Annotated in this window: 105 protein-coding genes, 1 tRNA gene, 1 rRNA gene and 1 pseudogene (1 of these 108 cut by a window edge); 54 read left to right on the forward strand and 54 right to left on the reverse strand. The window is 54.2% G+C overall.

Features of this window, described 5'->3' with window-relative positions:
• The first annotated feature begins 65 nt into the window (after positions 1-65).
• The 10 genes from SH678x_RS14920 (at position 66) to SH678x_RS14965 (ending at position 9628) form a co-directional block, all read left to right on the forward strand.
• Positions 66-821, forward strand: a complete 756-nt coding sequence (locus SH678x_RS14920) for a ComF family protein (protein WP_496919252.1) — start codon at positions 66-68, stop codon at positions 819-821.
• An 85-nt stretch (positions 822-906) separates the two neighbouring features.
• Positions 907-1803 (forward strand): DUF502 domain-containing protein, encoded by an 897-nt coding sequence (locus SH678x_RS14925; protein WP_496919253.1) that lies wholly within the window; start codon positions 907-909, stop codon positions 1801-1803.
• Positions 1800-2723, forward strand: a complete 924-nt coding sequence (hemC, locus tag SH678x_RS14930) for a hydroxymethylbilane synthase (RefSeq protein ID WP_496919254.1) — start codon at positions 1800-1802, stop codon at positions 2721-2723. The genes SH678x_RS14925 and hemC overlap by 4 nt, the downstream gene beginning before the upstream one ends.
• A 677-nt stretch (positions 2724-3400) precedes the next feature.
• A complete protein-coding gene (locus tag SH678x_RS14935; RefSeq protein ID WP_496919255.1) occupies positions 3401-3535 on the forward strand; it encodes an MFS transporter in 135 nt (44 codons plus the stop codon).
• Positions 3536-3552: 17 nt separating this feature from the next.
• Positions 3553-3735, forward strand: a complete 183-nt coding sequence (locus tag SH678x_RS14940) for a hypothetical protein (RefSeq protein WP_496919256.1) — start codon at positions 3553-3555, stop codon at positions 3733-3735.
• Positions 3736-3738: 3 nt separating this feature from the next.
• The gene (locus SH678x_RS14945) at positions 3739-4044 is read left to right on the forward strand and encodes a hypothetical protein (protein WP_496919257.1); all 306 of its coding nucleotides are present in this window, start codon (positions 3739-3741) and stop codon (positions 4042-4044) included.
• Positions 4045-4063: 19 nt separating this feature from the next.
• The gene (locus SH678x_RS14950; protein WP_496919258.1) at positions 4064-4294 is read left to right on the forward strand and encodes a hypothetical protein; all 231 of its coding nucleotides are present in this window, start codon (positions 4064-4066) and stop codon (positions 4292-4294) included.
• A 592-nt stretch (positions 4295-4886) separates the two neighbouring features.
• Positions 4887-6353 carry a glycoside hydrolase family 32 protein gene (locus tag SH678x_RS14955; protein ID WP_496919259.1) on the forward strand — a complete coding sequence of 489 codons (1467 nt, stop codon included), beginning with the start codon at positions 4887-4889 and terminating at the stop codon, positions 6351-6353.
• A 53-nt stretch (positions 6354-6406) separates the two neighbouring features.
• Entirely contained in the window at positions 6407-8011 is a 1605-nt protein-coding gene (locus tag SH678x_RS14960; RefSeq protein WP_496919260.1) for a sugar porter family MFS transporter, read from the forward strand.
• A gap of 759 nt (positions 8012-8770) precedes the next feature.
• Complete coding sequence (locus SH678x_RS14965) at positions 8771-9628, forward strand: hypothetical protein (protein ID WP_496919261.1); 858 nt, start codon at positions 8771-8773, stop codon at positions 9626-9628.
• Between the two features lie 127 nt (positions 9629-9755).
• Here the strand turns inward: SH678x_RS14965 and SH678x_RS14970 are convergent, their stop codons facing one another.
• The 3 genes from SH678x_RS14970 to SH678x_RS14980 are packed head-to-tail and all read right to left on the reverse strand — an operon-like array spanning position 9756 to position 12855.
• Positions 9756-10703 carry a PLP-dependent cysteine synthase family protein gene (locus tag SH678x_RS14970; RefSeq protein ID WP_496919262.1) on the reverse strand — a complete coding sequence of 316 codons (948 nt, stop codon included), beginning with the start codon at positions 10701-10703 and terminating at the stop codon, positions 9756-9758.
• A 60-nt stretch (positions 10704-10763) separates the two neighbouring features.
• Positions 10764-11582, reverse strand: coding sequence for a LytR/AlgR family response regulator transcription factor (locus SH678x_RS14975; RefSeq protein ID WP_496919263.1), 819 nt, complete (start codon positions 11580-11582; stop codon positions 10764-10766).
• Positions 11572-12855 carry a sensor histidine kinase gene (locus SH678x_RS14980; RefSeq protein ID WP_496919264.1) on the reverse strand — a complete coding sequence of 428 codons (1284 nt, stop codon included), beginning with the start codon at positions 12853-12855 and terminating at the stop codon, positions 11572-11574. The genes SH678x_RS14975 and SH678x_RS14980 overlap by 11 nt, the downstream gene beginning before the upstream one ends.
• A 603-nt stretch (positions 12856-13458) precedes the next feature.
• Here SH678x_RS14980 and SH678x_RS14985 point away from each other — a divergent pair.
• The 4 genes from SH678x_RS14985 to SH678x_RS15000 all read left to right on the forward strand — a co-directional run bounded on the left by SH678x_RS14985 (position 13459) and on the right by SH678x_RS15000 (position 18450).
• Entirely contained in the window at positions 13459-14343 is an 885-nt protein-coding gene (locus tag SH678x_RS14985) for a DUF1559 family PulG-like putative transporter (protein ID WP_496919265.1), read from the forward strand.
• A gap of 184 nt (positions 14344-14527) precedes the next feature.
• A complete protein-coding gene (locus SH678x_RS14990; RefSeq protein WP_496919266.1) occupies positions 14528-15793 on the forward strand; it encodes a TlpA family protein disulfide reductase in 1266 nt (421 codons plus the stop codon).
• A gap of 380 nt (positions 15794-16173) precedes the next feature.
• A complete protein-coding gene (locus SH678x_RS14995; RefSeq protein WP_496919267.1) occupies positions 16174-17061 on the forward strand; it encodes a PEP-CTERM sorting domain-containing protein in 888 nt (295 codons plus the stop codon).
• Between the two features lie 96 nt (positions 17062-17157).
• Positions 17158-18450 (forward strand): SUMF1/EgtB/PvdO family nonheme iron enzyme, encoded by a 1293-nt coding sequence (locus SH678x_RS15000; protein ID WP_496919268.1) that lies wholly within the window; start codon positions 17158-17160, stop codon positions 18448-18450.
• Here the strand turns inward: SH678x_RS15000 and SH678x_RS15005 are convergent.
• On the reverse strand, positions 18401-19009 hold the full coding sequence (locus SH678x_RS15005) for a BON domain-containing protein (protein WP_496919269.1): 609 nt from the start codon (positions 19007-19009) through the stop codon (positions 18401-18403). The two genes, SH678x_RS15000 and SH678x_RS15005, sit on opposite strands and share 50 nt — an antisense overlap.
• Before the next feature lie 774 nt (positions 19010-19783).
• Here SH678x_RS15005 and SH678x_RS15010 point away from each other — a divergent pair.
• Together SH678x_RS15010 and SH678x_RS15015 are read left to right on the forward strand one after the other, a co-directional pair.
• On the forward strand, positions 19784-20569 hold the full coding sequence (locus SH678x_RS15010) for an adenylate kinase family protein (RefSeq protein ID WP_496919270.1): 786 nt from the start codon (positions 19784-19786) through the stop codon (positions 20567-20569).
• A gap of 233 nt (positions 20570-20802) precedes the next feature.
• Positions 20803-21057 (forward strand): DUF6489 family protein, encoded by a 255-nt coding sequence (locus SH678x_RS15015; protein ID WP_496919271.1) that lies wholly within the window; start codon positions 20803-20805, stop codon positions 21055-21057.
• A gap of 608 nt (positions 21058-21665) precedes the next feature.
• On the opposite strand, the gene SH678x_RS15020 is transcribed toward SH678x_RS15015, so the two are convergent.
• Positions 21666-22151: a cupin domain-containing protein gene (locus SH678x_RS15020; RefSeq protein WP_496919272.1), complete on the reverse strand. Its 486-nt coding sequence runs from the start codon at positions 22149-22151 to the stop codon at positions 21666-21668.
• Between the two features lie 457 nt (positions 22152-22608).
• On the opposite strand from SH678x_RS15020, the gene SH678x_RS15025 reads away from it, so the two are divergent.
• Positions 22609-23868 carry an extracellular solute-binding protein gene (locus tag SH678x_RS15025; RefSeq protein WP_496919273.1) on the forward strand — a complete coding sequence of 420 codons (1260 nt, stop codon included), beginning with the start codon at positions 22609-22611 and terminating at the stop codon, positions 23866-23868.
• A 147-nt stretch (positions 23869-24015) separates the two neighbouring features.
• Here the strand turns inward: SH678x_RS15025 and SH678x_RS15030 are convergent, their stop codons facing one another.
• The gene (locus SH678x_RS15030; RefSeq protein ID WP_496919274.1) at positions 24016-25434 is read right to left on the reverse strand and encodes an IS4 family transposase; all 1419 of its coding nucleotides are present in this window, start codon (positions 25432-25434) and stop codon (positions 24016-24018) included.
• 596 nt (positions 25435-26030) lie between these two features.
• Between SH678x_RS15030 and SH678x_RS15035 the strand changes: the two genes are divergently transcribed.
• Positions 26031-28166 carry an FG-GAP-like repeat-containing protein gene (locus SH678x_RS15035; RefSeq protein WP_496919275.1) on the forward strand — a complete coding sequence of 712 codons (2136 nt, stop codon included), beginning with the start codon at positions 26031-26033 and terminating at the stop codon, positions 28164-28166.
• A 90-nt stretch (positions 28167-28256) separates the two neighbouring features.
• On the opposite strand, the gene SH678x_RS15040 is transcribed toward SH678x_RS15035, so the two are convergent.
• Positions 28257-28661 (reverse strand): hypothetical protein, encoded by a 405-nt coding sequence (locus tag SH678x_RS15040; RefSeq protein WP_496919276.1) that lies wholly within the window; start codon positions 28659-28661, stop codon positions 28257-28259.
• 1727 nt (positions 28662-30388) lie between these two features.
• The gene (locus SH678x_RS15045; protein ID WP_496919277.1) at positions 30389-30769 is read right to left on the reverse strand and encodes a hypothetical protein; all 381 of its coding nucleotides are present in this window, start codon (positions 30767-30769) and stop codon (positions 30389-30391) included.
• Positions 30770-30935: 166 nt separating this feature from the next.
• On the opposite strand from SH678x_RS15045, the pseudogene SH678x_RS15050 reads away from it, so the two are divergent.
• Together SH678x_RS15050 and SH678x_RS15055 are read left to right on the forward strand one after the other, a co-directional pair.
• A pseudogene (locus tag SH678x_RS15050) lies at positions 30936-31076 on the forward strand (IS1380 family transposase); the annotation flags it as partial.
• Between the two features lie 338 nt (positions 31077-31414).
• Entirely contained in the window at positions 31415-31609 is a 195-nt protein-coding gene (locus SH678x_RS15055; RefSeq protein ID WP_496923074.1) for a helix-turn-helix transcriptional regulator, read from the forward strand.
• Positions 31610-32292: 683 nt separating this feature from the next.
• Here the strand turns inward: SH678x_RS15055 and SH678x_RS15060 are convergent.
• The 3 genes from SH678x_RS15060 to SH678x_RS15070 all read right to left on the reverse strand — a co-directional run bounded on the left by SH678x_RS15060 (position 32293) and on the right by SH678x_RS15070 (position 37289).
• Positions 32293-33738: a leucine-rich repeat domain-containing protein gene (locus SH678x_RS15060; protein WP_496919278.1), complete on the reverse strand. Its 1446-nt coding sequence runs from the start codon at positions 33736-33738 to the stop codon at positions 32293-32295.
• 607 nt (positions 33739-34345) lie between these two features.
• Positions 34346-34648 (reverse strand): hypothetical protein, encoded by a 303-nt coding sequence (locus SH678x_RS15065; RefSeq protein ID WP_496919279.1) that lies wholly within the window; start codon positions 34646-34648, stop codon positions 34346-34348.
• Between the two features lie 664 nt (positions 34649-35312).
• The gene (locus SH678x_RS15070; protein WP_496919280.1) at positions 35313-37289 is read right to left on the reverse strand and encodes a carbohydrate-binding module family 20 domain-containing protein; all 1977 of its coding nucleotides are present in this window, start codon (positions 37287-37289) and stop codon (positions 35313-35315) included.
• 652 nt (positions 37290-37941) lie between these two features.
• On the opposite strand from SH678x_RS15070, the gene SH678x_RS15075 reads away from it, so the two are divergent.
• Entirely contained in the window at positions 37942-38451 is a 510-nt protein-coding gene (locus tag SH678x_RS15075) for a hypothetical protein (RefSeq protein WP_496919281.1), read from the forward strand.
• 1065 nt (positions 38452-39516) lie between these two features.
• On the opposite strand, the gene SH678x_RS15080 is transcribed toward SH678x_RS15075, so the two are convergent.
• Positions 39517-40773 (reverse strand): tyrosine-type recombinase/integrase, encoded by a 1257-nt coding sequence (locus SH678x_RS15080; protein WP_496919282.1) that lies wholly within the window; start codon positions 40771-40773, stop codon positions 39517-39519.
• A 206-nt stretch (positions 40774-40979) separates the two neighbouring features.
• Positions 40980-41064 (reverse strand) — tRNA-Leu (locus SH678x_RS15085).
• A 144-nt stretch (positions 41065-41208) separates the two neighbouring features.
• Here SH678x_RS15085 and SH678x_RS15090 point away from each other — a divergent pair.
• Positions 41209-41715: a DUF420 domain-containing protein gene (locus SH678x_RS15090; RefSeq protein WP_496919283.1), complete on the forward strand. Its 507-nt coding sequence runs from the start codon at positions 41209-41211 to the stop codon at positions 41713-41715.
• Between the two features lie 64 nt (positions 41716-41779).
• On the opposite strand, the gene SH678x_RS15095 is transcribed toward SH678x_RS15090, so the two are convergent.
• The gene (locus tag SH678x_RS15095; RefSeq protein ID WP_496919284.1) at positions 41780-43333 is read right to left on the reverse strand and encodes a 2-isopropylmalate synthase; all 1554 of its coding nucleotides are present in this window, start codon (positions 43331-43333) and stop codon (positions 41780-41782) included.
• A 341-nt stretch (positions 43334-43674) separates the two neighbouring features.
• Between SH678x_RS15095 and SH678x_RS15100 the strand changes: the two genes are divergently transcribed.
• The 3 genes from SH678x_RS15100 to SH678x_RS15110 all read left to right on the forward strand — a co-directional run bounded on the left by SH678x_RS15100 (position 43675) and on the right by SH678x_RS15110 (position 45684).
• Positions 43675-43911: a hypothetical protein gene (locus tag SH678x_RS15100; protein ID WP_496919285.1), complete on the forward strand. Its 237-nt coding sequence runs from the start codon at positions 43675-43677 to the stop codon at positions 43909-43911.
• Between the two features lie 91 nt (positions 43912-44002).
• Positions 44003-44536: a hypothetical protein gene (locus SH678x_RS15105; RefSeq protein ID WP_496919286.1), complete on the forward strand. Its 534-nt coding sequence runs from the start codon at positions 44003-44005 to the stop codon at positions 44534-44536.
• The gene (locus SH678x_RS15110) at positions 44533-45684 is read left to right on the forward strand and encodes a hypothetical protein (RefSeq protein WP_496919287.1); all 1152 of its coding nucleotides are present in this window, start codon (positions 44533-44535) and stop codon (positions 45682-45684) included. The genes SH678x_RS15105 and SH678x_RS15110 overlap by 4 nt, the downstream gene beginning before the upstream one ends.
• Positions 45685-45711: 27 nt before the next feature.
• Here the strand turns inward: SH678x_RS15110 and SH678x_RS15115 are convergent, their stop codons facing one another.
• Positions 45712-46251 (reverse strand): thermonuclease family protein, encoded by a 540-nt coding sequence (locus SH678x_RS15115; RefSeq protein WP_496919288.1) that lies wholly within the window; start codon positions 46249-46251, stop codon positions 45712-45714.
• A 46-nt stretch (positions 46252-46297) separates the two neighbouring features.
• Positions 46298-46603 carry a hypothetical protein gene (locus SH678x_RS15120; RefSeq protein WP_496919289.1) on the reverse strand — a complete coding sequence of 102 codons (306 nt, stop codon included), beginning with the start codon at positions 46601-46603 and terminating at the stop codon, positions 46298-46300.
• A gap of 638 nt (positions 46604-47241) precedes the next feature.
• Between SH678x_RS15120 and SH678x_RS15125 the strand changes: the two genes are divergently transcribed.
• Entirely contained in the window at positions 47242-47874 is a 633-nt protein-coding gene (locus SH678x_RS15125; RefSeq protein WP_496919290.1) for an HNH endonuclease, read from the forward strand.
• 49 nt (positions 47875-47923) lie between these two features.
• Here SH678x_RS15125 and SH678x_RS15130 read toward each other — a convergent pair whose 3' ends face one another.
• From SH678x_RS15130 to SH678x_RS15140, 3 genes are all read right to left on the reverse strand, one after another.
• A complete protein-coding gene (locus SH678x_RS15130; protein WP_496919291.1) occupies positions 47924-48229 on the reverse strand; it encodes a MafI family immunity protein in 306 nt (101 codons plus the stop codon).
• A gap of 36 nt (positions 48230-48265) precedes the next feature.
• Complete coding sequence (locus SH678x_RS15135) at positions 48266-48508, reverse strand: GlsB/YeaQ/YmgE family stress response membrane protein (protein ID WP_496919292.1); 243 nt, start codon at positions 48506-48508, stop codon at positions 48266-48268.
• A 186-nt stretch (positions 48509-48694) separates the two neighbouring features.
• Positions 48695-48973 (reverse strand): ferredoxin family protein, encoded by a 279-nt coding sequence (locus SH678x_RS15140; RefSeq protein ID WP_496919293.1) that lies wholly within the window; start codon positions 48971-48973, stop codon positions 48695-48697.
• Positions 48974-49462: 489 nt separating this feature from the next.
• Between SH678x_RS15140 and SH678x_RS15145 the strand changes: the two genes are divergently transcribed.
• Positions 49463-50023 (forward strand): RNA polymerase sigma factor, encoded by a 561-nt coding sequence (locus SH678x_RS15145; RefSeq protein ID WP_496919294.1) that lies wholly within the window; start codon positions 49463-49465, stop codon positions 50021-50023.
• Between the two features lie 12 nt (positions 50024-50035).
• Here the strand turns inward: SH678x_RS15145 and SH678x_RS15150 are convergent, their stop codons facing one another.
• Entirely contained in the window at positions 50036-50602 is a 567-nt protein-coding gene (locus tag SH678x_RS15150) for a GNAT family N-acetyltransferase (RefSeq protein WP_496919295.1), read from the reverse strand.
• Between the two features lie 145 nt (positions 50603-50747).
• Between SH678x_RS15150 and SH678x_RS15155 the strand changes: the two genes are divergently transcribed.
• Positions 50748-51530 (forward strand): SGNH/GDSL hydrolase family protein, encoded by a 783-nt coding sequence (locus SH678x_RS15155; protein WP_496919296.1) that lies wholly within the window; start codon positions 50748-50750, stop codon positions 51528-51530.
• A gap of 1 nt (position 51531) precedes the next feature.
• Here SH678x_RS15155 and SH678x_RS15160 read toward each other — a convergent pair whose 3' ends face one another.
• From SH678x_RS15160 to SH678x_RS15175, 4 genes are all read right to left on the reverse strand, one after another.
• A complete protein-coding gene (locus tag SH678x_RS15160; RefSeq protein ID WP_496919297.1) occupies positions 51532-51906 on the reverse strand; it encodes a hypothetical protein in 375 nt (124 codons plus the stop codon).
• A 166-nt stretch (positions 51907-52072) separates the two neighbouring features.
• Entirely contained in the window at positions 52073-53140 is a 1068-nt protein-coding gene (locus tag SH678x_RS15165; RefSeq protein ID WP_496919298.1) for a 3-isopropylmalate dehydrogenase, read from the reverse strand.
• A gap of 96 nt (positions 53141-53236) precedes the next feature.
• Positions 53237-53812: a MiaE family protein gene (locus SH678x_RS15170; RefSeq protein WP_496919299.1), complete on the reverse strand. Its 576-nt coding sequence runs from the start codon at positions 53810-53812 to the stop codon at positions 53237-53239.
• Between the two features lie 59 nt (positions 53813-53871).
• A complete protein-coding gene (locus SH678x_RS15175) occupies positions 53872-54735 on the reverse strand; it encodes an SDR family NAD(P)-dependent oxidoreductase (RefSeq protein ID WP_496919300.1) in 864 nt (287 codons plus the stop codon).
• 204 nt (positions 54736-54939) lie between these two features.
• Here SH678x_RS15175 and SH678x_RS15180 point away from each other — a divergent pair, with 204 nt between their 5' ends.
• Positions 54940-56289 carry a hypothetical protein gene (locus SH678x_RS15180; RefSeq protein WP_496919301.1) on the forward strand — a complete coding sequence of 450 codons (1350 nt, stop codon included), beginning with the start codon at positions 54940-54942 and terminating at the stop codon, positions 56287-56289.
• A gap of 3 nt (positions 56290-56292) precedes the next feature.
• Here SH678x_RS15180 and SH678x_RS15185 read toward each other — a convergent pair whose 3' ends face one another.
• The 12 genes from SH678x_RS15185 to SH678x_RS15240 all read right to left on the reverse strand — a co-directional run bounded on the left by SH678x_RS15185 (position 56293) and on the right by SH678x_RS15240 (position 69243).
• Entirely contained in the window at positions 56293-57621 is a 1329-nt protein-coding gene (locus tag SH678x_RS15185) for a dihydroorotase (RefSeq protein ID WP_496919302.1), read from the reverse strand.
• Between the two features lie 76 nt (positions 57622-57697).
• Positions 57698-58858, reverse strand: coding sequence for a magnesium/cobalt transporter CorA (gene corA / locus SH678x_RS15190; RefSeq protein ID WP_496919303.1), 1161 nt, complete (start codon positions 58856-58858; stop codon positions 57698-57700).
• Positions 58859-58984: 126 nt separating this feature from the next.
• Positions 58985-60778 (reverse strand): carbohydrate kinase family protein, encoded by a 1794-nt coding sequence (locus SH678x_RS15195; RefSeq protein WP_496919304.1) that lies wholly within the window; start codon positions 60776-60778, stop codon positions 58985-58987.
• The gene (locus SH678x_RS15200; protein WP_496919305.1) at positions 60775-61335 is read right to left on the reverse strand and encodes a nucleotidyltransferase family protein; all 561 of its coding nucleotides are present in this window, start codon (positions 61333-61335) and stop codon (positions 60775-60777) included. The genes SH678x_RS15195 and SH678x_RS15200 overlap by 4 nt, the downstream gene beginning before the upstream one ends.
• Positions 61322-61537: a hypothetical protein gene (locus SH678x_RS15205; protein ID WP_496919306.1), complete on the reverse strand. Its 216-nt coding sequence runs from the start codon at positions 61535-61537 to the stop codon at positions 61322-61324. Before SH678x_RS15205 ends, SH678x_RS15200 begins: the two co-directional genes overlap by 14 nt.
• A 75-nt stretch (positions 61538-61612) precedes the next feature.
• Positions 61613-62815: a DNA polymerase Y family protein gene (locus SH678x_RS15210; protein WP_496919307.1), complete on the reverse strand. Its 1203-nt coding sequence runs from the start codon at positions 62813-62815 to the stop codon at positions 61613-61615.
• Between the two features lie 186 nt (positions 62816-63001).
• Complete coding sequence (locus SH678x_RS15215; RefSeq protein WP_496919308.1) at positions 63002-63448, reverse strand: GNAT family N-acetyltransferase; 447 nt, start codon at positions 63446-63448, stop codon at positions 63002-63004.
• A 42-nt stretch (positions 63449-63490) separates the two neighbouring features.
• A complete protein-coding gene (locus SH678x_RS15220) occupies positions 63491-63937 on the reverse strand; it encodes an SRPBCC family protein (RefSeq protein WP_496919309.1) in 447 nt (148 codons plus the stop codon).
• Positions 63938-64009: 72 nt separating this feature from the next.
• Complete coding sequence (locus tag SH678x_RS15225; protein WP_496919310.1) at positions 64010-64402, reverse strand: hypothetical protein; 393 nt, start codon at positions 64400-64402, stop codon at positions 64010-64012.
• 43 nt (positions 64403-64445) lie between these two features.
• The gene (locus SH678x_RS15230; RefSeq protein WP_496919311.1) at positions 64446-64961 is read right to left on the reverse strand and encodes a hypothetical protein; all 516 of its coding nucleotides are present in this window, start codon (positions 64959-64961) and stop codon (positions 64446-64448) included.
• 218 nt (positions 64962-65179) lie between these two features.
• Positions 65180-66736, reverse strand: a complete 1557-nt coding sequence (locus tag SH678x_RS15235) for a serine hydrolase (protein WP_496919312.1) — start codon at positions 66734-66736, stop codon at positions 65180-65182.
• A 973-nt stretch (positions 66737-67709) separates the two neighbouring features.
• A 16S ribosomal RNA gene (locus SH678x_RS15240) occupies positions 67710-69243 on the reverse strand.
• A 549-nt stretch (positions 69244-69792) separates the two neighbouring features.
• Between SH678x_RS15240 and aroH the strand changes: the two genes are divergently transcribed.
• Positions 69793-70215, forward strand: coding sequence for a chorismate mutase (gene aroH, locus SH678x_RS15245; RefSeq protein WP_496919313.1), 423 nt, complete (start codon positions 69793-69795; stop codon positions 70213-70215).
• Here aroH and SH678x_RS15250 read toward each other — a convergent pair.
• From SH678x_RS15250 to SH678x_RS15265, 4 genes are all read right to left on the reverse strand, one after another.
• Entirely contained in the window at positions 70190-72157 is a 1968-nt protein-coding gene (locus SH678x_RS15250) for a hypothetical protein (protein ID WP_496919314.1), read from the reverse strand. The genes aroH and SH678x_RS15250 overlap by 26 nt on opposite strands.
• Before the next feature lie 174 nt (positions 72158-72331).
• Positions 72332-73048 (reverse strand): hypothetical protein, encoded by a 717-nt coding sequence (locus SH678x_RS15255; protein WP_496919315.1) that lies wholly within the window; start codon positions 73046-73048, stop codon positions 72332-72334.
• 93 nt (positions 73049-73141) lie between these two features.
• Complete coding sequence (locus tag SH678x_RS15260) at positions 73142-73762, reverse strand: hypothetical protein (RefSeq protein ID WP_496919316.1); 621 nt, start codon at positions 73760-73762, stop codon at positions 73142-73144.
• A gap of 322 nt (positions 73763-74084) precedes the next feature.
• Positions 74085-75203 (reverse strand): formylglycine-generating enzyme family protein, encoded by a 1119-nt coding sequence (locus tag SH678x_RS15265; RefSeq protein WP_496919317.1) that lies wholly within the window; start codon positions 75201-75203, stop codon positions 74085-74087.
• A gap of 62 nt (positions 75204-75265) precedes the next feature.
• Between SH678x_RS15265 and SH678x_RS15270 the strand changes: the two genes are divergently transcribed.
• Both SH678x_RS15270 and SH678x_RS15275 read left to right on the forward strand, forming a co-directional pair.
• Positions 75266-76402: an acyclic terpene utilization AtuA family protein gene (locus tag SH678x_RS15270; RefSeq protein ID WP_496919318.1), complete on the forward strand. Its 1137-nt coding sequence runs from the start codon at positions 75266-75268 to the stop codon at positions 76400-76402.
• Positions 76403-76415: 13 nt separating this feature from the next.
• Positions 76416-77213 (forward strand): enoyl-CoA hydratase/isomerase family protein, encoded by a 798-nt coding sequence (locus SH678x_RS15275; RefSeq protein ID WP_496919319.1) that lies wholly within the window; start codon positions 76416-76418, stop codon positions 77211-77213.
• A 2-nt stretch (positions 77214-77215) separates the two neighbouring features.
• Here SH678x_RS15275 and SH678x_RS15280 read toward each other — a convergent pair whose 3' ends face one another.
• The 5 genes from SH678x_RS15280 to SH678x_RS15300 are packed head-to-tail and all read right to left on the reverse strand — an operon-like array spanning position 77216 to position 82403.
• Positions 77216-78508, reverse strand: coding sequence for a hypothetical protein (locus tag SH678x_RS15280; RefSeq protein ID WP_496919320.1), 1293 nt, complete (start codon positions 78506-78508; stop codon positions 77216-77218).
• A 2-nt stretch (positions 78509-78510) separates the two neighbouring features.
• Positions 78511-79155, reverse strand: coding sequence for a type IV pilus modification PilV family protein (locus SH678x_RS15285; protein ID WP_496919321.1), 645 nt, complete (start codon positions 79153-79155; stop codon positions 78511-78513).
• Between the two features lie 2 nt (positions 79156-79157).
• Complete coding sequence (locus SH678x_RS15290; RefSeq protein ID WP_496919322.1) at positions 79158-80213, reverse strand: hypothetical protein; 1056 nt, start codon at positions 80211-80213, stop codon at positions 79158-79160.
• Positions 80214-80264: 51 nt separating this feature from the next.
• Entirely contained in the window at positions 80265-80762 is a 498-nt protein-coding gene (locus tag SH678x_RS15295; RefSeq protein WP_496919323.1) for a pilus assembly FimT family protein, read from the reverse strand.
• 21 nt (positions 80763-80783) lie between these two features.
• A complete protein-coding gene (locus SH678x_RS15300) occupies positions 80784-82403 on the reverse strand; it encodes an HD-GYP domain-containing protein (RefSeq protein WP_496919324.1) in 1620 nt (539 codons plus the stop codon).
• A 357-nt stretch (positions 82404-82760) separates the two neighbouring features.
• Here SH678x_RS15300 and SH678x_RS15305 point away from each other — a divergent pair, with 357 nt between their 5' ends.
• From SH678x_RS15305 to SH678x_RS15380, 16 genes are all read left to right on the forward strand, one after another.
• On the forward strand, positions 82761-83198 hold the full coding sequence (locus SH678x_RS15305) for a type II secretion system protein (protein WP_496919325.1): 438 nt from the start codon (positions 82761-82763) through the stop codon (positions 83196-83198).
• 53 nt (positions 83199-83251) lie between these two features.
• Positions 83252-83629 (forward strand): response regulator, encoded by a 378-nt coding sequence (locus tag SH678x_RS15310; RefSeq protein ID WP_496919326.1) that lies wholly within the window; start codon positions 83252-83254, stop codon positions 83627-83629.
• Positions 83630-83671: 42 nt separating this feature from the next.
• A complete protein-coding gene (locus SH678x_RS15315; RefSeq protein WP_496919327.1) occupies positions 83672-85486 on the forward strand; it encodes a PAS domain-containing sensor histidine kinase in 1815 nt (604 codons plus the stop codon).
• Positions 85487-85494: 8 nt separating this feature from the next.
• Positions 85495-85830: an STAS domain-containing protein gene (locus tag SH678x_RS15320; protein ID WP_496919328.1), complete on the forward strand. Its 336-nt coding sequence runs from the start codon at positions 85495-85497 to the stop codon at positions 85828-85830.
• Positions 85827-87614, forward strand: coding sequence for a GspE/PulE family protein (locus tag SH678x_RS15325; RefSeq protein ID WP_496919329.1), 1788 nt, complete (start codon positions 85827-85829; stop codon positions 87612-87614). Before SH678x_RS15320 ends, SH678x_RS15325 begins: the two co-directional genes overlap by 4 nt.
• 54 nt (positions 87615-87668) lie before the next feature.
• Positions 87669-88829 carry a type II secretion system F family protein gene (locus SH678x_RS15330; RefSeq protein WP_496919330.1) on the forward strand — a complete coding sequence of 387 codons (1161 nt, stop codon included), beginning with the start codon at positions 87669-87671 and terminating at the stop codon, positions 88827-88829.
• A gap of 4 nt (positions 88830-88833) precedes the next feature.
• Positions 88834-89883, forward strand: coding sequence for a pilus assembly protein PilM (pilM, locus tag SH678x_RS15335; RefSeq protein WP_496919331.1), 1050 nt, complete (start codon positions 88834-88836; stop codon positions 89881-89883).
• On the forward strand, positions 89880-90452 hold the full coding sequence (locus tag SH678x_RS15340) for a PilN domain-containing protein (protein ID WP_496919332.1): 573 nt from the start codon (positions 89880-89882) through the stop codon (positions 90450-90452). Before pilM ends, SH678x_RS15340 begins: the two co-directional genes overlap by 4 nt.
• Before the next feature lie 15 nt (positions 90453-90467).
• Positions 90468-91058 carry a type IV pilus inner membrane component PilO gene (locus SH678x_RS15345; protein ID WP_496919333.1) on the forward strand — a complete coding sequence of 197 codons (591 nt, stop codon included), beginning with the start codon at positions 90468-90470 and terminating at the stop codon, positions 91056-91058.
• The gene (locus tag SH678x_RS15350; protein WP_496919334.1) at positions 91055-91585 is read left to right on the forward strand and encodes a hypothetical protein; all 531 of its coding nucleotides are present in this window, start codon (positions 91055-91057) and stop codon (positions 91583-91585) included. Before SH678x_RS15345 ends, SH678x_RS15350 begins: the two co-directional genes overlap by 4 nt.
• A gap of 98 nt (positions 91586-91683) precedes the next feature.
• Positions 91684-93606 (forward strand): secretin GspD/PilQ domain-containing protein, encoded by a 1923-nt coding sequence (locus SH678x_RS15355; protein ID WP_496919335.1) that lies wholly within the window; start codon positions 91684-91686, stop codon positions 93604-93606.
• 28 nt (positions 93607-93634) lie between these two features.
• Entirely contained in the window at positions 93635-93814 is a 180-nt protein-coding gene (locus tag SH678x_RS15360) for a hypothetical protein (protein ID WP_496919336.1), read from the forward strand.
• A 360-nt stretch (positions 93815-94174) separates the two neighbouring features.
• Positions 94175-97330, forward strand: coding sequence for a DUF1553 domain-containing protein (locus SH678x_RS15365; protein ID WP_496919337.1), 3156 nt, complete (start codon positions 94175-94177; stop codon positions 97328-97330).
• 11 nt (positions 97331-97341) lie between these two features.
• Complete coding sequence (locus tag SH678x_RS15370; protein ID WP_496919338.1) at positions 97342-98778, forward strand: DUF1501 domain-containing protein; 1437 nt, start codon at positions 97342-97344, stop codon at positions 98776-98778.
• A gap of 135 nt (positions 98779-98913) precedes the next feature.
• Entirely contained in the window at positions 98914-99672 is a 759-nt protein-coding gene (locus tag SH678x_RS15375; protein ID WP_496919339.1) for a rhomboid family intramembrane serine protease, read from the forward strand.
• A 225-nt stretch (positions 99673-99897) separates the two neighbouring features.
• The gene (locus SH678x_RS15380) at positions 99898-100635 is read left to right on the forward strand and encodes an N-acetylmuramoyl-L-alanine amidase (protein ID WP_496919340.1); all 738 of its coding nucleotides are present in this window, start codon (positions 99898-99900) and stop codon (positions 100633-100635) included.
• 7 nt (positions 100636-100642) lie between these two features.
• Here SH678x_RS15380 and SH678x_RS15385 read toward each other — a convergent pair whose 3' ends face one another.
• Positions 100643-102556: an acyl-CoA dehydrogenase family protein gene (locus SH678x_RS15385; RefSeq protein WP_496919341.1), complete on the reverse strand. Its 1914-nt coding sequence runs from the start codon at positions 102554-102556 to the stop codon at positions 100643-100645.
• A gap of 179 nt (positions 102557-102735) precedes the next feature.
• Between SH678x_RS15385 and SH678x_RS15390 the strand changes: the two genes are divergently transcribed.
• Together SH678x_RS15390 and SH678x_RS15395 are read left to right on the forward strand one after the other, a co-directional pair.
• Complete coding sequence (locus SH678x_RS15390) at positions 102736-103848, forward strand: aminopeptidase (RefSeq protein ID WP_496919342.1); 1113 nt, start codon at positions 102736-102738, stop codon at positions 103846-103848.
• Between the two features lie 116 nt (positions 103849-103964).
• Positions 103965-104174, forward strand: coding sequence for a DUF2934 domain-containing protein (locus SH678x_RS15395; RefSeq protein ID WP_496919343.1), 210 nt, complete (start codon positions 103965-103967; stop codon positions 104172-104174).
• Between the two features lie 4 nt (positions 104175-104178).
• Here the strand turns inward: SH678x_RS15395 and SH678x_RS15400 are convergent, their stop codons facing one another.
• From SH678x_RS15400 to pheA, 8 genes are all read right to left on the reverse strand, one after another.
• Positions 104179-104805 (reverse strand): phosphopantothenoylcysteine decarboxylase domain-containing protein, encoded by a 627-nt coding sequence (locus SH678x_RS15400; RefSeq protein ID WP_496919344.1) that lies wholly within the window; start codon positions 104803-104805, stop codon positions 104179-104181.
• Between the two features lie 54 nt (positions 104806-104859).
• Positions 104860-105402: a flavoprotein gene (locus SH678x_RS15405; protein ID WP_496919345.1), complete on the reverse strand. Its 543-nt coding sequence runs from the start codon at positions 105400-105402 to the stop codon at positions 104860-104862.
• Between the two features lie 24 nt (positions 105403-105426).
• Positions 105427-105690, reverse strand: coding sequence for a DNA-directed RNA polymerase subunit omega (locus SH678x_RS15410; RefSeq protein ID WP_496919346.1), 264 nt, complete (start codon positions 105688-105690; stop codon positions 105427-105429).
• Positions 105683-106270, reverse strand: coding sequence for a guanylate kinase (gmk, locus tag SH678x_RS15415; RefSeq protein ID WP_496919347.1), 588 nt, complete (start codon positions 106268-106270; stop codon positions 105683-105685). The genes SH678x_RS15410 and gmk overlap by 8 nt, the downstream gene beginning before the upstream one ends.
• Positions 106267-107154 carry a YicC/YloC family endoribonuclease gene (locus SH678x_RS15420; protein ID WP_496919348.1) on the reverse strand — a complete coding sequence of 296 codons (888 nt, stop codon included), beginning with the start codon at positions 107152-107154 and terminating at the stop codon, positions 106267-106269. Before SH678x_RS15420 ends, gmk begins: the two co-directional genes overlap by 4 nt.
• 29 nt (positions 107155-107183) lie before the next feature.
• A complete protein-coding gene (secG, locus tag SH678x_RS15425; protein WP_496919349.1) occupies positions 107184-107711 on the reverse strand; it encodes a preprotein translocase subunit SecG in 528 nt (175 codons plus the stop codon).
• 27 nt (positions 107712-107738) lie between these two features.
• Positions 107739-108509 carry a triose-phosphate isomerase gene (gene tpiA / locus SH678x_RS15430; RefSeq protein ID WP_496919350.1) on the reverse strand — a complete coding sequence of 257 codons (771 nt, stop codon included), beginning with the start codon at positions 108507-108509 and terminating at the stop codon, positions 107739-107741.
• 72 nt (positions 108510-108581) lie between these two features.
• Entirely contained in the window at positions 108582-109694 is a 1113-nt protein-coding gene (gene pheA, locus SH678x_RS15435; RefSeq protein WP_496919351.1) for a prephenate dehydratase, read from the reverse strand.
• 353 nt (positions 109695-110047) lie between these two features.
• On the opposite strand from pheA, the gene dnaK reads away from it, so the two are divergent.
• The 4 genes from dnaK to clpB form a co-directional block, all read left to right on the forward strand.
• Positions 110048-111955, forward strand: coding sequence for a molecular chaperone DnaK (gene dnaK / locus SH678x_RS15440; RefSeq protein ID WP_496919352.1), 1908 nt, complete (start codon positions 110048-110050; stop codon positions 111953-111955).
• 128 nt (positions 111956-112083) lie between these two features.
• Positions 112084-112428, forward strand: coding sequence for a DUF433 domain-containing protein (locus SH678x_RS15445; RefSeq protein WP_496919353.1), 345 nt, complete (start codon positions 112084-112086; stop codon positions 112426-112428).
• Positions 112406-112735, forward strand: a complete 330-nt coding sequence (locus SH678x_RS15450) for a DUF5615 family PIN-like protein (RefSeq protein WP_496919354.1) — start codon at positions 112406-112408, stop codon at positions 112733-112735. Before SH678x_RS15445 ends, SH678x_RS15450 begins: the two co-directional genes overlap by 23 nt.
• 37 nt (positions 112736-112772) lie before the next feature.
• Positions 112773-115343 carry the 5' portion of an ATP-dependent chaperone ClpB gene (gene clpB, locus SH678x_RS15455; protein ID WP_496919355.1) on the forward strand. The gene runs 105 nt beyond the window's last position, so 2571 of the gene's 2676 nt are visible here — the first part of the coding sequence; the start codon lies at positions 112773-112775; its stop codon lies off the right edge, out of view.

The raw sequence follows: 115343 nt of genomic DNA on the forward strand, positions 1-115343 counted from the left end.
CTAGCGTCAAGAGAATCCGGTAGGCATAATTGGTGGCACTGCTATCGCCAACTTTGCGAGGAGCTATGCGAACTTGGGCCGCACAAATTTGGAAGACCGCGCGCAGCCATGCGCTCGATCTCTTGTTTACAGGAGAATGCTTCGCGTGTCGCGCCACGCTTCTTGACGACCACGAAGGGCAACCCCTGTGCGACGATTGCTTGGCTGAGATTCCGCCGGTGGATTGGCCCGTCTGCCGGCGCTGTGCTGCCGAAGTGCCACCGTATCCTGGGGATGTTCCCAGTTGTTTCCGTTGTGAATCTCACAAATTACGGTTCGATGCCACATATAGTTTGGGGCACTACGAAGGTTTGCTCCGCGAATTGATCCTACGGATGAAAACCGACCGTCACGAGCAACTCGCCCAGATTTTCACGAATCTCATCTGTGAAAGATACGGCGATGAACTCCGGAGTCTATATTTCGACGCGGTTGTGCCTGTTCCGATGACCCTCGTGAATCGCTTGAAACAGAAGACCAACCCCCAGGGAGCGCTTGCCGCTGGCATCAGCCGCGAACTCGGCATTCCTCTGTTCCGCCGGTTGCTGCAACGGAGTATGAGTCTCTCACCGCAACGCGGCCTCTCGGCGGCCGGGCGATTCCGCAATGTTCATGGCGGCTACCGGCTTCGCAAGGGATACAAAATCGACTCTCCGCATGTGTTGCTTGTAGACGATGTCATGACCACGGGAGCCACTTGCAGCGAGATTGCCCGCATTCTCAAACGCAACGGCGTGGCACGGGTGACGGTGCTGGTTGTCGCGCGGACACCTAACAATTGACACAGGTGGACGCCGGACAATTCACGCATTCCGCAAAGTTTAGCGTGGCTTGTCAGTTGGCTAGGGATATCGACAATGGAGGTTCATGGAAGCCAACCCCAACTTGCCCGAAAAAAAACGTAGCGCGCTCGATCCCTTTCGACGCGCCGTGATGAGTGGTTTGGGTGTGTTGCTTCCTCCGCTGCTCACGATCGTGATCATTCTGTGGGTTGCCAACACGGTGAACGTCTACCTGTTGGAGCCGATGGTCTCTACCACCCGGCAGGTCCTCGTGCGGCACTTTCGTGGTGACATTCGCCCCGAGAATGCCGTTTCTCCAGAACTGATACGTGACGGCACCGATTCCACGGCGCTGCGTCCTTATCAACGAATGGCCGATGATCAGGTCGTCCCCGCGGAGTTTTACGACTATTTGGAAGAGAATCAGGTTCAACCGATGCCCCAACGGGCGGATGAACTGATTCGCACCTATGTGGAATTCCGCTTCCTCTCGCCGCACGTCGTGGTCCCCACGTTTTTATGCGTCTTCATTCTCGTTCTGTATTTGCTCGGAAAGTTTTTGGCGGCGGGAATTGGCCGATTTTTCTGGTTGCAGATCGAGAAGGTCATCGACCGCCTGCCACTTGTGCGGAACGTTTATTCGTCGGTGAAGCAAGTCACTGATTTCATGTTTAGTGATCAGAATCTTGAATACACCCGTGTCGTTGCAGTTGAGTATCCCCGCCAGGGAATTTGGGCACTCGCCTTCGTGACGGGCGAAAGCTTGGAAGATATTCGCACGGCCGCGGGTGAGCCGGTGGTGTCGCTATTGATTCCTACTTCACCCATGCCGTTTACCGGTTTTACGGTGACGATGAAGAAAAGCGAAGTGCTCGATCTCAACATCACGCTCGATCAGGCGTTTCAATTCCTGGTGAGTTGCGGCGTGGTCGCGCCGCGTCAACTTGTGCTGGAAGCTCAGGCCAAAAAAGAACTCCCGTGACCGCTCCTCATCTACGTATCGCCACTCGCGGGAGTCAGCTGGCCCTTTGGCAAGCCAATTGGGTCGCCGACCGTTTGCGTGAATTGGGTGCGACTGTTGAACTGGTCGAAGTAGTGACCACAGGCGACCGCGATCAACGCGATCCCGTGCTGGAAATGAACCAGCAAGGTGTCTTCACCAAGGAAATTCAAGCTGCGGTTCTCAACGGCGATGCAGATCTGGCGGTCCACAGCCTGAAGGATTTGCCCACGGCGACCGCCGAAGGGTTGTTGCTCGCCGCTGTCCCCGCGCGGGAAGTATGTTTCGACGTGCTGATTACTCGCCAAGCATCTTCGCTGGCCGAACTTCCCAGCGGTGCGAAAGTTGGCACCGGTAGCTTACGCCGGCAGGCCCAGTTGCAGGCTTTGCGCGATGATCTGCAAATCGTCAGCATCCGCGGCAATGTCGATACCCGTCTGCGAAAGCTGGCCAACGGCGATTACGATGCGATCATCCTAGCAGCCGCCGGATTGAAGCGGCTCGAACTCGCAGCCAACATTGTCGAAGAACTCTCGCCGCCGCAAATGCTTCCTGCACCGGGGCAGGGTGCGCTTGGGATCGAATGCCATCGCGATACCCAGGAGGTACTCAAGCTCGTCAGTCAACTCGAACATCCCCCGACTCGTGCCGCGGTCGATGCCGAGCGGTCGATGTTGGCGCTGCTGCATGCTGGCTGCTCCGCCCCCGTGGGAGCGTGGGGCCGAACAGAACAAGGCGAGCTGAAACTCGACGGCCTGGTCGCGAGCCTCGACGGCAAGCAAGTCTTGCGTGCCTCCGCCAGCGGATCACCCTCAACAGCCATGCAAATTGCCCGTCAGGTTGCCGAAGCTTTGTTGGCTCAGGGTGCTCAGGCGATCATCGACCAAGCCCGGAGCGTCTGACTTAAGCGCGTGGGCATGCCCCCTCAGTTTTGCCAGGTTTGCGAGCTTTGCTTGGTTTGCAACGCCTGAGCGCGGCCAAGCTGAATTTTCGCTACGAGTCTTCGAGTATGCGCTGGGGTCTCAACTTTCGCGCCGAAAGTCTTGGGTTTTGTCACTTGGCCATTTCGCAAGTCTTGTTCGTTCAGGCCCTTGCGACGTTCACGCGTGACAAAACGAGTCGACTTTTGGTCGAAACGCACGAATAGCGCGTTACAAAAGTCCCCTCAGCGGTTTCAATTTTCAAAGAGCTCGGGCCTTAGCAGCGAACGTATATTTTAACCAATTGCGGTGGCCAAATCTTGCGACTTTTTGACCGCGCGGAAGTTAATATTTGAACCACATATGTCACAGAGAGCACGGGGAAACGCAACCGCCAAGTAAACTACTGACAAGGATTGAAAGAGGGTTGAGGGGCCACAGTTCGGAAAATTCGACCGTCGGGAAGCAACGACACTTTTTCCACAAATCGTTATCCAGGCGTGTCGGTTATGCCGGATCCGCCGCGGCGAATCGGTGTGCAGAGCACAAGAAGTTTTCAAGGTCATCACCTCTTGTCGGAAGCGACACTGACACGTGTCATAAGATGTCTTCTCGAACTCAGAACGCTCGCAGGAGAAAGTGTCAGTGCTACCCGGCTCGTGTTCCCTCTGTTAGTCACGCAGTTTTCGGCCGGCCAGGTGTTCGAGTTCACCTGCTTTATGATGGTCCTGCATCTGATTTGGGTCGCAACGATGGTTCCTGAAACCAAGGGTGTGCCGCTCGAAGAGTTGTAAAAGCAGCTGGAGATCAAGTGAAGACCACGCAGACGCAAAACCCGCTGCTGGCAAGAGAATCCACAGCAGCTGGAGCATTGGAATGGTGGTCTGTGAACGGCCTTGTTGCCATTTCCCTTGTCGAGTATTTCAGTGAGCAGGCCAGCGGTACGCCGAAGAATTGGCAAATGGCCTGGGTGACACAAAAGGTTGGGAGTTGAAGAATGCGGCGAATCTATGGTTTCGTGGGTGTCTTCGCGCTGGGGGCAGTGTCGTGCTTCGGGGCGATGAACTATCACATCGTCCGTGCTCAGGACGGCTTTCATCTTGTTCAGAAGAATCACGCTCGGCTAGGCGGTGCCTACGTCGACACGCGCAGCTTCGACATTGCCGAATGGGGCGCACACCCGGATCTCGTGCTCGCACTTCGCGCCGACAACGAACAAATGTTGGTCAACGAAGCAGCGCCAGGAGTCCTCCAAGGCGGCATCGCAAGGTTCACAGGATCGCAGGGCCAGACGACGCGCTAGCAAACGCAAGATTTCTAAATTGCAGCACAACTTCGGCACATGCGGTTTAGCAATCGCTGCAGAATCCGGTGCAGTTGCTCTCGAATCGTGGCCTTGGGATGATAAGTCGGCAAGCCTGATCAAACGCTGGCAAGGTCTCACCGAGGGAGTCCGCAACGCGATCCTTGCACTCGTCAATAATACGCGGATCGCAACAGCAGCGGCCATTGCCCGTGGGATCGACAAAGAATCGGGCGAAAATTGCGATTGAACTGCAAGGGTTCTACAGCTCGATTCTGTGAGCAGAAGTGCTGCGCGCTTGACAGCAAAGCGATGGCAATTCCTGCCAGGCGCATTTTCCAACTGCAATGCCTATCGCATTTGCGCCACCGGCCAAAGAAAAGGATGATCCGCCCCAACCTGCGCCTGAGGGTAGGGATGAAAAATCACTGAGATGACACTGCTCGCATCGCTGAAAAGTGCATCCTTCGAATTCCCTTTGATCACCACAGCGGTCAAGCATTGGAGGCCCATCATAGAAGCTAGATTTCTCGTCACATCATCAGATGATCAAATGTGAAAAATTCACGGATTCTGACGCAGAATCTCAGTGAGATTTCAATTGGTTGTATCAAGTCTCGTCAAGCCAATGCGGGTACTGCAAATCAACCTGTCTATTCAATAAGATAGCAGAATCGAAAAATATGCAGGCTGGCGGTTTCAAGTGGACTATGTGCGTGATGTTAAATAATTTCAATCAATATTTGTTCCAACCTCGTACCTACATCCTTCTTCTTTGGGCAATATTTCTAGGCACCATCGCGGCGTCTGCCGAGACGCCAGTATCCAGCGCCGGTCTTGCAGTGCAGCCGCAAACTATCAGTGAGTTTGCCTATGCCGAAGAGATACCGACCTCGTCGTGTGCCGATCCCAAGTATGACGAGCCATTGCGACCCCAATTCCACTTCACGGCTTGCAAGAATTGGCTCAACGATCCCAACGGCATGGTTTTCGACGGGGAGAAGTACCACCTATTTTTCCAACACAATCCGCTGGCCCCCGTCTGGGGAAACATGACCTGGGGCCACGCCACCAGCCCCGACATGATTCATTGGACGCAACACGATCATGCGCTGCGTCCCTACCGGGTCAATGATCGCAGCGGCACGATTTATTCGGGAACGGTTGTCGTCGACCACAATAACAGCCTTGGAGTTCAGCAAGACGATCAAAAAACACTCTGTGCGTTTTTCACGTTTGCGAGTCCGCCCAAGTTTTATCAGGCGCTGGCCTACAGCACAGATGGCGCTGAGACATGGGAATATTGGAACGAGGGTCGCCCCGTCGTCGAGAACCAAGCCTTCCATTTGGAAGAACGCGATCCCAAAGTCTTTTGGCATGAACCATCGCAACAATGGGTCATGGTGTTATGGGTGCAGGAGAAGCCGGGCCGGGTTCGTTTTTTCACGTCAAAGAATCTGACAGATTGGGAATTCGCCTCCGACTTGCTGCGCGACTGGGCCTTTGAGTGTATGGACTTGGTTTTCCTGCCTGTCGATGGCAACAAATCCGACATGAAGGCCGTGATTTACGATGCGAGCTTTGACTACGAAATCGGCACCTTCGACGGCAAAGAATTTCATACCGAAGCCGGACCCTATCGAACGGGAACCGGTGACTTTTACGCCGCCCAAACCTTTAACAATGGTCCGGATGGTCGCGTCGTGCAAATCGGTTGGATGCGCGGTGGTCCCAATTCGGCTGAGGCGTATGGCCTTCCGTTCAACCAACAGATGTCGTTTCCTTGTGAGTTGACTCTCAAAACAACCGATGAAGGAATTCGCCTGTTTGCGCTTCCCATCAAGGAGATCGACTCGCTCGTGAAAGAATCGTTTGTTCGCCATCAAGTCGACCTCGCTGAAGGGGACGACCTGTTACAAGGCATCGAACCGTTCGATCTCGTGGACTTTGAGTGTGAGTTCGAGCCTGGCGATGCTGAGCAAGTGATCTTTGATTTTCCCAACGTCACGTTGACTTATGACGTTGCCGCCAAAACACTTACGCAGACAGGCATCAACGATCGGGGCGAACTTGTGAATGTCGTCGTTTTCGACAATCTTTCGCCTCGCGACGGCGTCATTAAACTTCGTTTCCTAATTGATCGCTTATCGGTGGAATCCTATGCCTTCGATGGCGAACGTTTCGCGGCTCACTACTACGGCCCTCAATTTGGCGACGGCAAACAATCGATCCATGCCAGCGGCGGTTCGGCACACATCAAGCTAGCCAATTTCCGCACCCTCGATTCCAGTTGGAAATCCAAGCAATAATAGTTCGGTCTGGCCAACTGACCACATTCCTCATCTGATCGGTCTTGTCACGAATGAATGCGTCAAAAACATTGCTCGCCAGCGTGGCCATCGCCGCGATGGGTGGTTTTCTCTTCGGCTTTGATACCGTCGTGATTTCCGGCGCCGAACAAAAAATCCAGTCCCTATGGCAATTGAGCGACACCATGCATGGCCTCGCCATGAGTGCCGCGCTGTGGGGAACTGTGCTCGGTTCATTGTTCGGTGGCTGGCCGACGGATCGTTACGGCCGCAAGCCGACGCTACTCGTGATCGGCCTGCTGTACTTGGTCTCAGCCGTGTGGTCAGGGTTGGCAACTGACTTTTATTCGTTCTTCCTCGCCAGATTTCTGGGGGGATTGGGTGTAGGCATGTCGACCGTCGCCGCACCGATGTATATCACGGAAATCGCCCCCGCAGAATTGCGCGGCCGCTTAACCGGCATGTTTCAATTCAACATCGTGTTTGGCATTGTCGTCGCGTTTCTGTCGAATTGGCTGCTACGCGGCACGAGCGACGTCGACTGGCGGTGGATGCTGGGAGTCGAAGCATTCCCCGCAATATTCTACACATTGCTCTGTTTTATTATCCCTGAAAGTCCACGGTGGCTGATCAATGTCCGTGGTGACCGCGATTCCGGTCTTCAGGTTCTTCAAAAGCTCAACCCCACCGTCGACACGCCTCGCCTAGAGGCACTTGCTGATTCTATCGCTCATCGAATGGAAAAAGGCACCGACCGCAAGCAAACGTCGTTTTGGTCAGCTCGTTTACGCAAGCCGATTCTCCTGGCCTTTCTGGTCGCGATGTTCAACCAGCTTTCCGGCATCAATGCGATACTCTACTTTGCCCCGCGAATTTTGGGCATGACGGGTCTGCAGGCGGATGCCGCGTTCATTCAATCGATTGGCATTGGTTTGATTAATTTGGTGTTCACGATGATGGGGCTTTGGCTCATCGATCGACTCGGGCGCCGGACTTTGCTTTATATTGGATCGGTCGGGTACATCGTGTCGCTTGGAACAATCGCGTTTCTGTTTATTCAGAACGACGCAGCCTTTCGTGTTTCCGCCACCACAATCGCGGTTCGCGAAGCGTTCGATCAATTATCCGCGGCCACGGCGAGCAGCGTACCGGATGAGAAAAGACAATCGCTTCAACAGAAAGCCACTGGTGCACTCGAAGCGTTGAACGCTACTCTCACACAAGCCGAGTTCCCAGGAGATAAAACGGCGATTCCCACCGACAGCACTAGCGAACAAGTTCAAACGCGGACGGAGGAATTGATGGCCCAAGCCGCCGATCAAGCGGGTTCAAGTGGTCGGCTCGTCCTGTTCGGGATTTTTCTCTTCATCGCGGCTCATGCCGTGGGGCAGGGGACCGTCATTTGGGTGCTGATTTCCGAAGTCTTCCCCAACGAATTCCGCGCCGCGGGCCAAACCCTCGGCAGCGCCACGCACTGGATCTTCGCCGCCGCGTTAACGCTCGTTTTTCCCCTGTTGGTGAACCAGTTTTCCCCCGGCTACGTGTTCGGGTTCTTCTGCTTCATGATGGTGTTGCAACTCATTTGGGTCGCAACGATGGTCCCCGAGACCAAGGGCGTGCCTCTCGAAGAGCTGCAAAAGCAGTTGGGAACCGAGTGAACACCACGCGAAAAATCAGTAGCCGAGGCGGGGGTCGAACCCGCACGGGAGTTACCTCCCACTGGATTTTAAGTCTGAATTTTTCGCGTTGGGGATGTGTTGGAATGCATTGTAGAAACGCTGAAGTTGTTTCTCTTGCTCGAGTTGGAACAAAAACTCATTGCGATTAGATTGTAGAACCATTGCCTTACTATTGGCAATACTGCCCCCTGATTGCCCCCAACACCCTTGCGTGTCAACCACGATTTGGACTGTCAGAGTCGACGGCATCTTTGCCCGACGATCAAAACTTAGATAGCTCAGGACACGCCCTCATTTGTCACTTAGACTCGTCAAAAAGTTGCTTATTCATTCGTAGAGATTCTGACGTCCATTTGATAGCGCTTCTGCTTAGGTCTACTTGCAAACCTTTCTGTGCCACCGTCTAAATCGCTAGTGCTTATCAAATCGACTGCTCTAAGTCAGAGGTTAAATGAGTTTCAGGGAAGTCAACCTTAGCGGGCCAAAGAAATGCGGAAGAGTCTACCGCGTTTCACCGACCTGAAATAGCTTGAGACCGATTCTTCAGATTAACGTGTTACTTCGAGGGTAATGGCGAGGTTTTGATTCTAGACGATTCCGCAGAGAGAATATTAGAATTGGCCACACTCCAATTCAGGATAAGTTACGTTTTTATCCACATGCGGTATTTGCGCCCAAGGAATTTATATGAATAGTTGCAGGCAAGTTAACTATCTTCAATCGTTGATGATGGGGGCTATGATTCTGTTAGTTGAATCCACTAGCCTTGCCGTTAACCAGGAAAAATCAGATGATCCGCCCAAGCCTATTACAGTGCCGCTGACACTCTCTCCTATGATCCTGGACATGGAACACTTGAAGGCGAGTCGGATGGGGTTCTTGCCTACAACATTCGCGCTGGTTGACCACACTCCGGCGGGCATAGTTAAAGAACCTGACTATGTTGGAAAAGCGAAGTATGGTGCGTTCCGAATAGGTAATGGCCCGCGAAATATTACGTATTTTGCCATAGATGAAGCGCCAGGTAGCGACGGAAAGCTCTACGTCGATAAGAATCAGAACGGTGACCTCACTGACGATGGTCCAGGTGATTGGGATACAGTAAGGATCATTGGTGGGAACAACAATTATATTACCGAGGTTCAAGTACGTGCCTCTTGGGGAACACCTACACACGAAACCGATAGCGGCGTCTACGGGCTATATGTGTACAAGAACCATGGAGTCAATGGCGGAGGCTATGCGAAGATGGGTGGGCGGGAAGGAAATATCAGGGTCGGCGACAAATCGTATTTTGTGGTGCTTGCAGAGAACACGAACGATGGCATTTTTACTGTTCCCGCGAAGGGTGATCTCACCCGTCGGCATGTAGAAATCTACATCGATCTGGATGGAGACGGCACCTTTCAGGACGTGACCACAACGATTAATGATAAGAAAGTGACAACAAGTGAGCGGTTCAATGTCGTCGAACCCTTCCAAATTGACGGTCAGTGGTACCTTGCGCGACCCACAATTAGTGGTGACAAGTTGACCCTAACACCCACAGACTCGCCAAAAAAAGACGACAACGTGGCGAAAGTACTGCCCGAATAAAATCAGTCTAGGTAAGAAGGCCTTAGAAAAAGGATGAGCGTTAATTACGGGAGCAAATTCGAATGTAACGTTGCCTTCGACACGGCAGACATAAACTTTAGAAGACTATTTTAAGCACATTAAGTCATTAACTGCCATGTTCCCACTCGGTGAAAAGCGGTGTAGAAAAGTATCGCTCCATGCGATCGGGAAAAACGGTAACTACTGATGCACGCCGACCCATTTTACGGGCCACTTGCAGCGCTGCCGCAAGGTTTAGCCCTGAGCTAGGGCCCACAGGAAAACCGCGACGTATCAATTCTCGTGTGGTCTCAATTGCACAGTTTTCATCGATGCTTAATTCCTGGAGACCCGGCATTTGCGATTCACGATAAATGGTCGATAGGCAGTCCAATACGCCGGGTATTTTGGAGCTGAAACTTGAGCATTCGACTTCGTAAGATTCACTGTTGCATATCGGGATCGCTGCGATGGGACTAACATCACATCCAGAGTCTCGGAAACCCTCATAGAGTCCAACTAAGGTCCCGCCCGTTCCCACGCCACTCACGACCGCATCAATCCGACGCGAAGGGATCTGTGAGAGTATTTCAGGCGCGGTTTGGTGACGATGAGCAGTTGGGTTGTCAGGGTTTTGAAACTGCCTTGTTGCGAATGCGCCTCGTTCTTCCGCAAGTTTTTCAGCAGCCTGAATGGAGCCTGCCACACCTAGCTCTGCTGGAGTAAGAACGACATCGGCGCCGAATGCTTTGATAATCGAGATCCTTTCTTGGCTTACTCCTGTGGGCATCACGGCTACGAAGCGTAGTCTAAATTGAGCAGACATTAGCGCCAGAGATATACTGGTGGAGCCACTTGAGGCCTCAACTACTTCATCTCCGGGGCAAAGTATTCCGGCTCTTACCGCCTTACCGAGGATAAATCGCGCGATTCGATCTTTTGTTGAACCACTGGGATTGTGGTATTCGAGTTTGCACCAGACTAGAGGACCGTTGTCATGAAGACGGATGGGCACTAACGGAATGTTGATTTGTTCCGTCGCATAATAATAGGACAGTGTGTCATTTCCAAACATTCTTAGGTCGCGCATAAAATATCAACTGGCAATAAAAATATAGTCGGCTGTATATACCTATTAAATCAAGTAGTCCTCTCCGTGGATTTCGGGATTATTTCCAACCCGTCGAAGGATATCAGCTACTTCTTTTCGACGGCCACGACTAACAGGCACGACGTGTCCGTTGGTGAGGAAGAGGTCGGCCGCCCCCGATTTGCCATACTCCATTCGTCGCACAGCCAAAATGTTTACTACAAAGGATCGATGCACACGAATAAACAGGTTGGGGTCTAGGTCACGACAAAAGTTTTCAAGAGAAGTCCTTACCAGATACATTTCTCCATTGACGCGTACATTGACGTAGTTGCCTGAACTTTCAACGAAGTCCAACTCATGATCTGAATAAATGACATCCTGACGCACAGCGTTTAATATTTTTTTAGATTCCTTCTCCGATTTATTACTTGCTTTGAACCCAATCAGCTCTCCAACAGGTGGCGACGAGGTCGCAAGTGGTTCTTCGCTAAGCCTTCGATGTAGACGATCCAAGACGCTCGCAAAACGAGTCGGATTAATCGGTTTTTTGATGTAGTCGAAAGCCTCATACTCAAAAGCACGAACTGCAAACTCTCCGTGAGCCGTAACAAAGACGATTAGCGGCCTTCTGCCTTGAACAGTATCAACCACCTCGAAGCCGTCCATGCCCGGCATCTGGATATCAAGGAACATGACATCAATAAGATTCAGACGGGCTTTGAGACTTGCGGCAGTTCCACTGTCACATACTTCAATCACTTTAAAGCGAGTGTCTCGCTCCAAAAGCACGCAAACAAATTTTCGACTGTGCGGCTCGTCATCAGCAACCAGCACCTTGTGTTCATGTCCATCAGTTCTCATCTACTGTGCCCATTTCAAAACGAAGTGGTACTTCAGCGATCACCGTTAATCCACGAGGCTGATTTGCTACATATCGCAACTCAGCCTGTGAACCGTATTGTAGCTCGAGCCGTTGCCGTGTTAGACCCAAGCCATATTTCTCGTTGATTGACTGAGAGGGATCACTGACTATGCCATTGTCAGAAACTTCAATCCGGCATGTTCCATTTTCTCGCCTGATGGAAACATTCACGATTGCAGCCTCTAGTCGCTCTTTGAATCCATGCTTGAAACAATTCTCAACAAGGGGCTGCAAGAGAAATGCCGGCACAAGTGCTGATTTCAAACCCTGCTCTACTTCGAGGGAATAATTAAGAGCGGATCCAAATCTGGTTTGTTGGATCGATAAGTATGCTTGCAGGATTTCCAACTCCCTTTCTACTGTGATTTCCCCTTCCGGAAGCGCCTCAATTGATGCTCGAAGCAGTTCTCCAAGTTGACTGATGCAAGTTCTTGCTGCATCCCCGTCTGTCAGAGTAAGTGAACTTATGGTGTTGAGCGTGTTAAAGAGAAAGTGTGGAGTCAGGCGATTGCAAAGAGAGTCATACTGCAATTGCAGCATCGATGTTCGAAAACGCTGTGCCTGCAGTGTACGATATTGGGTCAGCCGAAAATAAAGAACGGAGTAACCGACGGCGATTAACATGAAATAGGCAGCGACAATTGACGAAGTTTCGCCAAACCAATACTGAAAGCCATAAGAGTTATGAAAGTGGACTCCCTTATAGCTCTTGTTTCTGTAGTCTGCTGTTGCCGAGAGAAGATCGAACTGCAGCTTATCTTGCTGAGCATTTAATCCGACTTTCGCCACTTTGCTATCAAATGCCAGTTTAGTTTCCACCAAGTTTTTTAGCTGGTCTGACTGGATGTGGGCGAAATGATGGAGAAAAATGCCAGACATCAAAACCGCTACGAGCACCACTCCCAAATGCAAGACGGCCAGCATCCGAAGTGACGATCTTGAATCAACGATAATGGCAGCAATAAGAGGAACTAGCAGCAGCCAACTACTCGTCTGCAAAGGAACCGCGGCCCACCAATAGATGGTTGGGAGCGGAGTCTCTAACCGATCGCCGCTGTACACTAAAGTGCGAAGAAAGCCACCTACTGCAAGAAAACCCTGAAATAGAAGAATTGCTGATAATACCCATAAATAGATGTTAGCAGGTCGCTCTTGTGAGCGACTTTGCAGCACTTCTCTTCCCTGCCCCTTCAATTGTCTCATGGCAATCATAGGCGATTCATTTTTATAAAAGAGAGAAAGAACTTGCCAAGTGCATGCCGTCGGTCCGGCTAACGGTTATATCCGATTCCGCATTTGTATCAGGAAGTCAGATCGGAGAACAATCGAGGCGAAGTTTGCCATACACGTCGTTCTCCATATTCGCTTAATAAGAAACTCAACACGCTAAATTGCAAAAGATTCGGGTCTGCATCTTAACTATACACTCCCGGCAATGCCGTTGCTCCCAAGGAGGTGCGTTTGGTCCCCGGAGCCGAGATATAACTTCCTTAATAGAAGATTGCCATGTTATGCTGAGTCACTCTCTCGCTAGGGCATCGGAATGGAATAACCCCCCCAAAAAGCCAATCGCGGGAGTATCTCACTTCGCAAATTGTTCCAGCGAGCCCATAGCTGCGACGGGATGTGACGCTTCGTTAGAATTTAAATTGGTTAGGCGCAAAAGTTTCATTTGCGAAGTTAAGTCTGGTCTTTCTTGTTGTAATAGAACTTGTGAAGCAACTATAAGCCTCCAGAGATTATTGAATGCTAACGAACGAATTGCTTAAGGCATCCCGGCGAGCAAATAGACTCAGGAACTCGGGATTTACACTGGTGGAATTGTTGGTCGTTATTGCCATCATCGGGATTCTAGTTGCCTTGCTCTTGCCAGCGATTCAATCTGCGCGAGAGGCGGCTAGGCGAACTGATTGCATCAATAGAATGCGTCAATTTGATCTCGCAGTCATGAATTTTGCTACTGCCCATGGCGATACATTGCCCGACGCTCTCAACAACTACCCGCCCGCTTCTGGTAGTACTACGCCTGTTGGATGGCCGCTGCATATCGCGATCATGGCCTATACTGAAAATGAAACGATGCGAACTCTCTACAAGGGAAGCAGTGCTCCACTTAGCAACTTTCAGTTTGAGCTGTTCAATTGTCCAAGCGATCAGTCACTAGAGCTCGTCGTGTCAAACCCCTTAGGGTTTACTTCGGGCACTACGTCATATCTGTCAAACGGCGTTCTCTTTTACGATAACCCCAAGCTATCCAAGGTGACGGACGGAACCTCGAACACGGTCGCATTTGTAGAAAGTTATACGCGCACATTACTCCTTGGTTCGAAAGCCAGTGTCTCATTATATCCTAGCAAAGGAGCCTCTGCTGCCACGTTTGCGCATCCGGACAATACTCCGGACTTCCTAACGCTGATTGGACGCTATAATCGCCCAGCCGTTTCCTCTGCTGGGGTTTGGCAGCCCAGCTATAATTCCGAAGCAAAGAATGCCCTGGATGACGCGACTGACCCACCTATTCAAGCGAATCCAATTCCGGAAAAGGCCGACGGAGCACTCCTGCAGAGCATTCATCCTGGTGTAATGAATAGTGTGATGCTTGACGGCGGAGTTCGATCGCTCTCGGATTCCGTCGATCCAGTCGTCTTCTGGTCTTCGGTAACACCGGCTGGCGGAGAAACGGTAGACGTGTCTCCTTAATTGAATACCTAGCATACGTTAAAAGAATAGCTCCTACTGATCACGTTTTTCACTCACGAGAGGATTTCCGATGCGTTCTGTTTCCTTCCTCTGCACTGCGATATGCTTGTGCAATTTGGTGCTTTGCTCAGGTTGCAGTGCTGAAGTTCCGAGTTCCACTCTGGAGCCGACTCCCGACACAGCGGTGACTGACGATAGTTCTACTAAAGGCTCTAGTGGGGAGCTGTCGCCTGCGCCGAAGAAAAGATTTGCTCCTCTGGGTAGTTCTAAGAAGGCTGCTTTTGCGCCTCTAGGAAGCCCCAAGACAGCGAATTCCGACGGCACGGGCTCTCCAAGCAAGCCTAAGTTTGCGCTGAAGAACCAAGTGCCTATGGCCTCGACTGCTGGAGGTAATGCTGAAGACCGCGCAGCTGAAGTTAAAAGGTTGATCGACGCTTACGAAGCGATTGCTATACGCAACTACGATTCTTATGTACTGGCTAAAACTGAAGAGGAAAAAGAACAGCTGGCCCAGGAGGCGCCTTCTGCACGAGCTTTAAGACCAATCGCCAGACTCCTGGCACATATCGTCGCTGTTGATCCCAAAGATGAGCCCGCGCTCGACTCACTTGTATTCCTTGGCAAGTATCTTGGCGTTCCAGAGATCGACGCAGTTCTAGCGAAGGATTCGGAGGACGACTCATCATACCAAATTGACGTATTTGCTCTTCTCTTGAAACACCATGCCAATAATCCCAAGATGATCGAAGTTCTGAGGAGGTTGCCATACGGCGAGAAGACAGATGCTTTCCTTCAATCACTTTTCGACAAAACCTGCAATCCTCAAGTTCGCTGGGTTGCGGGTGCTCAACTGATTGCCAGCATTAAGCGTAATGGCGGACTTGACGATGACCTGGAACCGATCGTTATCGCCATGGCAGAAGACCGATACTTGGAAGGCGTAGTGGTAGGTACCACAAATGCACGACAGTGGGCTGAAAACAAACTGATAGAAATTCGCACACTGGGTATCGGCCAAGTATTACCAGAGGTTTATGGCGAAAAGCTCGATGGGGGTATTGGTCATATCTCCGATTATCGAGGAAAAGTGGTGGTGCTCGACGTATGGACAACTTGGTGTGGCCCGTGTTTTGCGATGATACCTCACGAAGTCGAGATGGTAGAACGTTTAAAGGAAAAGCCGTTTGCTCTCCTTAGTGTGAGTTGCGATCAAGAGAAGGAAACGCTCGAAACTTATCTGGAAGGAATCTCCATGCCCTGGGATCACTGGTGGGTCGCGCCAGACAGTGATTTTAAGAAGACACTCAATATTGCATCTTTTCCCACGATCTATGTCCTGGACGCAAAAGGCGTGATACGGCACAAAAACATCAAGGACGAAGAACTAGAGAGCGCCGTTAATAACTTACTCAAAGAGATTGCGGACACTTCAACGGACACCGGAGGATGAATATTCAAGGAGTCCACTCTGTTGCTGAGTGAGTAGCTGATTTTTGCGTAAAAAAAGTTCAGTCACCTATCGTCGTCCAAGGCTGCAGGTCGTTTGCAAACATAGATTCGATTTTGATATTTCATACGACCTTCACATCATCTCAAGCTACCTAAATCATTTCGTCATAAACTAACTTGGGACCAAATACACAATACGGGGTTCAATGGCGTCTAAGTGTGGTCGTATCGTTTATTTGCAGGCAATTCGTTTACATTTTTGTTGAAGATGACTAAGCGGCTGGCTAGTATTTAGTTCTAGTGATTTGGCAATGTGCCCTATCAGTTTCTCATGACTAATTTTTGACCATTGATAAATCAATTGATTAGGGAGGAGTTCTAGTGAAAGGGACAAATACTCAAGTGAAGTTCTTCGCTGCCTTCGCAATGACCATGTTATTAGGTTTGAACGCGTCGGCGGTAACTATCACTCAATGGAGTTTCAACCAAGATGGTGCGAGCCCTAAATCTCCCACAACTGGAACGGGGTCTGTGGCCGTTCAGGGTGGGATGACTTTCTTGACATCATTAAATACGGATAACTCTGGCTCACCGGGCGACACAACGCCACCAAATGGATTAGGCTTCAACCATTCTCAAGGTATGAACGGCACTGCCACGCCTGGCAGCCTGAGTGCTGGCCCTGCCGCAAGTGGAAGCGTTGGTTTGAAAGCATTTGCTAGTACGGTCGGCTTCAGCGACATTAAGGTTTCCTGGCATCAGGCCCAAGGTTTTCGAGGCAGTCGCTATTACCAGATTTTCGCAACCAGTGACGGTACGAATTTTCTACCGGTGTCTGGGGGTACTGGTAGCGCAGCGGCCAACCTTGGAGGTACTCTCGGCAACAATTGGTATTCCTCGCTAACCGTTGGCAATAATGGTCTTGTCGATATTCGTGTCAATGACGGCAAGATACTCAATGCTACGGGCGACAGCATGGGTTATGAATTGTCCTATACGTTCCCATCTGGTTCCATATATGAAAACAACCCCAACTTCGGTGTATTGCTTGCCTCGGTTTGGGATCCTAATGGAAGTGATTACGTCTCTTCATTTGCTGGCACGACCAACTTGGGGGATGCGACAAAAGGTTACGTCCGTAATGGTACTGCCGTTGGTGGCGGACTGCGGTACGATTTGATTACGATATCGAGTGTGCCCGAACCTACGAGTATTTTGTTGACAGCTATCGGCTTGGCACTCGCCGGACTAAAACGCCGTGCTTGTTAGCCACTGAGATTACTTAACGACCCCACGCTGCCTAGTTGCGGTTGCGTGGGGTCGATCTCGTAATGGAGTGTGGAGTTCATGATGACAAGGAAACTCATGCGTATGCGATTTATTCAGAGCATAGGGTTACTGATCCTGTCGGTAACTATCTCTCTTTTAGGAAGTAATCGTGCGTTGGCCGTTGTGACCTTCGATTGGGTTACCGTAGGTAACCCGGGTAACCCGGCAGATACCCTCGCCATGAACAAAGGACCTGGCGCTGACTTTACTTCAGGTTACGGGGCAGTTGGGTATTCATTCCGGATATCGAAAACGCATGTAACAAATAGTCAGTATGTCGAGTTTCTGAATGCAGCGGACCCCGACGGAATGGAAGGACATCCAATCCTGGGAAACAACAACGGCATTTACAACCGCAACATGACAGCAAGCACAATTGGGGGAACAGGCACAGCCTATACCGGGGGCGTCGATTACAATCTGAGTGCCTCGTCTGGTAATCATTACAGCGCAAAAATCGGCCAGGAAAACTATCCCGCAACGTGGATCAATTGGGATAGCTCCGCACGCTTTGTGAACTGGCTGCACAACGGTCAAGGTTCCGGCGATACTGAAAATGGCGTATACGACATGTCAATTACTAGGTCCACAATCGGTGGACCACTTCCACGTCAGTCGGGGGCAAGTTATTTCATTCCGAGCGAAGATGAATTTTATAAAGCCGCCTACTACGACCCCACCAAAGGAGGTGCGGGTGGCTACTGGCAGTACGGCGTTCAAAGCGATTCTCCGCCTATTGGTGAAGCACCTCCTGGTGGGACCACTAGCGCTAATAATGCCATTGCTGCCGGGCCCTCGGGTACAAGTGGTGACATCTATTGGCAAACAGGTTCTACATTTGATAGCAGTGTGAACTATCTCAGAGAAGTTGGCTCGTATGCTTCGGCTACAAGTTATTACGGCTTACAAGATGTCGATGGCCAGGTATTCCAATGGACGGAAGGTGTAAAGCAAAGCACTCTCGGAGCCAACTTTCCGGTCTATCGCGGAGGGGCTTGGTATTACTCTTACGAGTTTGGAGGAGCGGCAATGCGAGCCCTCTACTCTTTTCGTGACGTGGCGTCCTATGCTTGGTTTGGCCTTCGTATCGCACAACCCATCACCTCAGTCGAGGGAGACTTCGATCTCGATGGGGATGTCGATGGCCGTGATTTTCTTGTTTGGCAACGCAACACGAGCGTAGGCGATCTCGCCGATTGGCAGAACAACTACGGCACGGGTTCGTTGGTGGCCGCGAGTGTCAGTGTGCCGGAGCCTTCAAGCTGGGTACTGCTATCGCTCACTGCAGTGGCAGTGAAGCTCGCGAGGCGGCGGCGAATAATTCTCTGAGGCTCAATATAATTGCCTGGTGATAGAGGCTAACAACGGACCATTGTTTAGACCATCGGCGGGCCTTCGCAGTGCGAGATTTGTAAATGTGGCCATGCGTTGAGTGCATATGTCGAACCGTCATTTCGCACTTGGCTAATGACCAATGACGCGCCCTCCTTGGCGTTCTGGGTCGGGACACCTGGGAGCAATTGTCGACCACGGACACATCATTTTGACAGCGTGCTTCGACCTCGGAAGCTGCTCTTGGCAACTCGGTGATCACCCGCGTGACCGTCACCTCATCAATGATTCTGATCACGCCGGCTACCCGTCGACAGCACTCGATGCACAACCACTTGGCGTAGCAAGTCGGAAGTACTCCACTCACGACAACCACGCCGCCCTGGGCGTCCAGCCGTACACAGTTTCCATCCGGCACCTCTCGCTGAAATAAGAAGTTAGCAAGCCGATGCTCCAAATCACTATCCGTGCTTGCCGAGCAGAGCGTCGAGACCGGGGTGCGCGGGGTTATAGCGATCATGGCAACCTCCTTCCTGGAGTTGCGGCCAAGGCCCATCTCGCGCCCAAAGCCGCAGATCGTCCTTGATCTTGATAGGGTCCACCGTGGTCAGAGGCAAGGCGACCACGGCCCGAGTACTCAGCCAAGAGAAGTCGCGAACCGGCTCTCTGGGCCGAGCGCTCTACCGTACTGGCGGTGACCCGCCTGGGCCAACTCTAGAATTAGCCGTCGGCGTGTGACCGGCTCTATCCTCCTTTATCGTCTTCCCACCAGGTCCCCGACCAATGATATTCGCGAATACCGAAACCAACTAGTGACGGCATGTCGCCAGCACTGCGACTGCATCGACGATCGCCGCCGTCAGCCAACTCTGATGGCGAATGCCTTAGCGCACTTTTTGGGCTGGGATGCCGGGCGCGCGGCGCTGACGTGGGATTATTGGCCGGCGCCGCTTGGCATCGGCGAGGCGGCCGCTGGACTTGGCTCAGCGTCGTCGAACTCCTCCCTGAGGTTCGAGGGGCACACTTCCTGCCGGTCGCATTGGTGGCAGACGACGCGGTTGAGGTCTGATCCGCCAAGCTTGAGAGCGTGTTCGCGGCAGAGTTCGAAGAGGTGTTGCAGGTGAATGCAGGTCATGGCCAATCTCCTTTGTTTCTCGCGGCTAGCGAATTCGCGCAGGGCCAACGCGTTTTTTGTGTCCTTGAAGTGTGGCGTGAGAAATGCTCGTCGACTATAAAGACAAAGATAGTCATTGTGACGCCGCGGTTGGGCGCGGCGGCATGGGCGGCGAGCCGCCAGCTTAGCATTCTTGCGTTTTGGAGGGGGGGCACAATGAACCATCACCATTTGCGGACGGCCTGGCTGAGTGGAACGGACGTGACGTGCGAGCCGGAAGGAGGCCCCCGGGATTACGCATATCGATTGGTACTACTGGGGCCGCCCGGTGTGGGCAAGGGGACGCAGGCGAAGTTGTTGAGCGACAGGCTGCGGACGTGCCATCTTTCGACGGGCGACGTGTTTCGAGCGGCCAATTGCGACGGGAATTCGAGTTCAGCCGTGTTGGTGGCGCTGGCAGCGATGAGCCGGGGCGAGTTGGTTTCGGACGAGCTAGTGATCGAAACGCTGCGCGAACGGAGCGGCTGCTTACGCTGCGAAGGGGGGTTTTTGCTTGATGGTTTCCCGCGAACGCTGCTGCAGGCGCAGTGGCTGCAGCTGCAGCTAGAGAAGCTGGGGGTGGCGCTCGACGGAGTGGTGTCGTACGAGCTGGCGCTGGAGGAGATTGTGGAGCGGATTGGCGGGCGGCGGACATGTACGGACTGCAAGGCCGTGTATCACGTGACAGCTCGGCCACCCGCCCAAGTGGGGATTTGTAATCGGTGCGGCGGGGCTCTGCGGCAGCGTGAGGACGACCGACCGGAGGTGGTGCGGATTCGCATGGACGCTTATCGCAAGGCGACGGCGCCGTTGGGCGAGTTCTACGCGCAGCGTCAGGAGTTGATTTCGATTCCTGCCGGCGGCGAGCCCGGGGAAATCTTGGAGCAGACGCTTGCGGCCCTGCACGCGCGTTTGGACCAACGCGAGCGAGTCGCCAAGAACTGTCTTTCTGGAAAAGCGTGATATCTCAAGGCGGCGCTTAACGGCTCGACACACAACGATTGAGCGATGTCTCAAGGGGCGGTTTGCTCGGAACGCAGAAAAGAAACTTTAGCCGAACCTGTCCAAGTTATCGAAATCTCCTCACCTAACGGCCACTGCTCCGTGGCGAATGAGAGTGTGCCTTGTTCTACCATCGGCGGACTGGTTACACTCATCTCATTCAAACGGCGACGCGTCTCGCGAGGAGAAATCAAATGAAGATCACGATCAACATCGATTGTACGCCCGCTGAAGCCCGACAGTACATGGGTCTGCCGGACGTGGCGCCGATGCAGGAGGCCATGCTCAAGGAGTTGCAGGAACGGACGATGGCCAATGTCGGCTCACTACAACCCGTCGAGATGATCAAAGCGTGGCTCCCCATGGGAATGGAAAGTTGGCTGGAAATGCAAAAGGCGATGTGGGCACAGATGACGTCTATTGGCGCACACACCGACGGCAAGTCTTAGAAACTCACCTAACGCAATTCGGCAGGAAGCCAAGCCGTTGAAGTTGCATCGCCCCCCAGTCGGTAGGAGTTGTGCTTTGCCGCAGCGGTGGAATCTACCGACCGCAGTTGGCGGCAGCGAAAAGCGTCATCATGCTGAGGACACCTAGCGGCCTACCCAAGGCTGAACTTCTGACCCATGTCGAACCGACATTTCGCTCGGCCAGTCAAGCGTAATGACACGCCCTCATGACGCACATCGGGACCGGCAGATCGGGGCTTCGATGACCAGGGATTGGCGTCGTCAAAGTGATTCTCGAACTGCAGAGGTCTCCGCCACCGACAGCGGGAAGGCCAGGTCTCTTCGAGCGGGCGGCTGGTCCATCTTCCGCGTGGAAGCATATGGGCAAAGTCAATTCGGTGTGCTCACCGAAGTTAGTTGAGAATAGACAGATGTCTACTTTGGGCCGCGTAACACCTACCGCTGGTAAGGTGACGGCAGTAGCCCAAGGTGGGTCACTCATGGATTAGATAACGTCAAGCTTCAGCGGTCAGCGGGAGAAGACGTGATTTCAAAACAACTCGACCACCGCCGCTCCGTTGCAACCGATGGTTATCCATCGTTTTTCTTCAGTGAGGAGCAGGGAATATTTCGATACCGAATAAAGGAGCGGTCTCGACAATCCGTTTCTTCTCGTCGTCGTCCAATGGCGGTATTGGAGCGTGCAAATCAGTAGCAGTGCGACCAGTCGTTTTGAAAAGTCGTTCCATACCACCGGGAGCAACAAGCACTAGCATCTTGGTAACGGTTTCAGAGTTGTTTCGGAACCAGTGCTTCGAGTGTTTTGGCATGTGGACATAAGACCCTGGTGTCGCATTGATTTCCGAACCATCCGCGTAAACGGTAAGTTGCCCCGAAACGACGTAGAATCCTTCCTCCTCGTCACGATGAAGGTGCGGCGGCGGTCCACCACCGGGAGGAACGATCGCCTCCCATATAGCGTAGGTGCCATCTGTCTCATCTGTGGTCGCAAAGAACCGGTATAGATCACCACCAGCGTAGATGCATTCGCCGTCGTCTGGGCCTCGGACAACCACAGATCGTTCTTTGTTCATAACGTTCACCAGTCTGGCAAAAGGGATTTAAATCAGATAACAAGATTTGGGTTGGTTTTAACTTCGAATAACGCAATAGTACTTTTTTCTTTTAGCTGCAAAGCTATGCTGCGATTTAGCCGAAGACGCGAGGGGGCTGAGCAACTAGGAACGAATATTGCACATTCTAATCTCGTGAACTTAAAGAGGCCGAAAACCCGGAGCCGGGTGGCTTGCGGCCGCGAAAAGTGTGAAGGATCGCACGCAAAGGAGACAGAAAGACATAAAAGACACAGCGGAGCCAATTCAGAAATCGCCGCCAAAATTTCGCAGAATAGATTTCGGGCAACGCGGTCTTTTCGGCAGTTACCCTATGAAGGCAGAAAACTTATTCTGGGGGAGGTGAACCATGCGATGGCTAACTTTAGATTCGGATGGATCGTCGCCTTCGATAATTCTGAAAAGCAAGAGGAACACATTGAATCGACTGATCACCCTCATTGTTTTGGCGTGCCTAAGCTTCCTGTTCATCATCGCGGCATGCGCAGCCCAGCAATCCGATCGACTGATAATCACGATGTGGCAGCACCACATGGTCTCAGGCGAACGAGAAGCAATCGACGCCGAAATTGGACGATTCCGCCAACTGCACCCAGAAATCGACGTGCGAGCGCTTTCGAAAAGTGGCTATGAGTCAGCAGCCCTGGATGGCATAGGTCCCGATCTTGTTTACGGCCCCTCCGATGCGGTGGAGCTTTTTCAAAGCAAGCGGATCATCCAGGACATGACACCATGGATCAGCAAAACACAACAGCAACAATTTGGCGAGGGCTCCTTGATCAAATTGCCAGGCCTAGATGACTCTTCCAAAGAGGAACTGCTTCTGGTGGGTGGTCGCGTCGGCAACCACCTTGCCCTTGTCTTTAACCAGAATTATGTCTCCGAGCCTCCCCAAACGACTGAGGACCTGATCCAGATCGCCAAGCAGCAGACGATTGATGAGGATCAGGACGGGCGTCCAGAACGCTATGGCCTAGTGTGGAACTGCTCGGAGCCGTTCTTCGCGGTCCCTTTCCTAACAGGTTGCGGCGCCTGGGTATTTGACGAAAACTCGCCCGGCGTTCCTAATTTGGATACTCCCGAAGCCATCGCAGCTTACGCGCTGATTCATCGTATCGTAAATAAAGAACTGGTGACACCGCCAAATTGCGATTACGCGATTGCCGACGCTCTGTTCAAAGATGGCAAAGCCGCCATGATCATCAACGGCGATTGGAGCTGGAGTGACTATCTGGGCAATCCCAAGCTAAACGCAGCCGTCGCCGTGTTGCCAGCGGTCAGTGGTACCGGCATACCAATGCGACCGATGGTGGCGCCCATTGGTTACTCGCTGAATGCCAATGCCAAGGGTGAGCGCGCAGATGCTGCGATGTTGTTTGTCCAGTACATGACTTCAGAGGAAGTGCAACGCCGTTTAGTAAAGCGATTGCGGATCGTCTCTTCGCTTCATGTACTGTACGAAGAAGCACTCTCCAGCAGCGACAAGATATTTACCGTCTCAGTCAAGCAAGTTGAGCGGGGTCGACCGATGCCGGTCGAATACGAACTGAGAGCAATCTTCGACTCCATGCGTCCCGCTCTTCGAGCGCTGCTTCAGGGAGAGCTCACCCCCGAAGAAGCTGGAAAGAGGATGCAAATCATGGCCGAGCGGAGAATTTCTGAGATGAAACTGCAATAACGTAACAGAGACTCGCTGAAACCTGACGCGCGGGCATTCGGCGGTGTTAGGGGACACGGCGAACTGACTGAGGTGTCTTGGCTGTGGGTAGAACTCCGCAGATAGCCACGAACCCCTCCTGTGGGTGGTTGGTCCATCGAATGGCACTTACTTCTTCCTAAGTTGTTTCAGTACATCGCGTTTGGCCTCCTTGCGTGGCTTCATCATGAAGTCGTACTTTTTGAAACGACGTTTCCGCAGCCGAGGTTCGATGCGTCCCGGACGATTGCCAACCTGGTGAACCGCAATGGCATCCATGATTTGTTCATACAGCATCAGCCGATCGGCACGACTGCGACAGCTCGGTGCAGCGAGGATCGGGTGAAAGGCTTCCAGGATTTGTACCGTTGCTTTAAAGCTGACCTCCCTGGGCAGCATGCCTGCGCGGCAACAAGACTGTGCCATGATCGTACGGATCAGGTTGTAGGCAAGCACGTGCGTCCAGATCTCTTTGCGAACAAGCTCCGGAGTTTTGCAGCGCAAGACGTCCATTTGCAGGGTGACTTTCAATGATGAGAAATCGGTTTCGTTGTTCCACCGCATTCCATAGAGCTCGGCCAACTCGGCAACCGATGCATCACGTGGGTCCAAGATGGTCGTGACGAGGATCACCTCATGGGAGCGAAAGCCGGGTTGGTTCACCCAGAATCGGCACTGACGGATGGTGAGGAAGTCGGGAATCACTCGCCGCTGTTCCCGGTCCAGGTCTCGAATCCACGACTTTTTCCAACGGACCAAGCGATCATTCTTTCCTAAGGGTGTACCACTTCGAAAGTTTGCCTTTCTGGTAGACTTGTTGAGTCGTGTGACCATATCCACACCACGCTGCTGTAAGCAGCACAGATTCTGGTAATTGCACATCAGCGCATCGGTGAGGACGATATCTCCAGGACGAAAGAGATCCCAAAGCTGGCGGAAGAGAGTAGTCTCACCTTGGCCTTTTCCCGAGTACCCTGCGACTGCCAAATCAAGGATCGCTCCGCACGAAAGTGAGAAGATCCCTGCCACGCGGGCCAACGGAAAGCCAACGCCTGGAGTTTGTTTACTCGACTGCGGGTAAGCTCCCTGGTTGCTCGGCGTGTCCGGCATGGAGATGGTGGTGCCGTCAAACATGTAGACGTTGCGGTTCTTCCAAAGCCATTCCGACTGAGATGCTTGATGAAGTGCTTGACCAACACCACGAGCGATGTGTGCAAAGAACTGTTCCGGCAGACGTTTTCTCGCCTGGCAGTAGGCCCCCGTGTGGGAAGAACAGGCTCGCTGGCCTCGTGAGACTCGATGAGCGACGAACCGGGCAACAGCGGCTCGACAGGAATGATCCGCGCTCAGGACTTGTCCGAGGAAGATCCAAAGAGTTACCAACGGCGTGTAGATGCGTTCGTTCCAAGCCACACCTGCAGCCGTCAGTGCTTGCGAGATCCCATCGGCTGGCAACACCTCAGTAAATGGAAAGTCCCCCTCTTGAAGAAACTGTCGCTGCAAAAAACGAACTTGCTGGCGAAACCGCGCTCGGTTAGAACAACGCATCGTAAGGCCTCCTTGCAGAAGATGGGTTTGTGAATAAAACCATCCAAGCAAGCGAGGCCTTTTTCGGCGACATCACTTTGGGAAACGAAACGTGTTGCGATGCTGTGATAGCGTTGCTTAATCTATGGCAGATAACAGCTTACATACTTCTATGTGCCATTCGTTGGTCCATCCGCTGCAGATTGGACTTGTCTCTAATTGAAGGCGGTTGAGCACACCGCTGCAGCTTAGCCACCCAACGATTGTGGCGTCGGTGAGGACAACGTTGCAAGCCTCCGCAAGCAAACGGTCCTACTGTAGCCGCTTCTGGAACATCATTTGCGGATTCCCCAACCGTGAATCAGAGATTGCCGAATCTCCGAAGTTGAGACCTTCGAGGCGGCGGCTAGGCGTGCGGAAACGCACGTGAGGAGGCAACCAACGCTTGGCGAAACTAGTAGGTCAGCCCCTGGAAGACGACCCGAGGGTATTGCTCGGAGATATACGAGGGGCTTGATTGCGCGACCGACGGAAGACCATGGACAAATACTTGTGCTTCGCGTCTACGTTGTCCGCCCATTCCGTCCTACTGCCCTCGGACTAAGGGAAGACACCAAATGCTTGCCACCGCGCTGTCCGTTATCGCGCTCCTTGGAGCGACGACCTTTGTGTACCGAACCGTCCGCAGCGTGCGAGGTGCACCACAACACCTGCGATCGATGGCCCTAGGCTTTCTATCGATATCGCTCGCCTTGTTCGCGCTCGGCTGCAGCACGTTGATGTTTGTTTCGCCGAGGACGTGTGGGTCGTTGATGCTGCTTACAAGCATCACCGGGGTATGGCTCGCCGCGATGGGCTTTCGCCAGTGTGGGCAGTTACAGATGACTTGGCCAAGTGTTGTTGGCCTCCTAGCCAACACGTGTACTCTAATATTCGGTTTGACGCTCCTTCCAGTTGGTGTGCGACATCCGATCGATCGTTGGGAACACACATCGAGAACGCTGCTTGAGACGGTCAATTGCTCCGCATTCGTTGCAATTCTCCTCGTCTTAGCCGTTCGCGCAGGGCTGTGGTTCTACGATCGAGAACGCCGGAAACACGGCGTTCAATACAGCCTCGCCGCTCTCCTGCTGACCCTGGTCGTCGCGACGGTATGGTTGTGGCTAAGCCTATCCCTGGCGGTTCCCACTTTAATCCGGGAGGGGCGCATAATCCGCCCCGATACTGTTCGGCTCAGAGAAATCATCTTCTTTGGCGCCTTTGGCGCTGCCTACTTCTGGACTACGCCTCTGGTGCTGTACGGGTTGGCCAACGGCCTGCATCTGATAGTCAGCACGCGGCGATATTCCTGGCCGCTATCGGCCGCCCTGGCGGGAGTGCTCTTGAGCATTGCTCCCCTATTCGTCGCCTGGCAACGGCGACCGCCAACCGACGCGAACCTCTTTGTAAAGCGATCTGAGAAGATCGCCGATCGCGCCATCACTGGCCTGACGCTGTCCGATGGCGATTGGTTTGGCAGTTCCGTTGCGTTGCTCGGAGATTTGGACGCCGACGGTATCAAAGACTTGGCTGTGGGGGCTCCTGGGACTGACGCGACCCACCTCCAGTATAACGTCGGAGCCGTACACATAATGCATATGAACGCAGATGGCTCAGCGAGGACGACACGGAAGATAACCAGTGGCATGAACGGCGGACCTAAGCTGGAGAAGGCCAGTTCGTTCGGGGGTGCCCTCGCGCCGGTGGGGGACTTGAATGGGGACGGTATCGCGGACCTCGCAGTCGGCGCCAGCGGCGACAACACTGGCGGTTTTCAACGCGGGGCGGTGTACGTCTTGTTCATGAGCGCGGACGGAACGGCGAAGCGATGCAAGAAGATTGCTAGCTCCCTTGGGGGAGGCCCCGCTCTTGCAAATTACGACGGCTTTGGTCGCGAGATCGCGTCGCTTGGAGATTTAGATGGCGATGGAGTCACCGACCTGGTGGTCAGCGCCGGAGACCGCGACGGTGGCCCCCATAAGCAAGCCGTTTATGTCTTATTGATGAACGCGGATGGAACGGCGGCACAATGCCAGAAGCTGGCAAGCGGTGTTGGCGGCGTACCCGAATTACCTCTTGCCGATTACTTTGGCGATGCTCTTGCTCCGATGGGCGACCTTGACGGAGATGGTCTGACGGACTTGGCGATCAGTGCCGCCGATCAAGACTCAGGTGCATGGAATCGAGCGATCTACCTGCTATTCATGAACGCCGACGGAACAGTGAAGCGACACCGCAAGATTATCGACGGAGCCACTGGCGGGCCCGATGTGGGGGCGCGCGATTGGTACGGCGATTCGCTTGCCTTGGTTGGTGACCTCGATAACAACGGCATATCGGATCTAGCCGTCGGCGCCCCAGGCGCAAATGCGGGAGGCTACCAACGCGGAACGGTGCACCTGCTGCTGTTGAACGCGGACGCGACGACTAAACGGACCGAGGTGATCTTCGGAGGCGCCGGCGGCCCAGAGCTCTCAGACGAGGACGCATTTGGTCGTTCGATGGCGTCGCTGGGAGATTTCGATGGCGACGGAGTTATGGATTTGTTGGTCGGCGCCCCGCGAGACAGCACCGAGGGAAAAAACCGTGGGGCGATCCATCTGGTGCTCTTACAGTGTCAAGACGGCGCCAAGGTGTCGGGTTTCGTGGAAGATTGGCGGTCACGCGGGCGGCACCAGCGCGTTGATTCTGTGGCACTGCGGACTTCTGAGTAGTGCCTTGAAAGGATCACTTCGTACCTCGGAAATCCCATGGCGATCGCCATCCGTCTTAAGGGGTTAGCATGTAGTGAAGTTCAGCCAGCATCAGCAACAGGCAAATACCGCCAGGGCAGGAGTGTACTTTCCCCATGCCGAACAATCCCCCCAAAAGTAACGCCAGATGGATACAGCAATCGATATCGGAACTAGCGAACATGCCACGAACAAAGGAATCTCACAGAAAACTCCACCAAGAAACTGGACCCATTCACCCGCATCGACAAAGTCGAGCGTCAACCCAAAGCGCCATAGCACGAGATTGCCGAGACTAATCCAGAACAAGGTTCGTGAACCACCAAATCGAAAGCGTGATTCTGGAATCGCTCGACGCTGACTGGATCCTGGTAGCACCCGGAGCCAATCGAGCGATCCGAATCGGCTCAGCAGCACCAACAACAGCGCAAGAAGCAGAGCTAGCAGGACGTCAGCCACACCAAACGACAACGTCATGATAAACCTCTCTGATTCGGACGGCGCGGTGCCCATAACAACGAGGCATCACGCAGCCCACGCGCCTTGACGACTGGGCTATTCCCTATGTAGGTGTTAGAACGAATTAACAGTCTTTCCTTGAGCCCTCCGCTGACCGACACCGAACACCAGACCGTGGTTCTGGTAGCTTGGGTGTCAGGCATGCTGTGAGCCATTAATCGGAAGTCTCGTGACTATACGGCGGTGGCCCTCAAGATCAAGCACCGTAAACGATCTGAAGAGGTCGACAGTTGCTAGATTCAGCCAGAGCCAACTACTATTGATCGTTGCGCCGCTACTGTTGTTGATTTGGGAGGTCAGTTTCACGAATGGCATCTACGAGGAGGTCATTTGTATAATTCGCTGCTAGACGAAAAGGACGTTCGCTAAGTTCCAAGTCGCACGCCGCGCTATCTCTTTTTCCTGTGGAGGAACCGCCGGAAGGCTGCTATTGCCATCATCATCAGCAGCAGGAACACACCCAGACCGCACAACACCAGAGCCGGTGCGAAATCCGCCCAACTTCAGCCTATCAGGTGAGGCACTCCGATAGAGAGGACAGCTGCTGATGCCGGTAGCCCAAGGACGATAAGCTCTACACAAACCAATTTCGAAACACGAATCTCCAAGATTGCCATAGTCAACCTCCTAGCACACGTTTGTGCTGTTTCGCCCTTCCACACAGGTCGCAAATGCCCTGGATGCTCTTGGGCACACTCCTGGATTCAATAACAGTCTCGAGACCACAAAATTTGTACCAGAGGTGCCCGTCACGCCTTGTCATCTAAGCTGTCTCGTCAATCCTTCATACTCGTGAAACTTCGACGCGTCGAACGGAAGCCCCCGGAAAGTGCGTCGAACGATGAAGCCGAAGGTCTTAGCGAGATGGCGAAATCGCCATTTTGATGGCAATCGAGGGCGTTTTACTGCTTCCGTTTCGTACGTCGGGCAGATTCACCGCTGTGCGAAAAAGCATTAAGTCGAGTGCTATCCATGGCTTGTAATGCTGCACATGGCTGAGTGGTATTGTTGCATTTTCATTTATTTGGAATGTCGTTTGCGATTAAATTGTTGAAATGACTACGCAACTGCCGCAGTGCCACTAGCGGGTTACGCTTTGGTGTGTAGGTGTGCGGATATGCACAGTTGGTCTGAAGAGATGCTCGAGACGGGGGATTCCCATGCCCCATCGCAGAGAAGCAACCAGTCGGAAACTTAAGGCTGCACGATGTAGCCCGCTACATTACGTGGTAGCCGCAATCGTAGGTTCCGTTGTCTGGGTCGTACTCGGAATGGCCTTTGGGGAACGACTATTTGCCTATGTATTTTCATGGGATGACCGCACGCCCTCTGACGTCCTAGCAGATACTGCCTGGGCAATTCTGCATCTTCCGGCAATTATTTTTGAACGCCCCGATGCTGAGCCGTTAGACACCACTGGATTCGTCGTAATGTATGCTCTGAATGGGACGGTCTGGGGACTATCGATAGTTCTCGCGATTAAGAAAATTCTCCTACTGAGGCGAAGATTACGAATCCAGTTTCGCCGTGACCGACGCCAAAGAAAAAAAGGACCGATATCGGTCTGACTTTCTAGCCTAACTCCTGCGATCCTTGTTTCACCCGTACCAATCTAAACACCACAATCCAGAGTCCCAGCAAGACACGGCAGCGAGAAGGGGATTTACGTATGCTGATGTTCACGCTTAACTGACGAATGGCTGCCCGTATTCATGGTTGGGTAACAAGAGAACAATGACGAAGCTCTTTGCTATTCCAAAGATGGCTCTCTTCGCAGGTGGGCTAGGGGGAGTATCTTCATTCATCTTTCTCAGAAGCGTTGATCCTGACACAGTAGCAATAGAAGTCATCATCAGGTTTATGGGACTTGCTCTCTTCCCCGTAGCTGTTATCACCAATCTATTGCCATCAAACAAACCGTGGACTAACGGCTTGACCATGGCATGCGGCACATTTCTTGGAGCTTGCATCGCTGCTCTCTTGCCTCCCACATCAAATATATGGCCAATCGCCGCTGCCATCTGGGCGATAATCTGGGCACCTTCAATTCTAATGGGTGCCCTCATAGGAATTCTTATTGGTCGTACAGTGAGAAACATTGCGCAGAAATGACCTCACCCAGTTAGCCCGTATTCCCCAGATGACTTCCAGCGTTTTGGCATGCGATTTGCGCCAAGCCCTTCAAAACAAGGGTCTTTTGCCAAATCATGCCCAGCTGAGAGGGGGAACCGGATGGGTGACTGCCAAAACGAGGATTTGCGGGTCGGTTTTGACAGCCGCTTGAAACTCAAGTTCCTGGGCAGTCAGATCACGACCGACGCCGGACTGCTGGCCTACCGGGAACTCGAGAAGACGCTCGAGCAGACGGAAATGGTCACCGGACGGGCAATGAACAGCCTCAAAAAAATCCACTCGGGGCGCGCCGCAGGGGACGCAGCGTGTTAAAATGGGCGACATTCCGAGCTAGGAGCGGTTCCACGCTCAATCCATAGCGGAAATGTCGGTTCAAGCATGCCACCTTATTGCGGAGCAACATGGGTTCCGGGTTTCACCCCGGACGCTTTCGCTGTTGCTGTACGAACAAGCCGTTGACGTTCCCCTTGTTCTCGGGCGCCGCGATGTTCCCGTCGAAGCTATCCCCCGGATACTGTCGGCGTTACGGCACAAGGGGAAACTGACACTAATTCCAAGGGCAACCAACTATTGAACTACTGACCCGGTCCGAAGTCGCCAAAGCGCTGAAAATTTCGGCGCGGACTGTTTTTACTCAAACGCAAGGCGGCGAATTGCCGGCCGTGAGACTTGGCTCCAAGTCGATTCGCTATCGTCCGCAAGACATCGAAAACTACCTAGCGGCGAGCCTAGTAGGCAAAGCGCCAAACGAAATGCAATTCTCGAATAACTAATCAAATATGATCGAGTGCATATAACCAGAGGATATTTCGATGGGGAAAGACTTAATTGTTTTGTTGACGGTTTTGTTTTTAATGGTGCTCTGTGGGTTCGTCACTATGCTTTTCACGGGATTTGTCCTGATGGAATTGGGGTCGAGGTTTCGTGGCAGCTACGACTACTACAGCATCAACTATCCAGCGTTGTTTTGGGGACCCTCGTTCTTGGGCTTCTTAGCTCCAGCTGTCCTCGCTTGGTATATGTATAGGCGAGAATGAGCGAATGCATGGAATGTGCTGGGCAAACCTGCTATTAGAATAAGTGGGATTTCAAGCCTGGAGCGGTTTCCAGTACATCCAAATGGGAAATCCCGGATTAGGGCTTACATCGGACAGGCAAGCCCCTAGCTGCACGCCTTATGTCATGCTCTGGCAGCTACAAAACCGTCAGTCGCAGTGGAAGTCGCTGTCTCGCGAGAGGGACGCCCAGCTGTGCGGGTTAGTGGAATTCGTTATGCGGAGGCGAAACAGACCTTCGGTCGAAACGAATGTACGCCAAGCTCAGCGTGTGCAAAGCGCTGGAGGATAACGTAAGGAGGAAGTGGATTGCCAATATCCACTGGCGAGAAGTCTTACTTCGTAGGCCCGTCGCTATGTCTACCAGTCTACCAACTTCAGATAAATCGGATGTGCCCGATTCATTTGACCTTGCTCCAACTTGGAAAGAAGCGAGGAATTTCGCAGTTCGGTAATGCTTCTCGGAGTTCCTCGACGCCTTTCTCGGTGACTTGGGTCTGATTGAGGTCCAGCCATCGAAGGTCAGTTAAGCCTGCCAGGTGCACCAATCCAGCGTCGGTAATCTGAGTGTTTTGGAAAGACAGTCTTTTCAATTCTGTAAGCTGTTCGATATGCACAAGTGCAGCGTCGGTGATTTGAGTGCCGCCCAGTGTTAGTACTGCAAGGCTTGTGAATCCTGTCAGATGCTCTAATCCTGCGTCAGTGACTTCAGTTTCACTTAAGCTAAGCAACTGCAGCTCGACAAATCCCCGGAGATGCACCAAACCGGCGTCGGTGATCTGCGTGCCGGTTAAATCCAGATGTTGGAGCTTTCTTAAACCTTGAATGCGTGCCAAACCAGCGTCGGTGATCTGAGTGCCAAATAGGTCCAGGTGTTGAAGCTCTGTAAAGCTTTCCAGGTGAGCCAAACCGACGTCGGAAACTTGGGTGTTGCTAAGCGTTAGCGACTTGAGATGAGCCAGGGAGTCCAGTTGTTGGAGTCCGGCATCGGTGATTTCCGTGTCTGCCAACACTAGTTCTCTAAGGCTTGTCAAGCTTGATAGGTGCACCAATTCGGCGTTGGCAATCCGAGTGTCATAGAAGTTAACAGTAAGCCCCTTTTCCCCATAGTATACCTTCCCCCCCAGCTTCTGAATGTTGGCGATCGCTTGTTGTTGCTCCGCATTCAGTTCAGCTGCCTGAGTACGGAACCGAAGTATAGAAATCATCAGCACCACAACGACGCAGACAATAACTTCGCTAGCAAACAGCAGCGACAACGCCCTAGCTACTCTCCAGGCATTAGAGTTGCCCCGCTTTTCAAGATACCAGATAACAGCAATCACTCCGAGTATTCCGAAGATTGCGGCGATGTACCTGCCCCAAACTTCAACTGCGAACCATCGATAATCGTCGACAAACTGAAAACGCTTTGCCCAGCCGATAGAATAGATCACGGCCATCATGACAATAGCGGCGTTACATATTATCAGAGGCAGTGTCCCGAATATTTTCCACGCATTAGTGTATCCTCGCTTTTCCAAGTACCACACGAGGAACCCAGGAGTCAAAAAGCCCAGGACTGCAGGTCCCCAGACCAACACAGGATAGTTGATGCTGTAGTAGTCGTAGTTGTCATGATGTTGCGAACCCAGTTTCATCAGAATGAGGGCCGTGCCAAATAAAGTCCCGGCTCCGCAAACTACCATCGAAGTCAAGGTTGCTACGATTTTCCACATCGGACTCCCTCCCTTGATCGAGACGTTCGTCCCCATAGGAGTACTAGCAAAAAAGCCGCATTCTCCGACACCTTTTTTGACTGTTTTGGCGGCGATTGATTTGTGCCTCTTCTTGTCTTCTTGTGTCACTCTGCCCCTTCATGCCTGCAATTCCGCACGCGCAGCCACCAATGCAGGCCCGCTGACCGGCTAATTCGGCACCTATGGGGTCCGAAACGAAAGAGGGGCAATTCTTGTTCCAGAAGCCCGCTTCCGAGCCGACTTCGGCCCCCTGGTAAGCCTCGCTTGAACGCGCAGCGGTGCACCAGAACGAAGCGTATTGGGCGGCGTGGTTCCTGCGGTCGGTTGCATCGGTCTCAGCGGCTAGAGGTTTCAGCGAACTTGCAACGGTGTCCTCGCCGCCAGGACACCTCAGAGACATAGTATCGAGCGTAAGCCGCGCCGGATGGTCCGACGTGACCGGAATCCAATCTGAGTGAGGTGATGTACACCGCCTGCAGTTGGCTGGAATGCTGCGACGCGTCGGCTGGTCCACCCTCAGTCAGTTTCCGCCCTGCCGGATTACAGTCGGTGTGTCTCACCTCAGCGTGCGGGATACTGGCGGTTGTTTGCAAATTGCGATTCGACATGTGGGCGCAACGCTAACTTGCGCCATCCACGGCAGAGCAGATCGACCCGGGCTCTCCCGAGAGCTTTCCCCGACAAGAAAGCTCCGAAAAACGGTCGTCATTTGCCGTTATTCACCGTTGCCTCCATAGCGACGGCCTATTCGAGCAAAGATCTGGAGTACCGCCAGGAACAACCCGACTGGGACTCCCACATATATTCCGCCGATGCCTAAGCTGAAGCCGAAGAGCAGACCTGCGTCCGGCCCACCTTCACGGCAGAAAGCAATCGAATAAATGAACGATCCCCATGTGGGACCGAGACAGAACGCGACCAGGGCACCCGCTGGCTCATACATCCGATGCCAAGCCCAGGCCGTAAGAGCCACGGCAATTGCGCCGAACGCTACGATAACCGCGATTACTTCCGCCATACCTGCACCTCGGTAATGCTTCAACGGATACCAATATAGCTCTGCTTATTCGGAATAAACATGGTTTATGGCTCTGTCTTTCAGTGTGTTCACCCATCGTTGCCAGTCAATGGCAAAGCAGCTGTTGCGGAAGCTCTAGCGGGTTCGGCTGGGACCGAGATTCTTGATGATCACAAGGTCTGGCTACAGTCCCAGATCGAAAAGTCGCTCGAGCAATGCGAGGAACAGGCAACTGACCACAAGTAATAATACGTGCAAGTACGGCAGGCAGGTGAGGAGCAGCAGCTGCTTCCGATTTGCCTTGGTGTGGCGAAGATAGCGAAACCAAGCCGCCACAAGCACAACGGCCCGCCGAAGATCGTCGCGGCCGAATTTATATTGATAAAGCCAAGCCAAAACGAGTATTGCCAGCCCTCGCGTGCTGCGCCTTCAGGGAAGGCATTGATTAGACCGGCATTGGCGGAAACGACGACGATCCACGCGCACAGCCACCCAACCGCGGCAAGCAACTGAAGAAAACCTGCTAGCCAAGGAACCCAGTCGTCCACAGCACGAAACTGTCGTCTACCTGCAGTCGGAGACGGGGGCATTTGTTCTTACCGCCAAATATGATGCGAGCGATAATCTCTGTGACGGCGATCAAGTGCAGTGATGGCGGCTATGCCTACTGCCGATCAAGTTGATCGCTCCAGTTTTCCACGCGAATCGTCACTACGTGATCCGATGACACGTCGAACTCACGGTTGGAGATCTCCTCTTTGTTGGCTCCTTTCTCCACCGTATTCCAGCTACCGCGGGTAACCTTGTACGCGACGTGGCTACCCTGATTTAGACGGACCTGCGCCTCAAACTCGCCCGACCGTCGACGCTCCAGTCGCAACCCTTGCGGATTCCAGTTCTTCAAGGCCGAATCGTTTCCGGAGATGTACACCGACGCATCGGCCGGCGTCGATTCAGGAACTTGCACTCGGAACGTCACTAAGCACGTGCCAGGGCGAACTCCACTACGCAGTGCGAGGCTATGATCGCCGGCGGCGGCGATGGCCAAAAAACTTCCCGTCGGGACCAATATCTGGCCAGAGTTGTTCAAGCCCCAACCCGCCAGGGTCCCGTCCCTTCGGAGGCCCAGGTTATGATGACTGCCCGCGGCGATGGCAGTGAATTCTCCCGCGGGAACCCTGCTTTGTTCCGTCGTGTTCCTGCCCCATTCAGCCAACGTGCCGTCGCTGCGGAGACCTAGGCTGTGGTAGCCGCCAGCGGCGATGGCCACAAATTCTCCCGCAGGGACGTTGGTCTGCCCGTAGTCATTGTGGCCCCAACCGGCCAACATACCGTCGCTCTTGATCCCTAGGCTGTGTTCTTGCCCCGCCGCGATCGCCGTGAACTGGCCCGGGGGAACTGTGGCTTGGCCGCGATCGTTGTGGCCCCAACCGACCAGCGTGCCATCAGTTCGCAGGCCCAGGCAGTGTGCTCCTCCCGCCGCAATCGCCTTGAACTTACCTACCGGGCCCGCGGACAGACCGTACTCGTTGCCCCATCCGATCAGCGTGCCATCGTTTCGGAGGCCCAGGCTGATATCCCAGCCCGCTGCAACGGCCGTGAACTGACCTTTGGGCACGGCGATCTGGCCGAAAATGTTGTGGCCCCATCCGACCAGCGTGCCGTCGCTGCGGACGCCAAGGCTGTGATAACCGCCTGCGGCGATAGCCACGAAGTTTCCAGCCGGGACCAATATCTGACCGGAATTGTTCGAGCCCCAACTAACCAGCGTACCATCGCTTTTGAGGGCCAGACCGTGATAAGCACCCGCGGCGATAGCTGTAAACTGGCCGGCGGGTACGGCACACTGGCCTTGGGCGTTCATACCCCAACCGACCAGCGTGGCGTCCCTACGGAGGCCAAGGCTGTAAAGCTCTCCGGCGGCGATGGCCACATATTCTCCCGTAGGAACGTTGGCTTGCTTCGATGCGTTCCAGCCCCACCCTGCGAGCGTGCCGTCAGTCCGCAGGCCCAGGCTATGATAGCCGCCGGCCGCGATGGCTACGAACTTTCCCGATGGGACCGTCGCCTGACCGTAATTGTTGCGGCCCCAGCCAGCCAACGTGCCATCACTCTTAATCGCCAAGCTGTGATACAGTCCCGCCGCGACGGCTTTGAACTGCCCTGAGGGAACGTTCGTCTGGCCATAGTCGTTAGCGCCCCAGCCAGCTAAAGTGCCGTCGCCCCTAATGCCCAGGTTATGATCGCGACCCGTTGCAATGGCCGAAAACCTGCCCGCAGGGGCCGTCGTATGGTCAGAGATATTTCGGCCCCAGACGACAAGTGAGCCGTCGGTCCGGAGCCCTACACTGTGTTCAGCCCCCACCGCAATAGCTGTGAACTGACCAGTGGGAACCCCGATCAAGTTGCGGCCCCAGCTAGCCAACGTGCCATCACTGTTAATCGCTAAGCTGTGATACACTCCGGCCGCGATGGAAGTGAACTGGGCTGCGGGGACGGCGCCCTCGCCAAAGTTATTGGAACCCCAGGCCACAACCTCGTTGCCAGAGTCGACCAGCGCGCTCCCGTTGGACGACGCATCTCTTGTACATGCCAGCAGCACCGTCGCCACTACCAGCGCCCCTAGAATTGGTCGCGGCATTGCTCTACTCCCGTCCGCATTGTGAAACGGACCATAGCGTCGCTTTTTCCTGGGATCTACCAAGGATCGGTGTCTGCTACACCCGCGCAGCTACAAGCTGCGTCGTCGCAGTGCACCTTCCGAACGTGTTTTGTCCCTCTCGTCGATTTAGGGATCGTAATTGCTGTCGGTAGTGAAGCCCGTCCTAGACTGATCCAACTCGGGCGCCGAGCCCAGCGCTATCGCCAGCGTAGGGCGAAGCTGCGCGTACCATGATCCGTCGCGCAAATTCCACACCGCCCACAACGTGCGTCATTGCACAGCAGCTCCACTATTTCACACGCTGCGAACAGCTTTCGACCGGTTATGTATTGCTTTAGGACGTAGCGAGCAATTCGCGTACCGCCAGATCACCAATCATCTCGAAATGGCGCCACGACGACCCCAGATGCGGAGTTCGACGTATCTTGAGTTCTTGGCACGAATCGTGCTTGGTCAAGCTCCTCTGGCGTAGATCTGTCATGTTCAAGGCTGTGTACAATCCGGTGAATTTGGCGTTATCCCTTTAGGTCTTATTGTGGGCAAGCACGCGCTATCTCCTGTCGGATCAGGTGCTGTCTCGAAAAGGTTGGGATGGGGCATTCTGATACTCACGGTCGCAGGAGCGACATATGTGCGAACGGTGCATCACATCCCTCCTGAAGGGGTGCTTGCTCTTGCAGTCGCTGGGGCGGGCTTAGCATCCATTTTTTGGATTTTTGCGATGTGGCGTGACAATCGTTTGAAGAGGACGCTTCCTGTCCCATCCACACTCACCTTTGTGTCGTTGTGCCTGGGCGTCTTGGTATTTCTCGGTGCCGCACTTTGGTGCGTCGGCGGAGCCGGCATTTACGGATCGCCGTTGGCTGGCATAAGTGGCAAGGAACTGGTTAAAGTCTGGGCGTTCCTTCTCGTAGGTCCGTTATCGATTCTGCCCGCAGCAATCCTGGCGTCTTATCGGCCGCGTTGGGGTGGCCTATGGTCGATTGTCGGTGGATTGCTCTCCGGTTATCTGATTTGGTTTGTTATCCCAGACCCGAATCAGAGAGGCGGACTGCACTTCGAGGCGATTGTGCCTTTGGTGCTCGTGTCAGCGCCGATGCTCGGCGTTGGTATCTGGCAAATGCTGACTGCCGAGACATGAAATGCCGGTCCACGCACTACACTGGTTAGCCTCATGATGGCTTGCGATTTGCCACTTGGCATGTGGATCGCTAGGAGATTCACAAAACTCTTCGTTTGACAACGCATCTTGAGGGGCCAAGATTGCTTATCATCTCATTCTGAGAAAACGTATGGCTTCTCGGAACGCTTTGGCCATCCCATCAAACGGATGAGTAGTTGAGAATAGTCGGTCGTTTCAGAATGGGTCCATTTCTGACGTGTCTCACGGTTTAGCAGGCGCGATGAGTTATTGACAGCGCTTTCCCCCCAGTTGCTGCGTTGAGGCATTCCTCCAACGGCTTCGGCGTGTGCCTCCATCGGTCACAGTTTGAATGATTCTTAAGCTCCCGTTGCCCACCGAGTGAGATCTACGTGCCATTCGATGCATCGACCTCACTCAGGAAGGGATAGGCCTTCGTCACAGCGGTAAAGTCCACCGATCGCCGTCAATTCGATGGCGCTTGGTCGACACTTGGGGGCCGGCGAATCGCAGTGTTCGTGACCAAGGTCGAACCGACATTTCGCATCTAGCACTGGCGACGTGGACGCCCTTCCCTAATCGCCAAACCGCCGATGCTGGCACTAGTCTGAGAGAGTCCGTCTCGCGGCTCACACCGCTTGAGATGCTCCGCTTACAGAGGCGAGGGCAAGGCGGATGACATCAACACATGCATTTTCCAGGGGACGACGCGGCATGGAGAAGCGGACAGCGCCGTCTCCATAAGTGGATGCCACGACACAATGCCTTTCCAAGTAGTCTCGTAAGTCTTCTCCTTGTCGAATGACCGATATTGGCGGCCGCAACATGAGAATCCCTGAACCCAACGTGGACGATCGGCGGACTGGTCGCCACCCAATTCCTTCAGCCACTGCACAGATGCTCTCCGCATTTTTCAACTGAATAGACATTATCTTACTGCGAAGGCGAGATGGGTAGGCATCCAGCGCGGCCCCGTGGGCTGACAGCAAGGCAGAGAGATTCACGGTTTCCGTGATCCCGTCCAATTCGGAGTTCTCAAGTTGGGCGGTAAACTTCAAGAGCGGATCATCGATCAAGCCAACCTTTGCCAGTTCCTGCACCGTCGTTTCGATCATCTCCTTCGACCGATGTAGCCCATAGATGGCGACACCGAGTGGATACCCAAGCGTTGATGACTCGTTGGTCAACACCCATCGCAGCGCAATTCGAGCAGAACGAATGACGAAATACATGCCAGCCGCGAATTGTAGACCACTTCGTCTCTGCCAAAGCCTGCTTGAAATAGTATTGAGCCTCGTCGTGCGTCAGTGGTCGATTGCTAGTTCGCTGCTTTTTACTTCGCGATCTGCCTGGGCCCAGCACAAACGTGGGACCATTACCTGGGTGGGTTGAAAGCCACTGTTCGAGCACTTCGTGAAGCAGAGACGAAATTGGCACGCTCCGAGTTGTCAGTCGGCCCCTTACTCTCTTCTTTTCCCGAATAGTCAGCGACCGGCCGATAAGGTCGACGTCAGCTATTTCTGAGCGAAGCATCTCACTACGACGGCACCCTGTATGAGCCGCGAAGACGAACATCGGATAGATGCACGGCGGCAAAGCCTTGGGCTCGACGTCGGCCAGTAGCTCGCTAAGCTCTGAAGTGGTCAGGAACAGGCACTCCCACAGATAGGACTGTTGTTCTTTGCTAAGCTGATGCATTTCAATCTTGCGGATGATCTCCGTCCAAGTTTGAAAGTTCGGTTTATCAGCCATCTTGGGATAGCGGAGGCCACGTGACGGGAATGCACGTGTAAGATACCCAGCATTTTTCACCCAGTTCCATAAAGACCGTAGAGTGGTGAGCTCTTTTTTTATGGTTGCGGGACTCAGCTTTCGACCGCGTTGTCCGGAATCTTGGGAGCGACAATCGACATACTTCTGAAGATCACCAAGGGTGAGCGAAGGAATTAAGAGCGACCTGCCGAGACCCCGATAGAGATGGTCAAGGTGAATTCGCATTCCTTTGAGAGTGCTGACTTCTAGTGAGCCCTCTGGAATACTGTCCATGAATGCTTCGGCAAACTGCCTTAGCGTTCGGAGGCTATGGTTCGCTCTTCGCTTGCCATCGAGCTTGCCATCTGACAAGAGGAATTCAACGACATCGGCATCGTCGGGAAGTTCGATCCGACCCTTTTCGAGTAGGCGGATGTTTTCTTCCAATTGGTGTAACCGCGCTTCAGCGGTACGGACGTCCTTAGTCCGCAAAGATTTTTTGAGCTTCCGTCCACCAAAACGAAATGAGACATGGTATTGGCCGTTAGGGCGCTGCTCGAGCCAGGGCATGGATAGTGTTCCTCGCATGGTTGGATACTAGGTGTCCAACTGATGCGAGAGAATCGACGCAGGTCCAATGCGTTCTCAACGACCAACGTAGGGGCAACGCGAATGCAACGCTGCCCCCAATCTGCCCCCAAAACTAGAATTCAGCTCAAGAATTACAGCTACGCACTTCCAGAAATAATCAATACAAGTCGTTGCTATATACTCAGTAGCCGAGGCGGGGGTCGAACCCGCACGGGAGTTACCTCCCACTGGATTTTAAGTCCAGAGCGTCTGCCATTCCGCCACTCGGCCTAAGGATTACGATGTTTGGCGTGCGGCTTGCGGAATAACTTCGCGGTTCGCACTTCTCCCCTTTCGCAATCAGCTTCTTAAGATTACTGTTTTTGTCAGTGTTCGCCAACTCGGCGACAAGATTCTCTCGCAAGCGATTTCGTTGTGATTGGTGCTCGAAACATGGATTTTCCCGGTTGGGACGGCTTTCTCGGCACGCGGGCTTCGTTCATGATCGACGCGGTCTGCGTCGGCATGGTCGTGGTCATGCTGCTGCTGTCCTGGAGCATCCGCCAAGTCCGCGTGCATCGCAATTTCGAGCTCCACAAACGGATTCAACTGAGCCTCGCTGGTTTGCTGGCCGTCGTGCTCACCGCATTCGAGCTGGATATCCGCTTCAACGGTTGGCAAGACCGTGCCGCGGGTCAAATCGGTGGTGAACCCGCGCAGGTCGTGTTCAACGCCTTATGGATTCATCTCTTTTTTGCCCTCACGACGGTCGCGCTGTGGATCGCGGTGCTTGTTTTAGCGTTACGACGTTTTCCGAGTCCTCCTCTTCCCAACGAACACAGCCCTTTGCATCGCCGGCTCGGTTGGCTGGCCGCGATCGACATGCTGCTCACCACGATCACAGGCTGGGTGTTCTATGTGCTGGCGTTTGTGAATTCCTAAGAGCCGCGTTTCAACGAATCGCCGGGACCCTGCGAACAAGTCTGTTCGCGGCTATCGCTCGCTCTCAAACCGAGGGCCGCGCGTGGCTGCCCATTTCGTGGGCACCGATTTCGATCCGATTGATCGCGTTCACAAATGCCCGGGTGCTCGCCTCGACGGTATCGGTTGAAGCACCACGGCCACGATACATTCGGCCATTATGCTCGACTTCGACCAACGATTCGCCTTGCGCATCCTTGCCACGGCTGGCACTTTGCACGCGGTAATCTTTCAGGACCACGGTCTTGCCAGTCACGTGTTCCACGGCATTAAAAAGTGCATCAAGCGGCCCATCGGCCACCACTTCGGGCGACGCATGTTGTTCGCCTCCGCGGCTGAGCACGACTTTCGCCCTCTGAGTTGTACCACTTGCGGCATGCACTTCGTACGAATCCAATTGCCACTGATCGCCGATTTCGGTGTTTTGCTGTTCGATCAACGCCGCGATATCACCGTCATAAATTTCCTTCTTCTTGTCGGCGAGCTTTTTGAAATCGGTAAATAACTCGTCGATCTGAGCGTCGTTGAGGTGATAGCCCATCGCTCGTGCCCGATCGGCAAGTGCCGCTCGGCCACTGTGTTTGCCGAGCACAAGGTCGGTCTTGCTAAAGCCGACGTCCTCCGGCCGCATGATTTCGTAAGTTGTAGGCTCTTTCAACATGCCGTCTTGGTGGATGCCGGCCTCATGGGCAAAGGCGTTGCGCCCCACGATGGCCTTATTGCGTTGCACCACCATGCCGGTGATGTTGGAAACCAACCTGCTTGTTGGCACCAACCGCGGCGTGTTGATGCCCGTGGCAAGCTTGTAGTAATCGCTGCGTGTCCGCAAAGCCATCACCACTTCTTCCAACGAACAGTTACCCGCCCGCTCGCCCAGGCCGTTGATCGTGCATTCAATCTGCCCCGCCCCATGCTCGACCGCCGCGAGACTGTTCGCCACGGCCAAGCCCAAATCGTTGTGGCAATGCACGCTGATCACCGCCTTGTCGATGTTGGGGACGCGATTCATCAAGGTTTTGATCACATTGGCGAAATGCGTCGGCGTGGCGTAGCCGACCGTGTCGGGGATGTTGACCGTTGTTGCCCCCGCGGCGATGGCGGCTTCGACCACCTGGCAAAGGAAATCAGGTTCCGTGCGCGCTGCGTCTTCCGGGGAGAACTCAATATCCTCGCAGCAGTTTTTGGCTCGTTTCACGCCCTCGACGGCCCGGCGAATGATCTCGTCCTTATCCATCCGCAATTTGAACTCGCGGTGAATCGCACTCGTGGCGAGGAACACATGAATTCGGGGCTTCTCGGCGTGCTGCAAGGCCTCCCACGCCCGATCGATGTCGCGTTCGTGACAACGGGCCAAACCACAGATCGTCGCGCCTCGGACCGTTTTGGAGATCTGAGTGACCGCCTCGAAGTCCCCGACCGAAGTGATCGGAAACCCAGCTTCAATCACATCGACCCCCAGATCCACCAGCGCCTGGGCAACCTCAAGCTTTTCGCTGAGGTTCATGCTGCAGCCGGGAGACTGCTCGCCATCGCGCAAGGTGGTATCAAAAATCGTGATTTTTCGGTGGTCTGTGGACATGATCTGAAGGTCCGTGGTTGGTTGCTCGTCCTAGCGAGCAGGAAGTAATGAAACAAAAAAAACAACAATAAAAAAACCCTGAAGCCGCGAAGGCTTCAGGGTCGTTACGCTTTTTCGATTATCTCTTTGCGAACCCTAAGCCTTGCTCCTGAAGAGCGATAGTAGCAGCAGGGATAACAAAGAGGAAATGATCATAAACCTATTTCTCGGTTGGAGAACTGGAAAACATTTGCCATATTTCCCAAACCTTATTCCGCTTAACTCTACCTGACTTTGTTTAGCCAGTCAAGGTTCGCCAAGGACCGCGGTTTAAGGGCTAAAAACCGGGACAATCAGCACTTATGGACGAAATTGGCCACCAACTCGATCTCAGTTCTGAGGATCCTTCGACCAGCAGCCCCAAGGATAGAGCCAAGTCCTTTATCGGTGTGCATTTCACCTGTTGCGACGTTTACTCGCGCGTTTATCCCAATCGCGATCACACAGCCTATGTCGGTCACTGCCCCCGTTGTGCCAAACGGGTGAACTTCCAAATCGGCCCCGGCGGCACCGATGCCCGGTTTTTCTCGGCGGGGTAGGCAGCTAGCGTCGCGCGGGCCCTCGTCTTGCCACTGTTTCGCCGTTTTCCTATTATCCCGCCCGAATTCCTCCCGCCGGAAGTGCGCGCCCATGATGATGGATATTGAGATCAAAGGTTGCAGCCGCAGTTGCGCGACCACCGCGCGCACTTTCAACCCGGGCGAAGTTTATTTCTCCGTGTTGGAAGAAGCGGCCAACGATTTCATCCGCCGCGACTATGCGGTCGAAGCCTGGCAGGGGCCGCCCGAAATCTGTGTCGCTTGGTGGCGGTCGCGCATCCCGACCAAAGATGACCAACAGCCTCGTCTGGCTCCGACCGATGTGATGCTCAACTTGTTCGAGGCGTTAGAAGATCGCCCCCAAGAAGCTGAGTTCCGCTATCTGCTGGGGTTGCTGCTGTTGCGCCGTAAGATCGTCCGCCACGATGACAGTCACAAAGACGATCAAGGCCGCGAAGTGATTACCGTGCATTGCCAAAAGCGACAGAAGGACTACGAGTTGCTCGTCGCCCACCCAGCCGCCGACTTGGCCGCCAAGCTGCAGCAGCAAATGTTCGATTTGCTCTACGGCAATGGCGATGCCCCGCCCACCCAAGCCGAAGTTACCAGCGAGGGTGCCGAATGATACTAAGCTCACTCGCACAATTCGCTCCGCGTCGACGATCACTCTGGGCCGTCGCGCTCTTGCTCGTGGTTTTCTGCTGTTCGGGAGCCACTTGCAATCGTTCGTTCCGGAGTCCGTTTGCGCCTGCCGGCCCGCCCGCGCCCGAAGTCCTCATGCAGGGGGCTTCGCTCGATCAAATCATGGCGGCGGTCAATCAAAACGCCGCGAAAGTCCAAAGCTATCAAACCAATAACGCCACGATCACGATCCCCGGCGATGCGATGACACCGGCCCTGCGTGGCAACATCGCAGCGATGCCGCCGAACAAATTCCGGCTGACGGCCTCTACCGCCATCACGGGCCCTGAAGTCGATTTGGGCAGCAACGACGAGCTCTTTTGGTTCTGGGTCAAACGGAACGACCCGCCGCACGTTTACTTTTCCCGCCATGACCAGTTCGTCGGCAGCGCCGCGCAGCAGCTACTCCCGGTCGAGCCCCGTTGGCTGCTCGATGCCCTGGGATTCATGCAGTTTTCACCCACCGATTTGCACGAAGGCCCCGTGCCGCGTGCGAGTGGCACGGTCGAAATTCGTTCTGTGATTCAATCGCGGATCGGCACACTCACCCGCAATGCGGTGGTCGATGCCCGACGGGCATGGGTGCTCGAGCAGCACATCTACGATGCCCGCGGAACACTGCTAGCCAGTGCGGTGTCGCGGTCGCATCAGTATTACCCCACGCTCGGCGTTTCGATGCCGCAGGAAATTGAGCTGAATCTGCCGCTCGCGCACATGGCACTGGCTATCGACGTCGGCACGGTGCAGCTCAATCAGCTCGCCGACAATCCGGCCCTCTGGCAATTGCCGGTGCTGAGCGGCTATCAGCAAATCAATCTCGGCACGGCCGCACCCAACACGATCTCCGCCATGGGAGCACCCGGCAGCAACGACTGGAACACGGGAGCCGCCCCCGGTTGGCTCGGCATCGAACCGCCCGCCGGATCGATGGCCGGTTACGACAATCGCCCTGTCGCATCCTACTTGATGCCGCCAGTGACGCAAACTTCGGCCACGACTCCGTTCGTCGCTCCCAATGCTGCGCCTCAACCAGTTTCACCGCAGTCGCAATCCTTGCCCTTTGGCGGCTTACCAGTTGAACTGAAACAGTAGCCGCGATTCAACGAATCGCCGGTCTGGCTACTCGCTCCAAATCCCCAGTTTCTTGCGCCGAGCCTTGTTCTGCGCAACGCGCAAACGATCTTTCATCTTCTGGCTGTAGTCATAACCAAGCTTAGCACGCGCGAGCCCCGCGGCGATCAATTCTTCGTTGAGCAAACGGCCCTCGTGCCAAACAAACGCCAAGTGCCGTCCATATTGATCGACCCCTTCGCCATCGACGGTTATCGAGATTCGCTCGTTGGCGTCATCGATAAATCGCTCGGTGTAAGCCGTCGCCTCCGGCCCCCATTTTTGAACGGCCGTATGCTCCTTCACTGTTTCAGGCGTGTCGACACCTTGCAGCCGCACTCGCAGACGATCCTTTCTCAGTAGCAAAGTATCGCCATCCACAACGCGCAGTACTTCGTACTCGCCGTTATTAAGTGCGCCGGGAGAACGCGTGGCCGGCTCGTTCTGGGGAAGATACGGCTCGGCCCACCAGCTCAACAGCATCAGGGCCAGCACGATCACGATGGTGATAATCTGAGTGCGCGGATCACGGCGAATACGAGCGGCCATAACGCCAATCAAGTCGTAGCCGCGGGCGGCAGCCGACGGTAAGAATTCAGTTCGGGCTGAAATTGAGATGCTGTGCGACGGCACGGCCGAGCGGATTCTTCACGAACCGTTGTCGGCATTCGCTGCACAAATCAAAACGGATGTGATGATAAACTTCGTCGCTGATCTGGCAATCGTCCTCGTCTTCGAGCGATTCCAGGATGTCTTGGATTTCTTGCAGATGATCGCGGTCGTCGTTGATGTCTTCTTCCACGGGATCGAGTGCCGCATAAACCTCCATACGAACGACATAGCGCATGTCGTTTTGGGGATCGAGGGGGCGTTTACAACAGTCGCACGTGTAGTGGATCATCTGCTTGGTTCCTCTCAGCATGAATCGTCCGCAACAAAAATCACCGCAAGTCATCCCTGCTCTCTTTCCATCCTAACGACAAGTTCTGGCGGCAAGCAAGGCAAAAGTTTTGTCGTTTTTCATGCGAATAACAGGGCTTGCGTCTCGCAAATTACGTGCCCACGGCGTTTGATGAAGTTTTGAAAACTTACCCGCCTTGGGGCAGAGTCGGACTTCTCCCCGCAAGCTGCTTGGGGCTAAAATCCATGTTAAAGGATGCGGGCGAAGCTAGTTTTCCTGCTTCGCCACTTGTACAATCAAAATAGGGTAACAGGAGGTCTGCCTTTGTCTGCCTGAGCGGCGCGAATGACGCAAATGCAGACCCAACCTATAAACGGGATCAGTCTGCTGGCGTTCAAGCGTTGTCGGAATTCCTGCCTGCTCAGTGGCCTGCGTTTCAGACGATTCAATGCCTTTGAGTCACTCTGAACATGCTCCTCGTGTGCAGTGTCTACCGCTGCTGGAGGAAATCCCTGGGTATGCCACAGGCCTATCTCTACACCTTGGGTAAACAACCAGAAGTTTTCTCGCACATTTTGTAAGGGTCGTCGTTTGTAATATCCAACTTTCCCAGTGAACACTTCGGAGATTTTGCTTCCATGTCGACTGCGTCGCCGAGCGGACTAAATGCCAGTGTTTTGGTTTTGAACCGTCAGTATATGGCGGTCCACGTGGTCAACGTGCGGCGGGCGTTCAGCCTGTTGCTCAACCAACTGGCCGAAGTGATTCACCTGGAAGATGGCCAATACGCCAACTACGACTTTCATTCGTGGCGCGAAATCAGCGAGCTCAAGGCTCATTTCAAGGAGCCCCACGACGACTGGATTCGCAGCGTCAACTTCGAGGTTTGCGTGCCCCGGGTGTTGCGCCTCTTGCACTACGATCGCCTCCCTAAGCAGCGGGTGCGGCTCAACCGGCGGAACATTTTCGCCCGAGATGCCAATATCTGCCAATATTGCGGCGAGCGTTTTCCGACCACCGAACTCAGCCTCGACCACATCCTGCCCAGTTGCATGGGGGGCGAAGCGAGCTGGGAAAACCTGGTCTGCGCCTGCGTGAAGTGCAACGTCCGCAAGGGAGGCCGTACGCCCAAACAGGCGGGCATGAAGCTGATCCGCAAGCCGATCATGCCCAAGCGCAGCCCGATGCTCACGATCAAGCTGGGTAATCCCAAGTATGTGAGCTGGAAAACCTTCGTCGACAGCGCCTACTGGTCGGTCGACTTGAAGTAACGCACACGGAATCAAACCCCAAGGTTAGCCGGCAGCGTCCCGCTGCCGGTTAACTTAATCGCTGCCGCACTCGATTTTCAATTTCCATCGATTTTGCCACTTCGATAAGTTGATTGCGCAGCTGTTCTGTTATGGTGACTGGCGGTTCACTGATCATGTAAACCACATGTTCTAACGCCAAGCCATTCTCGCCGTGGGAAAGATATTCTTCAACAATCGCTTGGCCGTCACTCAGCCCAGCTTGATCGAGTGAACTACCTTCGATTACTTCGGTACTCGCAAAGAGTTTGTTCAGTTCTAGCTGGACAGAGGCTGCAGCATGTCGAATCAATTCGATTGTCTTCCAGTTATTCAACACACTTTTCCTATTCGTTTGATTTGTGTGAACTTTTCACGCCCGCTTAATTACACGCAACAGCGCGATCAACACAATCGCCCCCACGGTGGCCGTAATCAACGCGCCCAATAAACCACCAGCAGCGATCCCCAAGAGACCGAAAATCCATCCTCCCAAGAGAGCACCGATCACACCCACGATCAGATCGCCGAGGAGCCCAAACCCGCCACCCTTCATGATCTGTCCCGCCAACCAACCCGCACAGATACCGATAAGAATAAACCAAACAAAGTTCATGGCGACACTCCTGAAAGGAAGAGATGGGATTGCGACTGGCGTGATCCTATCACCGCACGTGATTCGACCGCAAGATTGCTTGGCGGCTCGCGGCTTAGCGCTCCACAAATAAAATCAAACAAAACAAAAAAAGGCCAACCCGCATTCGGGTTGGCCTGGAAACGTTTGCTTAAAGCCAATCTCAAATCAAGAATCGGCCAAAGGCTCTTTCTTCTCCGTGATGCCTGGGCATTGCGGAGCCATCTCGGCATTGAGGGCAATAAACGGCTGCCAATCGGCCGGCACGTTATCTTCATGGAAGATCGCTTCGACCGGGCATTCGGGGACACAGGCTTCGCAGTCAATACATTCATCAGGATGAATGTAAAGAATCTGCTCGCCTTCATAGAAACATTCCACCGGGCAAACCACCACACAATCGGTGTACTTGCAGGCGAAACAAGGTTCACAAACTACATGCGTCATCTCAAGAATTCTCCTTTTTTTCGCTCAAGCGCTCTGCTCGGTGCTTTTGGCGGGCCCCATTTTCGGCCCAATTTATCCGAGTTCGGGATATCCCTCTCTCGGAATGATACAAATATCGGCAGAAGAATGGCAAGTATTGATCGGTGAACGACTTTCGCCAATTCTTTCTGCTTCGCGTCTGTCCGTTATTTACACACTCGGTATTTTCGATGTCAAGCGGATAGTTTAACAAATCCGCCGAGTTTCTCCCCCGTGACCCTCCCCCAAGCCCCCCGTCAATCTTGCTCCTGCTTATCCCGCTATTTACAATAACTGGGTACGCGGTCCAGCGACTTGGTATCGTCTTTCATCTCTTAGGAAAGCTTGTGGGGTACAACTTTCGCGTTTCCCTGGCTCGTAGAGAGCGAACTTGGCAAGAAATTTGCTAGTCAATACTCTCTGAACGAGTGAGAACACGAACTTTGTAGTCCCTTGTCTGAGGAAGCTTCAGTGGCTTTATCCGAGATTGACCGCAATTTGCTCGAACGCTGTTTAGCTAAAAAACCGCGGGCTTGGGAAGACTTTGTCGACCGCTTCATGGGTTTGGTCATTCATGTGATCAATCATACGGCACACTGCCGCTCGGTTTTGCTCTCCAGCAACGACCGCGACGATCTGGTCGCCGACGTGATAATGACCATCGTCGACAACGATTTTGCGGTTCTCCGCCAGTTTCGCGGCAAGAGTAGCCTCGCCACCTATCTGACGGTCATTGCCCGCCGGGTCGTGGTCAAGCAACTCATGAGCCGCCATCAAGCCACCTCCTTGGGATCGTTGGCCGTTGACACTGCCGATCATAATGGCGACGCTGAGCAGCGATTTTCCGACCGCGAAGAGGTCGACAGGTTGTTGCAATCCTTGGCCGGTCCCGAAGCCCAAGTCGTGCGGATGTATCATCTCGAAGGAAAAACCTACCAAGAGATCAGCCGTGCCACGGGGATGCCCACCAACAGCGTTGGCCCGATGCTCACGCGCATCCGCACCAAACTACGCGGCATACACCATGCTTAGTAGGCATCACGCTTAATACCCTGGCCCACGCAAGTCGATTTCACCCTCGGGCCACTCGCGATCCTTGGGATAGCGCATCACCACTTCGTTCCAGAACGGGTAGGCCTGCGGATCTTCGGCCAGCGAATTCACAATCCTGTTGTTCGCAACACAAGCTCCCAGCTTTTCGTAAAAAGGCTTAATGGGGGGGCTTGTTTGAAACAGCGCGAATGGAAAAATGTTCTGATCGACGGGCACGAGGATTTCACGCACCACGAGTTCCCCCAGCCCATGACCCCGAAACGCCGGATCACTGCAAACCATGGCCAATGCGGCGATCGTCATCGGGCCGACCGAACTTCCAATTTCGCGCGGCGTGATGGCCGCGTGGGCGATCACACGTCCTTCGGCGCGAACGATTACCGAGCGCGGCGCTTGGGCATCGCTGGGAACAGCGCCACGACCTAAATTGACGACTTGCTGCACACGATATTCAAACGGCTTCTCTGGATTGGGCCAAACTTTGACGATCAGCTCCGCGATGCCGCGAACGTCGGCTTGCGACAAAGTTCGGGCATCGTGCGTTTCGACCTGATACATGTGAGCTTTCCTTTTGCCGCAAGTATACTGCGAATTTTCACGATCCCCCAAGGCGACTTACAATTTCGACTAGGCAGCGGGCGGCCAGCCTAGCAATAATCTTTGCTACCAATCGTCTCTTCCCTTCAATCGCTGCGAGTTGACCATGTTTTCAGATTCTTCGCTTGGCAATGGCTCGGATCGACGCTCTTTTTTGGCCGCAGGTGTGGGGGCCACGACCGCCGGGTTAGCGGCATTATCAACTTCAGCCATTGCTGCAGAAAGTTCGGCGACAGGCCCAATCATCAAGCCCGGCGACACGATTCTGTTTCAGGGAGATTCGATCACCGACGCGGGGCGCAAGCGAGAGCTTGCCGACAAAGTCAACAATCAAGTAGCCTTTGGCAATGGCTACGCCTGGATGGCTGCCTCAGCGCTCCTGGTCGGCCAGCCCGAGATGAAGCTCAAATTTTTCAATCGCGGTATCAGCGGCAACAAGGTCTATCAATTGGCCGAGCGCTGGCAGGCGGAATGCCTTGATATCAAACCCAATGTGCTGAGCATCCTGATTGGTGTGAACGATATCTGGCATTCACGGGGAGGCGAGTATAAGGGTACGGTCGATGTTTATAAGGATGATTACGTTGCATTGCTGAAACGCACAAAAGACGCACTTCCTGATGTGAAGCTCGTCATCTGCGAGCCTTTTGTTCTTAAATGCGGCGCGGTCGACGACAAGTGGTTTCCCGAGTTCGATGGCTATCGCGAAGCAGCGAAGAGTGTCGCCGAGCAGTTTGACGCGGTTTTTATTCCCTTCCAGACAATGTTCGATCGTGCGGTTGAGTTCGCCCCACCCGAACATTGGGCCGGGGATGGTGTGCATCCTTCGCCTACCGGAGCGGCCTTAATGTCGCACGCTTGGCTGCAAGGCGTAGGGCTGTGTTCTTAGTTTAGCGCGCTTCTTCTTCGAGCCATTCAATCGCCTTCTGCTCGTCGATGAACACCCGCACGTTGTAGCCCGCATTCCGCGAGACGACTTCTATGAAATCATGCGAGCGGTCGGCGGGATCGACCAGAATCGCCGCACGATTATCGAACTCAAGTTCGAGATTCACCATATCCTTATACGCGAAGTCGTAATTGTGATAGACGGAGCTCACATTACGAACAGCGCGGACATCGTAGAGCTGCCGCGAAATTCCACGCTGTTGAGAAGCTTCCGCGGCTGCCTTACCGAACTCCAACGCGAACTCGGTGGTCACTGGCTCATAGACCGTGCAGCGCACGTATTTCCCAGTCTCCGCTAGGGAGATCTCAAATTTCATATCCGCCTTCCCCCCACGAGCCCCACTCGCCCCCTTGCGTGTGGTTCGCCGCACAGTATAACAGCACTGCGCAGAGAGCTGCAAATGGCTTCTCGCTGTTATTACGAAAAACCATATCACGGAGTTATAGCGTTAACGCAGCAAGGCCCGCGTTGTTGAACCAGCCTCAAGCGAGTGCGTCGAGCACCAAATCGCCAATTTCGCTCGTGGTGTAACCCATCTTGCCCGCGGATTGGCTCTTCATCTTCGTGCCCGTAACGTGCATGATCGCGCTCATCACGCGCTCAGCCGCCGCAGCTTGGCCCATTTGATCGAGCATCATGCTCACGGCATTGATGGCGGCAATTGGATTGATTTTGCCGGTGCCAGTATACTTGGGGGCGCTGCCACCCATCGGCTCGAACATGCTCACTCCGCCCGGCTCGGGATTAATATTGCCTCCCGCCGCGACACCCATCCCCCCTTGGATAATTCCGCTGAGGTCGGTGATGATGTCGCCAAACATGTTAGTCGTTACGATCACATCGTAGAACTCGGGATTCTTGACGATCCACATGCAGCAGGCATCAACGTGGTTGTAATCCGTTTCAACGTCGGGATATTCCGTGGCAACTTCTTTGAAGGTGCGCCACCACAGGTCGTGGCCCGTGGTTAGCACGTTGGTCTTGGCCACCAGGGTGAGCTTCTTACCCTTGGGATTGTTGCGCTTCTGCGTCAACTCAAACGCATACCGAATCGCCCGCTCGCAGCCCTTGCGGGTGTAAATCGCCGTTTGAGTGGCGACCTCGTTGGGCGTTCCCTTGTGCATGAATCCGCCGGCACCGCAGTACAAGTCTTCGGTATTCTCGCGGACGACGACGAAATCGATATCTTCGGGGCCTTTGTCCTTGAGCGGCGTTTCCACGCCTGGGAACAATTTCACCGGTCGGAGGTTGATGTACTGGTCGAGGCCGAAACGAACATCGAGTAACAGTTTGCGCTCTAAAATGCCCGGGGCCACGTCAGGATGGCCAACCGCACCCAGCAGCACAGCGTCGAATTTGCGCAGTTGATCGAGGCCATCGGCGGGCAGCGCTTCGCCCGTTTTCAGATAGCGATCCCCACCCCAATCGAGGTCCGTTAGTTCCAACTTGTCGGCAAAGCCTTCGAGCTTGGCGACTGATTTCAGGACCTTCACGCCTTCGGCTGCCACTTCCGGACCAGTACCATCGCCACCAATGACCGCAATCTTCATGAACTTCACCGCTACCTGTTGGATGTTTTGATCGGCTAGAAACCGCTCATTTTAGCCCAGAAAGCCGAGGATCGGCTAGGGGCTGAGATTGCCGAGCTAACTGTGCATCCGGGCACATGGCTCGCGAATCGACATAATTTCTGCCTCGGCCGCATACAGCTCCGCCAATCGGGCCTCGACCACGTCTTCCGGCGCAAAATGCTTGGCCAGCCGCGTATAGGTCGAATGATGCCGCGCTTCGCTCTCGAACAGGCTGCGGTAAAACGTGGCGAGCTCCTCATCTTTGACGTGGGCCGCCAAAGCCTGAAATCGCTCGCAACTACGAGCTTCGATCAATCCCGCCACGAGCAGCCGATCCACGGCCCGCTCCGGTTCGCCCTTTCGTACCAAGGCATGCAGTCGACTTCCGTATTGGCTGGGTTTGATTCGACGAAACGCGATGCCGCGCTTTGTAAGCAGCTCGATCACCATGTGAAAGTGTTCCAACTCTTCGTTGACGATCTCCGTCATCTCGCGGCAAAGCTCGATGTCCTCCACGTAATGAAAAATCAAGTTGAGAGCTGTCCCAGCAGCTTTCTTCTCGCAATGGGCATGGTCGATGAGCACTTCTTCCAAATGCTCATCTACTTGAGCCAGCCAGCTTGCGTCGGTAGGTGCTTGAAGATGGAGCATGATGATTGAGTGGGTTGAAAGGCTCTTGGAAATCAATATGCCGTAATTGCTGTTGACGTTCAACCTTCGCTCCCCAGCTTCCGGCGATCGCGCTGAAACAGCTTGACGACGACCTTTTGAAATAGGGCAGGGAACCAACGCTTCAGCCGCCAGGCCCACCGTGCTTTTCTTCCTAGCACGACATACAACCGACGGCGCTCGACACCACGCATGGTTTGTAGCACCACATCTTCTGCCGTAAAACTCGATTTCCGCGAGTAGGTTTCTGCGATGCGTAGCAAAGCGTCATCCGTAAATGTTCCCTCCTCCAAAAGATGCGAACGAAAAAATCCAGGCATGACGACCGTGACACCCACGCCGCGAGACATCAATTCCCCGTAGAGCGTTTCGGAAAATGCGACCACGCCGGCCTTCGAAGTGCTATATGCTCCCATCGCGGGCGCATTGAGTGCCGCCGCAATCGAGGCGATGTTCACGACATGCCCACCCATAGGCTTCTCCAACAACCAGGGCACGCAGGCGTGGCAGCCATTGATGACTCCCAGCAAATTCACATCCAAGATTCTGCGAAAATCATCAAGCGGATATTCGCCAATCTGACCCGCACCACAAATCCCAGCATTGTTCACCAGCAAATCAAGCCGTGGCCATTGAGAACGCAGCTTCAACACGAGCGCATCCCACGCAGCGGCATCACGGACATCGAAGACCTCCACTTGCCCCGAGCTACCTTGATCACACAACTTCTTGAGCGTCGTTTGAGCGCCTGAATGATCGACATCGGCAATCGCCACATGCCAACCCAAGCTGCCGAGGTGCAGGCAAAAAGCCCGGCCCAACCCACTGGCCCCGCCGGTCACCAGGGCAAAACGCTGTTTGGAATCAATACTCATGGCCCCATGATAGCGGCTGCCTTCCGCCATGCGGGGAGAATTTTGCCGAGCTTTTCCCGCAGATTCCGCGATGGAATCAACGTCGCCGACCGCTAGCCAGCTTGCTACAATCCCCACCTATTTTCGCTTGCAGGTCGTACCGTGGCATATCGGTATACCGACCGAAATGTCATCCCGATGGAGGCTTGCCGACAGAGGGATCTGGCTGGCCTCAGAGGACAAGTAGGTGTTGCTATGCAGAATCTAAGCGAACATTGGACCGACATTCCAAGATGTTTGATCCTTGCTGTGCTTCTGTTCTGCGCTGGCAATCAGCTCCACGCGCAAACGGGCATTATTAGAGCCACCAAGGAAGAGGTGATCGAAATCGGTGGCGATCCCTTTCTGCCCATGGATGTGCGTACCGAAACCGTGAACCTAGCGTTGAACGGTTATTGCCCCGTCACGCTTCGCGATCAGAAACAATGGGTCCTCGGTTCAAACCGCATTCAAGCCCTCCGCGACGGCAAAGCCTACTTGTTCGCCACGCCCCGGCTCCGCGATATCTTTGTCGCGGTCCCCGAGAGCTACCTGCCCGTGCTCGATGGGGATTGCCCCGTCACGTTTGCTCAGTCCCAGAAGCGTATTCCCGGAAAGGTCGAGTTCGGCCTGATCTATCAACGGCGAATCTTTTTGTTTGCAAGTCAAGAAAAGCGAGCCGCCTTTGAGGCCCGCCCCGATGCTTACACCAATGCCGACTTGGTTAACGATGGCTACTGCGTGGTGAGCAAGATGATCGATCACCGGCTGGTTGCAGGTTTGCCTGAGACCGTGGCGATCGTCGATGGCCTGCGCTACATGTTTGGATCGGCCTACTACCGCAAGCTCTTCCTGCTGAACCCTCACAAGTTCGGAGTGAGCAAGTCATTCAGCAAAGGCAGCTACACCAAGATCGAGATTCCCAACATCGATTTTGGCAACGGCATGGGCCCGTTCAATTATGGCAACCAAGATCAGCTCGCGAGTTCGCGGATCGATTCCATTCACGGGATGAAAGGAAAGTCGAGCAAGAAAATCAGAATTAATGGCGACGAAGAAATCGAAGAGAGCATCGAATTCCGCGCGATGTCGGGCTATTGCCCTGTCACGATTCACACGCAAGGAATCTGGCTCCGCGGCAAGTCGAAATACAAATCAACGTACGACGGTCGAGTTTACTTCATGGCAGGCACCGAAGAACAAGCCGCTTTCAAAGAAAACCCGCGCGAATACATGCCGGTGCTTGGCGGCGACAGCATCGTTTCGTACATGAACGATTACGAACGCGTTCCCGGCAGCATCTTCCATGCAGTGCAGTACAAAGGCCGGTTATATTTGCTCGTTGACGCCGAGGAAAAAGCCACTTTTCGCAAGCAGGCCGCCATCTACGAAGAGGCCGATCTTGCCTATGGTGGCCACTGTGCGGTCACGCGGATTGAAGAAAAACGCGAAGTCGCTGGTCTCGCCGAGTACGAAACCATCTATCATGGATTGCGCTATCGCATGGCTTCGCGCATTAAACTCGAAGAGTTTCTCCAAAGCCCGCAGAAATTTGAAGACAAGTAACGCTCACGCCGTGGCCCAATAACCGCCGCGTGCGTGATCGAATTCCGCGGCGCTTCCTCGCCGTGAGGTGTCGATCTTGCCGTTGCGAAACACTTCGTGCCCCATCACCCACGTTCGCACAGGCCAGCCCGTGAGCGTCTGCCCATGCCAGGCGCTCCAGCCGCACTTGGTGAGTTGGTTCTCATTGCGAATTTCTTGCCGAAGGTTCATGTCGATGAGCACCAAATCGGCGTCATACCCCTCAACGATGCGGCCTTTATTGACGATGTCCCACACCCGCGCGGGGGCATCGCACATCGCATGCACGATCGTTTCCAGCGTGCAGCGGCCCTGATTCACTTCGTTGACCATCAACGCCAGGCTATTCTCGACGTTCGGCATACCCGAAGGGGATTGCGGATATGGCTTGCGTTTTTCTTCGAGAGTATGCGGTGCGTGATCCGTCGCGATCACTTGAATCAGCCCTGTGTTGATGGCCTCCCATAAGGCAGCACTATCAGCAGCCGTTTTTAACGAAGGATTCATCTGCGCGAGCGTTCCAAATCGCGCGTAATCATCGATATTCAGCAGCAAATGATGCGGGCAAGCCTCGGCCGTAATCAAACCGCCGTGATCGCCCAAGAGTTTTGTTTCTTCCGCCGTCGAAACATGCAGCACGTGAAATCGATGATTGTGCCGCTTGGCGAGATCGATCGCTCGGCGGGTGGCAATAACCGCCGCTTGATGATCACGAATTTGCGAATGCACGGCAACGTCGGTGATACCCGCCAATCGCGCGGCATTGGCTCGCACCGTAGCCTCGTCTTCGCAGTGAGCGGTAATAGGCAGCGTCGTTTCCGCGAAGATTCGTTCCAGGGCTTCTTGCGCATCAACGAGCAAATCCCCGGTGCTCGAACCGATAAAAATCTTGATCCCCGGAGTTCCCTCGGCCAACTTGAGTTCTTCCACATTGTCCGGGGTCGCGCCGATGTAAAACCCATAGTTGACGAGCGACTTCTCCGCCGCGAGCGCCTTCTTCTCGGCCAGCCGTTCCCGCGTGGTGGTCGTCGGCATGGTGTTCGGCATTTCGAGGAATGTCGTCACGCCCCCCGCGGCACAAGCTCGCGACGCACTCGCCAAGTCTTCTTTATGCGTTAGCCCTGGCTCGCGGAAATGGACCTGATCGTCGATGACGCCCGGGATGAGATGCAACCCCGCGGCATCGACCACTTCATCCGCCTGAGTTTGCATCGCCGGATCAATCGCCGCGATTTGCGTGCCTTCGATCAACACACTGACCGCGGCAATACCCGTGGGGAGCACAACTTGAGCGTTCTTGATCAGCGTTTTCACGACAAACTTTCTCGGCAAATCAATAGGCGGGAACAAGAGCCTGCATTTTTGCCCAAGCGAGTCGCAAAGTCGAGCCTCAAGGCTCTATGGTCGAATGGTGGACGTGTCGGCCATTCTGCCGCCGCGTCGTAAATGACCCCAGCCAACCCTTCCAGCGGAAGAACAGCAACAAGCCGATGGCAATCGTCAGCATGAACAACATCACCGCCGGATAGCCGTACCGCCATTCCAATTCCGGCATGTTCCAGGGAGAAATTTGCGTGTCAAAATTCATGCCGTATACCCCCGCGATGAAACTGAGCGGAATGAAGATCGTCGAGATGATCGTCAGCACCTTCATGATCTCGTTCATGCGGTTGTTGATTTCCGACGAGAAAAAATCGCGCAGATCGCTACACGCATCGCGATGATTATCCAGCGTGTCGAGAATTTGAATCGTGTGATCGTGGCAGTCACGCAAATAGACGGTGGTTTCCTTGCCGATCAGCCATTCGTGCCGCGTCGCCAAATCGTCAACAGCCTCGCGCAACGGCCAGACGATCCGCCGCAGCAGCCGCACGTCGTGCCGAATGCCGTGCAACCTGGCGATCATGTGGCGCGTCGGTCCTTGTTCGAGTTCCCCGTCCAGCCGATCAACAACTTCGCCAATTCGTTCGAGCGTGGGAAAATAGGAATCGATCATCGCGTCCAATAGCGAATACAACAGATAATCGGGACCCAATTCTCGCATCGCCCGGCCGGTGAATTGCATCCGATGCCGAATCGTCTCAAAACATTCGCTCGGACATTCCCGCCAGCTGACGATAAAATCATTTCCGAGAAAGAAACTCACCTGTTCGAAGGTGTGCTTTTTCCCCCGGCGCGGTGCTTGAGCCACCACGAAGAGATGATCGTAATAGTTTTCAACCTTGGAACGTTGCGGAATGGCCACCACGTCTTCCAGCGCAAGCCGGTGGATGCCAAACAATTGCCCGACCTGCTCGAACAGACTTGCATCTCCCATACCGACGATATCAACCCACATCACAGGATACTTGCCGCGCAATTCGCGAGCCAATTCCAGACTGCAATTGGGATGATCTTCAAGCTTGGCCGGCCCATAGCAGGTCACGCGAATTGTCGGTGGCAACGCCCCCGGCGGAATATTGATCGAGCCCGGCCGGGCCCCTGGCGAAAGGGTGTGCTCATAACTCTTGATGAACATGCTAGTGCTGTGATCGTCGGACGTGTCGCTCATGGTCGTTATGTTGGTTAAGATTTGCCGGTGAAATTGCCAGACAAGCAAGATAACTTGCCGCAATCCCACGACAAACACCAACTTACCACGGCGAAGATTTCCGCGTGAATTGCACTGGATTTTCAATCACTTTGCGGTTTTAAGGGGTTGCTGATAACTCAGATATTCAAGCGGACCTTCGTCGCTCATAAGGCCGCACAATTCCTTGTCGTGCAGCACGTCTTGAACGCGCATCGGCTGTCCATCGACCGTGCACCACTGGTCGACCAAACGAATTCCGTGGCTGTAATCGACATACCAATGAATATGTACGGTGGTCAGCGGCTGAATCGGTTTGCCGTCGAGTTGGTGCCAACCGTAGATCGCCACGTGATCAGGCCGCTTCAAAATCTCATTCGTGATCACCACATCCTTCTTGATTCCCATCACCAAGTCCGTGGGGCGGCGATTTGGCCATTGCTCCTGAATCAGTTGATGATGCTGCAAAAACGTGGCCAGTGATTCCCGATCTTCGGTCAGCGGCTGTGGCACAAGTTTCGTCTCCGCGGCTTGGTAGATATCTTCAACCATCTTCCGCGTGGGGAGCACGCAGCCCAGCATGTCGGACAGAAATTGAGCCGTGTACGGCGTGAGCGGCACGCGGACAAAATCGTCGTCGCTCCCCACCATCACATAGTCAGGCGAAACGCGGTAAACAATCTTGTGCGTCTTACCATCCGTTGTTTTCAATTCTGCTTCAACATTCTTAAATTGCCGCCAGAAGTCGGGGACATTCCCTTGCAGGATTTCTTTCGTAATCTCAGCTTCACGAACAGCAGGCTCAGCTGCTAGTAAATCCTCGATCACAGCCGTGCCGTCACGAGCATCGGCCCGCCGTTGTTGCAGGTCAGGGGCCGCAGCCAACCATTTCTCGGGTGAACACGGCTCTGGCTGAATCGAATCGCTAAAGACGCGCGGCGTGGCCAGCTTGCCCCATTTTTCGTGATACGGCGTGCCGAGGGTTAGCACTTCCAGCAGCCCGTTCATCTCACCCACCATCCGCGTATGCAGAATGATATTGTCGGGATTGGGATGAATGAGCGCGGTTAACCGCCCATCCTTGGCCGAGTATCTTGCGAATTCTCCTTGTTTGTCTTCAGCGACTTTTGTCTTTTCTTTCACGAAGTCGAGCATGCGATGCGTGGCCCGTAAAGTTCCGCCGGTGGGACCCACCACTTTTTTGCCGTTGAGCTCGATATTGCGATCGTCATACGCCAGAACAACAAACTGATGCGACGGATTCGCATCGAGCCAGGCGAGAATCTTTTCGCCATGCCGCTGGGCATTGTCATAACCATAGTTGGCATCCAGAAATGCGATGCGTTCCACAAGCGGAGGGATCTCCTCAACCGCGTCGAGATAGCCAAACAGAAAACTCCCCCCGCCGCTGTGTCCCGTGAGAACCACGCGAACGTCCTCACTGGGCAAACTCTCGGCCAGCGACTCGACGATTTGCCGGATCAACTGCGGCCCCTGCTTGCGTTGGCCTTTCCAAGTCGGCCAGCTTAAATTGTTCGCTTGCACGCAGGCCAGCACGACATTCCGATCCGTTTCCAGCCCGCGAAATTTCCGCCATTGTGCGGCCGCATGCTGAATGTCGAAGTGCCAATCCATCCCTTCGGCCAACTGGCACCCCAAAGTTTGCTCGGCCGAGTTGCCGTTGGGCGTGGCGTAGATAACAAGCAACGTCGGCTTGCTCGGATCGAAGTCGCCGGTTCCCGGTGCGACAACAATAGCCCGTGCCTGTTCGGCAAATCGAATCTCTCGCACCTGCTCGTTGTTGTAGCCACTCTCAACAAACCCCGGCAAAGTTGTAGCCGCGCTCGCTGAGACATTCCCGAGAAGTAGACACGCCACAATCAAAAAGCTTAAGCACTTCATGAGTTGGATTCCGCAAGTTGCTGCCAAAACTCTTCGAGACCCAAATCGGCAACCTGCTGCGAAATGTAATCACGATCAAGCGTGTTACTGCGGATCTTTAAAATGCCGGCGATGTCTCGCAGGTGGCGTTCCCCGCCCCCCATCTGATGCCATTTCAGTTTTTGCACGATCATATCTTCGGGGGAACTGAAGATTCCCTCGCAGTCGTCGGCTATCGGAATTTTAACGCTGCGTTCCATGCGTGACCGATCACGTGAATCGTCTTTCGCCACGATGACGTCGATCTTCAAACCGCTTCCTGGGTGGATGATGTTGAACATCCCCTGCCGCTGGCATTCCTGATGAGCGGTTTGTCGATTCAAGTAGAATTCTGACTCGGGAAAGCCATCGCAAAATTCATCGCAGTTCGTTTCATTGAGATCGACCACAACATCAATGTCATTGGTAAAGCGAGGTTCCCCAAAGACAATCGTTGCATGAGAACCAGTGATGAAGTAACGAATTTTCGTTCGCTCCAAATGCCGGCACAGAAAAACAAGTAGATCAGATTGCTCCATGTAAGAGCCTCTGCGCAACTTGAGCTTGAACTTGTTCGGGCGTCCAGTCAGGATGCTCGGCTTTGATAACGCGTTGCAAGAGTTGGCTCGCGTGGGACCACATGCCGTGCGCAATGGCCAATCGTTCAGCCGGGCTCTTCGCGCGCAAGACTTCCGCCATCGCGTCGTCGACAACCTCAAAACCTCGCGGGAGCATTTCCATCGCCGCATTTTAGCCGAACGCCGCCATTCGTGGCAGTCACCCGGAATTAGCGCCGCCCCGAATTACCGACGCCGATCAGCGATGTCCCTCACTTTCGGCCGTGATGTCGGGAATGTGCGTGAACGCGATCCGCATCGGGGCTTGATCGCGTGCTTCATGCATCGACGCGAAGTACACCGAATTCGGCCCGACCTGTTCGTTGATCGCATCCATCGCCTGGGTCGCCCGCAAATTCCGGCGTTCCTCGGCAAACAAGGGGAGCGGAGTATTCAAGTCGCTGGCGAAATCCCACAGCACGATACCGACCTTCAGCGGAATGCCCCCCGGGGGCCGCTCGGCCCACAATTCTTCAAACGCCCGTAGCATCGTTGGCGTATCCTGGCAGCGGCTCAAATAGGCGACCCCCTGCCACTTCGGCCAGCCATATTGATACGACAGGCTCAACTTCATCCGCCGCGCCCAATAGCCCAAACGCCGCATGCGGCTGGCGGCTTTATGAATCAGCCGCACCAACACGCCCCGCGCTCCCAGGTCCGTGCGAAACTCGGGGGCCAACACGTGCGAATGGCCCACCGTGCGGCGCTGCGTCGGCACATCCTCATAATCGAGCCCCCGCAGCCAGCACCACCATTGATCCCCCAACACGCTTTGCCAAACGTCGGCCATGCTCTCGCGCGACAAGCTGCACAATTGGCGGACATTATAAACGCCCCGATTGTTCAATCTCGCCAGCATCCCCCGCGCGATGCCGGGCAAATCCGTGAGCGACAAACGATATAGCTTGTAAGGCAGTTCATTATCCGTAATCGAAACCAGCCCGTCGGGCTTTTGCATGTTGCTCGCCACCTTCGCGAGAAAACGATTGGGAGCCAAGCCCACTGAACACCGCAAAAACGGCCCGACCTGACTGTAAATCGCTTCCTTCACGCGCTCAGCCAGCGCGATCGCGTCATCCAGCCCACGTTGATGCGGAGAAATCTGGCACACCATTTCGTCGATCGAACAAACCTTCTCCACCGGCAACACCGTCTCCACGGCCTCGATGATTTGGTGATGCACGCGGATATACCGTTCGTGATCGGCCAGCACCAACCGCAACTGCGGGCAAGCCTTTTTCGCATCGCCGACGTTGGTCCCCGTGCGAATCCCATACGCCCGAGCTTCATAACTGGCGGCGATGCAGCAAGTGCGGTTGGTTATCACCGGCACCACAGCGACAGGCTTTCCCCGCAACTTCGGCTGAACTTGCTGTTCGACCGAAGCGAAGAATGAATTCATATCGAGAAAAAGCCATTTGACAGCTAGCATACATCTGTACACTACTATTAGACAAAGGCCAAGTCAAGAGAATTTTCCAGAGTGGCACGAGTCTCCGACTCGTAATTCCTCGGCCGTGATGAAAACATTGCCGCGGCGGAGGTTGTGAAAAAGTATGAGGAACTGATTGCATTGGAAGAAGGGACATTAACCAACTGACAGCGACTTTTGCATTTCCCAATGCAGGATCGTCACTTGTTCAAAAGGCTCGCCGATCCGCGTGTAGTCGAGTTTTTCGTAGAACGGGATGGCCGTATCGCGTGCGTTGAGCGTCATCAACGTGAACCCTCGCTCACGGGCGAATTGCTCGGCGAACTCCACCAAGGCTTTGCCGATACCCTGACGCTGCAGATGAGGAGAGACGGCAACTTGTCGCATACGTATGTCGCGTGCTTGGATCGGCAAGAGCACTAAGCAACCAACCAGCTCAGCATTCATGTGGCAAACGAGATGAAAGTAGTGGCGTTCCTGCTCAAGAGTTTCGTCATTGAGAGAAATTCCAAGCGGTTTCCGCAAAACCTCTTCACGCAGCGCAAATGCCGCTGCGTAAGAAGGTGTACCAAACTCGATTTGGGAGCAAACAATCTCAGTCATGGTCGCGGCTTTTTGCGATTGGTGGCAGCGTGTTTTGCTCTTTCACTCATCCGGTATGTTCGGTTCCACCAACTTCGCCAGTGCCAGCAGCGATTCCTGCCAGCCGAGGTAACACGCTTCGGGCGGGATCACGTCGGGGATGCCCGCTTGTTCGATGCTCAGTTCCGTGCCGACCGAGACTTGCTTGAACGTCACGGTGACTTGCATTTCGCCCGGCAGGTTGGGATCGTCGAAGCGATCGACATAGCGGAGCAACTCCCCGGGTTTGAGTTCCAGGTAGCTTCCACCAAAGGAATGGCTCTTGCCGGTGGTGAAGTTGGTGAACGACATCCGGTACCCGCCGGCCACTTGCGCGTTCATCTCGTGGACTTTCCCCGTGAACCCATTCGGCGGCAGCCACTTGGCCATCGCATCGGGATCGAGGAAGGCTTTGTAAACTTTTTCGGGTGGGGCGGTGAGGACACGATGGAAACGGATGGTGTTGGGCATGGGGAGGACCTTTTTAAAAATCACGTCGTTACTTGCATCTGAGCGCCAACTATTTTGGGTGAGAAGTTGAGTTCAAGGCAAATGTATGGGTCGACCTTGGTAGGTTATAGCAAAGTCGGATGCAAAACGGATATCTGGATGATTAACTATCGTTTGCGCGATAGTTCTGACACGGTCATCTGAAAATTCTTTGTGGAACCGAAACTCGATAAGGCCAGGTTTTACCATCGCTGCCAGAGCATTGCCTGCGGAGTCGTCACTGTAGCAAAGTCCCGGCTGAATTACCTCGCGATGTTCCATTGTGTGCGGAAAAAAAGCAACGCCGCTTTCATTGGCGATCAGTTTGAACAAATAACTATGCGACTCGGCCATTCGATCCACAATATCAAGGCCATACACATTCATAGCAAAACTAAATGAGTAGAGGAAATGGATTAAGATTCTAGCAAAAAATTCTACTAACAAGATGAAAGCTACTATATTTGTCCTTACGGAACACAAGTAGTTACTAGCTCAAGGGCTTAGGTCTATCTCTAACCAGACACGACGATATTTCATCAACGGCCTCTTTAAAAGGAACCTGCAAACTTGAAAGTTGAAAAGTAGACATTGACCACCGTAACGGTGATAAGGGTGGGTCGGCAAAGGCACGTTCGTAAGCTTGCTCAGCATTCCAGTCGCATCGAAGTGCACCGAAATTATTGAATGCTGATGCTTGAAACCAGCAAAGTTTGGCGAGTATTTGTTCGAACCTGAGAATCCAATCACTTTCAAAATGATACATGTTTTTGTAAACGCCACCAAAAGTAATCAGATTGGAACCGTAATAAGGAACGATTCCTTTAGGCGGATGCACGTTAAACATAGAGCGAACGATAAATGGATAATCGTCATCATTATGTGCTTCTTTTGGGAGTGATTGAATCACTTCTGTGTTGTGTTCAAACACCCGACGAGATTCTTCATGTCGTCCGAAATCGAAGGGACAATTAATGAAACCGTGGATAACAACTTCGACACCCATGGAATAATCCAGTAATAAAGCAGCTCACTCTCGTACAGAACCAATAACTTGGGATTGTAAGTCAATACTGCCACAAATAAAGGTGTAAGAAATCTAGCCACGGACGAAACACGGAATTACACGGACTCTCTTTTTCCGTGTTCCATCCGTGAAATTCCGTGGCAAAAATGATTTACGGAAGCTGAGGCATCCGGCTGGCCGCGTTTACGGCTCGCCAATCATTCCGCGGTTCCTGCGCGGATAAACCTTCCTTGTCCCTGAGCATCGAGATATTCCAAATTCACCGCACTCGCGCGGCCATCTGGTCCCATCTGGAAGCTCACGGCACTTTCACCCGTCGCCATTTCGCCGATCGGCTGATAGATAAAGTCGTCGCGGTCCGCATGCGTTAAGGGAAATCGCATTTTTTTCGGTCCCATCAGCAGAGCAAGGTTTTTATCCTGTTCGACGACTTCGAGATCACCGTAGTACGTATTGGTGTACTTGCCGACATAGGCCTCCGCAGGCAGCGCGGGCGAATCATCGGCAGCAGGAGTTGCCTCGTCCTGCTGGGGCTCTTCGGTTTCCTCAACCAATCCTCCGAAAAAGCTCAGCCAATCCATTTGCACTTTGCCCGCCATGGCCAAATCCAAATAGCTCGCCGCGATCGCTTCGGCTGCTCCCATCGGGGCGGCATTGGTAAGAACGACGATGCCGAGCTCTTCAGCAGGGAACATGTTGACGACGGTCGCCGCTCCCAAGTCGAATCCCCCGGAATGCCCTAGGAAGACTCGCCCCTTGTCGTTGTAGCTGACGTTCCAACCCAGCCCATAAAAGCCAGCCTGGTCCGTCGCCGGGTTGGCGGCAGGACGGCTAACGATCTGGGGGCGGTGGGTTTCGTTGAGTGCCGCGGACGTTATGACTTGCTTGCCGTCGAACTTTCCCTCGGCAAGTTGCAAGCGGAGCCAATGGGACATGTCGCGTATCGTGGAACTCACGCCCCCGGCCGGTGACTGGGCGTCGGGATCGCGAACATTTTTTGGTGCCCACTTCCCATCTACGCGAACATGCAGCAATGCACGGTTGGGCGCAGACTCGTAGTCGGCATAGCGTGAACTGGTAGAGGTCATGCCGAGCGGCTTGTAAAGTTTGGCCTCACAAAGCTCTTCCCAGGTCGTGTCGGCCGAGCGTGCCGCAGCAACGCCTGCCTCCGTAAATCCGAAATTCGTGTACGCATACTGTGAGCGAAATTGATCCCCAGACTTCAAATACCGCAGGCGATGAAGAACTTCCGCCCGATCGTAGCCCAAATCTTCCAGCAAATCGCCCGCGTGATCTGGCAGGCCGCTGCGATGGCAGAGCAGGTCGCGAAAGGTGAGCTCCCGCGTGACCCAGGGATCGTATAGCTGAAAACCCGGATCGTGGTCGGTTATGGCATCATCCCAGCCAATTTTTCCCTCGCCAACCAAGGCGGAGATCACCGTCGTAGCAATCGGCTTCGAGACCGACGCCAGCTGAAATACCGTATCGGTTTCGATGGGGTCCGACTGGCCCACCTCTCGCACGCCGAAGCCCTTGAGATAAACGACTTCGTCCTCGTGGACCACCGCGATGGCAATGCCAGGCACGCCAGTTTGCTTGCGCACGTTTTCGACAACTTTTTCCAGCTCAGGAATGGCGGCCTTCACGTTTTCCCGAGTGACGGCCGGTGCCGATGCTGCCCCGAACGCCAGAATAACGATGGCAAGCAAGGCCACTACACCGCCACGGCCAAGGATATGAAAATTATTCTTCATGTTGCTGTTCCTGAGTTTTTCGCCACAGTCTTGAACTTGGTACTCGCCGGCGACGGAATAGAGAATTTTAGCGGCGCAGGAATTCGTTAAGTAAGGTCGTGGCATAAATGCAATGTGACTGTCACATTGCATAACTATAGACGTAGTGAATGCCCTTCCATCTATTTTCTAAGTAGCCACGGATTTGTAATTATATTCAACACGCTTTCCGTTCTCATCCCAACTTGCTGTTCTCGAGTCATCGTCGTAATGAAATTTCTTGAGCGACGCGAGGTGCCATGAATATCGATAAAGAACCCGAGCACACACGCCGAGTACGACTGGCAAAAAAAGAAGCCATAGCAGTGTAAGTCGAAAGCTGCCCGCGAATCCGCGATAGCCAAGGAATGCTATGGTACCCAGGAAAAGTAAAAGTCCAATAAAGCCGAGTAGTTCGGCTAAGCCATGAAGTGCGTAACCTAACGGCGTACACCGCTGTTTACCAATTCTCAGGCTTTCGTTGTCCCACATAGGGAATATGAACATGCCATTAGACCTGCCAAAATTTTCAATTGCGGGCTCAAAGATTCGAGCGAGATAGAACTGAATATAATTCCACTGGCACGATTAAAAAACTAAGCCACGGATGAAACACAGAAGCACACGGATTTCGTATCCGTGTTTGATCCGTGAAATTCCGTGGCCAGAAACTCCGGGCACTGACGTTTACGGCTCGCCGTGCTCTGCTTCTTCACTCTCAGCGCATAAAAAAACCCGGCCCAGAGCGGCTAACTCTTGGGCCGGGTTCTCAATATCAATTCGGCAGCTTGCTCACGTATCGATTGCTCGATTCGCTTTGCTGACTTCTATACCAAACACAAGGATTGTCCCCATTACTTTTGAGACCGTCACCGGTCTCAAAGATTTCAACATTGCTCGTTACTTGTTGCCGAAGCAACTAGTTTCTTGCAATGCAGTTCTAAGAAATCCTTAGAAAGGAGGTGATCCAGCCGCAGGTTCCCCTACGGCTACCTTGTTACGACTTAGTCCCAATCACGGAGTTGACTCTAGGCGCCTGCCTCCTTACGGTTAGCTCGGCGACTTTAAGCCCCCCCCACTTTCGTGGCTTGACGGGCGGTGTGTACAAGGCTCAGGAACATATTCACCGTGGCATGCTGATCCACGATTACTAGCGATTCCGGCTTCATGCAGGCGAGTTGCAGCCTGCAATCCGAACTGGGGCATACTTTTTGGGATTTGCTTGCTCTCGCGAGGTAGCATCCCTTTGTATATGCCATTGTAGGACGTGTGCAGCCCAGGCCATAAAGGCCATGAGGACTTGACGTCATCCCCACCTTCCTCCGGTTTAACACCGGCAGTCTCTTTAGAGTCCCCGACATGACTCGCTGGCAACTAAAGACAAGGGTTTCGCTCGTTAAGGGACTTAACCCGACATCTCACGACACGAGCTGACGACAGCCATGCAGCACCTGTGCACGTTTCACCCGAAGGCAACTAACCCGCTTTCACGGGCAGCATCCGTACATGTCAAGGCCTGGATAAGGTTCTTCGCGTAGCCTCGAATTAAGCCACATCCTCCACCGCTTGTGTGAGCCCCCGTCAATTCCTTTGAGTTTCAGCCTTGCGACCATACTCCCCAGGCGGAGCACTTAACACTTTCGCTGCGATCGAGAGCCTATGGGGGGGCCCTCAATCAAGTGCTCATCGTTTACGGCTAGGACTACCGGGGTATCTAATCCCGTTCGCTACCCTAGCTTTCGTGCCTCAGCGTCAGAAGAGACCCAGTAAGCCGCTTTCGCCACCGGTGTTCCTGATGATATCAACGCATTTCACCGCTCCACCATCAGTTCCGCTTACCTCTGTCTCCCTCCAGCACGGCAGTATGCAGCGCAATTCCTCGGTTGAGCCGAGGGATTTCACACCGCACTTACCGCACCGCCTACGCACCCTTTAAGCCCAATAATTCCGAATAACGTTTGTCGGGTTCGTATTACCGCGGCTGCTGGCACGAACTTAGCCCCGACTTCCTCCTAGAATAGATCAAATCTGATTCTTCATCAGACCTTTCTCCTCTACGACAGCGGTTTACAACCCGAAGGCCTTCATCCCGCACGCGGCATTGCTCGGTCAGGCTTTCGCCCATTGCCGAAGATTCTCGACTGCAGCCACCCGTAGGTGTCTGGGCAGTGTTTCAGTCCCAGTGAGACGGGCCACGCTCTCACGCCCGCTATGCATCGTAGCCTTGGTAGGCCATTACCCTACCAACAAGCTAGTACAAAGCAGTCTCCTCCCAAGGCGGAATCACACCTTTGATCCGGGGATATTATCCGGCATTACCTGCAGTTTCCCGCAGCTATTCCGGGCCTTGGGGTAGATAACTACTCGTTACTCTCCCTTTCGCCGCTTTCCGAGTTTCAAAGCAAGCTTCAAAACTCTTCTCGCTCGACTTGCATGCCTAATCCATGCCGCCAACGTTCATTCTGAGCCAGGATCAAACCCTTCAATTAATGTATACTTAGCCTGCTGTCGCCGTGCGATTCGATGAATCGTTGGCTAGGCAAGTTTAAGAGCCTTAATTTTCAGCGTTTGAAAACAACATTTGCGGGGAATTAATCCGCAGTGTTGCATGTACAATCTTGTGCTGGCAAACAACTCTCGAAGACCTTGCGGTCTTCAGAAATTGAATAGAAGTCACTTACCGAATTGTCAAAGAGCAAAATTACTTTCAAGCTAATAACCGCCTGAAAGGTCTCTCATGTGTTTCCCAGGCGATGCCTGCGATTGCATGTGAGACTCGTGATTCTACCAATCGACTGTTAGCTGTCAACAGGTCACAAAATAACTTTCAAATATTTTTAGCTCGACGCAGAAAGTGCAGCAAAACAAGGGAGTTTTACGACTATGCCGAGTTGATGGCTGTTTCGTCAGCTTATGAATTTATCGAAACAAACCTGACAGCTTAACTTTCGTGAATCGCCAGACTAAGCTGAGTCTCGTTGGCCGATCTTGTCTGTAACGACGCAGTTTCCCGCTAATCGCAATATCAGGATGCAAAAATGGCTTGTCGAGGTGTTCGCGGCGCGACCACGGTTGAGAAAAACGATCGCGAGGAACTCTTGCAAGCGACTCGCCAGTTGCTGGCGCTGATGTTGCGGCAAAACGGCATCGAGGCGGCGGATGTTGCTAGCGCGATTTTTACCACGACTCCCGACATCGATGCTGAATTCCCGGCCCTAGCGGCGCGGCAATTGGGCCTCTCCGACGTACCGCTGCTCTGTGGACACGAGATGGCCGTTCCAGGGAGCTTGCCGCTCTGCGTGAGAATTCTGATCCACTGGAACACTGACAAGCCTCAGACCGAGATTAAGCACGTCTACGAGCGTGAAGCGAAGCGCTTGCGGCCGGATATTCAATCGCTACCGCCGGTGGACCTCGAGGAACTAGAGACCTGGATCAAAGAAAAAATGAAGTGCGGCTAAAGCGGCGTCCGAGAACCCCAGCCAAGCTACTCCACAGCAAAACTAAGGCGCAAGGTTCGGGCACGATATCCGCGCTGCTCAAGTGTTCTTTCGCAGGCAAGCTGTGTTCGCGCTGCCAAATCAGGAAATCGCGACCGTCCGTGTCGCCATCGCCGTCGGCGTCGCCGCCGCGATTCATTCCGTATGAGTTCTGCCAAATTGAGAGATCGCCTGCATTCACGCTGGCGCTGTAGTTGAAGTCGGCTGTGAGTGAGTAGTCAAAAGCCGATCGTTGCCAGGCCAGAAAGTCGCGGCCATCGGTGTCGCCATCGCCATCGATATCGCCGCCGGCATTGATACCATACGAACGCAACACCCGAGCGAGATCGTCACTATCGACGTCAAGATCGCCGTCAAAATTCGCCGGTGTAACCAGCTTGGCCGCGAGTTCTGGTAAGCCAGTTGAAGAATTCAACGTCGGGGTGACTTCGATGTTGAAATCTCCGATCGCCGCTAATGTGCTTCCCTGGAGCCAGTTCTCGCGCAAGATTTCGAAGTCGTGTTGATCGACCTCGCCATCGTCGTTGAAATCACCGTCGGCGTAGCCTCCCGCGCCGTTCCAGTTCCCTTGCAGCGTGTAAAAGTCGTTGAATTCGACCTTGCCATCGAGATTGGTATCGCCGGGAATCCACGCGGTCCATTTCATCAGTGGATCACCAATCACTGTGTTCACATAGGAAAGTTGCCGCGTGGCATTCCAAGCCGCTTCCACAAAAGTGAGCCCACCCTCGCCGGGCTGCGCATCCGCTTTGGGAAGCAAACTGCGAAACAACATGTCTTCATTGGTCACATTGTCGGCACCGTTTAAGGGCTCGTGAACATGGCCGATTCCCGCCGTACCGCCGATTTCGAGCCACTCTGCCACGGATCCTTGGCTGCGACTTGCCGAGGGATCAAAACTCGAAGCATTCCAGCTTTCGTGCGTTAGGAATACGGCACCTGGAGCCAGATCAAAGTTCAATTGGTTCCGCACATAACCAGATTCCAAGCCGCCAGCACCGTCGTTGGTGCCATGGCTTACATATCCGCGAACTGGCAGGGCAGCGGTTGTGATTGGATTGTCGGTGTTGTCATAGAGTAACTGATAGCCAGTCGACTTAACGGCACCCAACAGCCCTGGTCCTGGGCCACCGGGAATATTGTCGATCATTTGATCGGTCGCGGCCGAGGGATCGTCATCGGCAACAATTGTGAAGGCCCGCGGCAGCACGACGACATTCTGCGCCTGATCGATCGAAGCTTTAACCGTTTCCACGTCAAAGCCATCGAGTCTTGCTGACAAGCGTATGTCGCCGTTAAGCGGATCGGATCCCGCACGAAGGAATGGCTGATTCGTGTTGTAATAAGGATTGGAGGCAGGTTTGGGATCGAGGTCGGGAAAGCCGGTGTATATAAATTGGTCGCCCATTGCATTTCTTGAGGCAATCGAGTCAATGCGCGTAAGCTCGCTTTCCAGGCTGGAATATCGCCGCCAAAGAAGTGTCGTGCTACCCGCGTCTTTAACTCCCGCATCGATTTTAAGAGGCAGTCCCTTAGTCGTGACAATCACATCAATGGAATCGGGGATATTTGAAATGGCCGAGAGGACTTGCGGGCGGATGACGCTGAGATAATTGTCGGCGGTGACAAGTTCCGACGTTGAGCCAGTGAGAATGGAATCGATGCCGGTTAGTCCGAGCAGATGGACGCCGGGTCGCGCTTGGTTGTAATAGTCGGCAATTTGATATCCAGGGCCAGCCAGCCCTTGATCCGCATTGTAGAGAACCAGCACATTGTCGGCATTAATTCCGGCATGTGCTGCGAGCGGAGCCAAAGCGATGCTGCAAACAATCAAGAAGCGTATCCAATAGACGGCATCAAGGCCGCGATGATGCCTAAACTGGATAGCAGAGTTGCAGAGCATTTAAGGAGTACGCCCGCGGCTGGAGACATGGTCGGTAAGACCATTCTACACGTTTCCCACAGCGTGAACTCCAAATTCACCTGACGGCTCCTGACTCGATGCAACTCCTTGCACATCGCCCGTCGGATCTTCCGACTGAGACAGAACTGAACTCTCCTGAACTAGTTTGAGAAACTAGCGAGACACTTTTCTAGTACCCATCAAACCCACGCAACCAAACAACGCGAGAAGAGCTGCGGAGGGCTCGGGAACATCGAACTGGAAGATCCGGTCGCTGATACTAGCCACCTGCGCAAATCCACCTGCAAGTCCCGAACTTAGAGCAAGAAAATCCAATTCGGGAGCAAAAGGACTGGTGAAGATCAACAAGCCGGTCGTATTGCCAGCCTGCAACGCGGAATTTCCGCCGAAAAACCAAGCCATGGACGTCGTGTTATCACCGCCACTTGTCGGAGACTTTTCAGTCCCGGCGCCCGTGGACAGGAACGATGCCGCAGAGATCGAGCCACGTGCATCGGTGGAATCGACACCAACCGTCAATGTGCCAATGCCGGGCGAGGCCGCCGACACGGACACGACCTGATAGACGTAGATCACTTCCCCAGGAGCAGCCGGATTGACTTGGGCGATGGCTTGCGAATCAAGATACTGTTGAAACTTTGGACCGGGAGCAAAAGCTGCCCAATCGACTTGAGCGGTTACAGTGTTGCTCAAGGCCGAAGCCGAAATATTAACGCTGCCATGCCACCGACCTGCATCGGGACCAAAACCGTCGTTCAGGGCAAGGTTCGTCGTTGCCAGCGGACCTGCGATTGCAGTCGAAGCAATTGCGGCTGAACAAATGGCCAAAATGGCTAGAGAAAACGTACGACTGGCGTTGATGAATGACATTGGTTATTGACTCCGATTCAACCTTTGAGTGCCCGATCTTAAGTAGATTACGAATAACTCTTGGAGCGATGAGCGAATAGTTCGGCTCATATCTCACGACAGGCGAACACGTCTCGTTAGGCATGACCCAGCGAAGCATGAAGCTAACAGCAGTATCGAAGCGGGTTCGGGTATAGCGATCTGACCAGGGGTGGGAACACCGAGCACAAAGGCCGTTGTTCCGCCATCGACAGTGAGCGAACCACCGATAATTGGCAAATTGGGTGACGAGAAAGCAAGCCCCCAGCTACTGTTGTCACTTGGGATTTCCGGTGAAAAAAGCCATTGAGCATTGGGGGTAAACGACGCTGAGGAAGCATCTTGATCGCCGATGTCAAAAGTTCCGATTCCGCTTGCCGGATTCGTGATACCCACTATCTCAGCAGATACACCAAGTGGGCCCGTCACATGCACTTGATAGGTGTACACCAAAGGCCCCGTAGGAACGTATCCCAAGCCAGCAAAATTTGAGTTGAAGGCATTTGCTGTGAAGACGGCGTAATCGATGGAACCACTGAGGCCAACGCCGTTATTGAATGGGACGGTACCTGTCCAACCAGGAAGTTCGTCGCCAGTCAGATTTAAGACACCTGCTTGAGAAGTTGGAGCTAAGGTAGCCAACAGCGCAAGAATAGCGAGAAAGTGAAAAAGTCCTTTAGATGTTGTCCTTGTCATTAGCGTACCCCTCTCAAAAGGTGTGCCTATCTAAATTGCTGTGTTGACTAACCGACAGACTTATGTGTTTGACGAGATTTAATCTTGCAGATGCCACCCAACAAAGTAGCGACCGCACCGAAAAGTTTGCGAAATCCATATTCGGCAATAAACCGCAGGATCCACGCTGACATTCGTGAATGTACCAGCAGTCAATACCGTGTCAATCAACCGGACCGAGTTTTCGTTCGAATTTCTCCAGATAACGCCTCTTACCCACCGGTAAGAGGGGGGTGAATAGATAAAAATTGCCGATAGGTGGGACAAATCGGGCGCTGGAGGGTCATTCAGCACTTTGCGCACAGCGAAAACCCACATGAGACATCCCCGTGTCCGGCGCCCCTCCGTGGCGGGCACTAGGCCGATACCGCAAGCAATAGGACTCGTGGCATAAAAATGACCCCCCTTTTTGCACTTTCAGCTTGGCGAACGGTTGTTGAGGATCGTTCGTTTTTTCAGGGCTTTTAGGGTCCACGACCAATTCTGCGGCGGCCAGTCGCGGATGCAGATCGCGGTCATACCAATCATCGCACCACTCCCACACATTCCCCGCCGTGTCGTAGAGACCGAAGCCATTGACCGGAAAAGATTTGACGGGAGCTGTCCTGGCAAAGCCATCGATCTCTGTGTTGGTTTGTGGGAATTCACCTTGCCAGATGTTGGCCATGATAAACTTGTCGGTCGGCGGTTTGTTGCCCCAAGTGAAATCTTGTTCTTTAAGCCCGCCCCGCGCGGCGTATTCCCACTCAGCCTCCGTGGGCAACCGCTTTCCCGCCCATTTGGCATAGGCCTCGGCGTCAAACCAAGAAATGTGGACCACGGGATGATCTTCGCGCCCTTTGATCGAACTTCCCGGTCCTTCGGGATGCCGCCAATCGGCACCCTCGACCCATTGCCACCATTGGCTGAAGTCGTCGAGAGGCACTTTAGCTTTGGGAGGTGAGAAAACCATCGAAGCTGCCACCAGCATGTCCTCAGACGGCGGAGGAGTGCCGGGTGGAACTTGGCTCATAATTTCTTCCAGCGTAGGAGCTTTCTCTGCCGTGGTGACGTAGCCGGTTTCTTTCACGAATTTCGCAAACTGCGCGTTTGTAACTTCGGTTTCATCGAGAAAAAAACCGCTCACCCGCACTTTGTGAGCGGGGCGTTCATCGGGCCAGCCAATTTCCGAATTCGTACCCATCTGAAAATCGCCCCCCGGAATCCAGACCATTCCCGGAGGTGCTTTCTTAGCTTCTGTTTGCGCGGTGAGCGTCGCTGTTGGGGTGGCTTGTGCTAGTTCGTTACGAGAAGCAAAGCCAAACTTATAAACCCCCAGAAAAATTCCCAACAATAGTCCACCTGCGAATAACGCAGCGAAATAGGGGTTTCTGAACGCGGTTGGCTTATCAACGTGATTCATGGACAATCTCGGATTGTTGAAAGCAAAGCTAAGGAAAGCCTGTCGATCGGCAGGCCTAACAGATGAAGCTGATTCGATTCACTTTACCCACTGATTATACGACCCGTCTGGAAGACTGTCTGACCCAGAACGACATAGATTTTCTGCAGTTGGATTTTTCGCGGTGCTCTGAGCAAACAAAGCCTACGTCTAGCATATTTGCTGACGATTTCAGGTCCTATTGGCGGGATATCCACAAAGCCTTGTATTTAAGCCCAACGCTTCAAGTCGTCACCAACGCCGGTGGAAATCATGTGGTGACCTTTATGGAAGAATTTGCCGAGTTTCTCGCGGAACATGGCAGTGCCGACATGCCGATTGCCGCGATTCGGGGCAGTAATCTAATAAACTCCCTGGAACAGTTCGTTCCCCCGGACCTTATAAACAAAAATCATAATGTTCTTGCGGCCCAGGTCGAAATCGGCGCGGGGCCGATTGCCACGGCCCTGGCCGAAGGGGCCCGAGTTGTCGTGTGTGGCGACTATGATACAACCGCTCCCTTTCTCGCAGCAGGCGTCAGCGAAGGGTTTAGCTCTTGGGAAGACATCAGCCAACTAGGCCAACTCGCCGCCGCGAGCCAGTTTTCAGAAATGCTTGTGGAGACGTTTTCCGACGGGACGGTCAAAATCGAATCTGGCGCTAGTGGCCATCTCGATGTTGTTCAGAAATTGGGAAGCGTGCGACACGCTGATTTAGCTTGTGATTATAGCCATTTGGAACTGACGCCAAGCCGTGGGAGCATGACCATTTCCAATGTCGAAGCTGAGCCGCAATCCGGTGCGTGGAATCTCAGACTGACTTTTGATCGAGGTTATCAGCTCGAAGTCTTGATTTCGACCGAGGGTGACCACCATGCACAACTGTCGCGGTTTTGCGAACAAGAAATTTCGCCAGAAAAATTCAATTTGAAGGCTTACATTTCTAACTATCGAACAGAACCGCATGAATATCTGGAAAAACTTTCCTACCAAGGGGCAACCTTGGCGGAATGCCAGCAATTATTATCTGCGATAGAATCTTCCTTAAGGCAGAACGGCTGGGGCGCAATTGTCGAGCCGCGCCCAACCATCGAAATGATTCAGAAAACTGAGTGGCATCTGATACCACGCGATGAATTGACTCTGGCGGTGGAGACCCGTCCGGCACGTGAATGGTTGTGAGACAGCGATGTATATGCAAAGTTCCTTGGTGGAAGTCAAAATTACAGGCGAAGTCGGCACGGTTATTCTCAACCGTCCGGATCATGGCAATGCCCTCGTGCGTGTGATGGTCCATCAGTTGACCGAGGCGTTTGACGATCTCTATCGCGAAAAGCGCGTCCGAGCGATCATTCTCACCGGGGCAGGGGAGTCTTTCTGCAGTGGTCCCGATCTCGAAGAAATTAGCGACTCCTCACAACAGCGTGCGGATTGGGCTGATTCCGAAGATCGTTGGGGCGAGGATGCCGCCGACTATCGCGATTTGCTGCTTCGGATGCTGGAACTCACCAAGCCGATCATCGCCGCTGTGAATGGCCCAGCCTTGTCGAGTGGTGCTGGTCTCGTGATGGCCAGTGATATCGTCGTGGCGGCGCCTGAGGCGACCTTTGGGCTACCTGATCCTCGCCGTGGATTGGTGGCAGGAGTGGTTGCTCCGCTTGTGTGTCATCGGCTGAGTGCCGGGCATGCAGCCCGTTTGTTGCTTTCCTCCACAATTGTTTCATCCCAGGAAGCGGAACGTTTGGGAATTTTTCATGAAATTACGACTTCGGACAAAGTTTGGGCACGTGCTGCCGAGATAGCACGGGAATGTGCCGAAGGAGCCCCCGAAGCCTTGCAACTCACCAAGCGACTGCTCAACGAAACGATTGGCGAGCAACTCGAAACACAGCTTACCGCGGGAGCCGTGATGCAAGCCACGGCTTTTACCACCGAGGCCGCCCAAGAAGGAATCGCGGCTTTTCTTGCCCAGCGCAAACCCGAATGGAAATGAAGTCAATAAGCGGCTTGCTTCCACGTTCCGGGAGCCAATTCCATTTCGGTGCCCGAAGCAAACCCGGGCGGAGCGTTCGTGAAATAAGTCGACTTATACAATAGAGTTAATGTACCTTGTGTCGACACATCGTTTCCCACAACGAGCGAGCCCTCAATCTTGGTTTGTTTATCTGTATAAAGGTCATCAGTAATGTAGACGATTCCTGAAATCGTGCCGGGATAACTATCGTTCATGTCTGAATCCGCGCCATTCTGATAGGGCGTGTGGCTAGGATTGAAGTTTACGCCCACCGAGGCTTCATTCAGCGCGACGTTTTGTTCCCATTTCATGACGACGTCCCCCTCGACCATCAAGGCGGGAAAGTTTGCCACAGCCGGCTGCCAGACGATGCTCTTCTCTATCTCGATTCCAGCCGTGGCATTGAGAAAGACGAGTGTTCCTTGGATGCGACAGTCAAGCAGAGTGATCTTGTTCCCATAACAATTGATGACATAGATCCCCTGGGCATTGGCAACCCCTGAGCCATAGGGATTATTTGAGGAACTCAAAACGACCTTCTCGATTTTTTGTCCCGGAAGCTGCCAGATAGAGATCGGAGTGCCGTTGGCGATGTAATACTCAAACACGCTATCGGGATCCGGCATTTCCAGCGCGGGATTCATGCCGTTCGTTCGTGTGCCGGATACGTTGCCTGAAACTGTTCCCACGGCCTGGGCATTGCCTGTCACGGCAGCACTGCCGTTGGTCGCGTTGATATTGCTGTTCGAGCTAATGACCTGATTCGTAGTGATACTTCCTTGTGGAACTATGTCCCCTCCGGCGTGAAGCGATGCGCCCAAACAGGAGAGACCCTCGCCATTGGGTTGCAGCATAACTTCAACGACATGACGGGCGTTGCCCGCGGTGCCGACGCAGCGAATGGTCACTGTATCTTCATCGTTGTCGTCGAGGTCGCCGTCGGTATCCGTCAACGTGAAATCGAAAGATTGGCTGCTCATTCCCGAAAGGCCAAGTGCCGCCGTGAGATTGCCCACGACATTAGTAGCCCCGCTGTCGTAGTTTTGTCGCCATTGGGGGTCGCTCTTAATTTTCGCCAGAACGCATTCCACGCCCGAAACAGCAGCCAGACGGGCCCGTGCTATCTCGTCGAGCGCCACCGCTTGCCGCGTTTCTACCCGCGCAACGTGAACTGACGAAATCCCCATCACCGCCACGATGATGGCCACGCCAAGGACCGCGACGTACACACTCCCTGCTCGGCTTTTTCGCGTTGTTGTGAGATTGCGATTCATGCTTATTCCGCGTCGGGCGTATGGTTGAGGAGATTAACACCCATTCGGGCTGGATTCGAGTCAGCTCCCAGTTGCAGTTCTGCACCGATCCAAGTCACGGCTATGGTGTCGACTGCGGGTGACTTTTCCAGCACTCCTTCTTGGAAGCGGTATCCCACAAGTTGGGTGGCTTCACCCGCGGGAGAAGTCACGGTCACTGTGATACGCTTGAGTCCCGTGTCGCCCAAGATCCAAACCAGTCCTGTGGATACCTCGATCCATTCGACTTGGGCCTGTGTACGCCAACCGGCGAAAACTGGCCGAACGGTACCACTTTTGGTTCGCAACCCAACGGCATTTAAGCCGTTGTAGTCGTCGACGTCATCAAAGGTGGCTCGATTAGTAGTAGATTCGCCACTTTCCGTGCCGAGAAGACTGGTCGTGGCGGTTGGGTCTTTGTACGGCATCGCCATGATTTCGGCCATCAATTCATGGGTTAAACTCATCCCGCCGAGTCGATCAGCATTTAAACGATGGGTATGAAAAACGGTTCCCACGGCTTCAAGCGCGGCTACGAGCATGGCGCCCATGACTAGTGTGGCCACCACAACTTCCAAGAGAGTTAAACCTGGCTTATGATCCGAGCGATTAGGTGAAAAGCGTTTCATCGTTATTCCACTTCTTGGGGTGCGATGGCAATTGTAACCGACGTATATTGCTCGGTACCGACAAGTACAAATAACGATGTTCCTGAGGTTCCAGGTGTCGACTGTATCGTGTAGGCGGCTGCACCCGAACTGCTGCTGATCGTACTCGTACTACTGGCATCAGCGGTAATCACCGTGTGTCCTACAAGTCCGGGAACATCCGTTAATGCGAAACGACAACTGTCAAACCCACCGAGTCTAAGAATCATCGCATTCGACACTGTTGTCGTGACCGCCGGAGAGAGTGGCGAAAGAACCCCCAATGCTCCGCCTACCGAATCAACTGCAAAGGCGTGAATCGTGTTATTCGTGTTGGAATCGTGACCACTAAATCGCATAATCCATGAATAGGATTGTCGCGATCCGGTCCAACTGAATGTGTAGTTTGAGGCTTCAGTGCTGGAAGCCATCTTCCACCAGACACCAAAAGTTTGTTGCGCACTTCCGCTGACGTGAGCACCGGGCCCTTTGTAAATCAAGTTCCATCCGCTGGGCGCATTTAAGGAGCTACGTGCTTCACCATCCAGGGAAACAGCGGCAATCAGTAAGCTTCCTTCGATTGTTCCAGCAGGCTTCGTAACGACGGAACTCGTGCCGGATGTGGATTTACGTTCCTCAAAGTTTTCAAAAACGACATTCGCCGCGACGGGCGCCGACATCGCTTCGGCTTCCATCACCCGCGTGAGACCTTCCAGATTGAAGTTTTGAACGTTCACCGCAATGTTGATGACGCTGCCCGAGTTGTATTGATAGGTAAGCGGATCACCTGCAGTCCCTGACCACGCATAGCGAATCGTCTCAGGGGCGTTGTCTCCGTCGCGATCGGGAACCGTGAACGTGATCGCCCTTGTGGTACGCTCGGTGAATGAGAGCGCCATCCCCACGTCGGCCATCAAGTCGCGAATAATAGTTGCCGCCTGGGCGGATTGCCGTGCGGGATCGTCCGCGGTCGGTAGAGCCTGACTCGATATGTACAGCGAACCCGCCAAGCCAGCGACCAAAATGACGCTGGAGGCCATGGCAACAACTAACTCAAGCAGTGTTAAACCGTTTCTATTCATTAAGCGTTACTAAAGAACCGTGACTTGGCCCAATTCATCGACACTAAGCGTTTGAGTCAAGTTGCCAGAACGCACGACAATTGTTCCGGTGTTCACGGGGCGGCCATAAATATCGAAGCTCAAGATCGCCGTGCTATTGAAATTCGCGGAAACCAATTCACATTCGTACTCCGGGCTCGCGAGCGAAAACTGGTAGGTCCGCGAACGTCGGTCAACGTCGTTGACGCCGGTGAGCGTGTAGGAATTCGTCGCGGTGTCAAAATTGATCGCTTGTGTCGTGCAATTTTGCTGAGCATAACGTCGGGCTTGGCGGATATCGGCGGCGATCCGTTGTGCGACGCCTTGTAGCCGAAAGCTGGCCAAACTTTCCGCATATTTGGGAGCCGCCACCGCGGCCATAATGGCCACGATCAACAGCACAACCATCAGTTCGATCAACGTAAACGCGTATCGCACCGACTTTTGATTTGCGATCCGCAACGAATTGCCAAAGCTCGAGGGGGACATGAAATTTCCCTCATCGCAAAGTTATTCAGCGGTGCTGCCAGCAAGACTCGCTTGCCAGGCATTCGCAGCCAGGGTCTTGCGGCTTGGCAACGGTGGCCGACGATACTCCCCGCGAATCTCGATGATGTCCGGCAGGATACGCAGGAATGCGTCGATCAATCGTGAGTCCCATTGTGTTCCCGCGCCATCACCGAGAATTTCGATGGCTTTCTCGACTGGCATACCCGCGCGATAGGGGCGGTCCGAAGTCATCGCATCGAACGAATCCACCACGGCCAGCAATCGACCTTCCAACGGCGTCTCCTCGCCTTGAAGATTGTCGGGATAGCCTTTGCCGTCGTAACGCTCATGATGATGGAGCACGCCTGGCAGGACATAGGCGAACTGTTCGAGTTCTTGCAGGATAGCCCAGCCCAAATCGGGATGCTGCTGAATCTCGGCAAACTCTTCGTTAGTCAGCGGACCGCATTTTTTCAATACGGAATCGCTGATGCCGATCTTCCCCAAGTCGTGCAGCAGGCCGGTCAGGTAAATTTTTTCGCATTCTTCGTCGGCGAGTCCAATTTCTTGGGCAAGTCGCTTGGCATACAACGCCACTCGCTCACTATGACCACATGTATACGGATCACGCGAATCAACGGCGGAAACAAGCGTTCGCACCACGCTCACGAGCAAATTTTCGCGTTCTTCCAGCAACGCCAAGTTGTTGGCATGGGAAGCCAACATCGCCGCGGCGGTACAGAGCAGCGATGCCTCACGGGTGCCCAGTTCGTGTTGGCTTAATTTCCAACCCACCTCGGCACACAAGGCAGCTTGCCGTCCGCTGCGATTGATTGCCAGCAGCCAACCAATCTGGGCAATGGTCGACGAAACCGGCACGATCGCCAGTTCTTTGATGCCGGTCAGGCCATAGCCCAAATCTTCTGGATTGATCGAGTTGCGCACCAACGGTCGGTCACCCATGAGTTGCGAAAGATCCCGTGTAAGTGATTCGAGTTGCCAAGGCTCAAATGCAGGGATTTCGCTCGCCGTTTCACTCCATGCGGCTTTGACATCGGGCTGATCTTCGCGGCCATCAAGGAAGTACAAGTGCTCGACGCCCACGATCTGGCCCAGTAGCGACAGTGTATAATCGGTCAACCGCGTAAGTGCCTGATTGCTTTCTTCAAGCGTCAAGTGCTCGGCCATCGAACGCAAAAAAGTGAGTTCCTCGAAGTCTTCGCTCACCTGCCGCAAGAACGCTGAGTTCTCTTCGCGGAGCCGTCCCAACTCTTCTTCATGCTGGCTAACTTGTTCGTTTTGTTGCAAGGCGTAAAGCAGCACTTTGGGATTATCTGTCTCTATGAGACATGTCAAAGCAAAACTCTGGCGGCGATTCAAATCGCGTTTGGGAATGACTATGAGATAGTGCCCGGAGTCTGTTTCTTCGATCGCCGGTTGTTGCGACTTCCAGGCATTTTCAAGAATCTCGTTTTCAAGAACGCCCTCATACTTCGATGAATCGTTGTCAGTTGACAACTCCCACGAACCATCCACGCGAACCCACACATCGAATTGAATTTCGAGCGTATTCTCTAATTCCACAATGCTTTTTACGCGGCGGAATTGTTCCACGTCGGGATTGGCTAAGGGAGTCGTCATCTTCACTTCCTCAATCATTTCAATACATGAGCACGCTCACCCAACCCATGTGGCAAAAGCACATCAGTCGTTTGTCGTGACTACTGAGAAGAATAGCTTAGTAAACAGTCCTTGCGGCATTCTCGGTCCCTGCCAGACGATGGGTAAGGTTTGTGAGTGATGTAACGGATAGTTGGCTTTGTGATTCGGAAAACCGTATGCATCATGTATCGTTCGCAAGCTATCTATTTTCTAGTCCGTCAAGTTTTTCGTTGTAAGAATCTTGAAAAACGGAACTCTTTGTTGAGAGCGAGCTACCATTTTTAAGGAATGCTCAATATCGATATCGTCTCTACTACTTTGTAAGAGGGCTGCAAAATGTCTCGACGCCGTAATGGTTTCACTTTGATCGAACTTGTTGTCGTGATTTTGATTCTCGGAATTCTGGCTGGCGTGGGAGCTCCCAAGCTGTTCTCCACGTCGGGCTTGGCTACCGAAAATGGCACGCGGCAAACGCTGTCCATCGTGCGTGACGGAATCGAGCTGTATGCCGCCGACAATGGCGGTCAATTTCCCGCCTGCACGGGCGACGGCACGGGAGCGGGTAATTTTCACGAATTTATGAGTGATTACGTTCGTGGGGATTTTCCAGACAGCCCTGTTGGCTCACAAGACAACTTGGTGAAGCCATCGAGTGCTGATCCTTTGGTGCCAGATGGAACAACCGGTTGGATGTACAACCCAACCACGGGCGAATTCATCAGCAATAGTACAGATGCAACTCCTTCTGGCTCCGGTCAATACAGCGATCTATAAGAAACGCTCCCAGTTTGAATCGAAAGAATTGACCACCTAAGAATCGGCAACACATGGCAAAGAAAGCGCTAATCGTCGACGATAACCTGGCTTTGGCCAGAGTGACACAGTTTGCCCTTGACCGGGCGGGCTTTGAAACTCAAACCGCCAGGAACGGGCGATTAGCGCTCGAAGCCGCCCAGCTGATGCAGTTCGACGTGGTCGTGACCGACCAACAAATGCCGGAACTCACGGGTATCGAGTTGTGTAGTGAATTGCGTAAGCTGCCCGGCTATCAGGATTGTCCGATCATTTTGTTGACGGCCAAGGGATTGGAATTAGAGCTCCCGCGCTTGCGCGAGGAGCTGGGAATCAGCGGCGTGTTTTCCAAGCCCTTTAGCCCCGCGGCGGTGGTCCGCGCGGTTGAGGACTTGCTCAACACGTACGTCTAACTCTTGGGCACTCACCGACCGTGTTTCCGACGCAGACCAGCCATGTTTTTCCGCCGTCCCAATCTGGGTTTGCCTCGCAGGGTGGTTGCCTACTATCTGCTATTCTGCGTTATTGCAGTGGCATGGCTTTCGGTAGGTGTGCTCGTCACGTCTCACAGCGTTCTTAACACGCGGGGCGTTAATTCCAGCTTATCTCGTCTGGGGAAGCTCACTGCCGCGCTCGAAGTCGAATACATTCGCGGTGGTTTGACCAACTTGCAGTCGTTGGTCTCGCAGGCGAAGTCCGAATTTCGTGCCCATTATTGTTCGATTGAGTCCCCCACAGGCAAATTCCTTGCCCATAGCAATCCCCAGTTCATTGGGCAAAAAGTTCAAGAACATGAAGGCAGCCATCTCCGTTGGGGGAGCATCACCGGGGTGCGATTTACTGACGAAGCTGGCAAGACGCATCAAGAGTATCGCGTAACCCTTATGGCTCACGGGCAGCCGTTCGGTTCGCTCAGAGTCGCCGTGTCGGAACCAAGTCTTTGGTGCACTTTTAGCGAGGTCGCTCGCTTGGCGCCGATCGCTATTCTGATTCCGCTCGCGGTCGTCGCTCTGGGTGCGGTCGTGCTTGGCCGTGTCACATCACCGATTTCGGAAATCAGCAAGCAAATCCAACATCTGGCTGAATTACCACAGGAAGCCAGCGTCGAGCTCACAACAGTTCCCGTGCATGACACGTTCTCATTAGGCTGGAATCGCATTGTCGAAGCGTTGGCTCGTCTCCAAGAAAACCCGGAGAACCAATCGCTCGAACAACGTCTCCAGGCGGCGACCTCCTCGCGTCGCGAAAGTCAGCACGCCGACATCTTGCAAAATCTGCCGGAAGGCGTGGCGGTCACCGATATGGAAGGCCGCATAACTTTCGTAAATCGCGCGGTGGCCTCGTTGCTGGGCGAAACCGTTCCCGAGGGAACCGAAATGCAAAAGTGGTTGTGCACCAGCGACGACACGACCGAAGCCGCGCCGCTGCTTGATCCGCAGTTGGCCTCGCGACCAGCGGTGTGCGAATTGCACCGTCATGGTGAGCATGCCGACCGCGTGCTGCGTGTCTCTAGGCAGCCGGTCAAGAATCCTCGCATTCAAGGTCAGGTGTGGTGCCTGCGTGATATCACACAGCAAAAGCTCGCCGAAAAGATGCGCGATCAGTTCATCGACACGGCCACACACGAGCTGCGCACACCGTTGTCGAATATCAAGGCTTACGCCGAGACAATGGTCACCTGCGACGAGATCGACGTTGAAGAACAAAAAGAGTTCTGCAACATCATCAACAGCGAAGTGACTCGACTGGCACGCTTTGTCGACGATCTGCTCAGCATCAGCAGCATGGAAATGGGTTCGTTGAGCATCGACAAGCAAAAGGTCGAAACCGCACGATTGCTGGAAGAAGTGCTCGAAAAAGTCGATCCCGTGATGCAGCAAAAGAGCATCACCTTCACGGCCGAACTGCCGGAGAAGATGCCAGAGGTGCGGCTGGACAAGGACAAGTTCATCGCCGTGCTTGTGAACCTGTTGGGTAACGCCGCCAAGTACACCCCCAACGGCGGCCGCGTGACTTTGCGCGTCAAACTCGACAATTCCCTCATGCAAGTCGACGTGGAAGACACGGGTGTCGGGATTGCTCCCGAGGAAGTATCTAAAGTCTTCGAGAAATTTTTCCGCAGCAGTGATCCGCGCGTACAAAACGAAACGGGCACCGGTTTGGGATTGTCGCTCGCTTGCGAAGTCGTACGGATGCACGGCGGTGAGATCACCGTCGAGAGCATTCTCAATCAAGGCAGCACCTTTACGATCACAATTCCGGTGGAGTGATAAGCATCATGTTTGCCGTCAAATCGCAAGGCGCCGTCGAAGTGATCGTTCCCAACGTTCCTCTGAAAGGGGAATACGTGGGTGAACTCATGGAAACCGTACAACATTGCTTGCCCGATGGTTTGCCCATGCTGGTGTTGAATCTGCATGATGTGCCTCTCTTGGATAGCATCGGGCTCGAAGCGTTGCTCGATGTCCGCGATCTCGTGGCCCAACGCGGTGGGACGGTCAAATTGGCATCGCTCACCCCGCTGACAAACGACATCTTGCGTGTGAGTGGGCTGGCCCAACAATTTGAGGTCTTTGCTGATGAAAAGGCTGCCGTGAGGAGCTTCGTTCAATGAGCACGATCACGGTCGTCGACCAAAAGAAAGAACCGCTGCAAGATCTGACCGTACCGTTGGGATTGGACCCCAACGATCGCCAGATCGACGTGCTGACCACGCGCGGTCCGCTGGGCCAGCGTCTGCTCAGTGCCGACTTGATTCGCGAGGAAGAACTCGAAGCCGCCCTCAAGAATCAAGTCGAGAAAGGCCAAAAGCTCGGCGAATCGTTGCTGGAACTTGGGTTTGCCAGTGAAGAGCAGCTCCTTCCATTCGTCGAAACCCAAATCGGTGTGGTGGGCGTGCGACTCCGCGAAGGCATTCTCGATCCCGAGGCCGTGCAGATCATTCCGCGACCGGTCGCCGAACGCTTGGGCGTGCTGGCTTTGTTTCGCGTTCGCAATGAACTGGTGGTTGCCACCGACGACCCGACAAATCTCGACACAATCGATTGCGTCGAACGGCTTACAGGTTACGACGTTCGACCCGTCTTTGCGTTCCGCGCGTCCATCAGCCGCATTCTCCAGCGGGCTTATGAAGACGGGTTCCATGTCGACACGGTGACCGCCGACATGGACGAGTCGGCTGTCGAGTTGCAAGTCGATGCTTCGGAAATGGACGTGGCCTCGGTTCATAACTTGGTCGACGGCAGTCCGGTGATCAACCTGGTGAACTACCTCATCCTGCAAGCCATCCGCAAGCAGGCAAGCGATATTCACATCGAACCCAACCGCAAATTCGGCACAGTTCGTTTCCGTATCGATGGCCAGTTGATTGAAATGTTGCGTCCCCGCCGTGATATTTTCCCGGCCATTGTTTCGCGTATCAAAGTGATGTCGAAGCTCGATATCGCCGAGCAACGCACGCCACAAGACGGCCGCTGTCAGGTCGTGGCCGACGGCAAGGAAGTCGACTTACGCGTGTCGACCTTGCCCACGGTGCTTGGCGAAAAGATCGTGATTCGCGTGCTCGATAAACAGCGTCTCACGTTTAATTTGGACCGTTTGGGCATTCCCCACAACACGCTTTCGCTGGTCAAAGACCTGCTGAAAAAGCCTTATGGTTTGGTCCTGGTCACAGGTCCTACGGGTAGCGGAAAAACGACGACTCTGTATTCCGCGCTTGAACTGATTAAGTCGGTCCACCACAACATCGTCACTGTCGAAGACCCGGTCGAATATCAGATCGAATTGGTCAACCAGGTGCAGGTCGATTCGGGACGAAACGTGAGTTTTGCCACCGCACTTCGCTCGATTCTCCGCCAAGACCCCGACGTGATCATGGTCGGTGAAATCCGCGATGCCGAAACGGCCAAAGTTGCCGTCCAGGCGGCACTTACCGGCCACTTGGTGCTTAGCACGTTACACACCAACGACAGCGTGAGCGCGATTACACGTATGACCGACATGGGAATCGAAAGCTACAAGCTCGCCGCTGCCCTGGTGGGTGTGATCGCCCAACGGCTTGTGCGCACCATCTGCCCGCATTGTCAAACGTCTTACTTTCCGAGTGCTGAATATCTGGAAGCCTTGCACTACCGCGGCGACAAACGACGGAGCTTTTCCCGCGGAACCGGTTGTCGCGAATGCTTCGATACGGGCTTTCAAGGCCGGATTGGTATCTACGAAGTACTACCGTCGAATGCCGAGTTGCGGAAGTTGATCGGTGAAGAGGCGTCCTTGGAAACCGTGCGGGAATGGTTCCGCAAAGAACAGCTTCCCGACTTGCTGCAATGCGGCTTGCAACTGGCAGAAAAAGAGAAAACCAGCCTCGAGGAAGTGGCCCGCGTGGCGTTCGTCGAATAACGCAGTCAGCGAAAGATTATGGCTACCTACAACACACTTAACGCGAAACTCCCGATGCGACCGTTTACCGCGAGTCAGCCGGAGAAGCGGTCCGCGCAGGACATGCTGGAGTTGACCGAATGGATGTCGCCCGCCGCGGCTACTGTCGGAAAGAAACGCACATCCGGCCGCGGCGTTCGACCGCAAGACATCGCGGAGTTTACATCGCAATTATCAATCATGGTCCGTTCCGGGATCGACGTCGCAACGGCGTTGAACTCGTTGTCGTCACAATGCCAAAGACCCGCGTTGGCCGAAGTCCTCAACAGCGTGCATCAGTCGGTGATGGCTGGAACGACGCTCTCGGAGTCTTTGCGCCGGCACGAAGCCGTGTTTGATGCCGCCTTCGTGGCCACCGTCGCTGCGGGCGAAGCCTCGGGCTCGCTAGCCGACGTGTTGATTCAGCTCGCTGAGATGCAAAGGTCGGAGCTGCGCAATCGCCGCACGATGCGCACGCTGTTGACTTATCCAATCTTGCTGTTTGTCGTGTCGTCGTCGGTGGTCTTGGGTTTGGTGATCTTTGTGTTGCCGCGGTTTTCCAAGATTTTTGAGCAATACGACATGACGCTCCCTATTGTGACGCAAATCCTCATAACCATTGCGTCGGAATTGCGCACTCATTGGTGGTTCTGGGGACCGCTCGTGGTGGGCAGCGTGCTGGGAGCGTTGATTTGGCGCAAAACGACTGCGGGCCGACTAATGCTCGATTCCTTTTGGGTCCACGCAATTGTGGTCCGTGACGTGACTCGTGCCAGACTGACCGGCCGCATTTGTCGGTTGCTGGGAATGATGCTCTCCAACGGCGTGCCAATTCTCGAAGGAGTGAGGCTCACTCGCAATGCGATTCACAATTCGTTGTATCGCGCGCTGCTGACCAAAGTGGAAGAAGCGGTCATCAACGGCCGCAACGTAGCCAGTGTATTACAAACGACGGACATCATCCCTCGTTCCGCGCGCGACATGCTCATGACTGCCGAAGCGACGGGCAATATCACCGAAGTGAGCCAACTGTTGGGCGAATACTACGAGGATGAGGCCGAAGCACGCATGCGACAGATCGTGGGATACATCGAACCCGCGCTGACGGTCGGCATGGGTGCGGTGATCGCCGTGGTGGTGTTGGCGGTGATGCTTCCCGTGTTCGATCTTTCGACCTTGGCACAAAAAGGTCACTAAAACCATGCTTCGCAGAACACAAAAAGGTTGGCTCGGCATCGACATTGGCAGTGCCAGTGTTAAGGTGGCCCAACTCGCGCGCAGTGATCGTGGCCTTGAGCTCATCGCCCGGACCATCGTACCGCGCACTGCACAACCAGTCGCCGAGGAAGAAAACGAGTCGGAACAACTCTGGTCGGCCAGTGGCGAAATCTCCGCTGCACTCGCATTGGGCACGGCCTATCGAGGGCGTCAAGCAGCCGTCGCCATGCCGATGGGGCTATGCGAAGTTCATCAGCTTGACACACTTCCGACTGATGAATCCGAAGTCGACGTCGTAATCCGTCGAGCGATTGAAATTGCGACCCAGCAATCGGCCGACCATTTGGAATACGACGTCTGGCCCGCCGAGAGTTCCGCCTCCCAGCGGTGGAATGTCCTTGCCGTGGCTCGACCCTGGTCCGACCAGGTTTATCGCGATGTCGTTCAAAGCGGGTTAAGTTGCCACACGATCGATGGCCTGCCCCAAGCCTTGGCCCGTGCCATCGGATTAACGGCCCAGGAAGAACCTTTGCCCCCGATCGCCGCACTCGATTTGGGCTTTGGCCAGGCAACATTGTGCGTCGTCGCCGAAGGTCGCCCGGTCTATGTCCGCAGTTTAAAAGACTGTGGATTGGAGCGCATACTCGCCGCGGTGGCTGACGAACTGTGCGTGACGCACGAGGAAGCTCACCTTTTGTTACGCCAGCATGATATCAGCCGACACGCGGGAGAAGGGGTCGATGAAGTCACGGCGCTGCTGGCCGAGTTGACGACCGAACCCCTGCGTCGACTCGAACAAGAATTGTCTCGCACGATCTCACACATCAGTTTTCAGCGTAAAGCAATCGCTCCGCAGCGATTGGTACTTTTCGGTGGCGGAGCATTGCTGCGAGGCTTACCCCGACATTTGTCCCGGCGATTACGTTTGGAAACGCGCGTTTGGTCTTTGAACAACGAGCATGATAGCGCCAATACAGATTGCCTGTTTGGTGTGGCTGTAGCGATGTCGGCCCTAGCGTGGGAGAAATCATGAGATCATCACTCAACCTGATGTCGCTCGCGACACGCCGCCAAGAATGTTTGCGGGCACGCTTACGCCAATGGCTCGCCATCCTGGGGGTAACTGCCGCGGGCATGTGCTTGTTCGGCGCGGAACGCTACTGGGCTTACCAGCATGCGGCGCACAAACAGTTGCGTATGGAAGCAAAATACGAACCAATTGCCGACCTTCAAAAGTCAAATAAATCGTTGACCCGCCAAATCGACGCGATTCGCAAAGAAGAACAGTTTGTCCTGGCTCTATCGAGTCGTGAGCCGGTCGTGACCTTTTTGGGGGTGTTGGGCGAATCGATTGCCGACAGTGACAACCATGTGTTCCTGCAAAAAATTGAACTGAACAACGCTATCGAATCGAACTCGACAGCGACACAGCAATCGACATTGGAACTGGCGGGAATCGCCAACAGCGGATCAGCCGTGAAGGACTTTACCGACACGCTCCAAAGCTCGATTCCCTTTGGCAAGGTGGGCGTAACGTCGACAAAGGAGCAGCGGCTGAAACAACAGACGGTTCAGGATTTTTCCTTGCAGTGCACCTTTTAGTCACCGAGTGATCTCATGCGCAAAAAAAACGACAAACAGATCGCTCTTCTGACTTGGTGCCTGCACGGCGTGGGGCTCGTGATCCTCATCGCTTGCGTGGGAACTTTCGTCAAGTTTGTGGTCTCGCCACTCGCCGCCAACCGCGCAGTGGCTGAACAGCGGATCACCCAGCTCGAAGCGTTATTAGCGCGGGCTCCCAAGGTTCAGCGTGAACATCAAGTTTTGAAAGCATCACTGGCGGAACTCAGAGAATCGGTGGCCGAAACCCAGCAGCGATTGCCAAGCGAAATGCGTGAGCATGAGTTTCTCGATCAGGTGCGTAGCGCTGCCCAATCGACCGGCATCCAGCTGGGAGAATACCAATTGGGGACCGTGGAGGAGCTTGCCAGCTATTCCAAAGCGGAGCTGACGTTCGCTTGCGAAGGCAGCTTTGCCAGCATCTGCAAGTTTCTTGATCAAATTGACCATCTTGCCCGCATTACTGAGATTAGGAACCTGCAAATCCAGTCGACTGACAATTTCAACCGCTATCCGGTCCAAGTCACATTTGTCTTGTATTTTGGCGGCGCAACGCACGATAGAAACATGAGAGGGGATGTTCTATGACCGAGCGAAATTGGTTGGAGCGCAATGGTGCGACTCCCGCCAAGCTAGCAATCGTCGGTGTCCTCGCTGGGGTGTTGGGTCTCGTCTTGTGGAGCCAACTCGCCGGTGATGCGCCGATCGCGGCCAAGAAAACTCATCAGACAACCGCTCCTCAGGCTAAAAGTAGTGAGCCCAAGCCGGCGATGAAGACTGTTTCCGTGGAACCAGTACAAACTCAGCCGGCCAAGCCTCGCACGTGGCCCAAGTTGAAGATGGATGACATTGCGAAGACCGATCCGTTTGCGATGCCCATGTGGTATCTGATGGCGAAGGCCGATGAAACCGACGGGCAAGCAGGTTCGCTGGTTCGTTCCGCTCAGGTGCTGGAGGAATTGAAGAAACAACAGACGAAGATCGTGGTTATCACCAACGATGAACGGGTCGCCACGATTGGCGATCAAAGCTTCCGCGTGGGCGACACGATCGAAGGATTCGAAATTAGCGAGATCACCAGAAATGGCATCGTGCTGACGGAAACGGCTCGCTAACACTTTTCTGCATTGCTTATCTGAGAATGGCTTTTCGGGGGAAACAACGTGGTAGATACCTCGGGCGCTGGACATTTGGTCTAGCTGCTTGGGTGGTTATGTCACCACTGCTTTTATTCTCTGCCTGGGGACAGCAATACAGTTCGGTGACGGTTCCCAAGCCGGATCCTGAGTACATGGTTCCCCCGCCGGTGGTTTATCCGGAGCAGGTCGTTGTGGAGAACCTCCCCAAACAGCCCGCCGCCGCAGCGCAATCAGCTCCTAATGCCTTGTCGCCAGAGAACATCAACGCTTTGCGCGAAGCATTGTCAGTGCCTGCACCGCAGACATCCACTCAGCAAACCGAAGCCTTGCCGATTCCGCAGGGTCAGGCACCAGCCCAAGGATTACCTGCGGGCACTGCCGTGCCTCAGCAACCTTCCGAGTTGAACCCCGTTAATCCCAACCCAGCAGATCCGTTTGCGCCGAAGCAGCACTTCTTGCCGTTGGGACAACCGGTCGACAAAGACATCGTTGTGAAAGACGATAATGGAATGATATCACTGATGGTTCGCGATGCGCCGCTTCGTCAGGTCTTATCGCTGGTGGCCGAAACGCAGAAACTCAATATTGTCTTTGCGTCGGATGCGACGGTCGCCGTATCGGCGTCGTTTGATAAAGTTCCCTGGCAGCAGGCGATCGAAGCCTTACTTTCAATATCAGGTCATACCTGGACGATGAGCGAGGGCATCATCTTCGTCACTAGCGTTGAAAACGCGGATTTCGTCTCGCCAGAAGCCGGTGGTCGATCCGTCGAGGTGTTTGAACTCGACTTTGCATCGGCGGTCGATGTCGACCAAACCGTCAAAGGGCTGCTCTCGCCCGCGGGGAATAGCTGGGTTCTGGAAAGCAGCACCGAAGACAATCGCCGCACTCGCGAAGTCGTGGCGGTCGTCGACTATCCGGCGAATCTAGCGCGGATAAGCGATTACATTTGCCAAGTCGATCAACCCCCTCGGCAAGTGCTCATCGAAGCCAATATTCTGCAAGTCGAACTCAGCGACGACTGTAAAAACGGCATCAACTTTAACAACTTAGTCAGCTTCAGCGGTAACACAATCGACTTCCGCACGGTCGGATACGCCAATCAAAATGCTTCGTCGGCGTTCTTTATGGAAGTCAACGGCGGCGCGCTCGATGGGTTGGTGGAGCTGCTGAAAACGACCGTTGATGCCAAGTCTTTGGCCAGTCCCAAGATTCTCGTCGTCAGCGGACAGCAATCGCACATTCAAGTTGGTTCGCAATTGGGTTTCCGCGTCACGACCACCACACAGACGGGAACATTTGAAAGCATCCAGTTCTTGGACGTCGGCGTAATATTAACCGTCACCCCGAGAATCACCCGCGACGGCCGTGTGCTGATGCGTGTGAAACCCAAGGTTTCCAAAGGCCAAGTCGATCCCACCACGGGATTGCCCTCTGAAGATACCACGGAAGTCGAAACCGACCTCCTGCTCAACAACGGCCAAGGCATGGTCATCGGTGGTTTGATCCAGGAATCCGATATCAACACGCAAAACAAAATTCCTTGGTTTGGCGATCTGCCGTATGTTGGGGTGTTGTTCCAAAAGCGCAATGTCGTCAAGGAACGTGCGGAAATTGTGGTTACGCTCATACCGCGTGTCATGCCGTATTCACCGATGATTGCTCAGCGCGAGCATGGGGAGTTCATGCGCACGCAAGAACGTCTGACGGAAGGCCCCTTGGTTCGCGTGCCACGGCCCTATGAAGCCCGTTTGTACGACACGTTTACCAATCCTCGTCGGCCGATCGCGAACCTTGCCGCCATCCATCGCGCCAAGGTCGACGGAACTTATGCCATGCCAATGGAAGGTATACCTATGGAGATGGACGGCATGATTGAGTTCCCGCCCGTGGATGAGAATATGGAGCTCGAGATGCTCCCCGAAGTCGAAGGGGAATCGATGATCGAGTTTCCTATCGAGCAATCATCGTATTCCGCACCGATTCAAACCCGTTAACAAAGATTTGCTCCCCAAGGAGTCAGCCATGGCCAATCGCTTGAATGTACCCGAGGATTTGGACCAACTCATCGAAAAACGCGAGCAAGAAGATCGCCGCAAGAAGAAGGATAAGACCGAGACACGCACCGAGTCCGCCAGCCGACGGATGGAAGTTCCCAAAGAACGCCGAAGCAGCAAAGGCCGACGGAAGGAAGATCGTGGCTAGGAAACTCAAGACCCTTGCCTCAGATTCTTTTCGGTCTTCAGACCGAAGCATTAGCCGATCGGGCACTTTCAGAGCAACTGATGCAATTCGATGTGATTAACGCAAATGTCACATAAATTTTGCCGAGAAAACAGGGTTTTCTTACATTTCTGCAATTCATGAAAAGTATAACTCACTCGCGAAATTTCGTTAGAATGCTTGACCACTCTAACGTTGACGAAGAAAATCATAAAGATACTCCTCAGCGATTCCACGGAGTTATCGCTTTGATTCTTCATCCCTACCATGAGGCGCAGGTTGGGGCGGATCATCCTGTTCTTTGGCCGGTGGCGCAAATGCGATAGGCATTACAGTTGGAAAATGCGCCTGGCTGGCTTTGCTCTCGCACTTTGTTCTCAGCTCATCTGCTCGCTGGGCCACGCTGAAGAACGATTACAGTTCAATCGCGATATTCGCCCGATTCTGTTTGATGCCTGCATCTCGTGCCACGGTCCTGATAGCGCATCGCGGCAAGCGGATTTGCGTCTTGATCGCCGGGAAGCGGCAATCGATGCGGGTGCAATCGTTCCGAACGAATCCGAGACGAGCGAATTGATTCGCCGCATTCTGTCGGAAGATGAAGCGGAGGTGATGCCTCCGCCGGAATCAAAGAAAGTGCTGACCGCTGAACAAAAAGAGTTGCTAACCCGGTGGGTGCAAGAGGGAGCCGAGTATCAGCCGCATTGGTCGTTGATTCCGCCGCAACGCCCCGCCCTGCCGACCGTGAAAGACGCGAACTGGCCACGAAATTCCATCGACCACTTTATTGCTGCTCGCTTGGAGGCCGAACAATTGACACCCGCCCCAGCGGCGAACCGGCGCACTCTCGCACGGAGGGTTAGTCTGGATCTGACGGGCTTACCTCCCACGCCCGATGTTGTCGATGCCTTTGTCAATGATCAATCGCCTGATGCTTATGAAAAGTTGGTTGATAAGTTCTTGGATTCACCGCAGTGGGGTGAGCATCGCGCACGCTATTGGCTCGACGTGGCCCGCTACGCTGATACCCACGGCATACATTTCGATAACTATCGCGAAATGTGGTCGTATCGCGATTGGGTGATCAACGCGTTCAACAAAAACATGCCGTTTGATCGTTTCACGATTGAAAGCCTCGCGGGGGATTTGCTGCCGGAAGCCACGCTTGAACAACAAATTGGTTCTGGTTTCAATCGGTGCAATATCACGACCAATGAGGGGGGGGCGATCGACGAAGAGTACTTGGTACTTTACGCACGCGATCGCACGGAAACGACGGCAGCTGCCTGGTTGGGGTTAACGGTGGGCTGCGCGGTCTGTCATGACCATAAATTCGATCCGCTTTCGCAACGTGAGTTCTATGAGCTGTCGGCTTTTTTCAACAATACGACCCAAGCCGCGATGGATGGCAATATTAAGGACACGCCACCCGTAGTCGTTGTCCCGAACGCAAGAGACGATAGTCGTTGGAGTCAGCTCCCCACACTACAAAAACAATTGGAAATGCGACTCGACGCCCGCAGAAGCGCTGCGCGAGAAACCTTTGAAACTTGGACTCAGACTGCTCAGCGGGCTGATCTGACTAAGAAACTACCTCAGGACAAATTGATATTGGAAGTCCCCCTCGACGACGAGGGGCCCGAAGTACGCTACACGCTCCGCGGCGAATCTGTCAGGGCTCCCGCACCAGCTACTCTCGCGTGGCGACCTGGTCCGATGGATCGGTCAGCGGGGTTGATCACTCGGGGGACAATCCTCGAAACAGATCGCAAAGTAGCTGATTTTGAAAAGGACCAACCCTGGAGCCTGGCCCTCTGGATCAGGATCCCTGAGAACCATGAGGCCGGGGCTGTAATGGCCAAATTGGACGATGCGGTCGAGCACCGAGGATGGGATATGTTCATCTACGAACGGCACATCGGTTCGCACCTGATTCATAAGTGGCCACAAAATGCCCTCAAAGTTTTCACCCGACAACCGATCCCTGCCGATACTTGGACCCATGTGGTGATCAGCTACGACGGCAGTATGAAGGCCTCGGGATACAAGATCTACTTCAACGGTCTCGCCCAGCAGCTTAATTTGGAGAGTGACACGCTTTTGCCAAATAAATCGACTCGCAATGAAATCCCTTTTCGAATCGGCCAGCGTCAGAACAGCTCTCAGGTCTCTCAGATAGCACTGTCGAATGTACGCATTTACGGGCGGGTCCTGCCGCAGTGCGATGTCACTGACCTTGCTAGCCAGGCTTTGTTCGCCCTGCTCGATCAACCCCCTGCGGAGCGTGCGGTGAGCGAGCTTAATGCGCTGTACGATTGGTGGTTGGGGAATCAGGACGAGCACTTCCAGCGATTACAGGCTAAGATGCAGGGCTTCGTGGATGAAGAACAACAAATCAAATCACGCGGCACCGTGGCCCATGTGATGCAAGAAGCGCCCTCCGCACCAGAGGCTTTTATCCTTGTGCGAGGAGAGTACGACCAGCGCAGTGAAAAGGTTACGCCCGATACCCCTGATATTCTCCCTCCTTTCCCAGCAGGGGCACCCCACAATCGTTTGGGTTTAGCTATGTGGTTGGTGGAACCTAATCATCCGCTGACCGCGCGTGTGGTAGTCAATCGTTTCTGGCAAGAAGTCTTTGGCACGGGACTGGTGAACACGGCGGGAGATTTTGGCGTGACGGGCCAGCTTCCTTCGCATCCTGAACTGCTGGATTGGCTGGCTGTCGAATTTCGGGAGAGCGGCTGGGACGTGAAGCAGTTATTCAAACTGATGGTGATGAGTGCAGCTTATCAGCAAAGCGCCATGACAACCGCCGAAAAAATCGAATGCGATCCCGAGAATCGCTTGCTTGCCCGCGGGCCACGCTTCCGCATGGATGCCGAGATGGTGCGCGATTACGCGCTGGCCGCTTGCGGGTTGTTGTCGCCCAAGATTGGTGGTCCGAGTGTCAAGCCTTACCAACCGCCGGGCGTTTGGGAAGCGGTCGCCATGCGCGAGAGCAATACCCATGATTACGTGCAGGACAAAGGCGAAGCCTTATATCGACGAAGTATGTACACATTCTGGAAGCGATCCGCTCCGCCGGCTTCGATGGATTTGTTCAATGCCCCCTCGCGCGAAACGTGTGTGATGGCCCGCGAACGAACCAATACACCGCTTCAAGCTTTAGTGACTTTGAATGATCCCCAGTTCATCGAAGCGGCCCGGCATCTGGCTGAAAGTGTCGTTCAGCAGGAAAACTCTGAGTTTAAATACCGGGTGCAGTGGTTGGCTGCGAAATTGCTGGCCCGCAATTTTAACGAAGCGGAACTAAAAATCGCGCAAACAAATTTCGATCAATTGCTTGCGCATTACCAAGCCGACACCGATCAAGCGGAACAACTCGTTCGCGTCGGTGAATCTCCGCTCAATGATAAACTCCCCGTCGCGGAACTTGCCGCCTGGACGATGACGGTGAATCAATTGCTGAACCTCGACGAAACACTTAACAAATAGCACTTTTCGCGATGAATGCTTTCGAAGAATATCGACGACTGGTGACGCGCCGCCATTTTCTGGCGAGCGGCGCGAATTTGCTAGGAACCGCCGCATTAGGTGCGCTCGCCGGTGAGGCCTTTGGCTCGGGGCTGACTTCGCCAACACATTTCGCTTCGAAAGCGAAGCGAATTATCTATCTGCATATGGTCGGCGGCCCGCCGCAGATGGATATGTTTGATTACAAACCGACAATGGGCAAGTGGTTCGACAAAGACTTGCCAGAATCGGTTCGTATGGGGCAGCGGCTCACGACGATGACTTCGGGGCAGGCCCGTTTTCCGATTGCCCCCTCGAAGTACAAATTTGAAAAGTGTGGCCAGTCAGGCATGACCATCTGCGAATTGCTGCCCTGGCTTAAGCAAACGGCCGATGAAATGGTGTTTGTCCGCAGCATGTACACCGAGGCGATCAACCACGAGCCGGCGATCACACTCATGCAAACCGGCAATCAAGTGACGGGTCGGCCGTGCCTGGGTTCGTGGAGTTCGTATGGGCTGGGTTCGCTCAACGAGAATCTGCCGACGTTTGTGGTGATGGTGGCTCGCCCCACGAACACGGAGCAGATGCAGGCGATTTCGGCTCGCTTGTGGTCGTCGGGCTTTTTGCCAGGGCATCACGCGGGAGTGAGCTTACGCACCGCGGGCGATCCGATTCTTTACATCAATGATCCACCTGGCGTGCCGCGCGAAGTGCGGCGGACTACGCTCGATGGAATCAAAGCTCTGAACGAATTGAATTACGGGGAGCTTAACGATCCGCAAACGGCCACGCGCATCGAGCAATATGAGCTTGCCTATCGCATGCAAGCGAGCGTGCCAGAGCTGACGGATCTTGCCAGCGAACCGGCATCGATCTATCGGCTTTATGGCGACGCGGCCAAACAACCCGGCACGTTCGCCAACACGGCCTTACTCGCACGGCGAATGGTCGAGCGTGGCGTGCGATTCGTGCAGATCTATCACAATAACTGGGACACGCACGCCAACGTAGCGGGTCGCTTGCCCGATCAATGCCGCGATATCGATCAGCCTTGCTTCGCATTGATTCAAGATTTGAAGCAGCGCGGAATGCTTGATGACACGCTCGTGATTTGGGGCGGCGAATTTGGGCGAACGATTTACTCCCAAGGGGGCCTCACCAACGAGAATTATGGGCGCGATCATCATCCCCGCTGCTTCACAATGTGGATGGCCGGCGGCGGCTTCAAGCCGGGCACGGTTTACGGCGAAACGGACGATTTCTCCTACAACATCGTCAAAGACTCCGTGCATATTCGCGACTTGCACGCTACGGTACTGCATCAACTTGGCTTCGATCACGAGCGATTCTCGTTCAAACATCAGGGGCTCGACCAGAAGCTCACGGGCGTGGTCCCTGCGCGGGTAGTGCATGAATTGCTGAGCTGACGATAGGCATAATCATGTCGGCCGGCCGATAATCTGCCAAGTTTGGAATCGTGGGGGATCATGTTGGGAAAATAGTATCAATGTAGGTAAGATGTTGGTGGAGATTCTGCTTGGCTCTTACTGCGATCTGCTTTCATGGTCTTTCCCCTTGGTGACGACAATACCGGCTCAAATACTTTTCCCATCGTCAACATCGCGTTGATCGTGGTTAACGTCTTGGTATTTGTCTTTCTGCAAGGTCTGGGAAGCAACGAACCTTTCACGTTCGCGTACTCAACAGTTCCGGCGGAAATCGTCAGCGGCAAAGACTTGGTCTCAGGGGATCAAGTCGTGCAGATGGAAACTGGGAGCGGCCGGCAAGAAGTTCGCATCCCTGGACTTAAAGAAACGCCAATATCGGTCTATCTCACGCTACTGACGGCAATTTTCATGCACGGTGGGATCGCCCATTTGCTGGGCAATATGTGGTTTTTGTGGATTTTCGGCGACAACATCGAACACGATTTGGGCAGAATCCGATATCTGCTCTTCTATCTCTTCTGCGGCATACTGGCTTCGCTGGCCCATGTCTTACTGAACACTTCGGGGCCATCTTCCTTGATTCCCAGCTTGGGTGCCTCGGGTGCGATTTCTGGCGTGATGGGGGGATATCTGGTGCTGCATCCCCATCGGCGTGTGACAGTTCTGCTGTTTCAGTTCGTAACGGATGTCCCCGGAATTGTCGCGGTCGGTTTGTGGTTTGTGTTTCAGATTATCAGCGGCTTGGGAGTGCTCGGCGGCGATCAGGGGGGCGTAGCCTATGCCGCACACATCGGCGGATTTATTGCCGGAGCGTTGCTCGTCAAACCGTTTCAAAAGCTGGGCTCGAGGGGACGCAAAGTTCAATATGCTTAAATCCACAGTAAAAAACTGATTGATTTCTTTCGCGTCTGGGTTTATTTTGATCATTCGTGAGGGAGCCTTTTCTCTCCGACAAACACAAACCAAGAATCGCTAATTTCAAACCGCCAGTCACGACACGGTAACAGGCCTCGGCCAATGACCGCGTTATGACCGGCGGTTTTTTGTTTTCCTACCTGCCCAATACACCCGCCTAATTTCCCGTCAGGATTCGAAGTGATGTTCAGAACTAGCAGTTTTTTATACGTATTCTGTGGAATACTGACGTTCATTGGATTCTTCGAACACACACGGTGCGCGGCGCAAAGTTGCGGTCGACGAGGAGAATGTGCCGTTCACGATCCTCAGGCGACATTAGTTCCCAAGCCGGATACAACTTGGATCACGAGTCCAAATTTTGGTCCCCGCGATGTTCTTGTCGATATTGACAGCATTGTGATTCATACTACGGAAGTCTCTCTCAGTGGAACGATAGATATCTTTGAAAATCGCGAATCTGCCGTGAGCGCGCATTTCGTTGTTGCGACAAATGGTGACATCTATCAGATGGTAGATACCAAGGATCGGGCTTGGCATGCAACCTATTACAACGATCGCTCGATTGGCATAGAGATGGTTGGCTATGCCCACCAGCCTTCAACATGGAATGAGAAAAACTTGGGTTCGTTGTCACACTTGCTGGCCTGGCTCATCCAGGCCTATCCCAAAATTCCGCTCACGCATCCTAGTGGAAATGCCTACGACTACGTCGACGACAAATATTTAGAAAAGGGGCTCGTCGCGCACAGCCAAGTCCAACCCTGGAACAAGTCGGACCCCGGACCTTACTTTCCTTGGAATCGAATGATGTTCGAGGTCGAGCAAATCTTGGCTGCCTCGGCTATCCCTGAACCAAACAGTGCGGCACTTTTATTACTGGGCGCATCGGCCTCGTTATTTCGTGGGCGGAAACGCTAAAACGATTCTATTGCTCGTACGGCATCAGAATTTCATCCGGCTTGAGATCAGCGAGCCACGGAAATTTTCCTTCCGCAATCGCGGCACCGAGTTGTGTGACTTGCTTGAAGTAAGCATTCGATGGCCGCTTGCCGGTGAGCTGCTGAATCAACTCCTGACATAACACGTCTGCGGAAGCTCGCAAGATTTCATTGCTTTGCCGTGAGCCATACAAGGCCGTGCAGAGAATGGTGATGAGATTCTGGCAACGCAGCGACAGCTCGGCCATGCGGCATTGGCGATCCGCGAGCGATAACTGAAATTTCATCATCGTGTTCGAAATTTCGAGCGACATTTCTTGTAGCGCGTTACAAGCGAATTCCGCGTGCCGGGCAAGTTCACTTGGCATGTGGGGGAGTTGGCTCTTGGCGGTGGGCATAAGCCGCCGAGCCACTAGCCATTTCAAATAGGGCAGCGCCACTTTTCGCAGCGCCCAAGCATGCGCGGGATTGAGCGGGTTCGGCTTCTTGATGCCGTTGGCGGCTAAGGCTTTCCCCACTGGCTCGAAATAGGTTTTGCCGTGATCCTTAACCAGCGATTTGAAGAAGGCCATGCCGAGCATTTCGCCTTCCCCTTCGTAAATACAAGGGGCCAGATACTCGTGCACATTATCACCCAGCAGATGGCCATGCAAAAACGAACGACCTCCGTGAGTTTTCATGAACAACTCGATCGCCGCACGCTTCTGGGCTTCGCTGCCAAAAATTTTGGCAATTACGCATTCCATCTCGCCGCGATATCCCTGGTCGATGAGTCCCGCACACCAGGCCACGAGCGCATCACAGGCGGTGATCAACCCAGCCAGCTGGCCCAAGCGTCGCTGCACAAGCTCACGGCTGGCAATCGGCGCGCTGTAGGTCACGCGGAATTGGGCCCAGGGAATCATGCTGGCCATCATCAACCGCATGGTTCCCGCGGCGTTGGCACACAGGGCGATGCGTCCCAGATTTAAGCCGTGGTAGGCAATCGTGAGGCCGTCTCCACGCACCGGTATAAGCAAATTATCAGCTGGAACACGAAAATCGCGGAAGATAATTCCTTGATTGTAAGTATGCTTCAGCGCCCACAAACCATATTTGCGAAGCTGGAAATGTTCATTTTCTTCGGCGGGTAACTCGACAATTAACACCGCTGGTTTGTCGTCGATTAAACAAACGAGTCCAATCGTTCGGCCTGGGACAACATTCGTGATGAAGAGCTTCTCACCATTCACGATAAAATCATCGCCGTCACGGCGTGCCGTGGTGCGCAGTGCCGTGAGATCGCTCCCCGCGCAGGGTTCCGTGAGCGCGAAGGCACTCAAGCGTGAACCGTCGGCCAGCCCTGGCAGGAAGCGTTGCTTCTGTTCAGGCGTGCCAAACGTCCGCACGGGATCAACGGCCCCGATGCAGCCGTGAACCGAGGCCAAGCCGGCAATCGTCGGATCGGCCGTCGCCATGCGAGTTAGGAACGGTGCAAACGCTGCGAAGGGTGTCCCTGAACCGCCGTATTCCTTATCAACCAACAGGCCCCAATATCCAACGCTAGCCAAATCGCTCAGCACGGCATCGGTAATCTTGCCATTTGTATCGAGCAGCGTTTTTGCCGCGCGATGTCGATGCACGACGTTGATGGACTCGTCCATCACGCGCGCGATTTCGGGCGAAGGCGTGATCGATGTGCTCTGAAACAAATCAACCGGCACACCCCGTTCCCACACTGCACGATGCGCTGGACTATGCACCGTTTGGTATTGAGGAGCAAATAACGCCTCGACTTGATCGTCGGCTTTGTCGATCGCTCCTGTGCGGCGGGCTTCGTCATCGCTCTTCCCGCCGAGCTTGAGTGCCGTTTCGGCAAAAGATGCTTCGTGCTCCGTGCTGGGGGGTAAAGTCGACGACATGGTCTCAAACTCGCGCGTGAAGAAAAGTTATGTTTCCGCTGAATTATACCCGCTTCCAGGTCGAACGTGCGTTGCCGATTTCCCGTAAGGACTTTATGATTTCCGCAAAGATTCCGATTAAATGCCCGGCGAACCGTCGGTTCGCGGCTATTCTTTGATTTTTTTCCAAGCACATTGCCATGCACGACCCACGAATCGATAAGCTCGCCAATTTATTGCTCGATCACAGTTGCTCGCTCAAAAAGGACGAACACGTACTGATTGAGGCGTTTGATTTGCCTGAGCCGCATCTCGTCACGGCACTCGTGGAAGGGGCCGCCGAACGCGGAGCCGTGCCATTGGTCAGCACGAAGAATAATGCCGTGTTGCGTTCCCTTTATCGCACGGCGACCGAAGCCAGCATGAAGGCCGCTGCGGAATTTGAAGCGGCCCGCATGAAATCCGTTCAGGCCTATATTGGCATTCGCGGAGCTTACAACAGCAGCCAGTTTGCCGACGTGCCGCACGATCGGATGGACTTGTTCCAACAACATTGGTGGAAAAAAGTTCATGGCGCTATTCGCGTCCCCGACACCAAGTGGGTGGTGCTGCGTTACCCCACGGATTCGTTCGCGCAAGCCGCGAGCATGAGCACTTCGGCCTTTGAAGATTTCTTCTTCGATGTCTGCACGGCCGATTATGCGGCGATGGGTCGCGCACAAGAACCACTCAAAAAGCGCATGGAAGCAGCGGACCACGTGCGCATCACGGCCCCCGGCACGGAGTTGGAATTTTCCATCAAAGATATTCCCGTAATCCCCTGCAACGGCGAACGGAATATTCCCGACGGGGAAGTGTTCACGGCTCCCGTCCGCGATAGCATCAACGGCGTAATTAAGTTCAACACGCAATCGCGTTATCAAGGAACCGTGTTCAGCGACATCGAGTTTGAATTCAAAGACGGCAAGATTATTCGCGCGGAGTCCAGCGACACCGAACGCATCAATGCGATTCTCGATTCTGACGAAGGGGCTCGCTACACGGGTGAATGGTCACTCGGCACGAACAATTTTGTACGACATCCGATGCTCGACACATTGTTTGATGAAAAAATCGGCGGGAGTTTTCACCTCACTCCCGGCCAAGCCTATGAAGAAGCCAACAACGGCAACAACAGCCGCATTCACTGGGACCTGGTACTGATTCAACGGGCCGACTACGGCGGCGGCGAAATCTGGTTCGATGGTGAACTCATCCGCAAGGATGGATTCTTTATCCCCGAGGACCTCAAAGGCTTAAACGCGGGCCTCTAGCCGCTTGCGGCTTTGCGGCGAAAAGCTCCGCTAGCACTGCTGACATTGCCCTGCCCTCTCGAAACCCACTATAACGGGACTTTTCCCATCCCGTAGGCGGAAGAGGTCTCATTGCTATGTCGCACGGCGCGAACCATCAATCGTCACAAATCACCGACCAAATGATTTCTCAACGGGCCTACCACATCTGGCAATCGCGTGGTTGCCCCCAAGGCGACGGCTCCAACGACTGGGAACTCGCCCGGCAACAACTCGAACGTGAAAACCGTGGAGCCCTCGGTTCGCTGCGAAGAATTATCGCGCGACTGCGAACCCGCGCGGCATAGGCGCTCAGCGTATCAATCGCTCCGCAATCACCGCCAAGATCTCACGTGCCACTTCCAGCTTCGATCCGCTCACTTGTTTGATCACGCTGCCGGCGGGGTCGATGATTTCCACCTGATTGTCGAGTGAGTGCATCGCCTCGACACCGTTGGAAACCATCAAGTCGCAGTGCTTCCGTTCAAGCTTTGCGAGCGCTCGCAGTCGATGGTCTTCCGTCTCCAGGGCGAAACCGACGACCCAGCGTTTCCCCTTCTCGGCTCCGAGCGTGGCCACGACGTCATCGGTTTCAATCAAATGCAATTGCAGCGGTTCGCCCGTCTTGGCAATCTTGTGCGATTCGACATGCACGGGGCGATAATCACTCGGTGCCGCGGCCCCGATCATACCGTCGCAACCGGCAAACACCTTGCGGCAGGCATCCATCATTTCTTCGGTGGAGATCACCGGCACAACTTCCGCTGCGACGGGGTAGTGAACTTCAACGGGCCCTGTCACCACGATAACTTCGTGGCCCAGACCCAAGGCCGCTTCCGCCAAGGCAGCACCCATGCGACCGCTTGAGGCATTAGTTAAATACCGAACCGGATCGAGATACTGACGTGTCGGTCCAGACGTGATGAGAATGCGCGCCATGTTGATGCTCAGTGCTTAATTCGGGCACTCACGGCATCGAGACGATGCCGGCTTTCACTTTTCTTTGAGTAACTCGTGAATCTTGGCCGCGATTTCGGTGGGCTCCGCCATGCGGCCTTTACCCGTGACGCGGCAGCTCAACCAGCCTTCGTTGGGACCCACGAAGTGAAATCCATCGTCCGTGAGTTGTTGCAAGTTTCGTTGGACGGCTGACTTCTCCCACATCTCGTTATTCATGGCGGGGGCCAAAATGGTTGGCCCCGTGAATGAGAGGAGCAATGTGCTGAGCAAGTCTTCCGCTAAGCCGCAAGCGGCTTGCGCCAAGACATTGGCCGTGGCCGGGGCAATGCACAACAAGTCTGCTTGCCGGGCTAATTCAATGTGCGGACCCAAATGGTATTCGTGCTTATCGAAGCCTTGGGTCAGCACACGGCGACCAGTCAGCGCTTGGAAGGTTGCCGCGCCGATAAACTTTTGCGCGGCGCGGGTCATAACCACGGTCACACCCAGACCGCTCTGCACGAGATCGCTCACCAAGTAGGCCGTCTTGTACGCAGCAATTCCTCCCGACACGCCGACTATGATTTCGTGTGCCATATTCTGCGACGTTCCTACCAAGAACTAAAGGCTGGAAAGATCCAACTCAGGCGGGCCACCGGAGCTGACCGATTCGCTGGTGATCTTGAGCTGGCTGGAGGAATCCAAATAGATTTTGTTTTGCAGAATCTCTTCGACGACGATTTCCATCTTGTTCTTCGTGTCCATGTCGACCAAGGGCCGCGCGCCGGCGTTGATCGCCGCGAGACGCTTCTGAATAAGCGTCGATAACTTAAAACGCCCGCCGACCTTGTTCACAATTTGTTCTTCTTTGAGAGCATCAATCATCAAGAATTCCTTGGGCTACTAATATCTCCACGATTTCGTCCGCCGTTTCGGGGACCGTATCGTTCACGACTTGAAAGGTGTATTGATGGGCCAATTCGATCTCTCGCCGGGCTACTTCGAGCCGACGGTCGATGGCCTCTTCCGCCTCGGTGCCTCGGGATCGCAACCGCCGCTCCAATTCCTTGATGGACGAGGGCTGGATAAAGATCGTAATTGCATCAGCGAACCGGTCGAGGACCTTATCGGCCCCCAACACGTCAATCTCTAAGAGTACCCATTTCCCTTCGGCTAATCTAGGGCTGACGGCACTCCACAGGGTCCCATACCAGTGTCCGCGGCCGAAAACTTCGACCGTTTCGAGGAATTCCCCCGCCTCGCGGCGGCGAGTAAATTCCGCAGGTTCCATGAAGTAGTAATCCACCCCCTCCTGCTCACCCGGTCGAGGCTTGCGGGTCGTCGCCGAGATGCTCCGCACGAGGCGAGGCGAGAGCCGCTCCATCACCATGGGCACAATTGTCGACTTCCCCACGCCGGAAGGGCCGGAAACCACCACGAGTTTTCCAGGCTTTTCTGCACTCATTGCACGTTCTGAATCTGCTCGCGAATCCGTTCTAGTGCCGTTTTGATCTCAACGATTTGCTGCGAGATCAGCGCATCATTCGCCTTGGAGCCGATGGTATTCGTTTCACGGCCCATTTCCTGGCAGATAAACTCCATCTTGCGGCCAGCACTTTCGTCGAGTTCGAGCGCCGCGGCGAACTGCTGTAAATGGCTGCGTAAGCGCACAATCTCTTCAGAAATATCAGCCCGATCGGCGTAGAGTGCCACTTCGCGGACCAAGTCCGCTGGCTCGATCGTTACGTTGAGCGATGAGAGGGCTTCGTTCACGCGATCTTGAATCCGCTTGCGATAGCTTTCGCCAACCTGTGGGGCTTGTTTTTCGATGATGTCGAGACACAGGGCCACGGTCACACATTGATCGCGCAAATCCGCGGCGAGTGCTTCACCTTCCACGGATCGCATAGAAGTGAGTTGCGCAATCGCTCCGTGCAAGGTTGGTTCGACAATGGGCCACAAACTCGCGGCGTCGAGTGCCTCGGCGGAAAGCTCTTCCACAACACCCGGCAAGCTCGTGAGCGGTTCCAAGCGGATGGCTTCGTCGAGATTCCTCTTCGCGGCGACCGACTGCAATTGGTCGACATACTGATTGAGAATCCGGGTATTGAGGCGGTAATCTTCGGCGCTGGCCAAATGGCGAATCCGCAAATTGCAGGTCACCGTGCCGCGTTTGACCGTGTCGCGTAGGACCGCTTCGATGAGCGATTCTAAAACACCGTAACCCTCGGTCGTGCGGATATTCGACTTGAAATAGCGGCTGTTGACCGTGCGAATTTCGACAGCGATGGCGTACCCTTCGCGCTGCTCAACCACCTCACCGAAACCGGTCATGCTGAGCAGGGGCACGTGCAATCCTCAAAAAATTTGCGGCTAAGTTATTCGGTCTTCGCTTCGTCTGCGGCGGGAGTCGCCGCTTCGGCAGCCGGTGTCACCGATTTACTCGCAGGTTCAGTCAGAGAAGATTCAACGGGCGGAGCCGACTCCGTGGCTGCTTCATCGGCAGGGTCTGCATTGGCTGGGGCCTCATCCGCTTTGTCGTCGGCTGGCTCGCCTTCGGTTGCCGCTTTCTCGGTGGCTTCCTTTTCGGCTTCGGTAAGTGCAGGTCCAGTGCTAACCGGTGCTTCGTTGCCCGTGTTCAAACGACTTCCAGCCGTGGCGGGTCCCAGCTTGGCAGCAGCAATGCAGAGGATAATCCACACCGCAGCGGCACCAATCGTGATCCGGGTGAAGATATCGCCCGCTTTGGCCCCAAACGCGCTAGAGCCACCCATGCCGCCCAGCGCACCGGCCAAGCCGCCACCGCGACCGCGTTGCACGAGGACGAGCAAAATCAAAAAGACAGCGACTACCGAAAGCAGCACTTGAAACAGCAACTGCATCGCCGCAAACATCGGAATGACCACTAGAGTGCTCCGTCAAAAATTTCGTTGTTAAGCCTGGGCGACCGTGGCACCAGCCGCGGCAATCGCCAGGAAATCCGCCGCTTTGAGACTCGCCCCGCCAATCAGGGCGCCGTCAACATTGGGTTGCGACAACAATTGGGCTGCATTGTCTGGCTTGACACTGCCCCCATATAGGATTCGCACCTTGTCGGCAATCTGGGCATTGTAGCGTTCCACCAGTTGCCTGCGAAGATCGGCATGAACCTCTTCGGCCTGTTCGGTGGTGGCGACTTTACCGGTTCCAATCGCCCAAACCGGCTCGTAGGCGATTGTTACCGACAACATCTGCTCGTCAGAAACACCTGCCAATGAGCCTTCAAACTGCTTTTTAATGACTTCGCCCGTCTTCCCAGCTTCGCGTTCTTCGAGCAGTTCGCCAACGCAAACAATCGGCCGTAAACCGGCCTTCAACGCGGCGTGGGTCTTCTTGTTTACGATTCCGTCGGTTTCGCCCAGGATATGCCGCCGTTCGCTGTGACCCAGGATCACATATTGCACCCCGAGGTCGGTGAGCATGGCGGTGCTGGTTTCGCCGGTGAATGCTCCGTTGGCTTCGAAATAGACATTCTGAGCCCCCAGTCCCACGGCGGCATCGCCAATCTCATCACGCACGAGCGACAAATAAACATTCGGAGGGCAAACCAAAAGCTCGGCCCCTTCGCACTCACTCGCCTTCTCGGCCACGGCACTCGCCAACTGGCGGGCACTCGCGCTGTCGGTGTTCATTTTCCAATTGCCAGCGATCAATGGGGTTCGCATCGACGAAATCTCCTCGCACAAAAACCGAAGGTCACACAGCCCGCTTCACCCGGGCCGGGATAGCCCCTCAGTTTAGCCGATGGGATCGGCCTGTGCATAGGAGCCCAGCACGGTGAGTCGTGTGGCCCGTTTTTCTAGGGCCGAAAGGGCCCGGCGAGCCCGCAAATCCGCGGCGTGGCCCTGAAATTCCACGAAAAAGACGTACCGGCCCCGTTGGCCGGGGAGCGGGAACGATTCGATCCAGGTCATGTTGAGGCGTTGCTTTTTGAAAATCCCCATCGCGTCGGCGAGCGCCCCCGGCTGATGGTTGATCTCGAACACGATCGAGGTTTTGTCCTTACCCGTTTTGGGCCCGCTCTCTTGGCCAATGACGGCAAAGCGCGTGACGTTATCCGGATTGTCCTCAATCCCTTTGACCAACACTGCGACGCCGTTGTTGATTCCCGCCTGTTCGCTGGCGATCGCGGCAGTTCCCTTTTCTGCAGACGCTTTGCTCGCAGCATCCGCGGAACTCGCCACTTCCACCAGTTGCACGTTGGGCAGGTGCTGACTCAACCAGTTGCGGCATTGCGAGAAAGGTTGCCGCTTGCTGTAAATCTTCTTGATCTCGTTGCGGCTGCAATTGGCGAGCAAACAGTGACGAATCCTTAGCGGCACTTCGCCACAGATTTTTACGGTTGAGCGAGCCAAACATTCCAAAGCATCGGCCACTCGGCCATCGGTGGAATTCTCGATTGGCACGAGCCCAAAATCGGCCTGTTTGCGTTCGACTTCTTCAAACACCGCGGCAATCGTGGCCACGGGAACGAGCTGGGCACTTTGGCCAAATCGTTCGATTGCTGCTAGGTGGCTATAAGTGAATTCAGGGCCCAAGTAGGCCACCGTGGTCGCTAGTGCGGAAGCCTGTGTGCCGCTGATAATTTCGCGAAAGACGTTGTGAATCGCCGTTGTGCCGAGCGGCCCTTTGCTGGCGGCAGCAATCTCGTCGACGTGCTTCAGCGCGGCCTGTAAACCAGGAGCCATCTCGCTGGCAGCACTTCGTTGAGCGGCAAGGCTAACTCGTTGATTGATGAGATCCAAAATTTCGCGATCGAGCTTATCGATTTGTCGCTGCGCAGGGGTTTTCGATCCCTCGGCATTCGAAGCTTTGGACTCTTTTCCAGCAGATTTTTTCTTCTTAGCCATCGCCCCAGTATGTTTCTCAAACACGGCCTGTCCAAGCAGCCTGCCAATGTGGCACTGCCCGGGAATAGCCTGCGAAAGTGTACCCCGCGGAAAGCTGCCATTTTGACAGAAACATTGCCATAACTGTCATTCTTGCCACCCAACAAGGTGTTCCATAAAGTATTTTGCAATAATACTTTACGTCAATATATCTCATGACAGCAACACGGCACAACCTTTGCTAATTGACTTTCCACGGGCAATCTCTGCCCACAGAAAAGTACAAATTGACCAAGCACCTGCTGGAATTGTTTCCGACTTCGGGTCCAATCCAAGCAGCTCCAAAAGCTTAGGTATATCGAAGGAGAATTCTCATGGCAGGCGAAAAAATCATTGGTATCGATCTCGGCACGACGAACTCCGTCGTCGCTGTGATGGAAGGTAAAGAGGCGAAGGTCATCCCCAACGCCGAAGGCAACCGGCTCACGCCGAGCGTTGTCGCGTTTACCGACAAGGGCGAAGTCCTCGTCGGCGAGCCCGCACGGCGGCAAGCGGTCACCAACCCCACTAAGACCGTTTACTCGATCAAGCGGTTCATGGGTCGGCGGCATAATGAAGTCGCTTCGGAAGAAAAAATGGTTCCCTACGAAGTCGTCGGCGGTGCCGAAGACTACGTGAAGGTTAAGGTTGGCAATCAGGAAATGACCCCGCCGGAAATTTCCGCGAAGATTCTGCGCAAGCTCAAGGAATCCGCCGAAGCCTATCTTGGCCACACCGTCAACAAAGCGGTGATCACCGTTCCCGCGTACTTCAACGACGCACAACGTCAGGCCACCAAAGATGCCGGGCAAATCGCTGGCTTGGAAGTGGCTCGTATTATCAACGAACCGACCGCGGCTTCGTTGGCTTACGGTCTCGACAAAAAGGCGCAAGAAAAAATCTGCGTGTTCGACCTCGGTGGCGGTACGTTCGACGTTTCGATCCTCGAAGTCGCCGACGGCGTGTTCCGCGTGATCTCGACCAACGGCGATACGCACCTGGGTGGTGACGACTTCGACCAAGCGTTGATCAACTACGTGGCCGATCAGTTTAAGCGCGAGCAAGGTATCGATCTCCGCAAAGATCAAATGGCGTTGCAGCGATTGCAAGAAGCATGCGAGAAGGCCAAGAAGGAGCTCAGTTCGGCCCACTCGACCGATATCAATCTGCCGTTTATCACGGCCGATGCCAGCGGTCCTAAGCACTTGCAGATGAACATCAGCCGCGTGGATTTCGAGAAGTTGGTCGACGACCTCATCGAGCGCGTGCGTGGTCCCGTGTTGCAGGCCATGAAAGACGCCAAGCTTTCGCCGAGCGATATCGACGAAGTCGTGCTCGTGGGTGGTTCAACCCGTATTCCCAAGGTTCAAGCCGTCGTGAAGGAAATCTTCGGCAAGGATCCTCATAAGGGCGTGAACCCCGACGAAGTGGTGGCCATCGGTGCCGCGATTCAGGGTGGCGTGCTTAGTGGCGAAGTGCAAGACATTTTGCTGTTGGATGTAACTCCGCTTTCGTTGGGTATCGAAACCCTGGGTGGCGTGATGACCAAGCTCGTCGAGCGCAACACCACGATTCCCGCCGAGCGGAAGCAAGTTTTCAGTACGGCTGACGACAACCAGACAGCGGTCACCGTTCGCGTGTTCCAAGGGGAACGCGAAATGTGTGCCGACAATCGATTGTTGAGCCAGTTCAACCTGGAAGGCATTCCACCCGCCCCGCGCGGTGTGCCGCAAATCGAAGTGAAGTTCGATCTCGATGCGAACGGCATTTTGAGCGTGGCCGCCAAGGATCTCGGCACGGGCAAGGAGCAGACGGTTCGTATCGAGCAATCGAGCGGACTCAGCGAAGACGAGATCAACAAGATGAAGCGCGACGCGACGGAGCATGCCGCCGAGGACAAGAAGAAGCGTGAACTTGTCGAAGCTCGCAACGAGGCGGAATCGCGTGCTTATCAGCTCGAGAAGTTGATCAAAGAGCAAGGCTCGAAACTCAAGGACGCCGACAAGACGGCCCTCGAGTCAGCGATCGCCAAGGTCCGTGAAAAGGCCAAGGGCGAAGATGCCGCCGCGATCAAGGCCGCGATCGGCGAGCTGGAAGCCGCATCACACGCGATGAGCGAAGCCTTGTATAAGTCGACCGCTGGTGGCGAGGCTGCCTCGGCAGACGCTGGTGGAGCTGAAACCGCGGCGAGTGATTCGGCCGATGACGATGCGATTGATGCCGAGTTTGAAGTGAAAAGTTAAGTTTAAGTGTCGGTTTTCTAGCCGCGAGCATTTGCTCGCGGCTGAAGACCGACGCATTTGTTCAGTTCCATGGCAGGACAAAAATAGATTCAATTTCTACCCGGTAAAATTTAGGGTATATTTCTGCTATGGCCACCATCACCAATCACATTGAAATCCATGAAAGCGTCTGCGGCGGCAAGCCTTGTGTGGCCCGTACGCGCATTCGTGTGTGGGATATTCATGTGTGGCATGATTTGCGTGGCCAGTCGCCCGAAGAGATTGTCGCTCTGTTCCCCCAGCTTTCCGTTGCCGACATTCATGCCGCCTTGGCTTACTATTTGGATCATCGAGACGAGATTGATTCCCAAGCCAACGCCGACCAAGTTGAAGCTTCCAAACTTCAAGCTGAACAATCCCCTAGCCAATTCGCCCAATTACGTGACGAGCTACTAAGAAGCAAGAGTAGTCATGGCGATCAAGTTTCATCTTGATGAGCATGTGCATCCAGGTATCGCCATAGGTTTGCGATCGCGTGGGGTTGATACTACGACTACTGCCGAGTGCGACCTGATTGGGTCCGACGACATTCAGCAACTCGGTTACGCTTTTGCCCAGCAGCGCGTCATGGTCACTCATGATGTCGATTTCTTAAAGTTGCATGCGGGTGATACTGTTCATGCCGGAATTGCCTATTGTCATCAAGAGAAGTATCCACTTGGCGTCCTGCTGCAAATGTTGCTGCTACTAGACGCTTGTGAATCGACCCAATACATGAAGGGTCGCATAGAGTATCTTTGATTATTTACCAATTACCTTTAACAACTTTTAGATAACCATGGCATTTCGTTTTGACAAACTGACGATCAAAGCTCAGGAGGCGGTGCAGCGGGCGCAGGAATTGGCGGCGGACGCGGGGAATCCCCAGCTGGAGCCGATTCATTTGCTCGCGGCGTTGCTCGAAGAGCAAGATGGCGTGGTGCGGCCCCTCTTGGATCGGGTGGGCACGAACCAAGGCCAGTTGCAGCAAATTGTTTCGGCGGAACTCAAACATTTGCCGAAAGCGAGCGGTGGTTCGCCCCCACATTTGAGCAGTGATGCCAATCGTATTCTCGAAGCCGCGCAAGCGCAAGCCCAAGCGATGCAGGACGACTATGTGTCGACTGAGCATTTGTTGCTTGCTCTCGCCAAGGAAAAGTCCAAGGCCCAGGATGTGCTCAAGCTCAACGCCGTCGATGAGAAAGATATTCTCACGGCGCTGCGTGAAGTGCGTGGCTCGGCGCGTGTCACGGACCAAAGTCCCGAAGCCAAATTCCAAGCCCTGGAGAAATATGGCATCGATCTGGTGACTCGCGCCGAGCAAGGCAAGCTCGACCCCGTGATCGGTCGCGACCAGGAAATCCGCCGTGTGATTCAGGTTCTTTCCCGGCGCACCAAAAACAATCCCGTGCTGATTGGTGAACCGGGCGTCGGCAAGACAGCCATCGCAGAGGGTTTGGCGCTGCGCATCGTGCAGAGCGACGTCCCGCAAAGTCTGAAAAACAAGCGGGTGATCGCGCTCGACATGGGTGCGTTGATTGCCGGCACAAAATTCCGTGGCGAATTTGAAGAGCGACTCAAAGCGGTCTTGCGCGAAGTGCAGGATTCCAACGGAAGCGTGATTCTGTTCATCGACGAATTGCATACCGTCGTGGGGGCGGGTGCCGCCGAGGGGGGCAACGACGCCGCGAATCTGCTCAAGCCGGCTCTCGCGCGGGGGGAACTCCGCTGCATTGGTGCGACCACGCTCGATGAGTATCGCAAGTACATCGAAAAGGATGCCGCGCTCGAGCGGCGTTTCCAACCGGTGTTCGTGGGCGAACCCAACGTGGAAGACACGATCGCGATTCTGCGCGGTTTGAAACCTCGCTATGAAGCTCATCATAAGGGTGTGCGGATCAAAGACTCGGCGCTTGTGGCGGCGGCGGAGCTTTCGCATCGCTACATTGCCGACCGGTTCCTGCCGGATAAGGCGATCGACCTGATGGACGAAGCCACGAGCCGGTTGGCGATGGAACTCCAAAGCGTGCCGACCGAGATCGATCAGTTGCAGCGTAAGCTGACGCAACTGGAAATCGCCGCGCGGCAACTCGCCGACGAAACCGAAGAGCATGCCAAGCAGCGTCTCGCCGACGTCAACGAAGACATGGACGAGATCAAAAAAAAGCTGGCCGATCTGCGTGAGCAATGGGAGAGCGAAAAACTGGGCGTGGGCGACGTGCAGCAAGTTCGCGAGAAGTTGCTGGATGTCACGCACAAGGCCGAGCAACTGGCCGCGACGATCACAGACAAGCAATCGGCGGGCGAGTTGGTCCCCGAAGCGCTTTATCAATCGCTGTACGAACTCGATGTTCAGCGCAAGCAACTCACCAAGCAATTGGACGAGATCGAATCCCGCCAAGCGGCCGGCGAAAAAGCCGCGGCTAGCGGCACGCGCAAGCGTTTGTTGCGGCAGGAAGTTGGCCCCGATGAAATCGCCGAAGTGGTCAGTGCGTGGACCGGGGTTCCCGTCTCTCGCATGCTGGAAACCGAACGGGCCAAGCTCTTAGTGCTCGAAGAACGCCTGCATCAACGCGTTGTGGGCCAGGACGAAGCCGTCGAAGCCGTGGCGAATGCGGTGCGTCGCAGCCGCAGCGGCTTGCAGGATCCCAATCGTCCGATTGGTTCGTTCCTGTTCTGTGGTCCCACAGGTGTGGGCAAAACGGAGCTTTGCAAGGCTCTCGCTGAAACGCTGTTCGACGACGAGAACGCCATGGTCCGCCTCGACATGAGCGAGTTCATGGAAAAGCACACGGTGAGCCGTTTGATCGGCGCGCCTCCGGGCTACGTCGGTTACGAAGAAGGGGGCAAGCTCACCGAAGCGGTCCGCCGTCGGCCTTATTCCGTAGTGCTGTTGGATGAAATCGAGAAGGCCCATCCCGACGTCTTCAACATTTTGCTTCAGGTGCTCGACGATGGCCGCTTGACCGACAATCACGGTCACACGGTCGACTTCACGAACACGATTGTCGTGATGACCTCGAACGTCGGCAGCCAGCTCATCCAGCAGATTACTAATGAAGGTGGCAGCGAGGAAGACATGCGCGAGGCGCTGCAAGATGCCTTGCGTGCGCGGTTCTTGCCGGAGTTTCTTAACCGTATCGACGAAACGATCGTGTTCCAGCCGCTCAATCGCAGCCAGGTCACGCGGATTGTCGATCTGCAACTCGAACGACTCGAAAAGCTGCTCGCCAAGAAGCATTTGAATCTGGTCGTGACAGAAGCGGCCCGCAATCACATTGCCGCGGAAGGTTACGATCCGGCCTTCGGCGCTCGGCCGGTGAAACGAGTGATCCAACACTCGATTCAGAATCCGCTCGCCACGGAGCTC

The sequence above is a fragment of the Bythopirellula superficialaquae genome, assembly GCF_059632245.1.

Bases quoted from the DNA above. Each gene is read 5' to 3' on its own strand.
- SH678x_RS15290 (WP_496919322.1), bottom strand. From the start codon at position 80,213: ATGGCCTCCAGCGTCATTTTGGTCGCTGGCTTGGCGGGTTCGCTGTAC.
- SH678x_RS15375 (WP_496919339.1), top strand. From the start codon at position 98,914: ATGGTCTTTCCCCTTGGTGACGACAATACCGGCTCAAATACTTTTCCC.
- SH678x_RS15015 (WP_496919271.1), top strand. From the start codon at position 20,803: ATGAAGATCACGATCAACATCGATTGTACGCCCGCTGAAGCCCGACAG.
- pilM (WP_496919331.1), top strand. From the start codon at position 88,834: ATGCTTCGCAGAACACAAAAAGGTTGGCTCGGCATCGACATTGGCAGT.
- SH678x_RS15005 (WP_496919269.1), bottom strand. From the start codon at position 19,009: ATGGGCCTTGGCCGCAACTCCAGGAAGGAGGTTGCCATGATCGCTATA.
- SH678x_RS15235 (WP_496919312.1), bottom strand. From the start codon at position 66,736: ATGAAGAATAATTTTCATATCCTTGGCCGTGGCGGTGTAGTGGCCTTG.
- SH678x_RS14920 (WP_496919252.1), top strand. From the start codon at position 66: ATGCGAACTTGGGCCGCACAAATTTGGAAGACCGCGCGCAGCCATGCG.
- SH678x_RS15445 (WP_496919353.1), top strand. From the start codon at position 112,084: ATGGCCACCATCACCAATCACATTGAAATCCATGAAAGCGTCTGCGGC.
- SH678x_RS15330 (WP_496919330.1), top strand. From the start codon at position 87,669: ATGCGACCGTTTACCGCGAGTCAGCCGGAGAAGCGGTCCGCGCAGGAC.
- SH678x_RS15180 (WP_496919301.1), top strand. From the start codon at position 54,940: ATGCAGAATCTAAGCGAACATTGGACCGACATTCCAAGATGTTTGATC.
- SH678x_RS15125 (WP_496919290.1), top strand. From the start codon at position 47,242: ATGTCGACTGCGTCGCCGAGCGGACTAAATGCCAGTGTTTTGGTTTTG.
- SH678x_RS15310 (WP_496919326.1), top strand. From the start codon at position 83,252: ATGGCAAAGAAAGCGCTAATCGTCGACGATAACCTGGCTTTGGCCAGA.
- SH678x_RS15325 (WP_496919329.1), top strand. From the start codon at position 85,827: ATGAGCACGATCACGGTCGTCGACCAAAAGAAAGAACCGCTGCAAGAT.
- SH678x_RS14945 (WP_496919257.1), top strand. From the start codon at position 3,739: ATGCGGCGAATCTATGGTTTCGTGGGTGTCTTCGCGCTGGGGGCAGTG.
- SH678x_RS15210 (WP_496919307.1), bottom strand. From the start codon at position 62,815: ATGAATTCATTCTTCGCTTCGGTCGAACAGCAAGTTCAGCCGAAGTTG.
- SH678x_RS15400 (WP_496919344.1), bottom strand. From the start codon at position 104,805: ATGGCGCGCATTCTCATCACGTCTGGACCGACACGTCAGTATCTCGAT.
- SH678x_RS15305 (WP_496919325.1), top strand. From the start codon at position 82,761: ATGTCTCGACGCCGTAATGGTTTCACTTTGATCGAACTTGTTGTCGTG.
- SH678x_RS15230 (WP_496919311.1), bottom strand. From the start codon at position 64,961: ATGGGTGTCGAAGTTGTTATCCACGGTTTCATTAATTGTCCCTTCGAT.
- SH678x_RS15070 (WP_496919280.1), bottom strand. From the start codon at position 37,289: ATGCCGCGACCAATTCTAGGGGCGCTGGTAGTGGCGACGGTGCTGCTG.
- SH678x_RS15255 (WP_496919315.1), bottom strand. From the start codon at position 73,048: ATGTCATTCATCAACGCCAGTCGTACGTTTTCTCTAGCCATTTTGGCC.
- SH678x_RS15095 (WP_496919284.1), bottom strand. From the start codon at position 43,333: ATGTCCACAGACCACCGAAAAATCACGATTTTTGATACCACCTTGCGC.
- SH678x_RS15410 (WP_496919346.1), bottom strand. From the start codon at position 105,690: ATGATTGATGCTCTCAAAGAAGAACAAATTGTGAACAAGGTCGGCGGG.
- SH678x_RS15150 (WP_496919295.1), bottom strand. From the start codon at position 50,602: ATGTATCAGGTCGAAACGCACGATGCCCGAACTTTGTCGCAAGCCGAC.
- dnaK (WP_496919352.1), top strand. From the start codon at position 110,048: ATGGCAGGCGAAAAAATCATTGGTATCGATCTCGGCACGACGAACTCC.
- SH678x_RS15355 (WP_496919335.1), top strand. From the start codon at position 91,684: ATGTCACCACTGCTTTTATTCTCTGCCTGGGGACAGCAATACAGTTCG.
- SH678x_RS15270 (WP_496919318.1), top strand. From the start codon at position 75,266: ATGAAGCTGATTCGATTCACTTTACCCACTGATTATACGACCCGTCTG.
- SH678x_RS15040 (WP_496919276.1), bottom strand. From the start codon at position 28,661: ATGACGTTGTCGTTTGGTGTGGCTGACGTCCTGCTAGCTCTGCTTCTT.
- SH678x_RS15080 (WP_496919282.1), bottom strand. From the start codon at position 40,773: ATGCCCTGGCTCGAGCAGCGCCCTAACGGCCAATACCATGTCTCATTT.
- SH678x_RS15065 (WP_496919279.1), bottom strand. From the start codon at position 34,648: ATGGCGGAAGTAATCGCGGTTATCGTAGCGTTCGGCGCAATTGCCGTG.
- SH678x_RS15010 (WP_496919270.1), top strand. From the start codon at position 19,784: ATGAACCATCACCATTTGCGGACGGCCTGGCTGAGTGGAACGGACGTG.
- SH678x_RS15300 (WP_496919324.1), bottom strand. From the start codon at position 82,403: ATGACGACTCCCTTAGCCAATCCCGACGTGGAACAATTCCGCCGCGTA.
- SH678x_RS15110 (WP_496919287.1), top strand. From the start codon at position 44,533: ATGATACTAAGCTCACTCGCACAATTCGCTCCGCGTCGACGATCACTC.
- SH678x_RS14965 (WP_496919261.1), top strand. From the start codon at position 8,771: ATGATTCTGTTAGTTGAATCCACTAGCCTTGCCGTTAACCAGGAAAAA.
- SH678x_RS15340 (WP_496919332.1), top strand. From the start codon at position 89,880: ATGAGATCATCACTCAACCTGATGTCGCTCGCGACACGCCGCCAAGAA.
- SH678x_RS15395 (WP_496919343.1), top strand. From the start codon at position 103,965: ATGTCGCACGGCGCGAACCATCAATCGTCACAAATCACCGACCAAATG.
- SH678x_RS14980 (WP_496919264.1), bottom strand. From the start codon at position 12,855: ATGATTGCCATGAGACAATTGAAGGGGCAGGGAAGAGAAGTGCTGCAA.
- SH678x_RS15280 (WP_496919320.1), bottom strand. From the start codon at position 78,508: ATGAATCGCAATCTCACAACAACGCGAAAAAGCCGAGCAGGGAGTGTG.
- SH678x_RS15215 (WP_496919308.1), bottom strand. From the start codon at position 63,448: ATGACTGAGATTGTTTGCTCCCAAATCGAGTTTGGTACACCTTCTTAC.
- gmk (WP_496919347.1), bottom strand. From the start codon at position 106,270: ATGAGTGCAGAAAAGCCTGGAAAACTCGTGGTGGTTTCCGGCCCTTCC.
- SH678x_RS15100 (WP_496919285.1), top strand. From the start codon at position 43,675: ATGGACGAAATTGGCCACCAACTCGATCTCAGTTCTGAGGATCCTTCG.
- SH678x_RS15165 (WP_496919298.1), bottom strand. From the start codon at position 53,140: ATGAAGATTGCGGTCATTGGTGGCGATGGTACTGGTCCGGAAGTGGCA.
- SH678x_RS15160 (WP_496919297.1), bottom strand. From the start codon at position 51,906: ATGAAATTTGAGATCTCCCTAGCGGAGACTGGGAAATACGTGCGCTGC.
- SH678x_RS15380 (WP_496919340.1), top strand. From the start codon at position 99,898: ATGTTCAGAACTAGCAGTTTTTTATACGTATTCTGTGGAATACTGACG.
- pheA (WP_496919351.1), bottom strand. From the start codon at position 109,694: ATGGCTAAGAAGAAAAAATCTGCTGGAAAAGAGTCCAAAGCTTCGAAT.
- SH678x_RS14975 (WP_496919263.1), bottom strand. From the start codon at position 11,582: ATGAGAACTGATGGACATGAACACAAGGTGCTGGTTGCTGATGACGAG.
- SH678x_RS15370 (WP_496919338.1), top strand. From the start codon at position 97,342: ATGAATGCTTTCGAAGAATATCGACGACTGGTGACGCGCCGCCATTTT.
- SH678x_RS15320 (WP_496919328.1), top strand. From the start codon at position 85,495: ATGTTTGCCGTCAAATCGCAAGGCGCCGTCGAAGTGATCGTTCCCAAC.
- SH678x_RS15135 (WP_496919292.1), bottom strand. From the start codon at position 48,508: ATGAACTTTGTTTGGTTTATTCTTATCGGTATCTGTGCGGGTTGGTTG.
- SH678x_RS15105 (WP_496919286.1), top strand. From the start codon at position 44,003: ATGATGATGGATATTGAGATCAAAGGTTGCAGCCGCAGTTGCGCGACC.
- SH678x_RS15450 (WP_496919354.1), top strand. From the start codon at position 112,406: ATGGCGATCAAGTTTCATCTTGATGAGCATGTGCATCCAGGTATCGCC.
- SH678x_RS15140 (WP_496919293.1), bottom strand. From the start codon at position 48,973: ATGACGCATGTAGTTTGTGAACCTTGTTTCGCCTGCAAGTACACCGAT.
- SH678x_RS15045 (WP_496919277.1), bottom strand. From the start codon at position 30,769: ATGAGGGCACCCATTAGAATTGAAGGTGCCCAGATTATCGCCCAGATG.
- tpiA (WP_496919350.1), bottom strand. From the start codon at position 108,509: ATGCGAACCCCATTGATCGCTGGCAATTGGAAAATGAACACCGACAGC.
- SH678x_RS15385 (WP_496919341.1), bottom strand. From the start codon at position 102,556: ATGTCGTCGACTTTACCCCCCAGCACGGAGCACGAAGCATCTTTTGCC.
- SH678x_RS15260 (WP_496919316.1), bottom strand. From the start codon at position 73,762: ATGACAAGGACAACATCTAAAGGACTTTTTCACTTTCTCGCTATTCTT.
- SH678x_RS15220 (WP_496919309.1), bottom strand. From the start codon at position 63,937: ATGCCCAACACCATCCGTTTCCATCGTGTCCTCACCGCCCCACCCGAA.
- SH678x_RS15030 (WP_496919274.1), bottom strand. From the start codon at position 25,434: ATGCGTTGTTCTAACCGAGCGCGGTTTCGCCAGCAAGTTCGTTTTTTG.
- SH678x_RS14960 (WP_496919260.1), top strand. From the start codon at position 6,407: ATGAATGCGTCAAAAACATTGCTCGCCAGCGTGGCCATCGCCGCGATG.
- SH678x_RS15175 (WP_496919300.1), bottom strand. From the start codon at position 54,735: ATGGCGGAAGGCAGCCGCTATCATGGGGCCATGAGTATTGATTCCAAA.
- SH678x_RS15205 (WP_496919306.1), bottom strand. From the start codon at position 61,537: ATGGAAATGCTCCCGCGAGGTTTTGAGGTTGTCGACGACGCGATGGCG.
- SH678x_RS15265 (WP_496919317.1), bottom strand. From the start codon at position 75,203: ATGAATCACGTTGATAAGCCAACCGCGTTCAGAAACCCCTATTTCGCT.
- SH678x_RS15360 (WP_496919336.1), top strand. From the start codon at position 93,635: ATGGCCAATCGCTTGAATGTACCCGAGGATTTGGACCAACTCATCGAA.
- SH678x_RS15120 (WP_496919289.1), bottom strand. From the start codon at position 46,603: ATGATCCACTACACGTGCGACTGTTGTAAACGCCCCCTCGATCCCCAA.
- SH678x_RS15315 (WP_496919327.1), top strand. From the start codon at position 83,672: ATGTTTTTCCGCCGTCCCAATCTGGGTTTGCCTCGCAGGGTGGTTGCC.
- SH678x_RS15115 (WP_496919288.1), bottom strand. From the start codon at position 46,251: ATGGCCGCTCGTATTCGCCGTGATCCGCGCACTCAGATTATCACCATC.
- corA (WP_496919303.1), bottom strand. From the start codon at position 58,858: ATGAGCGACACGTCCGACGATCACAGCACTAGCATGTTCATCAAGAGT.
- SH678x_RS15200 (WP_496919305.1), bottom strand. From the start codon at position 61,335: ATGGAGCAATCTGATCTACTTGTTTTTCTGTGCCGGCATTTGGAGCGA.
- SH678x_RS15345 (WP_496919333.1), top strand. From the start codon at position 90,468: ATGCGCAAAAAAAACGACAAACAGATCGCTCTTCTGACTTGGTGCCTG.
- SH678x_RS15195 (WP_496919304.1), bottom strand. From the start codon at position 60,778: ATGAAGTGCTTAAGCTTTTTGATTGTGGCGTGTCTACTTCTCGGGAAT.
- SH678x_RS15285 (WP_496919321.1), bottom strand. From the start codon at position 79,155: ATGAAACGCTTTTCACCTAATCGCTCGGATCATAAGCCAGGTTTAACT.
- SH678x_RS15295 (WP_496919323.1), bottom strand. From the start codon at position 80,762: ATGTCCCCCTCGAGCTTTGGCAATTCGTTGCGGATCGCAAATCAAAAG.
- SH678x_RS15035 (WP_496919275.1), top strand. From the start codon at position 26,031: ATGCTTGCCACCGCGCTGTCCGTTATCGCGCTCCTTGGAGCGACGACC.
- SH678x_RS15350 (WP_496919334.1), top strand. From the start codon at position 91,055: ATGACCGAGCGAAATTGGTTGGAGCGCAATGGTGCGACTCCCGCCAAG.
- SH678x_RS15000 (WP_496919268.1), top strand. From the start codon at position 17,158: ATGCGTATGCGATTTATTCAGAGCATAGGGTTACTGATCCTGTCGGTA.
- SH678x_RS15250 (WP_496919314.1), bottom strand. From the start codon at position 72,157: ATGCTCTGCAACTCTGCTATCCAGTTTAGGCATCATCGCGGCCTTGAT.
- SH678x_RS14970 (WP_496919262.1), bottom strand. From the start codon at position 10,703: ATGTTTGGAAATGACACACTGTCCTATTATTATGCGACGGAACAAATC.
- SH678x_RS15405 (WP_496919345.1), bottom strand. From the start codon at position 105,402: ATGGCACACGAAATCATAGTCGGCGTGTCGGGAGGAATTGCTGCGTAC.
- SH678x_RS14925 (WP_496919253.1), top strand. From the start codon at position 907: ATGGAAGCCAACCCCAACTTGCCCGAAAAAAAACGTAGCGCGCTCGAT.
- SH678x_RS15275 (WP_496919319.1), top strand. From the start codon at position 76,416: ATGCAAAGTTCCTTGGTGGAAGTCAAAATTACAGGCGAAGTCGGCACG.
- SH678x_RS15365 (WP_496919337.1), top strand. From the start codon at position 94,175: ATGCGCCTGGCTGGCTTTGCTCTCGCACTTTGTTCTCAGCTCATCTGC.
- SH678x_RS15390 (WP_496919342.1), top strand. From the start codon at position 102,736: ATGCACGACCCACGAATCGATAAGCTCGCCAATTTATTGCTCGATCAC.
- SH678x_RS15020 (WP_496919272.1), bottom strand. From the start codon at position 22,151: ATGAACAAAGAACGATCTGTGGTTGTCCGAGGCCCAGACGACGGCGAA.
- SH678x_RS15155 (WP_496919296.1), top strand. From the start codon at position 50,748: ATGTTTTCAGATTCTTCGCTTGGCAATGGCTCGGATCGACGCTCTTTT.
- aroH (WP_496919313.1), top strand. From the start codon at position 69,793: ATGGCTTGTCGAGGTGTTCGCGGCGCGACCACGGTTGAGAAAAACGAT.
- SH678x_RS15170 (WP_496919299.1), bottom strand. From the start codon at position 53,812: ATGCTCCATCTTCAAGCACCTACCGACGCAAGCTGGCTGGCTCAAGTA.